The sequence below is a fragment of the Campylobacter coli genome (assembly GCF_009730395.1).
Lineage (GTDB): Bacteria > Campylobacterota > Campylobacteria > Campylobacterales > Campylobacteraceae > Campylobacter_D > Campylobacter_D coli.
In genome coordinates this window covers 1,554,306-1,669,648 of record NZ_CP046317.1, presented here as the reverse complement: position 1 = coordinate 1,669,648, position 115,343 = coordinate 1,554,306, and the positions used below count along the sequence as shown (strand labels likewise).

Sequence of the window (115,343 nt, the reverse complement as noted above, 5' to 3'; positions counted from 1 at the left end):
CTCTTCTATCATTCTCCACCAACGCCCTGAATTTGGATAAGTAGGCGTTCCTTCATGCATAATAGTAGTTGCTCCACATGCTAAAGGGCCATAAACAACATAAGTATGTCCTGTGATCCAACCCACATCTGCACTACACCAATAATTATCATAATCTTTTATATCAAATACCCATTCCATAGTCATTTGCGCCCAAAGTATATAACCTGCACTTGCATGCATTACTCCTTTTGGCTTGCCCGTAGAACCTGAAGTATAAAGTAAAAATAACAAATCTTCACTATCCATAATTTCAGGTTCGCATTTATAAGATTCATTTTTTACTAACTCATTATAGATATAATCCCTTCCTTTGACATATTCTATAGGTTCGTTATTGCGTATAACTATAAGCACTTTTTCTACACTTTCACAACCTTCACTCAAAGCCTTATCAACAGCAGGTTTTAACATATAAGGCTTGCCACGACGAAAAGCTCCATCGGCTGTTACTACAAGTTTGGCTCCTGCATCTATGATTCTATCTCTTAAAGCTTCAGGCGAAAAGCCTCCAAATACCACACTATGAATAGCTCCAATTCTTGCACAAGCTAACATAACAATAGCCGTTTCTGGAATCATAGGCATATAAATTATAACCCTATCGCCTTTTTTTACACCAAAGCGTTTAAGTAAGTTTGCCGCCTTGCAAACTTCATGCAATAATCTACGATAAGTATAAACCTCATAATCACCCATTTCCCCTTCAAAAACAATAGCAGCTTTATTGCGTCTTGTTTTCATATGGCGATCTAAGCACTGATAACTTACATTTAAAGTCCCACCCTCAAACCATTTATAAAATGGGGCTTTATCATCATTTAAAACACGAGAAAAAGGCGAAAACCAATCAATTTTTTCAAGAGCTTGTCTTTTCCAAAAACCTTCAAAATCTTCCCTTACCTCATCGCATAAGTCATAATATTCGCATAAATTTTTTATTCTTGCGTTGCGAGAAAGTTGTTTGTTAGGTTTAAAAAGTCCTTGAGTATTTTGATAACGCATAAATCCTCCTTCTTTAAGTTATTTATAAACATTATATAAGACTTTTTTTGTGTTTTATACAAATTTAAAAATAATTAATGAAGAAAATTACAAAAATGTGAATATTTGTAATAAATTAAAGAAAACATTTCTAAATTATGTTAATTTAAGAAACAAATAGCCTCTTCATTAAAAACTAAGCAAAGTTCTTGATACAAGCTTAGTTTTTCTTGTTTAAATCGCTCTGATTCTAAGGCAAATTCTAAAATTTTACCTCCACACTCCACTCTGATAAAAACAAATTCTTTTCTTGTTCTAAGTGCTATGATGATACATTTTTGAAGTATAAAATCAAATGTTTGTTTGGAAAAATCATCAGGATATAAAAAAGAAATTTTATAAGGATCGATAGCTATTTTGTTTGAAATTTCATCTTTGCAAATATAGTTTTTACACATACTAAAATCTATAAAATTACTAAAATTCACACCTTTGTTTTCGAGTTCAAAAATATTTGTATTTTCAAATTCTAAAATCTCTCCTGCATGCAAATAATATTTTTTTTGCGCCAAAGAGTCTAAGAAATTTTTATCATGACTAGCGATTAAAAAACCACTTTTGTATGTTTTTTGCATATATAAAATAGCTTTTTTAAACAATATCATCGTATCTTTATCCAAAAAAGCACTTGGCTCATCAAGTAAATAATACTTCGCTCTAACACTTAAAGCTAAAGCAAATGCTATTTTTTGCCCTTGTCCAGATGAAAGCTCGCTAGGATATTTTTTTAACAAACTTCTATCAATTTCAAGTAAATTTAAAACCTCATTAAGGCGTTTTTTAATCTCTTTGCTGTCTAATTTATAAGTTTTTAACAAAAAATAAAAATTTTTTTCTACACTGCGATTTAAAAAGACAGGCTCGGGAAATAGTAAGTAAATTTGGCGTTTTTCATCTGAATTTAAATGCTTATTGCCAAAATAAGTGATATTATCAAATTCTCCTTCAAGAAATTTGAGTATTCTTAAAAGTGTAGATTTTCCACTTCCATTTGAACCCATTAAAATACTGATTTTATCAGTATCTAAACATAAGTGTTTGATATTTAAAATATTTTTTTGTCCATAATTAAATTTAAAATTACAAAGTTCTATCATTTAATATCTTTTGAGTTTGTGTATAATAAAATTTAAAATAAAAGCGATGAAAATCAAAACTAAAGCAAGAGCAATACCGCTAGCAAATTCACCTTTGTTGGTTTCAAGGGAAATGGCTGTGGTAATAGTTCTAGTATCGTATTTGATATTTCCACCCACTATCATCGCTACTCCTACTTCAGCAACTATCCTGCCATAAGCTAAAGCCACAACGCTTACTAGAGCAAAACGCAACTCATAAATGATAGTCATCACAAGCTTTAAAGGGCTTAAATGTAAAGATTTGATGAGTAAAAAATGCTTTTTATTCATATTTTCTATCAAATTAGAAAAAAGTGCGATAACAATAGGAAGAGCTAAAACAAACTGCCCTAAAATCAATGCTTTTACAGTAAAAAGCAAGCCTAAATCCCCCAAAGGCCCTCTGCTTGAAATCAAAGCATAAAGTATAAGCCCAACCGCAACCGTAGGAAAAGAAAGACTGGTATCAACTATAAGTTTTATAAAACGCTTCAATTTAAATTCAAAAAAACCTAAAGCAAAGCCCAAAGGAAAACCTACAATCAAAGATAAAACGATAGAAATGCTGGAGCTAAAAAGTGTTGTTTTGATTGCAGAAATAACGCTTTCATCAGCGTTAAAAAGCAAAAATAGAGCTTGAGTAAAGCCTTCTAAGATATAATCCAAAAAGTTTCCTTATTTTAAATAAGTAATTTTAGCATAATTATGTTACAATATTTTTTAAGTAAAATTTTAATTAGGAGACAAAATGAAAAAAATCATTTCTTTAGCTCTTGCCTTAGCCTTAAGTGCAAGCGCAGCAGAACTTAGAATGGCAACTACAACAAGCACCGATAACACAGGACTTTTAGATGCTTTAAAACCGCTCTATGAAAAAGAAAGTGGCAATACCTTAAAATGGGTCGCTGTAGGAACGGGTGCGGCTTTAAAAATGGGTGAAGATTGCAATGCTGATGTGCTTTTTGTGCATTCTCCAAAAGCAGAAAAAGACTTTGTGAGCAAAGGTTTTGGCGTAGATAGAACGCCTGTAATGTATAATGATTTTATCATTATCGCAGATAAATCTTTAGCTCCTAAATTTAAAGATAAAACTTTAAAAGAAAGCCTAGAACTTATCAAAAATGAAAAACTTACTTTCATTTCAAGAGGCGATAAATCAGGCACTGATAACAAAGAAAAAGCTCTTTGGAAAGATCTTGGTGGTGTACCCGAAAAAGAAAGCTGGTATCAACAAAGCGGACAAGGAATGTTAGCAAGTATCAAAATCGCAGAAGAAAAAAAAGGCGTGATTTTAACCGATCGTGGCACTTATATCAAATACGAAGCCAATGAAAAAGGCAATCCTAATTTAGTGATCGTAAATGAAGGCGATGACAATCTTAAAAATTTCTACTCTATAATCGCTACAAATCCAAAGCATTGTAAAAATGTAAATTACACAGAGGCTAGCAAATTTATCAAATGGGTAACAAGCGATAAGACTTTGAATGTTATCAGTGAGTTTAAACTTCTTAACAAACCTTTATTTATAGTGGATGCAAAAACAAGAAAAGATTAAATTCAAGCAAGGAATTTCCTTGCTTAAAAACTCATTTTATCTTTTTCATTTTAAATACAACAATGATAAAAAAAGAGGATAAAAAATATATCAGCATAAAAATTATTCCCACACCGCTTAGAGCTGATATTTTTATATTTTGTATATGTCTTTGAGTATTTTCTTGCATTGTTTTGATTTCTTAAAATATTTTTATAGTTAAATTATAACATATTTATTAATTTCATATTTATTACAATTTGTAATAAATTTTATATTTTTTTATAAAATTTACATTTTTTTAAAAAAATATCATTCTTAGTCTGGTTAAAAAAAGATACAATAAAAGTTAAGATTATATTAAACAAATAAGGTAAAAAATGTTTAAAGTAGATTTAAATAGTGATCTAGGAGAAAGCTTTGGCGTCTATAAAATGGGAATGGATGAAGAAATTTTAAAATTTGTAAGTTCAGTAAATGTCGCTTGTGGTTTTCATGCGGGTGATCCTTGCGTGATGGATAAAACCTTAAACTTAGCCAAGCAAAATAATGTTTGCATAGGAGCACATCCCTCTTATCCTGATCTTTTGGGTTTTGGAAGACGCGATATGCAAATAAGCTTTGAAGAGGCTAAAAACTATGCCTTGTATCAACTAGGAGCTTTATTTGGCTTTGCCAAAGCAAAAGATATGAAAATACAGCATTTTAAAGCTCATGGAGCACTTTATAATATGGCAGTCCTTGATGAAAATTTAGCTTTAGCACTTTGTGAGGCAGTGGCGAGTTTTGATGAAAATATTATTTTTCTAGGGCTTAGTAATTCTGCTATGAATGAAGCAGCTAAGAAAAAAGGTTTAAGATATGCTAATGAAGTTTTTGCAGATCGTGCCTATAATGATGATGGCACTTTAGTTTCAAGAAAATTAGAAGGAGCGTTAATACACGATGAAAATTTAGCCATCAAACGCGTGATAAAAATGATAAAAGAAAGCAAAGTTACAAGCATAAATGGCAAAGAAATTGATTTAAAAGCTGATAGTATTTGCGTGCATGGAGATGGTATAAAAGCATTAGAATTTGTTAAAAAAATCAAAGAAAATTTAACAAAAGAACAAATTCAAATAAAAGCCTTAAATGATTTTATAAATTAAAAACTATAAGAAAGGATAAAAATGATAAACAAAACCGCTCTTTTGGGCGCTGCTTTTTTGATGGCAACCTCTGCTATTGGCCCTGGATTTTTAACCCAAACAGCAACATTTACAGGAAGCTTATTGGCTAGTTTTGGTTTTGTAATACTTGTTTCTATTATTTTGGATATAGGAGCACAGCTTAATATTTGGCGCATTATAGGGATAAGTGGAAAAAGAGGAACTGAAGTAGCCAATATGGTTTTACCCAATTTGGGCTATTTTGTAGCTTTTTTAATTGCACTAGGTGGCTTTTTCTTCAATATAGGAAACATAGCAGGAGCTGGGCTTGGATTAAATATAGTATTAGGTATTAGCGTAGAAAATGCAGCAGTTATTAGCGCTATTATCGCTATTGGTATTTTTATCTTTAAAAAAGCTGGGGAATTGATGGATAAATTCATCGTTTTAGCAGGTTTTGTGATGATTGTACTTACTGCTTATGTAGCCTTTGCTTCAAAACCTCCCATTGGCGAAGCTCTTTTTAGAACCTTTATACCTACACAAATTGATGTTATTTCTATAGTAACCTTAGTAGGCGGAACAGTGGGTGGATATATAGTATTTTCAGGCGCGCACAGACTTATAGATGCAAAGCTTTATGGAAAAGAAAATTTAAACTATATTAATAAAGCTGCAGTAAGCGGAATCATCATCACAGGAATCATGCGTGTGATTTTGTTTTTAGCAGTTTTAGGAGTAGTTAGTTCTGGTTTTATACTGGATAAAGAAAATCCTGCTGGTTCAGTATTTCATCATGCTTTAGGGGATTTGGGCTTAAAAATCTTTGGCGTAGTACTATTTTTAGCTGCTATTTCATCAGTTATCGGGGCTGCTTACACTTCTGTATCTTTTATAAGATCCTTTCACCCTTGGATTGAAAAATATAACCGCTTTGTGGTAATTTTTTTCATTATTGTTTCAACTTTAGTTTTTTATATACTTGGAAAATCTCCTGCAAGTATATTAATCATCGTTGGGACGATCAATGGTTGGATTTTGCCTGTTACCCTATTTATAATGATAATTGCAGCGCATAAAAAAAGCGTAGTTGGAGACTATAAACATCCTAAATGGATGAGTGCTTTTGGGCTTTTGATCGTGGCTTTGATGTCTTATTTATCTGTACTTTCTATGATAAAGTTAATGTAAAATGTTTAGCGTACATTTTAGTGGAAGTAAAGCGGTGCTTTTGCGCTTTAAACAAGAAATTTCACCTCAAATTAATGCTTTGGTTTTAAGTACAGAAGCTAGAATTCAAAAAGGCATAAATGAAAATGAAATTTATGGCATAGATGAGCTTGTAAGTGCTTATTCTAGCTTGCTTATTTATTTTAATCCTTGCGTATTATCCTTAAATTCTTTACTTGATTTTTTGGAAAAAATCAAAAAGGATATTAAAATAACGGAGAAAAAATCCAATCTCTGTATTAAAGTTCCACTTTGTTATGATGAAGAATTTGGGCTTGATTTAGAATTTGTATGCAAATATCACAATCTTTCCAAGGAAGAATTGATAAATCTTCACACAAAACCCTATTATCTTGTTTTTATGCTAGGATTTATGGCAGGTTTTCCCTATCTTGGAGGACTTGATGAAAGACTTTTTACCCCAAGACTTGCAAGCCCTAGAACTAAAATTGAGGCAGGAAGTGTAGGTATTGCCGATAAGCAAACAGGAGTTTATCCGATTTCAAGCCCAGGCGGTTGGCAAATCATTGCTAGAACTCCTTTGGAATTTTTTAACAAAGAGGATGAGAAAAATCCTACACTTTTAAAAGCGGGAATGCTTTTAAAATTTAAGGCCATTTCAAAAGATGAATTTTACGATATTAAAGAACAAGTTTTAAAAAAGGCTTATCAAAAGGAAATTTATGAGTATAAAAGTCATTGAAGCTTCTATAAATTCCACCATACAAGATCTTGGGCGTAAAAATTATGCTAAATTAGGCATAGCAAGAAGCGGTGTGATGGATGAACTTTCTTTAAGGATTGCAAATATCTTACTTGGAAATAAACAAGATGAAGCAGGACTTGAGCTTTGTTTAAAGGGTGGAAAATACGAATTTTTAGATGAAAGCTATTTTGTATTAAGCGGGGCAGAATTTGAAGCTAAATTAAATAATAAAAAAATTCAAACTTGCAAAGTTTATCAAGCAAAAAAGGGTGATATTTTAGAACTTGGTTTAGCAAAAATAGGTTTTCGAGGCTATCTATGCGTAGCGGGTGGATTTAAGATAAAAAGCTTTTTAAATTCAAAATCAAGCGATGTAAAAATGGGTGTTGGGGTATTTAATGGAAGAGCTTTGCAAAAGGATGATGTATTAGAACTAAATAACAGCTTTATCCCCTTTAATCTATCAAAAAGAGAATGCGAAAATCCTGTTTTTCAATTTGCTAAAGAACCCACTATCCGTGTTATTTTAGGCACAAATGATGATGCTTTTACGCAAAATGGCTTAAATACCTTTTTAAATACTAGTTATAAAATAGGCTTAAAAAGCGATAGAATGGCAATTTATGCAGAAGCTAAAACTACGATAGAACATAAAAATTCAGCCGATATTATTTCAGATCCTGCGGTTTTTGGAAGTATTCAAGTGCCAAAAAATGGCCTACCTATCATTTTAATGGCAGGAAGACAAAGCACTGGAGGTTATACAAAAATAGCCTCTGTTATAGAAAATGACTTGCCTTTGCTTGCACAAGCGAAATTAGGAACAAATTTTAAATTTGAAAACATTAGCATGCAAAATGCTTTAGAACTTTATAAACAAAGGGAAGAAAAATTTAAGACTTTGGATAAAAAAATCAATCTTGATTTTGAAAATTTGATTTAAGGATAAAGATGAATCCAAAAGAACTAAGAGAAAAAATCGCAAAAGGTGAGATAAAAGAACAAACTTCAGGCATGGCCTTAGGCTACGCACAAGCAAATTTGGTGATTTTACCCAAAGAATACGCTAAAGACTTTCAAACCTTTTGTATGCTTAATCCGAAACCCTGCCCACTTTTAGAAATAGTACATGGTAAATTTACTCAAAAAATTGCCAAAAATGCAAATATTTACACCGATATTCCAAAATATTTTATCTATGAAAATGGGATAAAAACTAAAGAAGCTTACGATATAAGCGAGTATTATAACGATGATTTGATAGGTTTTTTACTGGGTTGTAGCTTTTCTTTTGAAGAAGCTTTACTTGAAAAAGGCTTAGAAATAAGACATATTAGCAATAAATGCAATGTGCCAATGTATAAAACCAATATTGCTTGCAAAAGTGTAGGAGTTTTTAGCGGTGAAATGGTTGTTTCCATGCGTCCCTTTACTCCTGATAATGCCAAAAAAGCTAAAGAAATCACTGCTAATTTTCCTTTGGTTCACGGAGCTCCTGTGCAAATTGGCAATGCTAAGGAAATTGGTATAAATAATATTTTAAAAGCTGATTTTGGTGATGATCCTATTATAAAAGAAGGCGAAATTCCTGTATTTTGGGCTTGCGGAGTAACTCCACAAAATGTGATAATGAAAGCAAAATTGCCTTTTGTGATTACCCATGCGCCAGGGCATATGTTTATAAGCGATATTTTAAATTCATCTTTAAAATCTTAGGATTTTTTCTTGCCATAAATATTGATAAAATATATAGCAAAAATCGCTAAAACACAGCCTATTAAAGTAAGTATAGTAGGCACTTCATCTAAGATAAAAAAGCTACAAATCAAAGCACTTGCAGGAGTGATTAAAACAAAAGAATTTGCTTTTACACTTCCTAAAATATGAATTCCATAATAATATATACTCGTACCTACCACCGTAGATAAAAAAGCCACCACAAAAAGATTGATCCAAAATTTAAAATCAAATTGAAAGATCTCATAACTTTTAAGATCAAACAACACCCATGAAAACATCAATAATGACATAAGATTGATATAAAAATTGATCGCCAAAGGATGAGTTCCTTTTGCTTTATGAGTAAAAACAGCCATTAAAGCCCATATAAAAGCACAGCTTAAAAACAAAGCATTAAACTTACCCAAAAGCTCTTCCATAGAGCCTAAATTTAGCAAACAAAGCCCTGAAATCAAACCCAAAAATAAGCCTAGAATTTCACTCTTTGTGATCTTGTGAGTTGATTTTTTATCTTTTTGAAAGAATATCGCTATCACAAATATCAAATAAGAAAATATAGGGATCATAGTGGTTACTAAAACCCCTCCTTTACCTGCTAAACCATGCTTTATAGCGATAAAAAATACAAAGGCATAAAGTCCATTTAAAACTCCTGCTATCAAGACCCATTTTAAAGCATTTTTTTCAAGTCTAAGAGGAATTTTTAAAAAGCTTAAAACAAAAAATGAACCCAATACAACAAAGAAAAAACGCCAGAAGGTAATAATAGAAGTATCTGTATAGTTCGCCAAAATCTTAGATGTCGGCCATGAAGAACCCCATAAAAACATAGCAATAACAAGCAAGATAAATAAATATTTTGAACGATCCATTTATACTACCTTTGAAATAAATAAGAATGTTTTTATGATATCAAAATGCTAGGTTAAATAATAACCCAGCATGAATTAATGTTTATTTAAAATCATCTATGAAATGGTGCAAAATTTACATTTGCTATTTAGCTTAGCTAAACACTTTTTGCAAATGCGCTTTATAATCCTCGATGTATTTTTCTACTTGTGGATTTTTCATCACATCATTGCAAATAAAAGTCGGCAAAGGCTTCATACCTAAAAACTGATTTGCTTTATGCAAATGCAAATACACTCCATCCACGCCCACACCTTCAAAAAACTGCTCTTTATCATTAAAAGCTTCAAGCGGTGCATTCCAAGTAAGGCTAAACATATATTTTTTATTATTTACAAGTCCGCCACTGCCATATTTTTTACTTGCATCTTCTCTACTTCTACCATCATTTGCATAAAATTTTCCATGTCCTGCGGTAAAAACCTCATCAATGTATTTTTTCACTATCCAAGGCTCACCCATCCACCATCCTGGCATTTGATAGATGATCGCATCGGCATTAAGTATCTTTGCAACTTCATTTTCTATATCATAACCCTTATCGATATGCGTTTCATCGACCTTTAATCCTAAATTTAAAAGGCTTTCTTTTGCTACTTCATGCAAAGTATCATTGAGCTTGCCGCCTGAATGTCCGAAACTTTTTGCTCCATTTAATAAAAGTATATTTTTCATCTTTTCTCCTTTATAATTAAATTTTTAATTTTTTATCTTCTAATCTCATTCTAACCAATACCAAAATAAGCCCTAAGCCCACCATGATGATAGAACTTATCGCAATGTATTTAGTTTCTTTTATAGAAATGACTAAGCCACAAAGAGTAGCACCTACGCTGATAGAAATATTTGAAACACTTATAAAAAGCCCATTGGTAAAATCTTTTGCCCTAGGGAAAGGAAAAGTGATGATATAATGCATTGCATTATTCATAGCTCCATTTACAATTCCCAAAATCAAACTTAATGTAAGCATGATTGCAAATTGCGCTGCATTTACAAAAATCAAAGCATATATCAAAATCATTGCTATAGAAGCAAATATAAGCGTTTGATTTGAGTGATTGACTAAAGTTTTTCCTGCGATATTATTACCAATAATACTTGCAAAACCATAAATAAAAAGTGCTAAACTGATATTTGTAAAGCTCATTTTACTCACGCTAAATAAAAATTCAGAATAATAAGAATAAAATCCTAAATATCCAGTCGAAATACAAAAAACAGCAAGCATAGAAATCCACAAAAGCGCATATCTTAGACTTAAAAGCTGTTTTCCTACCTTTATCCTACTTGTCTTTTTAAATTCAGGCATAAAAAACAAAGTGATAAAAAACGCTAAAGAATTGATCACCACATAAAAAGCCATCGCCATTTCAAAGCTAAAATTCCCACCAAAATAACTACTAAGGGGCACACCAAGAACCAAACCTGCGCTAATAGCCATAAAAATCTTTGCGACTATATGGGGTACTTTACTTTTATCATCTGCTAAATTTGCGGCTGTGCTAAAAGCAAGTGCAAGATAAATAGGATGAAAAAAAGCAGGGATAGCTCTTAAGATCAAATGAAGCCAAAAATCATTTACAAACATGCTTGCCAAAGAGCTAAGAGAAAAAATAGCCAAGCAAAATAACATAAGCTTTTTAGGATTAAAATTCGCACAAAGCATAGGTGCTATAGGCGCACAGCACATTACAATAAGTGCAAATATACTCACACTCCACCCCGCATCACTAACACTCACGCCAAATTTCTCCGATATAAGCGGTATGATCCCCATCACCCCAAGCTCCATACTGATAAGCCCAAACACACCTAGACAAAGCGTGATTAAGATCTTGATTTGATAAGTATTGTTTATAGTTATACTTGATTGTTGCATTAAAAAAACCTTTTTCGAAAAATTAAACTCGCAATTTTAATTTATGCAAGTTATAATGTCAATACATAAAGTGATGATTTAATCAGATATAAAGAATATTTCAAAAAACAAAAGGAGGATATCATGATAGAACTTATAGGAGATGTTAATTTAGAAAAATATATGGGAACTTGGCTTGAAATGGCTAGAAAACCTGCATTTTTTCAAAAATCTTGCGTTCAGTCTAAAGCTGAATATCAACTAGAATACGAAGGCTCTACCCCTGTTGTAAATATAAAAAATATCTGTGTTAAAAAAGATGGAGAGGTTTCGCAAGTACAAGGCAAAGCCAAAGTAAAATCCCCAAGAGCTTTATCGGTGAAATTTAGCATTTTTATGAATTTCTTTAATAAAACAAATTATGAAATTCTCTTTATAGACACAAACTATGAAGTCGCTGTCGTTGGAAGTCCTGATAAAGAGTATCTTTGGATTTTATCTAGAAAAATCATCGATAAAAAAGAGATAGATAAACTTTTAGATATCGCTAAGCAAAAAGGTTTTGACATTAGCGATATAGTTTTTGATAAGTATTAATTACTCATCTCTCATATCGATCACATAGCGGAATTTTGCTTTTCCTGAAGTGAGATTTTCATAAGCTTTGTCGATATCTTTTGAAGTGATGAGTTCGGTTTCAGGGTAAATTTTATGCTTTAAAGAAAAATCAAGCATTTCTTGAGTTTCTGCGATTCCGCCGATTAGTGAACCATAGACTTTTTTACCCGCTTTATGCACAAAGGTTATCACGCTGATACTTGGAGCAACTTCGTGAGGTGGCAAACCCACTATCGCCATTTCACCGCCAAATTTAAGCAAATCCATATAAGCACTAGGATCATAAGGAGTTGGGATGGTAGAAATGATAAGATCAAAGCGTTCTTTTACAGCATTTTTATCTGTGCTTGTATAAAAAGAACTCACGCCCATAGCCAAAGCATCGGCTTTTTTGTTTTCATTTCTAGCAAAAACACTTACTTTTGCACCCATTTTCACAGCATATTTAACCGCCATCATACCAAGTCCGCCAAATCCTGCTACTGCTACGCTTGAGCCAGCTTTAATGTTTGAAAATTTAAGCGGAGAATAAGTGGTAATTCCTGCACAAAGCAAAGGCGCGACTTTTTCCATCGGTGCATCTTTTGGCACACAAACAGCAAATTTTTCACTTACGACTATGTTGTTTGAGTAGCCTCCATAGGTGTTTTCATTATCATGAAAAATATCGCAGCTATTGTAAGTATAGATGGTTTGTCCTTTTTCGCAAAATTGCTCTTGGGACTTTTTACATGCTTCGCATTCTCCGCATGAATTTACCATACAGCCAACCCCTGCATAATCCCCTACTTTAAATTTGCTCACATTTTTACCCACTGCGATCACTTCTCCTGCTATCTCATGCCCTGGCACACAAGGATACACAGCTTCTCCCCACTCGCTTCTTGCAGTGTGGATGTCGCTATGACAAATTCCTGCGTATAAAATTTTAATCAAAATATCATTATCACCCACAGCGTGGCGTGTGAATTCAAAGGGTGTGAATTTCGCATCTTTGCTAAGCATAGCATAGCCCTTGCTTTGAATGCGACCATTTTCTAAAAAGATTTTAGAGTCCATTTTCTCTCCTTATTTTTTGATTTTTGAAATTATAAAACATTAGAGTAGCTATAAGTCAAGAGGGAAATTAAATTTTTTAAAAATTTATTATAAATGTTATAATTACAAAATTTAATTTCACTTTGGGGTAAAAATGCAAAATTTATATTCAGAAGATGATACAAGGGTTAAGCTTATAGACGCAAAGCTTTATGCTAGTTCTTGGAGTGAAGAAAATATCATAAGGAATTATTATTTCACCGATGGACGCAAACTCATAGGCAACAAAAGAGCTGAAAAAAAATTTGCAGATTATTTGCTCAAATTTCAAAACAACAATCTTGCCATCATAGAAGCTAAAAAACAAAACAAAGACGCCTTAGATGGCTTATCTCAAGGTATAGAATACGCTAAAACTTTAAATGTGCCTTTTGTTTATAGCACTAATGGCGATAAAATTTATGAGTATGATTTAAGGGTTTCAAGGGGTGAGTATATAGAAAATTTTCCAAGCCCTAACGAACTTTTTCAAAGAGTTTATGGAAATTTAAAAGAATGGCAATACAAACTTTTAACTCAAAGAGAATTATACATACCTCAAAAAACATTAAGATACTACCAAAAAATAGCCGTAGATAAAGTCATAGAAGCTTTAATCAATGGTAAAGATAGAATTTTACTTACCCTTGCTACCGGCACAGGTAAGACGACTATAGCTTTTGCTTTGTGTTATCGTTTGCTTGAAGCAAGATGGAATAAAGAAAACAAAGACCAAAAACCTAAAATATTGTTTTTATGCGATAGAGTGAGCTTAAGAGATCAAGCTTTGGGAGAATTTAACGCAGTAGAAAGCGATTGTAAAGTAATCAGCGCAGAAGAGATTAGAAAAAATGATGGAAAAATCATCACCAACGCAAATGTTTTCTTTGGAATTTATCAAAGTCTAGCTGCAAATTCTAAAGATCAAGAAAATACCCAAGAAGAACAAGAGAGCAAATTTTATCTACAATACCCAAAAGATTTTTTTGACCTTATCATCATCGATGAGTGTCACAGAGGCGGAGCAAACGAAGAAGGAAACTGGGCGTGCGTACTAGAGCACTTTTCATCAGCTACTCATTTAGGACTTACTGCCACACCTAAAAAGAGTGATAATGTAGACACTTACAGGTATTTTGGTGAAAGTGCGTATGAGTATAGCCTAAAAGAGGGTATAGAAGATGGATTTTTAACCCCTTATAAGGTAAAACGCATCACCACCACACTTAGCGAAGGCTATGTATATAATCCTGATGATCTCATAGAAGGAGAGCTAGAAAAAGGATTTTATAAAATGAGTGAATTTGAAAGAAATATCCATCTACCTCAATATAATGATTTTCTAGCTAAAGAAATTTTAAAACTTATAGATCCTATGGATAAAACCATCATCTTTTGTGCCAATCAAGCTCACGCAAGCGATATAAAAAGAGCTATTGATAAATTTAAAAGTGTTAAAAGAGATGATTATTGTGTAAGAGTTACGAGCGATGAGGGTAAGATAGGACTTGAATATTTAAAACAATTTCAAGACAATGACAAAAGCTATCCTGTAATCCTTACAAGCTCTAAAATGCTAACCACAGGCGTAGATGCTAGAAATGTCCGCAATATAGTACTTTTGGCAAATATAGGCTCTATCATAGAATTTAAACAAATCATAGGGCGAGGCACTAGAGTGTATGAAGGAAAAGACTTTTTTACCATCATAGATTTTGTAGGTGCGACAAAGTTATTTTATGATCCAAAATGGGATGGCGAACAAGTCAAAGATGAAGATAAAGAAGATAAAAGCGAAATTTGGGGCAAGCAAAATAAAAAAGAATCAGACAAAACAAAAGAAACAGAAAGCAAAAAAGCAATCACCGTGCATTTAAAAGGCACAAAACTCAAAGTGCTTGACATAAACACAAGCTATCTAGGAAGTAATGGCAAACCACTTAGCACTAAAGAATTTTTAGAATTTTTGATAGGCAAGCTAGCAGAATACTACGACGATGAAGTAAAACTTCGTGAAATTTGGAGCAAGCAAGAAACTAGGCTGAATTTCTTAAAAACCCTTGAAAAAGATGGAGTGGATGAAAATGCCTTGAAAGATTTGGGTGAAATTTTTGATAAAAAGGATTGTGATATATATGATGTTTTGGCACATTTGAGTTTTAATGCTGAGATCAAAACAAGACAAGAACGCGTTTTACAAGTAGAAAAGAGTGAATTTTTAAAACGCTTCCAAAAAGAAAAAGCTCTGAAATTCATAGAATTTTTACTCGGTAGATATCAGCAATACGGCATAAAAGATTTTGATAGAAGCTTGGCTCCTTTGATAGAGCTTAGCTCTTTAGGCAATGTAAAAGAAATAGTCAGTGAATTTGGCGGGGTGGAGAATTTAAAGCAAAGCGTAGATGATTTGCAAAGGGAAATTTATGCGAGGTAAAAAATGAAAATCTTAAAATTTGATAAAATAAATTTTGGCTCTTATGAAAATTTTACATGGGATAATGGTCTTGAAGAATTTAAAACAATCAATATTTTTTATGGCAGAAATTATTCAGGTAAAACGACACTTTCAAGGATAGCTAGAAGCTTTGAGCTTAAAAAACATAATGAAGATTTTTTAGATGGAAATTTTAAAATAAAACTAGAAGATGGTAGTTTTTTAACCCAAAATGATGTTATAAATTCTAATCTAGATATTAGAGTTTATAATAGTGATTTTGTAAAGGAAAATTTAAATTATCTATATGATAAAAAAGGGAATATAAAAGGTTTTAAAAGTATAGGTGTGGAGCAAAAAGATATAAAAGAAAGTATTGAAAAAAGAAAGGAAATTTTAAAAACAAGAAATGAAAAATTAAAAGATATACAAGCCAATCGGGAAAATATTTCTAAAACACAACAAGCCAAAATAAAAACTTTAAACGAAAAGCTTATAGATAAAGCTAAGTTAGTAAAAAGTGAACCAAATTTAATAAAACAGGGCAGTAATTATGATAAAAGAAATTTAGAAAATGATTTAATAGAAATTAAAGATAATATAAATGCTTATATTCTTAACAATGAAGAACAAAATCGACTTATAAAAATCTTAGAAGATAAAGAAAAACAAAATATAATTTTCAAAAATACTTTTAATAAAGATAATTTTCAAGGTATTTTCACATATTCATTAAAGATTCTTGAAAAAGAAGTTATCATTAAAGAAAATTTAACAAGCGAATTGAGAAAATGGCTAGAAGAGGGTTTGGAATTTCACAAAGAGCATTCATTTACACAGCAATGTAAATTTTGCAATAACCCTTTAACACTAGAAAGAATAGCTTGGATTGAAAATAACATAAAAGATGATAGCGGAGAAAAAGAACAAATTGAAAAAGAATTAAAAGATTTACTAGATAATTTTGAAAGCTATAAGCTAGAATCAAAAAAATTATTGCTAGGTATTGAATATGAAAATTTTTATTCTAACTATAAAGATATTTTTATTGGCTTGAAAGAACAGCTAGGAGTAAGTATTGCAAATTACAACGAAGAGTTGTTAAAAATAGAAAAAAAATTAACAAAAAAGAAAAAAGATGTTTTTACCCCTATGAAATTAGAAAACATAAATGATTTTTCAGATGAGATATTGCAGATATTAAATAAAATTGAAAATTTATGTAAAGAAAATAACGAATACGCAAAAAATTTATTATCAAAGCAAGATGAAGCAAGAAAAAAACTAAGACTAAATGAAGTAGCAAAATTTGCTAAAGATAGTGATTGTTTTGCTAAACAAGATGAAATTAAAAACTTAGGCCAAAAACTAAGCAATATGCAAAGTACTATTGAGACAGAAAAAAATGAAATAAATAACTACAACCTTGAAATAGAAAAATATAAAGAAAAACTTAGTAATCTAGAAACCTCTACAAGCAATATAAACAAATATTTAAAATCATATTTTGGGCATAATATGCTAGAGTTAAAAGCAAAAAAAGATGACAAAGGACAATTAAATGGAGAATTTGAAATTTTAAGAAATGGCAAGCAAGCTAAGAATTTAAGCGAGGGTGAGTGTAGCTTGGTAGCCTTTTGCTATTTTGTAGCAAGTTTAGAAGATGCAAACACCAAAGATAAAAATCCTATAATATGGATAGACGATCCTATCTCTAGTCTTGATAACAATCATATATTTTTTATTTTCTCTCTAATAGAAAATGAAATAGTAGAAAAAGATTCTTTTAAGCAATTTTTTATATCTACTCACAATTTAGATTTTTTAAAATATACGAAGAGGTTAAAAAAAATCAAACCTAAGCAAAATGAAAATAGTAAAAAAAAGTACGAATTCCCACAATACTATTTTATTGAAAGGGGTGTTAAAAAAAGTATAGAAACAAGTGAAATTAAAAAATTACCTAAATGTTTAGAAAGATATACAACAGAATTTAATTATCTTTTTGAACAAATTTATAAGTTTAAAAATATTGATGATACATATAATGAAGATTTAAAAATTTCTCTTGTTTATAATTTTGGAAATAATTTAAGAAAATTTCTTGAGATTTATTTATTTTTTAAATATCCAAATGAAATTAAGAGTTTAGATAAAGAATTAATCAAAAGATTTTTTAATGATACATATCAAAGTGATGATATTGATGAAAATCAAAAAATAATAGCAGGTGTTATAAATAGATATCAAAATGAGTATTCACATTTAAGAGAAGTACTTAGCAGAGGAATGCAACCTATTGATATAGAAGAAGCTAAAAAAATAGCTGAATTTATTTTAAAAACAATAGAACAAAACGATAAACAACAATATAAAGCATTAGTTGAAAGTATAGGTAAATAAATAGAAAAAAGGCAACAAATGACAAATTTACCACAAGGTTGGGAAGTTAAAAAGCTTGGTGATATTGCTGAAATTCAAATAGGCAAAACTCCATCTAGAAATAATATTGATTTTTTTCAAGGCGAAAATATTTGGCTAAGCATTAGAGATTTAAAAAGCAAATTTGTTTCTTCTTCAAGTGAAAAAATTTCAAATGAAGCAATTTCAAAGACAAACATGAAAGTGGTTCCCAAAGGAACTTTGCTAATGAGTTTTAAATTAACATTAGGAAAAACAGCATTTGCCGAGTGCGATTTATATACAAATGAAGCCATTGCGGCAATTTTCATCAAAAATAAAAATATTAATAAGTACTTTTTGGATTATGTTTTAAAATTTACAGATTTAGAAAAATATGTTGACAATGCGGTAAAAGGCAAAACATTAAATAAACAAAAACTCAAACAAATCGAAATACTCCTACCAAAAAACATAAAAGAACAAGAAAGGATAGTGGGAATTTTAGATGAGAGTTTTGCAAAGATAGATGAGAGTATAAAAATCTTAGAGCAGGATTTGCTAAATTTAGATGAGTTAATGCAAAGCGCCTTACAAAAAGCTTTCAATCCTTTAAAAGACAATGTCAAAGAAAACTACAAACTCCCACAAAGTTGGGAATGGAAAAGCTTAGGGGAAATTGGAGAAATAATTACCGGAACAACACCTAGTAAAAATAATCCTAATTTTTATGGAAATGAGTATCCATTGTTTAAGCCTAGTGATTTAAATGGAGATATAATAATAAAATATGCTAGTGATAACTTATCAAAATTAGGCTTTGACAATGCAAGAAATTTACCAAAAGATACAATTTTGGTAGTTTGTATAGGTGCTTCTATTGGGAAAGTAGGATTAAGTGGAGTTAATGGAAGTTGCAATCAACAAATTAACGCAATTATTCCAAATTCTGCTTTTACTTCAAAGTATTTATTTTTTGTATGTTTGAGTAATTATTTTCAAACAATTCTAAAAAAGAATGCTTCTCAAACAACTTTGCCAATTATAAATAAAACTGAATTTTCTAAATTACAAATCCCATTACCCCCAATCAAAGAGCAAGAGCAAATCACTTCGCATTTAGATGAGCTTTCTTCTCATGTAAAAAATTTAAAGCAAAACTATCAAGCACAGATAAAAGACTTGCAAGAGCTTAAAAATTCATTACTAGATAAAGCTTTTAAAGGAAATTTATAAATGTTAAAAATTTTTAGAAATTTTAACACATTAGCTAGATATGTTAAAAATTTTTGTTTTTTTTAACATATTCTTTTATAATGTTAAAAATTTTTAGAAATTTTAACATATGGAAAAATCATGAAAGAATTCATACCGCCAAAACTACCTCTAAATATAGAATTAAATTCAAATATTTACAGCCTTATCATCAAGGCTTCTAGAAAATTAGCAGAGTTAAATGGACTTAGCAAAAGTATCCCTAATCCAAACATTTTAATCAATGCTTTAATTTTGCAAGAAGCAAAAGATTCAAGTGAGATAGAAAACATAATCACAACACATGATGAGCTTTTTTTATCTCAAATCGATGAAAGCAAACTTACAAGAGCAGCAAAAGAAGTAAAAGACTATGAAAATGCTTTGAAAAAAGGGTATGAGCTTTTAAAAAAAGAGCGTTTGTTGAGAAATGCACATATTTTAGAAATTCAAAAAAGATTAGAAAGAAACAATGCAGGCTTTAGAAAACAAAGTGGCACAATGCTTAAAAACCCTATCACAGGAGAAATCAAACACATACCCCCACAAAATCATAGCGACATACAAGAGCTTATGAGAAATTTAGAGCAATACATTAACGATGATACTTTAGATGAACTAGATTTTTTAGTAAAAATGGCAATCATTCATTATCAATTTGAAAGCATTCATCCATTTTATGATGGCAATGGCAGAACAGGCAGGATTATAAATATACTTTATTTGGTTTATAAAGGCTTGCTTGATTTGCCTATCTTATATTTGAGTGCTTATATTGTAAAAAATAAAGGGGAGTATTATAGTCTTTTGCAAAAAGTGCGAGATGAAGGAGCGATTTTAGAATGGATAGAATACATACTAAAAGGCGTAGAGCAAACTGCTATAAAAACTATTGAAACTATTGCCACGATAGAAAAAATGATGCTAAATGTAAGCGAAATTTTGCAAAATAAAACCAATTTTTATAGTAAAGACTTTGTAGAGCTTTTGTTTTCTCATCCTTATACAAAGATAGATTTTTTGATAGAAAAATTAAATATTTCTAGGCAAAGTGCCTCAAAATATCTTAAAATTTGTGAAAATTTAGGGGTATTAGAATGCATTAAAATAGGTAGAAACCATTATTATATAAATATAGAACTTTTAAGACTTTTTAAAAAGGGAATTTTTTAAATGCAAAATAAAATCGACAAAATCACAGACATACTAAGACGCGATGATGGTATAAGCGGTGCGATGCACTATAGTGAGCAAATCAGCTGGATATTGTTTTTAAAATTTTTAGATGATTATGAAGAAGAATTAAAACTAGAAGCTATCTTAAATGATAAAGCATATAAAAGCATTTTAGAAGAAAAATTCAGCTGGAGAATATGGGCAGCTCCAAAAACAAGTGAAGGCAAACTTGATGTAAAAAATGCTTTAAGCGGAGATGATTTGCTTAGCTTTGTAAATAACGAGCTTTTTGCATATCTAAAAAGCTTTAAAGATAATGAAAATTTCAAAAGCATAGAGTATAAAATAGGCGGAATTTTCGAGTTTATAGACAATCGCATAGCCAATGGACACACCTTAAGAGAGGTTATAAATTTAGTCGATGAGCTAAGCTTTAGTAAAGAAAGTGATGTATTTGCCTTAGGTGAAGTTTATGAAAAGCTTTTAAAAGATATGGGAAGCGATGGGGGAAATAGTGGAGAATTTTACACGCCACGCCCTTTGATAAGAGCTATGGTAGAAGTGATAGATCCTAAAGCAAAAGAAAGGATTTATGATCCTGCTTGTGGGAGTTGTGGGTTTTTAGTAGAAAGCTTTTTGCATATCTTGTATGAAGACAGGAATAAAAACAAAAAAGCAAATTTAAGCGTAGAAGAGCTTGAATTTTTACAAAATGATGCATTATTTGGCAAAGAAAAAACCCCACTAAGCTACGCAATGGGCGTGATGAATATGATCTTGCACGAGGTAAAATCTCCAAATATCATCAAAACAAACACTCTAAATAAAAAAATCACAGACATAACCCAAAGCGAAAAATATGAAGTGATTTTGGCAAATCCACCCTTTGGAGGCAAGGAAAAAGAACAAATTCAAAACAACTTTCCCGTAAAATCAAACGCTACTGAGCTTTTATTTTTACAACATATCTTAAAATCTTTAAATAACAACGGAAGATGTGCTATAATAGTGCCTGAGGGCGTGCTTTTTCAAAATTCAAATGCCTTTGTAAGCGTGAAAAAAGACTTGCTAGAAAATTTCAATCTCGAATGCGTTTTAAGCTTGCCAAGCGGGGTATTTTTACCTTATAGTGCGGTAAAAACCAATGTGCTTTTTTTCTCAAAAGGAAAAAGAAGTATTTGTGGTGAAGATGATAAGGTGTATTATTATGAGCTTATACCACCTTTTAAACTCACCAAAAACAAGCCTTTAGAATACGCACATTTTGAGGAATTTTTAAAAATCTATAAGGAAAGAAAAATCACTCCTCATTCTTATCTAGTTAGCATAAAAGAACTTGAAGAAAGAAACTATGATATAAGTGCTAAAAATCCAAATTCCAAAGAAGAAAAAACCTTGCGTGAAGTAGAAGAAATCCTAAGCACTTTAAAGGCAAATCAAGAAAAAGCCAATGAGCTTTTGCAAAAAATACAAAATATTATCTAAACTACTGAATTTTAGAAAGGACACTTATGAAAAAAATCATCTTTTTGCTTTGTCTTTGCATTAGCTTTGTTTTTGCTAAGCAAATTTATATCGTGCATGGCTATGGCAGCGATGAGAATTACGGATTTTTGCCAAGTGTAGCAAAGAATTTAAAAGCTAAAAATCATGAAGTTTTACTTTTAAGTTTCCCTAATGCTTTTTCGCCTAAGCTTGATGAGTGGATGCAAACCATGAGTCAAAATTTCACAAAACTTGATGAAAATACCTTTTTTATCACGCATTCTTTAGGTGGAGTTGCGGTGCTTGATTTTTTAAATTCGCTTGATGAAAGGACTAAAATCGGCGGTGTAATAATGGTTGCACCCTTTGATGAACCTTTGGCAAAATTGCCTATTTTAAATGATTTTATAAAGCCAAAATTAGACTATAAAAAGCTTGATAACATGATAATTCACAAAATCATCATCAGCGCAAAAGACGATAAAGTCGTGCCAACTTGGATGAGTGAAAATTTAGCCAAAAAGCTAAATGCTAAATTCATACGAACTCCAAATGGTGGACATTTTATGGAAAGCGAAGGCTTTAAAGATTTGCCTTTGGTTATAGAAGAATTAGAGCGTATTAAATAACCCTTAAATATAAGGGTTGTACAGCTTTATCCAAAACGCTTTAGGCTAAAATACTGCTTTATACTCGGATCTAGCTTTTGAGTCTGCAATGCTTTCACGCCTAAAAGTCCAAGTGCGGGAGCAAATTTAAACCCATGGCTAAGCCCACCCATAAAAAAGAGATTTTCATCTAAAAAATCGATGATAAAATCATCATCAGGGCTTAAAGGATAGGTGCAAACACTGCCTTTGCTAAAATCTTTTAAATCAGGAAAAAATTCTTTGATATGCTTACCTATATCAAGAGTATCTTGCTCATAAGATCCAAATTCCACGCGTTCTTCGCGGGTGCTAATGATCTCCCCTACTTTATCTCTACCCACTTTTAATCCATCTGCAAAATCAGGAAAACCATAAAAATAATCGTCTTCAAATTCGAGTATAAACGCTGGAAAACCTTGTGAGAGTTTATAAGAATCCGTATCAAACCAATTCACCACTTTGCGTCTAATGCCCACAGGCACTTTTGGCAAGTCAAATTCACACACGCCCAATACTTCATTGACATAACTTTCTGCACTGATTAGAATTTGTTTTGCTTGTATGCTGGAATTTTGTGTTTGTATTTTATACACTCCATTTTCTTTGCATATGCGCACGATTTCATCACACAAAGTATGCGCACCGAGCTTGCAAGCAGCATTGATAGCACTTTTTACACTCAAATCACTATACACAAAGCCTGTATCTGTTTCTAACACGCCGAAAAAATCATCTGATACGCAAATATTATAATTTTCTTGCAATTCTTTGGCATTTAGAATTTTTGCTTTAAGATCGTAATTTTTCACACTTGAGAGCACATTTTGCATAAAAGTAGAATTTTAGCCGATATTTAAAAGCCCACAACGCTCAAAAAGCTTGATATTTTGCTCTTTTTCAAATTCTCCCCAAAGCGTGTATGCCTCTTGTAAAAGCGGTATATACTTTTCACCCTCGCCATAAGCTATACGAAAAATCCTTGTATCACCATGATAAGAACCTTGAGTATGAGGTGCTTGAAATTTATCGATAAGACAGGTTTTTAAGCCCATTTTAGCCGCATAATACCCAGCAAAACTCCCCACACTACCACTTCCAATAACCGCTATGTCATAAGTCATTTTATCTTCCTTTATATCGCCAATTTGATACATAAAATTTGGAAAAAATTATACTATAAATATTAGTTCAGTGTTTATAAAAAATAAAAATTTATCCCTTGCTTAGAAATTTTGAGGATTAAAATTTAATTAAAAAATTTAAGGCGATCAATCACCTTAAATTCAAGCTTTTTATATTGCTAGAGTTTTAGAAATTTTTTGTAAGTTGTAAGCATTTTCTTAAATTTATAAAAAGTATTTAAGAACACCCTGAATTTTGACTTATAGCGTCTTGATAAGCTTTTAAATCAAGCTTATTTGCATCTGCACTAAAGATTGCAAAAGGCTTTAAACTCTTACATCCTAGATATTCAAATGTATAACAAATCGGCTTTAAAAGCTCTTCTAAAGTCGCACCATGATGCCCATCATAACTCTCTTTCGCGCCGCCTAAAGTCGTTACAATCTGAAATTTTTTATCTTTTAAAAGTTCTTTATTTTCTCCATAAAGAATTGCTGTTAAAACCCTATCTTGCCACTCTTTTAAAAGCGCTGGAGTGCTAAACCAAAAAAGTGGAAATTGAAAGATGATTTTATCGGCATTTTTTAACAAAGCCATTTCTTTACTGACATCGATTTTACCCTCTTTGTAAATTTCGCTAAGATTGTGGATTTGTACTTATTTTGAATTTTTAATGCTTTCAAACAAAGCCTTATTTGCCTTAGAATCTTCCCAAAATGTATGTGCGAAAATGATTAAAGTTTTCATTTTTTTCCTTTTTTAGTATTTACTAAATTATAAAGTATAAGTGTAAATATTATATAGAATACTAGGGTTAATTATTTTTATATTTTTACTCTAAAATCACATTTTTATATTTCAAAAATGCTAAATTATCACTTGTATTTTATATCTCATAAAACCTATATTTTTCATAAACATAAAAAAATGAATCCCCAAAGCTTAATCTTAAGACAAGCTTTGGCAAAACAGTATAAGTTCTTAAAAGACTTTAACCCTTGAAAGTAAAGATTTATTGACGCATGCCAAAAGTGATAGCATAAGCCTCGTTTCTTACATCGAACAAAGGATCTTGTGGCGGATTTACTCCTTGAGGTACATCTGAAGGGAAATATACATCAAAATTACAATCTTCATCACTCAAAGCATTAACTTTAAAAGTTCCAACTAAGCTTTCTTTATGCTTACCACTCCATAAAGCTGTCGTTTCATTAATAATATCATTTTTATTTGCATATACTAAATACATTTTATATTCTACTGGCTTATTAGTCTTTACGCGATCTTTGAAATCTTCTTTTAAAAAATCACTACTTGCGCTTTTCATTTGCGCCTCATTTAAATACGCCACACCTTCACTTGGAACTAATTTCCATCTCGCTGGCAAATAATTTTCTCCATCTGCTTGTTTAAAATAAAAAGTATGAATACTAAAAAATGGAGTATTTGCTACACTTTTACTAATACCAATTTTATCAGTATATGCAGCAAAATTTCTATAGGAATCAACCTCTTGCATCATTTTACTTATTTTTTCTTGATCAACTTTACCATTTACAGGAAGTCTCATTTCAAAAAACTGACCAAATTCTTTAGGATTTTTTGCAAAATTTATTTCTGTATTTAACATAACCATAGTCCAAGAAGCAGAATCTTGAGGATCAGTAATTCTAATAGCCATGCCTCTTGTTTTGCTTTTATCATCTTTAAAAGCTCCACCTAAAGAATACCTTACTTGAATTGGTAAACTTTTGTATGTCAATAAAGGCACATCAATTTCTTTATTAATAGATTGTGCCGGCTCAAAAGTTCCCATAGCACAAAAACCTTTTGCATGATTAACTTTTACTTTGGGATTTTTAGGATCCGCATTGAGTTGATAAAAAATATCCGCTATTTTTTGTGCATTATATTTTACATCATTTGCATAAATAGCACTACTTAAACAACAAATAGCCAAACAGCTACTAATATATTTTTTCATTACAAACTCCTAGTTTCAAAATTTTTAAGTAGGCATTGTAATATTTAACTATAAACGATAATTTGCATTATTAATGAAAATTGTTATAAATTCAAATATCCTTATTATGCTAATATTTTAAGTTTGCATTTTTAAAATATACAACATCTAAATAGTAACTATAGAAATTTTAAAATTAACTTTTATATCTTAACTTTATTATTTCAAGTAAAAACTTTATTTTAAAACACTCTGTATATATATTACATTATCAATATATAAATATATATTAATATATTAATAAATTTATATTACACTGCTCTAAAAATTTTTTAGGAAAAACAATGCAAGTATTTTTTAACACTTTTAAAGAGTTTTTATATCTATTTGTCGAGCTTTCTGTGCTTTTTATAGGAATCAATATTTTAGTTGCTTTTTTAAATGCAAAATATTCAAATTTTTTCGAAAAACATTTAAAGCAAGATAATTTTCAAACACGCCTAAAAGCTATATTTTTTGGTTCTCTAACGCCATTTTGTTCTTGCTCATCAATCCCACTTTTAAATGCTTTTTTAAAAGCCAAAGTACCACTTAGCGTTTGTATGGTCTATCTTATCACTTCGCCCTTAATAAATCCTATTATAATTGTAGTTTTTATAGTCAGTTTTGGGATTAAAATTTCATTCATTTATATAGGATTTTTATATGCAATTATTTTATTTATTTCATTTTTATTGTCAAAATTTGACACAAGCAAATTTTTAAATAATGATTTTTTAGAAAATGAGTTTAACGAAAAAAGTAGTTGTTGCAGCACAAAAAAATGTTGTTCTAGCAAAACTCATATAAATCTTAAACAAATTTGTATCGATAGCCTGAAAGAATATAAAAAAATTTTACCCTATGCTCTTGCGGGAACTTTTATTGGGGCATTAATACATGGGGTTTTTCCAAGTAATTTTTTTGAAATTTATTTAAAAGATTATGGAATTTTAGGAGTATTCATCGCTGCTTTTATAGGTGTTTTGCTTTATATGAATTGCACAGCAATGATACCTGTGGCCTTGGTTTTAACCCAAACAGGAATTCCTTTGGGAATCATGATGAGTTTTTTAATTGCAGGATCGGGTTGTTCTTTACCTGAATTAATTCTACTTAAAAGGAATTTTAAAACAAGTTTTTTAATACTTTTTGCCCTTTTGATTATTTTAATTGCTATTTTATTTGGAATCTTAATGTTTTTTATATAAAGGATTTTAATGCAAAAGTTTTTAACCATCATTTCAGCGATCAACGATGAAAGCAGAGTGCTTGTCTTATACCATCTTTTAAAATATCAAGAACTTTGCGTGTGTGATTTGCAAAAACTTTTAAACATGGGGCAATCAAGACTTTCAAGACATTTAAAAATTTTAAAAGATGCAGGATTTTTATATGTCAAGCGTAAGGGAACTTGGGCGTATTATGGTATCAACAATGAGCTTTTAAAACTGCATTCTGACCTTTTTGAAAATATTAAAAATCTAGATATTGACAACATAGTTTTAGAACAAAACACTTGCGAGAACGATAAATGAAACTTGCATTTATTTGTATTCACAATAGCTGCCGTTCTCAAATGGCAGAAGCACTAGCTAGGCATAAAGCTGAAAAAATGGGCGTAGATATCGAAGTATTTTCCGCAGGAAGCGACACTTCTAAGGGTGTAAATTCACAGGCTATAAGACTTATGCGTGAAATTTATCAAATCGATATGAAAAAGCATTATTCTAAACTCATTGATTCTTTGCCTCAAAATTTAGACATAGTCGTAAGTATGGGTTGTGGCGTGGCTTGTCCTAGCTTAAAATCAAGGTATTATTTTGATTTTGGATTAAAAGATCCTAGCGGAAGTTATGATGATGAATTTAAGAAAATAATTCAAATTTTAGATTATAAAATAACAGCTCTTTTACAAGCCATAAAGACAAATTCTCTTAAGGACTTTACATGTTAGGTTTTATCGATAGATTTCTCACGCTTTGGATATTTTTAGCTATTTTTTTGGGTTTAATTTTAGATATCATTTTCCCCAATATCGCTTTATTTTGGAATTTATTTGAGTACAAGTCTGTAAATGTAGTATTGACTTTATGTCTTATTTTGATGATGTATCCGCCTTTGGCTAAGGTTGATTATGCAAAGCTTTCAAAGGTATTTGATTCTAAAAAAGTTATCTTGCTTTCTATGATTTTAAATTGGTTCATAGGCCCTTTGCTTATGTTTATCTTAGCTTTTATTTTCTTAAAAGACGAGCCTTTATATATGCAAGGAGTTATCATCATCGGCTTGGCAAGATGTATCGCAATGGTGGTAGTATGAAGCGATTTAGCAAAAGGTGATAGAGAATACACCAGTGCTTTAGTAGCGATGAATAGCATTTTTCAAATTTTATTTTTTTCCACTTTGGCTTATATTTATCTGGATTTTTTACCAAAATTACTAGGTCAAAGCACTTTAGCTACAAGTTTAGATATAGATTTTTCAGCTCTAAGTAAAAATGTTTTGATTTATTTAGGAATTCCTTTTTTAATGGGCTTTATAACAAGAACCCTACTTTTAAAATACAAAAGCAAACGATGGTACGAAAATACCTTTTTACCTAAAATCAGCCCTATAACTCTTATCACCCTGCTAGCAACTATTATCATTATGTGTTCTTACAAAGCAAATGAAGTATTTCACCTGCCTTTAGAAGCTTTAAAAATAGCCTTTGTTTTGACTTTGTATTTTATCTTCATGTTTTTTCTAACTTGGTTTATTTCTAAGAAAAATCATCTTTCTTATCCTAAAACTTGTTCTTTATGCTTTAGTGCTAGTGGAAATAACTTTGAATTAGCTATAATCATTTGTATTGCTACTTTTGGGCTTCACTCAGAACAAGCTTTTGCAAGCATTATAGGCCCCTTAGTAGAAGTTCCTGTACTTATCTTACTTGTAAAATGGGCATTAGGCAAAAGTTTAAATTCTAAAAAATGAATCAAGCCTCATGATTCTTTACAAAACTTATCGCAAGGTTGATAGTCCTTGCTTTCTGGATTAAACCCATCGACTTCATTTGCAAGCATTTCTTCATAAATTTTTATCTTTTTGCTTAAAACTTTTTCACTTTCTTTTAATGTTTTAATCTGGTTTTGTAATTTTTTCTTTGTTTGCTTTAACATCTCTTGTCTCTCTTTGGCAGTTTTTATACCCAAAGAGCAAAGTTTTATATAATGTTTGATTTGTTCTATTGGCATACCTGAAATTCTAAGCCATTCTATCCATTTTGCCCATTCTATATCGCTTTTTGAAAAATATTTCACACTATTTTCATCTTTTTGAACAAAAGGAAACAAACCTTTTTTAGCCTAAAATCTTAAAGTATGAGCACTAATTTTTGTTTCTTTTTCTACCTCTTTTATAGTATAAGCCATATTTTCTCCTTTTTAAAATAAAAATAAAAATTTATTTTATTTTTTTGTGATAAAATAATAGCCAAATTATTAGTTTTATACTAAAAATAACAAAAATTAAAAGGAAAAACATGAATAATATCAAAATAAAACTTTCTGTTATTGCAAATTCAATTGCAATTTTTGCTTTAAGTATTTTGAGCATCATTAGCTTTTACTTTACAAAAGATTCTTTGTATCAAAGTACGCTTCATGCTGAAACAGAACTTCTTAAAGCAACACAAATTTCTATAGAGGATTTTAGATCCAGAAATATATCTTTGCTTAATACTCTTGAAAAAGATATATTAAATTTACCCTATGAAGCACTAAATTCTCAAGATAACATAATTAATAATGCAGGAGCCATATTAAAATACTACCGCAATAGTGGAAATGTGCTTGCTGTTTATATTGGTTTAGATAATGGTGAAAATATCGTGAGTGATGATCTAAGCGAGAAAAAAAATACTAATATAACTATAAATGGAAAAGCCAACAACTATAATGCAACTACTAGGGAATGGTATAAAGAAGCTAGAAATAGTAATCAAATGTATATAACCCCAGCTTATATTGATGCTGTTAGTAATGAATACGCCACTACTTACTCTAAAGCTCTTTATAAGGATGGTAAATTTATTGGTGTTTTAGGAATTGATGTTTTATTAACTAGTTTACAAGATAGAATCGCTAGAACTCCAGGCAATACCTTTGTTTTTGATCATAAAGATAGAATTTCTGCAGCCACCAACAAAGCTTTATTAGATCCTTCGGTAGACCATTCTCCTGTTTTAAATGCATATAAAGCTCATGGTGATAACAACTTCTTCTCTTATAAGTTAAATAATGAAGAAAGACTTGGAGTTTGTACTAAAGTCTTTGCTTATACAGCTTGTATTACCGAGAGTACAGATGTAATAAATAAACCTATATTTAAAGCAGCATATATACAAGTTATAGCCTTAATTATTATGATATCTATTAGCATCATCCTCCTTTATTTCATCGTATCAAAATACCTCTCCCCACTTGCAGCTATCCAAACAGGTTTAACTTCATTCTTTGATTTTATCAACCATAAAACAAAAAATGTTTCTACTATAGAAGTAAAAAGTAATGATGAATTTGGACAAATCTCAAATGCTATCAATGAAAACATTCTTGCTACTAAAAGAGGTTTAGAACAAGACAATCAAGCCGTTAAAGAATCAGTTGAAACTGTTCATGTAGTAGAAAGTGGTAATTTAACAGCAAGAATTACTGCTAATCCAAGAAACCCACAATTAATAGAATTAAAAAATGTTCTAAATAGACTTCTTGATGCTTTACAAGCTAGAGTAGGTTCTGATATGAATGAAATTCAAAGAGTATTTAATAGTTATAAATCTCTTGACTTTACTACTGAAGTAAAAGATGCCAATGGAGCTGTAGAGGTAACTACTAATGCACTAGGACAAGAAATCATTAAAATGCTAAAACAAAGTTCAGACTTTGCTAATGCTTTAGCTAATGAAAGTGGAAAATTACAAACTGCTGTTCAAAGCTTAACCACTTCTTCAAATTCTCAAGCTCAATCTTTAGAAGAAACTGCAGCAGCTTTAGAAGAGATCACTTCTTCTATGCAAAATGTTTCAGTTAAAACTAGTGATGTTATCACTCAATCTGAAGAGATTAAAAATGTTACAGGTATTATTGGAGATATTGCAGATCAAATCAATCTTCTAGCATTAAATGCTGCTATTGAAGCTGCAAGAGCAGGAGAACATGGTAGAGGCTTTGCCGTTGTTGCTGATGAAGTTAGAAAGTTAGCTGAGAGAACTCAAAAGTCTTTATCTGAAATAGAAGCTAATACTAATTTATTGGTTCAATCTATCAATGATATGGCAGAATCTATTAAAGAGCAAACTGCAGGTATTACTCAAATCAATGAGAGTGTAGCTCAAATTGATCAAACCACTAAGGATAATGTAGAGATTGCTAATGAGTCTGCTATTATTTCTAGTACAGTAAGTGATATAGCTAATAACATACTTGAAGATGTGAAAAAGAAAAGGTTTTGATTAAACTAATATGAAATATTGATTTTACATATTAGTTTATATGTTGGCTAATATATACAATTTAGATTGATATGCAAGTATCAATCTAAAGATTTTAATTTGTTGATACTTTTAACTTATTATTTACTAACACTTTTAATTGATTATTCATTAATATCTTTAATTCGTTATTTGTTAAGTTCTAGGTTAGGTATTGGTTTGTTTTTATAGTTCCTTATTTACTAGTTTATTCTGTATTTTATTGTTATATTGTTGCTCTTGTGAATTAATTTGCTTATCCATTGAATTTATTTCTCACTTCACTTAAAATAAATCACCTTCTTGATTAAATTCCTTACTTAACTTCATGTTTTGCCTACTCGAAAAAATGACTCACTTTATAGATTGTAAAAATTAATATACGCTATATAACTTTGTTCGCTTATAAATTTATACATATTTATACCCAAAATTGAAAGCTAGCATGGAAAGAACTATTAAAGATAAAAAGATTTTTATAAAGAAAAATATAGTAAATTTCTTAAAAATAAAAATATGATTTTAGTTTTTATTATGATGATTTAAAAAATCCAAGCTAAGCAATCACAAAACAAAAATCATCTCAATGCATAGAAAATCAAATTAAGCTTATTGGGCTAAAATTTGATTTTTATCTCGACATAAATTTTGCCAATTAGAAGTAGTTTTAAGTTCCAAACACTGCTTTAGACTTTCTTTTTGCGCCTGAGTATTTTGCATTCTTTCATAAGTCATACTTTGCATATATAAAGCTCTAGCCCTATCTTCATCTGAAAGCTTTAATTTTAACAAATCTATTAATACTGCTAAAGCTTCTTGATTTTGATTGGTTTTCGCTAAAGTATCAAGATAAATAAATTCTAAATTGGGGCTAAAAAGATTAATTCCTTTTAAATTTTGATAGTCGATAGCCTTGGGCGCATAAGTTAAAATCGTTGTTTGCATATTGTGATCGTTTGCGTAAATTAATAAATTATCATAAGCTTCAACCATTGTAAAATTCATAGGAAAGCTTTCTAAAATTTGTAAAATTTTAATAGCCATATTATAATCATCCATTTTCAAATAAGACAAAAATTGCAAATAATAAGCTTTAAAATTCTCCTCATCACTCTTTAAAATTCTAGAATTTGCTATTTCTCGAGCTATATTTAAAGCTAATGGATATTGTTTATTATCATAAAGTATAGATGCTTTTTGCAAACCATAAAAAATAGAATCTTCATTATGATTTTTATCGATATAATCCATTGCTTGTTGCATATTTGAAGTTCTCATAAGACAAGCTAGCATTTGTTTTTTATTTTCTATCTTTTGTCCAATTTCGTAAGCATTAAATTGTGTAAATATATTAACAGCATTGATACAATTATCGGCTTTTAAATCATTGTTTAGAAGCTGAATAGCTGCTTGCTCTAATAATTTTGCAGAATTTGTTAATTTCTTATTTTCTATCTGATCTTTATAGGTCAAAACTGCACTTAAGTTACCCTCTTTATAATAAAGCGCAACATCTTCGCTTAAAGCTTTATTGACTATATTTTCATCTTTTTGAGCGTATTCTTTCATCAGGTTTGCATAACGCTGATGTAAAAATGTAGCATTATTATCCGCTAAGGCAAAGAAAACCTCATCATTTGCTTTTCTAATTTCATCTAAATATTTTCCATCTAAATAATTATCCATATATAAATCAAGATATTTGTTAGCATCACTTGATCTTGAAGTCATAGCTAGGGTTAAAGCTAGATCCTTTAAAACCTGCTCATATCTATCATCAATTTTAGGCATTTTTACAAAAACATCTTCATAAATACTTGCACTTATGTCATATTGTTTATGCTGATTAAAAAGCTTAGCAAGCTCTAAAGATCTAAACATATCCTTTGGAAAATATTCGGGATTGGCTTTTAAAATTGTATTGACATATTGCACAGCTTTATCGATTTGATTATTGGCAAGATAATCTTTGATTAAGCTCATTGCCGCCCTTGCTGCCAAATCTAAATTTTTGGTGTTAAAATAAATATCCTCATAAATATCTATAGCTCTTTCTTTCTCGTTTAAAGGATAGATGTAATCAGCATAATCAAGTCTTGCTAGCTGAGTAAAATAACTATTGGGTTGCTCATTATTTAAAATCGACATAGTATATTCTATATCAGCGCGTTGCGATAAAGCAATATAGGTTCTTAGCATAATATGCAAGACTTCTGGAAAATTCTTATCGCTTGTAAAAGTACGATTCCAATTTTTAGCCTCATCAATCATTTTTTCCAAAACTTGCTGATCGCGCATACTTGGATCTTGAGTGTAAATTTGGCTTTGTGCTCTAAGCTTATAAAGTATAAACTCATTCATAAAAATACTACCACGATAGCGATTGATAGCATTTTGAGCATCTATAACCACTTGAGTATAATTAGCCTTATCGTACTCATTTTTTATACGCAAATAGGTATTAATATCAGCACTTTGAGGGATGATGACAGGATCTGAATTTAAATCCAAAGCTCCGACATAAGGTAAACTTTCATATGGAAAATTGATATTAAAATCAAGTCCATCATAATCTTTTACATGCTCTAATTCTGGAGTAAAAATGAAAGTAAAACTCTTGCTTTTATGCATACTAGAAGAATTTAACTCCTTATCTGCATAAATATTTTGCGATAAATCAAACATTCTTGCACTCATTTTAGGCAGGATAATCATCTTAATCTTTTGAGGTTCTTTAATAAATTTTAGATCAAAAGCAGTGAAACTTTGATCGCTTAATTTATTATCTACTACACCCATAATCTCGCATTCAAAATGTATTTTATCTTCAATAACAATCTTTTGACAAGTAAAATCTAAGTCATTACTAGCATGTAAGACCGCAAAAGCTTGATTGTTCTCACGGCCTGTATTTAGGGCTAATTCAAAAGAAAAAAGAGTACAAATACTCAGCAATACCAAAAATATAATTTTCATACAATAATTATATTATATTTTGAGTAACAAAAATAAAGCAAATACACTAATCAAAGTACAAAGAGCTAAAATAAAACTCTGAATAAAATTTAAATGCTCCGAAACTTTAGCTTGAGTTTTTACAAATAAAGCATGGATAACTAGCTTTAAATACGCATAAAGCATAATAAGCGATGCTAAAGCCATAAAAAGAGCTAAATACCAATAATCAGCGACAATTAAAGTTTTTAACACCATCACCTTACCCCAAAAAGCTCCAAATGGCGGAATTCCAGCTAATGAAAGTATACAAAAGCTAAGCGATAGTGCAATCAAAGGCTTTTTAAACAACAAAGCATTAAATTCTTCAAACAAACTTCCCTTAAAGGTACTAAGAATCAAAAACACACCATAATTAGCAAAACCAAAAAGCACCCAATAAACAAATATAGAATTTAAAACATCATCGGCCGCATTTAACAAAGGTATACATGCTGCTAAAACAAAACTAGAATGCACTATAGAACTATAAGCAAACATCTTTTTGACATCTTTTTGACTCAATGCGGCTAAAGCTGCAACAAGCATTGAAAATACAGTCAATACATTTAAAATATTTTCAAATCCTAAATGATTTAAAAAGCTAAAAAGTCTGATAACTACAACAAACATTGCTATTTTAGGAACAACAGAGATAAAAGCGACCAAATTTACATGTGCTGAAGAATACACATCTTTTAACCAAAAATGGAAAGGAGCTAAAGAAAGTTTGATAGCACATAAAACAAAAATCATAACTCCTGCGCCTAAAAGCATAGGATCTTTATCAAGAGCCAATTTTAAACCCAAATCCAAAGTGCCTGTTCTAATATAAATCAAAGCCGACGCCATAACAAAAAAGCCCGAACCTACTGCCGCAACGCTAAAATATTTAATAGCACTTGAAATAGCATTATTACTTCCGCGCATAGCAATAAGTGTATAAAGAGCCAAGGAAGAGCTTTCAAGTCCTATGAAAATCAAGATCAAATTTGAGCTTGAAACCATAAGTAAAAGCCCCGCTACCATAAATAAAAACAAACTATAAAATTCGCCTTGATTTTCTTCTTTTTGCATCAAAAGATATAAAAACGAAAAACATAAAATAACCAAAGAAGCATACAAAGAAACAATATCATTATTTAAAGTTCCTAAAAATCCTTTTGCTTCTAAGCCTTGCGCAGCGATATTATTTAAAATTAAAAAAACACTCACAATCAAAGATAAAGAGCTAGTAGCCATATAAAAAGTTCGATGAAATTTCCAAAAACCCGAACAAAGCAAAAGCACGATAGCCACAGCAATCAAAAATGCAAAAGGATAGGATAAAGGGATATTTAAGCTGCTTAAATCGATATTACCTAACATTATTTTCCCCTTCTAAATGATTTAAAAATCGAATGGTTTGATCATCAATAGCTCTTTCTTTCATTTTTTCAACGATAAAATCCGCATCTTTATTTAAAGGATCTAAAAAAATCTTTGGTGCTATACCCAAATAAAAAATTAAAACTACTATAGGTATCAAAGAAAGAATTTCTCTTGCGTGCAAGGAGCAAGTTTCAAGCTGACTTTCTTTTTGCATAAAAAACATTTTTCTAAATACATGAAGCATATAAATAGCGCCTAAAATAATCACAAGTCCTGCCAAAAGAGCATAAAGTAAATTAAGTTTTGCAACACCTAAAAGAATTAAAAATTCTCCAACAAAAGATATTGTCAGTGGTAAAGATATACTTGCAAGTAAAATCAAAGTAAAGAAAATAGTAAATAAAGGCGCTTTATTGGCTAAAGAATGATAATAAGAAATTTCAAGTGTACCGTATTTTTTATATAAAAGTTCAGCCATTAAAAACAAGGCTCCTGTAACAATACCATGTGCAAACATATAAAATACTGCTCCACTAAGTCCCAAAGCATTAAAAGAAAAAATACCTAAAATCATAACCCCAAGGTGAGAAATCGAACTATAAGCGATCAATTCTTTTAAATTTGAAGCACGGTAAGCAATTAGAGCATTATAAACTATACTTACTATACACAAAGCTACCACTAAAGGCATAAAATACACACTTGCATCAGGAAAAAGTGGCAAGCAAAAGCGTAAAAATCCAAAAGGAGCCATTTTAAATGCTACAAGCATCATAGAAACTAAAATAGGCGAATTTGCATAAACCTTTGGTGCCCAAGTATGAAAAGGGAAAAGCGGTGCTTTAATAGCAAAGGCGATAAAAAATGCTCCAAAAAGTAAAATTTGTTCATTAAAACTCATAGCCGAAGCATTATTTTTCCAAATTTCTATATCAAAAGTGAAAATATTTAAAAGTTTGTAGGTCGCATAGGCTTGATAAATTAAAGCTAAAAGCATTAAAATCGAACCCGCAAAGGCATAAATAAAAAATTTAATCCCTGCTCTATAATCTTTACCATATACTCCCATAATATAAAGCAAAGGCAAAAGTGAAAATTCCCAAAATACATAAAAGAGTAAGCCATCAAGCGAAGAAAATAATCCCATAATCGCAAATTCTAAAAAGAATATGCAAGATACCATTGCTTTTTGCTCAATCTTTAAAAATAAAAAACTTAAAAATATCATCAAGGAGCTTAAAAGCATTAAAATCAAAGCTATGCTATCAGCGCCTATATGATAACTCATGAAATTGACTACCTTGAAAGGAAGTTGATATTCAAGGTTTATTCCATTTAAATAATCTTGCCAAATCTTGATATTTAAACCAAGCACCATTAAACTCGCTATGACGCTAAAAACTTTTATACCCCCACGATTCAAAACAAGAGTTACAAAAGCGGCAATTAAAGGAAAAAAGATTAGATAATTTAACATTTTACACCACCCATACCAAAATAAGCAAAATCACAAATCCTGCCACCAAAAATCTAAGCATTAAATTAAGACTATTACTCATAATTATTTTTTGCGAAATCAAATTACAATAATAAGCAATTTTGTCCACTATAGCATCAAAAATATAAGTGTCACAATGTTTTAAAACTGCACACAAGCTTTCGTATTTTGAAACTATAAATTCATGATAAAACTTAGGGATAAAATAATCATTGCTCAAAAGTTTATGGATTTTATTTTGCTCTATGCTATCTTTAAACCAAGAAGCCTTATAGGCTATAATGGCTAAAACTACACCCAAAACAGCCGCTACGCTCGCACAAATCATTACAAGTTTATTTTGAGCATCGATAAAAATGAGTTGAGTGCTAAGATATTCGAAAAAACTATGCTCAAACAAGCCTGCGATAATAGCTAAAACCACCAAAGGACTCATAGCCAAAAGGGCTATTTTACTTGCTTCATGTGGATGTTTATCGTGTCTAGAAGGAGTAAAAAATACCAACATTAAAAGTCTAAAACTATAAAAAGCGGTTAAAAAGGCTGAAATTAAAAGAATTAAGAAAATTCCATGATAATGAGCGATAAAAGAATAACCCAAAATCAAATCTTTTGAGAAAAAGCCTGCTAAAGGATAAATTCCTGCCAAAGCCAAAGAACCTATAGTCATAAAAATAGCAGTGATTTTTAAAGATTTAAAAAGCCCACCCATTTTTTTAATATCTAATTGATCATCCATTGCATGCATAACATTTCCAGCGCCTAAGAAAAGTAAAGATTTAAAAAAAGCATGGGTTACTAAGTGAAATAAAGCTATACCATAAGCTCCAAGTCCTGCAGCCACAAACATATATCCAAGCTGCGATAAAGTAGAATAAGCGATAATGCGTTTTAAATCCCTAGCCACCAAAGCCATGGAAGCTGCAAAAATAGCCACAAATGCTCCTAATAAAGCGATAAAATAAGAAACCTCAGGCACTAAAGAGTAAATTTCTCCTGCACGAATAACCAAATAAACCCCCGCAGTTACCATGGTAGCAGCATGGATTAAGGCTGAAACAGGCGTAGGTCCTGCCATTGCATCTGCAAGCCATGTATGAAGAGGAAATTGCGCGGATTTTCCCATAGCTCCGATAAATAAACAACTTGCAATCAAAACCAAAGCATTATGATCTAAATTTTGTGCTATGGCAAATACTTCATTGTATTTTAAAGTGCCTGCTTGGATATAAAGCCAAAAAATTCCCAAAAGCATACCCAAATCCGCAATACGATTCATAATAAAAGCTTCATTAGCTGCAAAAGAATAGGTATTGTTTTTATACCAAAAACCGATCAAAAGCCAAGAGCAAAGCCCTACCCCTTCCCAGCCTACAAAAAGTCCTAAAAAATTATCACTCATCACTAAAAAAAGCATTGAAAATACAAAAAGCCCTAAATAAGCAAAAAATTTATTAAAATCTTTATCATGAGCCATATAAAAAATACTATAAAAATGCACACAAGTTGCTACAACACCCACAACACTCATCATAGTAAGAGAAATAGCATCTATGTTAAATCCAAAGCTTAAACCTATAAACCACTCAAATAAACTTACATTAAAAGCTTGATTGTTAAAAAGTAGATACAAAGAACAAAATGCACTTATACCAATCAATAAAGAACATACATAAGCGACAAAAATTTTTCTTTCACTTAAAGCAAAACAACTTGCAAATAAAAAAGCTACAAAAGGGCTAAAAAGAGAAATCAAAGCTAAATTTTGCATTATCAAACCTCCTCTTTTAGGCTCTTTAATTCTAAAGTGCCTTTTCTTCTATACCAAAGTACGCAAAATGCTACACCCACAGCCACTTCGCAAGCAGCCACACCCATCACAAAAAGAGCAAAAACTTGTCCATTTAAATCCTGATGCATCTTAGAAGCTGCAACAAGAGCTAAATTTGCTGCATTGAGTAAAATTTCACTTGAAATAAAAAGCATAATGAGATTTTGTCTTTTTAAAATACCGATTAATCCTACAATAAACATTGCAATAGCTATAAAAAAATACTTTTCTACCATTATCTTTCCTTTGTAAGCTCTTTATGTGTAAGCACGATCGCACAAATTAAAGCGATTAAAAGCAAAATAGCTATAAATTCAAAAGCTAAAAGATATTTTGAAAAAATAGCAAAAGCAAGTTGCTTATTATAATCGAATAAATTTGGATCGCTTAAAGCTAAATCACCCGCGATATTTTGGTGCTTAAAGCCTAAAAGCATAAACAAAAGCAAAACAGCACTTAAAATCACTAAAAGAAAAAAACTCTTCTTAGCTCTTAATTTTTCTTTAAATTCTTTGGAGCTATCAAAAAACATCATAGCAAAGCTATAAAGCCCAAGCACAGCCCCGCTATAAACTATGATTTGTATCACTCCTAAAAACTCTGCATCAAGTAAAAAATAAAAACCCGATAAAAAAACCATTCCACCGGCTAAAGCAGAAAGAGAATAAAGCATATTTGTACTCAAAACCGCTACTAAGAAAAAACCTAAAACCACTACACTAAAAAATGTAAAAGCTAAAATTTCTATCATTTAACTTCTCCTTGTGGAGCTAAATTTAGCAATGTGCATTCTTCATCAGTGCATAAATTTTTTTCTCTTTCTTGTAAAACTTCATAATAATTTGGAGTTTTTTTCACAAGTAAATCCGCATCCTTTCTAAGGCTACCCGCACCCTCAAATTCAACTTGATTTTTAAGCTTATCAATAGGAGTTAAAAAATCTTGTTTATAGCCAAAATAAGATCTTTGTTCGGCTGCATTTTCATACTCTGTGCCATGAACTATAGCAAGTTCAGGACAAACTTCAGCACAAAAACCACAATAAATACAACGCCCCAAATTAATACTATAATTTCCCACCTTTTTACGAGCATTTTCATCTAAAGAAGTTTCCATCCTGATACAATTACTGATGCAAATCTTCTCACAAAGCCCACATCCTATGCATCTTTCATTTTCACTTTCTATAAAACGCATAAGACGGTGTACAGCGCGGTAGCGATTGTCAAGCTTTACCTTTTCAAAGGGATATTTTATGGTTGCGCTATTGTTTCTTTTTAGCATTTCACGCATAACCACCCACAATCCCACAAAAAGCTCTAATTTCACACTTCTTTTTAAAGCTTGTGAAATCTTCTGCCAAGTGCTAGTAGGAGTCTTTCTTTTTTCATCAATTAAATAATAATTTTTCATCACAAACTCCTATATAAGTACTGCAAAGGCAGTGATTAAAAGATTTAAAACCGCCAAAGGAATTAAAATTAAATAACACATTCTCATCACTTGATCAGGACGAAGTTGTGGAAAAGCTGCTCTAGCCCAAAAATACCAAAAGAAGATAAAACTTGATTTTACTATCATCATAATCCAGCCAGGTATAAAATAAAAGTCATTAAAACCGCCTAAAAATAAAAGCGTAATCAAAATCGCTCCTGCTATCATAGAAGCATATTCTCCTATGAAAAACATACCCCATCTCAAACCCGAATACTCCGTACCATAACCCGCAACGATGTCGGCTTCATTTTCAGTTAAACAAAGTGGAGTTCTATTGGTTTCGATAAATAAAGCAATCACAAAAAGTGCAAAAGCTAAAGGCTGTTTAAAAATAAGCCATGAAAAAAATCCATCGCTTTGATAATTGTTAATATCTATCAAAGAAAAAGATCCTACAAGCATCACAATAGCTATTAAAGCAAGGGCTCCTACACTCTCATAAGAAATGATAGCTACAAGCCCTCTTGCAGCACCTATGATTGACCATTTATTGTTACTTGCAAGGCCACCTAAAAATATAGCATAAAAACAAAGCCCCGAAGTTCCTATAACAAAAAGCAAAGCCACATTAATATCAGCAATCAAAGGCTGTATAGTGCGTCCAAATAATGTAAATTCAGGAAGCATAGGAATAGCCGCTAAAGAAACAAAAGCACAAATAGCTGCAATCAAAGGCGCTATAGCAAAAATCAATTTTTGTGAATTTGAAGGTATGATATCTTCTTTAGTAAAAAGTTTTATCATATCTGCTACAAGCTGAATAAGTCCAAAAGGTCCTACCATATCAGGCCCAATGCGTCTTTGAAAATAAGCCAAAACCTTTCTTTCTGCATAAGTTGCAAGTCCTGCTAAGGTAGCAAAAATTGCAATCACTATAATACACTTAATTAAAGCCTCTAAAGCAAAAAAAGCAAAATCACTCATGACTCGCTCCTAATTTTTCTAAATTTGCCACAATAAATCTTTCATCAAAAAAACTTAGCGTGTCGATTTTTTCGTCAAAATAAGGTAAAAAAGCCCCATTTTTTATGTCTTTATCTATACGCACGCTAAGACTTAATTCCTTATCTTTAATCTTAAGTTTTACAAGATCTTTATCTTGCAAGTTTTTTTCTTTTGCCAAATTCTGACTCACTCCTAAAAAAATCGCTTCATTGGTTGCACTTGCACGATTTGAAAATCTACCAAATTGATAACTAGGATTTGCACTGTAAAGCAAAATTTCATCTTCTTGTAATGTTAAATTTTGCAAATGGGGAGCTATAAATTCATTTTTAGCACTTTTTTTATGGCATTCTAAATTTAAATCATATCCTCTTTTGCATTCTCCACCATTGGTATAAAAATTATCAAGACTATCAAATTCCAAAGGAGAAAAACCTTTATTTATAGGGAGTCTCTTAGTATAATTTATAGTATATTCCTCATCAAAACCTAAAGCATTAGCCAAATCATTTAAAAAATATCCATCAAATTCTAAAGCTGCATTGGTTGGAACTACTTTTTTATCGTAATTTAAAAAAGTACCCTCTTGCTGATTTAAACTCGCACTAGCTAAATTTGCATGCTCTTCATAAGAAAAACTAAAATCACCTTTTTCATTGTAGCCTAAAGTCTTGCCTTCTTGCGTGTTTTTATCCAAATCACAAATCATAGCCACACCTAAGGTATTTGTATGTGTAGGATTTAAAAAGACTTTAAAAGGAGTTGTATTTTGGATCAAAGCTAATAATTTAGCCAATTTTTTAGCATTTTTATGAAAATAAAAATCACTTCCTATAATCAAAGTAAAATTAGCCTTTTTAAGCAATAAATCTTCTAATTTATCCTCATCTATACCCAAATTTTTAGCAAAAACCGAGCGTTTTACTTCTATAGTTTTTTTCACTTTTTTAGGCACGACTTTTTTCACTTCTTTAGAAATTTCATTACCCTCTTCATCTTTTTCTACAACTTGCTCTATAACTTCTTCATTAATACTTTCTTCTATTTCTTTATTCCCATTTACAAAAAATTCAGCTAAATTTGCTTTTATATTTTCATCTTGAGTGAATTTTTGAAGTAAGAAATATAAAATTTGCTCCTCATCTCCGCTTTTGTGAGTATGTGAAATGAAATTTTTAGAATACTTTGCAATGCCTGCATCTTCTATAGGATGAAAATAAAGTCCCGAGCCTTTATTCATCACTAAGGCATTGTTGATTTTATAGCTAAGCGTAGGCGCATCGTATCTTAAAAGCATTCCTGCAACGACTAAAAAATCACTTTTTGTGATATCTTGGGTTGTAGCATTATAAAACTCACCGCCATTACTTATAAATTCTTCCAAAAAGTCTTTAAATTTTAAAGCTTCGTTATTGATAAGATTTAAGCCGAATTTCTTTTTGAAATTTTGCAAAATCAAAGCTTCTTCGTTTGTGATAAAGCTATTGAATTTAATATTTCTAATCTCATTTTTTTCAAAAAGTTCTACAAGCTCTTTAAAAGCTTTTTCATCCTTACTTGCCTCATTTTGCGTATCAAAAGCAAATCTTGCAGCCTTATTTAAACTCGCAAAAGCAAAATCATTACTTACGCGATAAATTTTAGCTTTTTGATTGCTAATACCGCTTTGTTTGACATCATAATACATAAGCTCACAATCACTTGAATGCGGATTTGAAGCAGGAATTCTTTTTAACTCCCAAATATTAGAAGTATATTGGAATTTAGAACCTATCAAAGCCCCTGTTGGACATACACTAGTGCACTCTCCACAAAAAGAACAATCAAGCATATCTCCATTTGCAGGGCCTATCAAACTCTTTTGAAATTTCGTCCAAATCGCATAAGCGTCTTTACCCATACTTTCTTTAAAGCTATTATCTACACTATCACCTCCGCGAGGCACTGTTTTTAAAGCACTTTCGCCGATTTTATCCTTACAAACTGTGATACAACGCTCACACACTATACAAAGTGCAGGATCGTAATTAATCATTCCCCAATGTTTATGCGGTTTATGTGTGTCTTTAATCCAATGTCTTTGGATATTTACACGGCTTTTATGAGTGAAATTTTGCAATTCACACTCGCCTGATTTATCGCAAACTCCGCATTCTAAAGGATGGTTGATACAATAAGCTTGCATGATCTCATTTCTTTCATCCCAAAGATTTTGTAAATCACTTTCTACAACCATACCCTCTTTTGCTTTAGTATTGCAAGAATACACTTTTTTACCATCAGCCTCTACCATACACATACGACAAGCCAAAGTCGGGCTACAGCCTGAAAGATAGCAAATTGCTGGGATAAAAATATCATTTCTTCTTGCTATATTTAAAATATATTCGCCTTCTTCAAAGGCGCAATCTATGCCATTTATTTTAATTGTCATTTTGCTTCCTTTATGCGAATTGGAGTAAAATCAAAACCTTGTTGATCATAATTTAAAAAGGCTATAGTGCCTTGCAAATTTTCATCCAAACAAAGTGTGGTTTTAAGACTAAAATCCTTAGCCAAAACTTCGACTTCACTTTTATCTTTGCATTTTGCAATTTGTAAAAACTGCTTAGAACAATGCAAATTATCATCCTTTAAATTTGCTCTAAAAAGCACCAAACCATCATAGCTATCGAGCTCTTTTAAAGTACTCAATTTTGCATTTTTAAAATCACATTCTTTTTCATTACTGTCTAAAATTTTAAGTTTGTATTTTTGGCTTAGAAAATTTAGAAAATATTTAATATTTTCACTATCTTTGTAAGAATTAATATTTTCATCTACAATTAAGTATTTTGCATTTTCTAAAAAATCTAAAATTTCACTCGCCTCTTCTTCACCAAGACAAGATTCTGCACTCAAATATCCCTCATCTAAGTCTTGAAAATTATCCATTTCGCTCATCTTACAAAGCAAAGCTAAAACATAACTCAAACTTGCAATTTCACATTTATAAAATTTCGCATTTAAATTCTTATCTTCAAGGCAAGAAATATAAATATTTTCACCTTGAATTTTTTCACATAAAATTTTATTTTTAAGACTTAGCATATCCACAAAACAAAGCGCTCTTTCATAACTCATACGCTTTCCTTTTTAATCACTATAGTCCAATCCACTTGATTAAATTTCAAGGAATTTAAAAGCTCACAGCCTTGTTCTTTTACAAAAGAAAAACTTTTTTCAACAGGAGAAAAATCGCCGATTTCAAAAAGCACCACTAAAACCTCACCTTGTTTTGCTTCTTTTATGATTTGTGCTAAATCTTCAAAAAGCTCTTTGCTTTTTCTTAAATCTACTCTTCTCATCGATCTATCTCACCTAAAACTATATTTACATTTCCCATAATGGCCACAACATCAGCCAAATAAGTCCCCACAAGCATTTCTTCAAAAAATGCACAATGCCAATAACTAGGCGTTCTAGCCTTTAAACGATAAGGTCTTCCTGTACCATCACTATGGATAAAAAAGCCAAGCTCACCTTTTGGACTTTCAGTAGGCACATAAACTTCGCCTTTAGGAGGTTTTAAACCTTGGGTGATTAAAACAAAATGCTGCATTAAAGAATAATTCTGTGTTAAAATTTGTTCCTTTGAAGCACTTACATACTCAGGATGGTTGGCTAAAATTTCAGGTGGAGTATCTTTGTAAAGCGCGGCACATTGTCTAAGTATTTTAAGACTTTCGCGAAATTCTTGCATATAAACTTTATATCTAGCATAAGAATCTCCTTGCGTTGCATAAGGCACGCCAAAGTCTATTTCATTATAAAGCAAATAAGGCTCTTCCTTGCGTATATCATATCTTACGCCACTTCCTCTTAACATCACCCCTGTACAGCCCCAATTCATTGCTTGTTCTTTGCTTACAACACCTACATTTTCAGTTCTTAGGCGCCAAATTCTATTATCATCTAATAAAGCTTCATAATCAGCGATATCTTTAGGAAATTTATCGCAAAATGCCAAAAGCTCATTTAAAAAACCTTCAGGCAAATCAAGCATAACTCCACCTATTCTCATAGAAGAATGTGTAAGTCTTGCTCCACAATATTTTTCTATCAAATCCAAAACATACTCGCGTTCTCTAAAGCAATACAAAAATACACTCATCGCCCCAATATCAAGTGCGTGAGTTGCAAGCCAAAGCAAATGCGATGCGATGCGATTAAGCTCTAAAAGTATCATTCTTATCACTGCTGCACGGCGTGGAATTTCTAAGCCGCAAAGCTTTTCAACAGCTGCACAATAAGCATAATTATTAGCCGACGCAGCGATATAATCCATCCTATCAGTTGTCGGGATAAACTCTTGATATATCATATTTTCAGCCATTTTTTCCATACCACGATGCATATAGCCTATGGTAGGGCGCGCTTTTACAACCTGCTCTCCATCAAGTTCTAAAATAAGGCGTAAATTTCCATGTGCTGAAGGGTGCTGTGGCCCTAAATTAATAATCATTTTTGAGTCTTCTTGCTCAAAAGCTATATTTTCATAATAAGGTTTTAACTTGCTAGGAATTTGCATTTTAACGCCTTTTCTCTAAAATTTTTGCTTCGTCGCGTTTGACTTTTTTTACAAAAGCAACGCCTCCATCTTCTTGATACTCTTGTTTAAAAGATACCTCTTTTCTAGATCCACCTTTTGGTACTTCATGATACAATCTTGCAAAATTGAGTGTATCTTTATCATCTGCAAAACCTGGATCTCTTTGCTCAACTCCTACGACTTCGCGATATTCTTTACCAAAAATTTTATCGATCTCATACCACTGCGCAAATTCATCTCCTTGCAAAGGATAGGTTTTTAAAAGAGGATGTCCATACCAATCATCAGGCATTAAAATACGCTTTAAATTAGGATGATTTATGATAAAAATTCCAAACATATCATAAATTTCTCTTTCGCTCCAATTTGCGCCCTTAAAAACATGTGCTACGCTTTGCAAGCGTTCTTTTACACCCACAAAAGTTCTAACACGCACTCTTAATCTTTTTTCTAAATTTAAAAGCTGGTAAAATACTTCAAAACCATTTTTATCAGCTACAAAATCAATAGCACTTGCTTCTGTAAAATTTAAATATCCTAAGGTATGAAGCATTTGCAGGGTTTTAACATTGTCTTCTTTTTTGATTTCTATCACCCAAAAATCAAGTTCTATAAAAGAATTTATAATATCAACTTCTGTTTTTAAAACCTCATAATCTTGCTTAAATGCACTCTCATTGACATCCAATTTTTGAGTATGGGGTGCATGATAAAACCTATCTTTATAATAATTTTGAAGCTGGGCATTTTTTTTATCGCTATATTTTCTCATCACACCAACCTTTTTGGAGCTATTTTGCGACTAGCTTTTTCTTTTCGAATTTTTTTCTGTAAAATCATCAAGGCAAACTGAAAGCTTTCAGGGCGTGGGGCACAGCCTGGTACATAAATATCAACTGGAATGATCCTATCTACACCTTGAACGGTAGAATAAGTATTAAACATACCCCCTGTATTTGCACAACTTCCCATAGAAATCACCCATTTAGGATCGGGCATTTGATCATATAGCCTTCTTGTAAATTCAGCGTGCTTCTTACATAAAGTCCCTGCGATAATCATCACTTCACTATGGCGTGGAGAAGCTCTAAAAATCGTTCCAAATCTATCAAAATCATATCTTGATCCCCCTGCTGCCATCATCTCGATCGCGCAACAGGCGAGTCCGTAGGATAAAGCCCACAAAGAATTACTTCTCCCCCATTGAACAAGCTTATCTACGCTTGTTAAAACCACTGGCAAACCACTGGCATAATTTACTTGATGCTCTGCCATGCAAACGCTCCTTTTTTATAAGCATATAAAAATCCAACTCCTAAAAGTAAAATAAAAACAAATACTTCTAAAAGCCCAAACCATCCTAAATCTTTAAAAATCAAAGCCCAAGGAAATAAAAACACCACTTCTATATCTAAAAGAATAAAAATCAAAGCTACGATGAAGAATTGGGAATTAATCTTATTAGCTTGTTTTACCGGAATTGGACCACATTCATAAATTCCAAGTCCTAGTTTTTTACGATTTTTTGCAGCAAAATTATTGCCAATTTTAGAAGCTAAAAAAACCAATCCAAAAAAAATAACACTAGCTAGCACTAACATTAAAAATATACCGAAATAAGGATGCGAAGCATCAATGTGGGACATTTTTTCTCCTTTTTTTAAACACTTTGAATCACTTCACAACAAAAAATAAAATTTACACACTTTGTTCTATTTTACTCTAAACTTTCTATATTGAAACTTAATAAGAATAAATATTGTTTAAAGTTTCATTTTTTTACACTTAAAGTTAACAAAAAACCCATCTTGATGAGTGATAAAAATATAAGAAATCAAATTTTCTTGCTGATAATGGTATAAAAATTTTAAGATTTCTTTTGAATTTTTCATATCAAGACTAGAAGTAATTTCATCTAAAATAAGCACTTTTGGCTCTAAGATCAAAGCGCGGATAAGTCCCACGCGAGTGGCTTCTCCTCCACTTAACTCATAGGGTTTTTGCTCTAAAATTTGTTTTTTTAAGTTAAAGCGATCAAAAAATTCTAAAATCTTTTCTTGCTCTTTTTTTATATTGAAATTTTCTAGACCATCTTGGATAAGATTTTTGATTTTTTTATAGGGGTTTAAGGCTGCTTTTTGATCCTGAAAACAATACTGAATTTCTTTTCTTAAAAGTCTTTGTTTTGTTTTATCAAGACTATGAGGATTTAAATTTTTATATATAATTTCTCCAAAACTTGGATTTTCTAAAAAACAAAGTATTCTAGCTAAAGTGCTTTTTCCTGCGCCACTTTGCCCTAAAATCATCAAATTTTCATTCTCTTTTAAAGAAAAATTGATATTTTCAAAAATCAAATGTTTTTCTTTTTTCAAATACCAATGCTTTTTAAACTCATAAAATTTACCTAAATTTTTAACTTCAAGCATGATAAATCCTTAAAAATTCATCCACTCTAAAAAGTTGCGCTTGATTTTTTTCTAAAAAAAGCACCTCATCTGCTAAAGAATTGACTAAATTTAAATCATGTGTGATACAAACTAAGCCTAAAGTATTTTTTAATTTTTTTAATATTTGAATGATTTTTTGCACATTTTCTTTATCTAAAGAAGCTGTAATCTCATCGCAAATTAAAATTTGAGGCTTGCTTAATAAAGCTAGAGCTAAACTCACTCTTCTTGCCATACCCAAACTTAATTCATTTGCATAAGAATGCCACAATAAATCTACATCATCAAAGCCTAATTTTTCAAGCAAATCAAAAGCATATCTTTTACGGTCCTTTTGATTTAATTTTGTATGAGTTTTTAAAATAAGATGAAATAAATTTCCTATATTCAAATACGGATAAAGACTAAGCTCTGCATCTTGTAAAACAAGTCCGACTTTAGAACGAAATGCACGAAGTTCGTTTTGATTTAAATTGAAAACAGAAACTTCATTAAAGCTCCATTCATCTGCGTTGATTTCAAATTTAGGATCAAGCAGTCTGATTAAGGATTTTCCCAAAAGACTTTTTCCAACCCCACTCTCACCCACAATCATCAAACTCTTAGCTATTTTAATATCAAAACTTATATTTTCAAAGATCTTTTTTTGATTTAATTTTAAGCTTAAATTTCTTACCTTCAAGATCTTACTCCACCGATTTTTTGCAAATAATTTCCAAGCCATAAAAGGGGTAAGAATAAAAACATAAGAGCTAAAAGTGGAAACAGTATCATCCACCAAGCGCCTATAAAAATAGCTTTTGAAGATTCGTTTAACAAGGTTCCTAAAGTCGGTATATTAAAACCAAGACCTAAGCCAAAAAAACTCAAAGTCGCTTCAGTAGCTATGGCATGAATGATATTAAATATAAAAAGAACAAATATTAAAGATTTTAAAGCTGGCAATAAATCCTTAAAAAAAGCTCTAAATTTAGTCCTTCCTAACACTATACTTGCTTTATAAAAGTCTAAATTTTCTAGTCTTTTTAACTCGCTTTCTACAATCCTTGCTATAAAAGGCCAATGCACTAAAGCGATTAAAAAAATCATTAAAAATATATTTACACCCACAAAACTTTGAAAAAACATCATCAACAAAAAAGCAGGCAAAGCTAAAAAAAGATCTAAAATTCGCATCCAAAAAGTATAAAAAAAACATCTTGCTAAAAATAAATAAAAAAGAGCAAAAAATATAGACAAAAAAGAACTACAAATTCCTATAAATAAAGAAATTCTCAAAGCAAAAAACAAACGCGAAAATACATCTCTACCTAAAAAATCAGTCCCTAGATAATAAGTCAAATTAGGAGCTTGGTGCAAATGATTTAAATGACTTTCTAAAACATCAAAAGGAGCCAGTAAAGGCGCAAACAAAGCACTTAAAATCAAAAACATTAAAGGCGTAAGAAAAAGTATTATCTTAAACAAATTTCAACCTTTTTAATCTTGGATTTAAAATCCAAGCAAAAACATCGCTTAAAAATGTAAAAAAAGCAGCAAGTAAAACACTAAAAAATATCAAAGCCAAAGCCATAGGAAAATCCTTAAAAAGAATGCTTTCAAAAAGCAAACTCCCAAGCCCCTCATAAGCAAAAACACTCTCAACCACATAAGTTCCCATCATAAAACTTAAAGCACTGCCTCCAAAATAAGCTATAATAGGGCTTAAAGAATATCTTAAAACCAAAAAATAAATATCTTTTTCCCTTAAGGCTCTAGCGTATAAATTTTGAACAAAAATTTGTGAAAAAGTTTCATTGATAAAATTTCTAGCTATGCGTAAAAACAAAGCTAAATGAGATAAAACAAGCACTAAAACAGGCAAAATCAAATGCTCTAAACGATTTAAAAAATCATCTTCAAAGCCTATATCACTAGTCCCTGTTATAGGCAAAACCTGCCAAAAAATTCCAAAAATCAAAACAAAAAATAAAGCCAAAACAAAAGGCGGTAAAGCAAAAAAGTTAAAGGCTAGAAAAGTGATCAATTTATCTATAAAACTTTCTTTATAATAATATCCCAAAAGTGCCAAAAAAACACTGAGTAAAAACAAAAGCACTAAGGCGCTTAGACTTAAAATCAAGGTATTTGCCATCCTTTCTTTAATGAGCTTTAAAACACTTTCCCCACTTAAAAAAGAAACACTTAAATCCCCTTTTAAAGCCTTAAAAAGCCAAATTTGATACTGCTCTAGCAAGGGCTTATCCAGCCCTAAATTGGCTTCTATTCTTTGAACCAATTCCTTGCTTTGAGAATTGACTTTATTTGCATACGCTACACTACCTTTACTAAAATAAAGCAAAACAAAGCATAAAAAAGTGCTAAAAAATGCGATAAAAATACTAAAAACTAAGCGTTTTAGCACTTATTTTTTACTCCACTCATAAATATTCCAAGTAAAACCTACTCCATGATGGCCTAAATTTCTTGCTTTAACACCCTCAAGTTTAGCATTATAAACTAAGGCAAAATCAAGATAAGTTAGAAAAATAAAAGGAGGATTTTCATACAAAGCATCAATAAATTCTTTATAATACTTTTTGCGTTCTTCCAAATTTAAAGTATTTCTAGCTTTTTGTAAGGCTATATCTACCTTTTTATCATGATAATGCCCAAAATTCCAACCCTCATTATTTAAAGCACTATCTTGCGAACTTTCAAACACTCTAAAGGTATGAAAATCAGGATCTAAAGGACTTCCCCAACCCACTAAAAAACTATCTACTTTAGAATAATCAAAACTGCCCGCAGGCTTTGCTACAACCTTAGCTATAACCCCTATTTTTTTAAACTCGCTTTGCAAAATTCCTGCCAAACTCACCCTTAGAGGATCATTACTCATAGTCCAAATTTCAAATTCTAAAATCTTGCCATCTTTTTCAAAAATACCCTCATCGTTTTTCTTAAAACCTAAAGCCAAAATCAAATCTTGGGCTTTTTTAGGATTGTATTCATAAGTTTTAAAAGCTTTAGAATCCGCCCAAGAACGCTCTAAAGGATGATTGGCTACAAAACCATAATCATGCAAAAGATTTTTGACTATACTTTGCTTATCAACAGCATAATTTAAAGCCTTTCTTATTTGAATATCTTTTAAAAATTCATTCTCTAAATTAAACATTAAAGCTCTATAATCAGCAGATCTTTCACGCAAAATTTTAAAATTTTCATCCTTTTTAAAAATATTCAATAAAGAAACATCAATCAAAGCCGCATCAATTTTGCCATTTTTAAGCTCTACGCTTGCAACCGAAGGATCAAAAATATGTTTGATGATAAGTCTTGGGGTTTTTACTTTTGTAAGATAAAAATTCTCATTAGCTTTAAACTCTACATATTCGCCCTTTTTCCATTTTACAAATTTATAAGGACCTGTGCCTATGGGATTTTGATTAAAAGAAGCAGTATTTAAGTCTTTATCACTAAGTAAATGTTTAGGAAGCATTCCTATACTTAAAGCATCTAAAAATGCAGGAAAAGGTTTAGAAAGCGTGATTTTAAGATGATAAGGATTTAAAATTTCTATACTTTTAATATCTTCAAAATTCACATAAACTGAAGAATTATTTTTAGGATTTTTAAAAGCTTCAAGACTGAATTTAACATCATCGGCACTAAATTTCACTCCATCGTGCCACAAAACATCTTCACGCAAAAAGATATCATAGCTAAGTCCATCCTTGCTAACATTCCACGACGCAGCTAAATCAGGCTTTAAGCTCATATGCTCATCAAAACGCGTAAGTCCTGAAAATACAAGATTAATCACCGCATCATGATCTTCGCTATATGCAGGATTTATCCTTGAAATTTCATTTTCCACAGCTACGATTAAAGTATCTTTTGGAATTTTAGCCTCAAGATTGAAAAACAATAAAAATAGTAAAATAAACCATCTAAGCACTTGTAACTCCTCAAATTTAAAATTAAAAAAATTATAAAATAAAAAATAAGAAGCCACAAGCCCTATAGGGGGATAATTTGCTTTAAATTATGGATTTTATTTATCAATTAAATTGCTTCTCACTGCATTCATCCAATAAATACGCTATATGCTGCCAAGATATACCCGTAGCATCGCTTAATCCTATCTCGCAAGTGCTTGATGTACTAAACCCGCGCTTAATATTTGTTTTGGCATAAAATTTTTTAAAGCCCTTTGTAGCATTAATATTTAATTGAGGCTTGAAAAAGCCCTTGTATCCAGCAAACCCACAACAATAGGTATCATTATCTATTAATACTTTTCCATTCGTGCATAGCTTTGCAAGCTTGATTATATTTTCATTTAAACCAAGCTTTCTAGCAGCACACATGATATATAATCCTACATTCTCATTGATTTTATCAATGCGTAACTTAGGAGCAATAAATTTTAATAAATACTCGCTTAAATCATAAATTTCATACTTTGAATGATCACTAATTAACTTAGCACTACAAGCACTATGATCTAACACTATGGGTGAGTCTATATTGCTTAAAAAGTCATTGATTTTTTGTATATTTTTATCTTGAATATCTTGAAAATTCTCATAAGCCTTACCACAACATAAATCATTGGGTGCATAAATAATGCCTATATTTGCTTTTTTACACAAGCTTTCAAATACTTCTTGCAAACTTCTTTTATCATGCATTTTTTCATTTGGTTTAAAGCTTTTATTAAGACAGCTTGTAAAATAAACCACATTGCAAGCTCTTTTACGACTTTTTAACTCATAATCATTCACCTTAGGCAAATACGCCCTAGTTCTTGGTATAATGCTAAGAAAATTGCTTGCTTTTTCGAGCTTATTATCAAGACTTAAATTATCAAATTTATTTGCGATACTTAATGAAAATTTAGCAATTTTTAGAGTTTTTTCATGATTTTTATATGCTAGATTTCCTAAAATTTTAGATATAAATCCTATATTATTTTTTCTATATTTTAATGAAAAATCAGCAAAATTAATCCCCAAAGGACATGAAAAAGAGCACACCCCACAAGCAGCACAAGAGCTGTCTACTAAATGATTGTAATATTTTTTAATATCCTTTAATTTTGCTTTTGACTCATCATCATTTAAGCTTTCAAGGCGTTTGATCTCTCGTAAGATCGCAATTCTTTGTCTTGGAGTAATTGTATATTCATTTGATGGACAAAATCTTTCGCAAAATCCACATTCCATACAGGTATTTAATTTCTCATCAATCCAACTGGCTTGTTTGATATTTTTCTTATAAATATCTTTATCATCGCTAATGATTACATCGGGATTAAATAAATTATCCTTATCAAAGATACTTTTGATTTTTTTATTAATCAAATAAGCTTGCTTACCCCATTCTACCTCCACAAAAGGTGCCACCATACGCCCTGTGCCGTGTTCAGCTTTTATACTTCCACCATAAGAAGCTACTATATTAGACATTTCTTTAACTAAATTTGAAAAATTATCAAATTCAAGCTTATTGTTTAAATCCGGTGTGATAATAAAATGGATATTGCCTGCTAATGCATGGCCAAAAATGATTCCATTATCACTAAAACCATATTTATAAAACAATTCTTGAATGCTTTTAATTCCATCAGCTAAATCCTCGATATTAAAACACACATCTTCAGTAATTACCGTTGAGCCTGCCTTTCTAAGACTAGCTGCTATAGGCAAGAGTGCTTTTCTAATCTTCCACCATAAATCATATTCGGCCTTATTCTTACTAAAATATGACTTATAAGCTAGTTTGGAAATTTCTTTTATTTTATTTATATTTTCATCAAGCTTAAGCTCATTACTATGCTCACTTTGGATCAATACACAAGTATTACCCTCTTTAATATCAGCTAAAATATCTCTTAACTCATCATAATTTGATGCAGCTTTTAAACTTGCATAGTCCATTATTTCAGCAGAACTTATAAAATCAACTTTAGCAAATTCTTTTATAGTGTTTGCAGCATTATTGATATTATCAAAAAACAATAAAGCACAGGCCTTAAATTCCAAATCATCCAAAACAGCAAGCTTAACTTCGCTTACAAATCCCAAAGTCCCTTCAGAGCCAACAAGTAAGTGTGCTAAAATGTCTATTTCATCATCATAATCAACAAAGGCATTAAGGCTATAACCTGTGGTGTTTTTGATTTTAAATTTTTTGATTATTAAATCTTTTAATTCTTTATTAGCATTAATCTCTTCTTTGATCTCTCTAAGTTCATTAATTAATTTTTTATTTTCATCTTTAAATCGAGCCACACTTAAAGCATCGCTGGTATCAAGCATACTACCATTTGCCAAAATCACCCTAATACTTCTTAAGGTTTTATAGCTATTATCCTTAGTTCCACAGCACATTCCGCTTGAGTTGTTATTTATAATCCCTCCAATTAAAGCTGAATTTATAGTAGCTGGATCAGGTCCTATTTTTTTCTTCAAAAAAGCAAGACTTTCATTAGCATGAATACCTACTACACCACATCCTAAAGTAATTTCGCTAGCGTCTTTGTTAATTTTTATTTTTTTAAAGGCAAATTTAATCACTACAAGCACTCCATCGCAAGAGCTTTGTCCACTTAAACTTGTACCTGCTGCTCTAAATGTTATAGGAGTTTTATAAGTATTTGCTAATTGAATAATTTGCTTAATTTCATCTTCATTTTTAGCAATAATCACTATTTTTGGAATATAAAAATAACATGACGCATCAATGCCATAAGCATAACATCTAGCATAATCATTAAAGATTCTATCCTTAAAAATATACTTAGCCTCATTATAAAAAGCTTTAAAATTTGTCATAGTCCCTCTTTTTAATTTATTATCAATTATATAATTTAATAATTTAAAGATAATTTTAAATTTATATTTTTGAGCATAAATTTAACCAAAGTCAATTTTTTTATTTAGATTAAAAGTTAGAATACGCTCTATTTTAAAAAAATTAAGAGCTAAAAGGAAAACTATGACACAAGAACAAATTCAAATTATCAAAGATTGCGTACCAATTTTACAAAAAAACGGGGAGGATTTAACAAAAGAGTTTTACAAAGTAATGTTTAATGACTATCCTGAAGTAAAACCTATGTTTAATATGGAAAAACAAGCATCTGGAGAACAACCAAAAGCCTTAGCTATGGCAATTTTAATGGCAGCTAAAAATATAGAAAATTTAGAAAATATGAGAAGCTTTGTTGATAAAGTAGCTATAACCCATACAAAATTAAATGTTAAAGAAGAGCACTATCCTATAGTGGGGGCTTGTCTTTTAAAAGCTATCAAAGTAGTATTAAATGCAGATGAAACCACACTAAAAGCTTGGGAAGAAGCTTACAAAGCTATCGCACAATTTTACATAGACATTGAAAAAGAAATTTATGCAAAAGCTAAGTAATCATAGGCTTTGATGTTCAAAGCCTATTTTAAAAATGCTATCCCTGCTTTAGCTATTTTTACATCCTCATCTAAGTGTGCTCCACCCACACCTATACCACCAACAACAACTCCATCTATAAAAATCGGCACCCCACCAGGCATAATGGAAAACTTATCATCTAAATAACGAATATCTTCAGGTATTTTACCATCTTTTACACCTTTAAAAATAACCGCTGTTTCTCTTTTTTGTGAAGTGGCCGTATAAGCTTTTTTATAACTAGCATTAAGTGTATGCACGCCCGCCTTATCATCTCTTAAAACTGCTAAAATTTGGCCAGATTTATCTACTATAGTAATACTTACATAAAAGCCATTTTTTCTTGCTTCTTTCTTTGCAAGCTCCAAAATCCCTTCAACCATTTGTGTAGTTAACACAGGCTCTTTTACAAGCTCAAAAGATTTTGCCATTAAACTTACTCCTAAAAATACACATAAAATGAGTAATTTTTTCATTTTTTTCCTTTAAAATTTTTCTACCGCATTTTTTGCTAGTTCTTTTATATCGCCTTTTAATTCACAAATTTGACCATTTTGTGCAAGTAAAATTCTATCAGCCATATCAAAATACACATCATCATGTGTGATAGCAAAGATTGTTTTACCTTGCTCTTTTAGCAAAGGTAAAAGTTTTTTATAAAAAAATCTTCTAAAAACAGGATCTTGATCAGCCGCCCATTCATCAAGCACTAAAATATCCCTTTCTTCAAGCAAGGCTATAAGCATAGCTAAACGCTTTTTTTGCCCTGTAGAAAGTTTGGTTAAGGTCAGTTCATTATCTTTGACACTTGTTTTATCTTTAAGTTCTAAAAACTCCAACCAAAAAGCAATTTTTTCTTCGCTTGCAAAATTTTCTTTATTTAAGGTTTTAGTAAAAAGATGAAAATCGCTAAAAACAGCAGAAATAAGAGATCTATACTCATCTAAATTTTTATCATCTATAAGCGTATCATCAACATAAATTCCGCCTTTGCTTGGCTTAAAAAGTCCTGTCAAAAGCATACAAAAAGTGGATTTACCACTTCCATTTTTACCTATTAAAAATACCAATTCACCTTTTTTAAGCTCTATATTTACAGGATTTAAATGAAAATTTTCTTCATAAGCAAATTGAGTATTTCTAAAAGAAATTTTTTTCCATTCACTGATATAATGTGTTTTTTTAAAACCTTCTATATAATCATCTAATTCCAATTTTGCGATCTTATCCAAAGCGATTTTTGCCAAAAGCAAAGTAGGAAAAGATCCTATCATAGATACTAAAGGGGTTCGTAAAAACAAAATAGAAAGAGCTATAGTTGTAGCATCTGCAACACTTGCCCATTCAAATTTTAAAGCTAAGTAAAACTCTACACCCACTAAAGCCAAAAGAGTTACATTTGTCCAGTTGTTTGAGAGATTGTTAAAAAGATTACCTAAAGTACTATTTTTCTTTTTCAATCTTGCATTATTTTCAAATTCATCTTCATAATAAAGCTTGGCTCTATCACGATTGATCAAAAGTTCTTTATGTCCATCTAGTATATTTTGGTAATTATTTTGCAAAGCATCATCATTTTCCCTTGCCTTTCTAAAATACTGATATACTTTCATCATCAAAAAATTATTAGTAATAAAAATAACCATAATCCATACCACACACAAAGCAAAAATTTGTGGTGAAAGATAACATAAATAAACACTAGTGCATAAAATCAATATACTTGATTGTAAAAAATCAGGCAATCTTAAAAGCCCAAAAGATATATTTCTCACATCACTTCCCAAAGAAGCTAGAATTCTTGCCTTGCCCACTTTTGCAACTTTTAACAAAGGAGTATCTAAGATCTGTTTTACCACGCGTCTTTGCATCTTAAAAATGAAATTTTGACCAAAAACACTTAATCCTAACTCTACTATGGTAGAGCTAAGAAAAAATACTATAAGCAAAGCGATAAAGTATAAAATAGGAATATTTTGTGTATTTTTAAGTAAATAATCATTGATAAAGACTAGGGTTAAAACCCCTACAGCGCTTGTAATAAAAGAAAAAATCAAAAAAGAGATGAATTTAAATTTATTTTGTTTAAGCAATTCTAAAATAAAAGGCATTGATAAAAACTCCGAAAGTATAATTAAAAAAATTAATTATAGCATTTTAAGAGCGATTATCAAAATTTATTTTATCCTTTACAAGAAAAACAGCACAAATAGCCAATAAAGCTAGAAAAATCATATATATACTCATTCCATATAAAAATGGATTTTCGCCTCTAGTAGCAAGAGCATTGAGCCAAAAAATAAGCTGAGGAGTAACCCCTCCTGCGATAGCATAAGCGATATTATACGAAAAGGAAATTCCTGAAAATCTTATTTTAGCTCTAAAAACTTCACTCATTAAAATAGGAGCAAAGACATTAATCCCACCTAAAAAACAAACACTTGTATATAAAATACAGGTTAAGACAAGATTTTTAAGATCATATAAAGCATAAAAATACAAGCAAGAAAAAAATGCAAAAACTAAAGAAAAGAAAATGCAAATTTTAAACAAACCTAATTTATCCACAAGATAGCCCATAAACACTCCACCTAGTGTTATACCTAAAATTCCTAAAACTTGTAAATAACTTCCTTCAATCGCACTCAAACCCAAAATACTTGGCATAAATTTAGGCATCAGTAAGATAAGCACTACAACACAACCTGTTAAAACCCAAGTTATAAAGATAGATGCGAGCATATTTTTGAAAATATTTTTTTCTTTAAACAAATCCTTAAGTGGAAAAGCACTCAAACTCCGTTCTTTTTGCATTTGTTTAAAAATAGGAGTTTCTTGTAAAAATCTACGCAAATAAATAGAAATAATCCCAAAAATTCCACCCACAAAAAAAGCGATACGCCATGCATAAGCTGCGATTTCTTCGGTGCTAAAAAAAGCATTGATCAGTAAAAATACCATACTTCCTAGTAAAATTCCCAAAGCCATAGCCGAATTTAAACAACTCAAAGAAAAAGCCTTTTGATCTTCTTTGCAATGTTCTCTTACAAAAACCCAAGCACCAGGTAATTCTCCGCCTATAGCAATACCTTGAAAAATTCTTATAAGTATAAGTAAAAACGGTGCTAAGAAACCAAGAGTTTCATAACCAGGTATAAAAGCCAATGTAAAAGTAGGAAGCACCATAAGTAAAATACTTAACATAAACATATTTTTACGCCCAAATTTATCACCAAAATGCGCCATCACTATACCACCTAAAGGGCGCGCTAAATAACCTGCAGCAAAAGCTCCATAAGTATTTAACAAAGTCCAAAATTCACTCATATCTTTAGGAAAAAATACTTTTGCGATATATTCAGCAAAAAATACAAAGATGATAAAATCATAAAATTCTAAAGTTCCACCTAGCGACGAAAGTCCTAAAATTTTAAATTCTTTTGTACCTAGTTTTGATTTTTTCATTATTTTATACCTTAAAGAATTTTAAAAATAACCATTATACTACAAATATTTATAAAACAAACAATCCTTTTCAATTTAATTTAACTCATTTTGATGATAAAAATCATAAAAATCAGCTTAAGCAAAATTTTTAATAATTTTTCAAAAAAAACGACACAAGCTGTCATAAGAATACTTTATACTTTTTTTTGAAATTAAAATCAAGGAAAAAAAATGCAAACCCGAGCTTTAAAAACCCCAAATACTTTTTACAAGACAAAAAACTATATTTTTATCTATAGTAAAAAATAACAATATTTTAGCAAGGTAAAAATGATGATTATTGTAGGGATTTTAGGACTTATCATTAGTACAGCGGTTTTGTTAACTTGTGGAGTATTTTGGGTTTTATTTGGGATTGTGTTTTGGGGAGTGATTTTAGCTTTTATGCTTTTGGATTTAAGTGGAAGTTATGGTATGGTGGCACTTTATATACTTTTTATAGTGCTTAATTTAGTTTTAATTTACAAAATCATAAGGAGAAAGAAATGAAAAAATTAGCTTTAGCTTTAGGTGGAATCGCACTAGGTGCTTGTGGTGAAAAAATCTATAAAGGCATTAAAAATACTTGGGATAAATTGATTTTTAAAGATCTCATCACACTTAGAAAAGTCATCAAGCAATACGAAGAAATAGAGCAAATTTATCCTAGCTATTTAAACGATCCTAAATTTTTAGAATTTAGAAAAACCCACAAATACGATGCAGAAGCTATTCATAATATAAAAGATCATTTATTTAGCGATCTAAAAAAAGAAAAGCTTATTCAAATAGGCGCTACAATGGAAGCTTTTATAGAATATAGCGATAAATATCTTCAAGATGATATAACGGCATTAAAAATCAGCTGGAGATTTTGCGCTATAAGATTAAAATTTGATAGTGCTTTGTTGCAGTTGCAAGATATAAACAAGATAGTATAAAGAGTTAAAATGCAAGAAAATTTAAAAGAAATTTACAAAGAATTTGAATTTTAAATACTCAATTTTCAAGCTATTTTAATGATGAAGAATTTGTAAATTTTAAAAAAGGTTTTGAAGCAAAAAATGCTTTAAATTACCGTGATTTTAAAGAATTTAGACTAGAAGAAACAGATAAAGAAAGGCTTAAAGATATACAAATTTGCTTATTGGCTTATATCAACTTTTGTAGCAGTAAAGATATAAAAGAAAAAAGAGTAGAGATGATTTCTAAAACCTTTATGCCTATGTTTCTTATTTCTAGGTTGTATTTTACTTTAAAAGAAGAAAAACTAGATATACAAATTCGCAAAATACTTAAGGAAAAAGACGAGTTGGCAGAGGAAAAATCTTTATGGATTTCCAAAGTCCTACCTTTTTAAAAATTCTTAATGGAATATTAAAATATATTGATTTTTGGTAAATAAAATATTTTAATTTATAAAATTTTTAAGGGAATAAAATGGAAAATGATATCATCAAAAAATTTATAAATACAGATTATAAGCTTTTAGAAAAAGAACTAGAAGAATTATCTAAAAAAGATGAGTTAAGGCTTGAAGTTGATCAAGGATTAGATCAAACCTTGAGAGATCTTGAAATAATAAGTGCTAAAATACCACAAGAAGAAACACAAAAGCTTTTTGATCAATGTGCTAACAATGCAATGGATGCGGTTATGGGACATTTTGGATTTGCGGCGGTGATTTTGGATGCTAAAGACGGAGGAAATGTTAATACTACTCATAATGTTAGAAATGGTTTTTATGCTAGTGAAAAAGAGAAACAAAGATATGCTAATCGTGGTAAGTATGATTCAGATAATTATCATCAAGATGATAATTATAAAAGAATTAACAAAGAACAAAATGTATTAAAAAAGCAGGGAAAACTAGAAGATTATATGACAGGTAAGAAAATCAATGCAAATGCAGATACTGATTTAGATCATATAGTTGCCGCAAAAACAATACATGATGATCCTGCTAGAGTTTTAGCTGAAATAGATGGTGCAAAATTAGCCAACACAGAAAGCAATTTAAAAATGACAGATAGTTCATTAAATCGCTCTAAAAAAGATAAAAGCGCTGAAAAATTTTTAGCAGATAGAGATAAAAGATTAAAATTTTTAGCAGAAAAAGAAAAGAATGGAGCTTTAACGCCAAGTCAGCAAAAAGAAAAAGAGAAATTACTAAAACAAAAAGAAATTCAAGATGAAAAATTTAAAGAACAATATGAACAAAACGAAAAAGAAATTAATAGGGAAGTAGATAAAACATACTATACAAGCTCTAAACCTTATAAGGAAGCATTAATTACAGGTACCCAAGATGCTGCTAAAATAGCTGTTTATTCAGCCTTGGGTGTTGTTTTGAAAGATTTTATTAAAGCTATTATCATCGAACTTAAAGTCACTTTTAAAGAATTTGGCAATGAAAGCTTAAAAGAAATTTTAGTGCGTTTTAAAGATAGATTTTGTAAGGTTTGGGAAGAATTGAAACTTAAATGGAAAGATATCTTAAAAAACTCTCTTGAAGGAGCTTTGCAAACATTTTTTTCAAATTTAGTGGTGTTTATTATTAATATTTTTGCTACTACACTAAAAAAAATCGTGCAAATTATAAGAGCGGGTTTTACATCTTTATGGCAAGCAGTGAAAATAATAACAAATCCCCCAAAAGATATACCCAAAGAAGATATTTATTATGAAGCTTCAAAAATTATGGTTACAGGGCTAATAAGTGCTACTGCTATGCTAGGGAGTGAAACATTAAACAAATTACTTACATCAGTTCCTATACTAGGGCCAGTGATGCAATTTCCTATTCCATTTACCGGAGAAAAAAATGATCAAGGAGAGCTTGTAAATTTTCAAACTATAGGAGATGCACTTTCTTTGTGCATTACTTCAGCTTGTGGAGCCGTATTAAGCACTATCGCGATTTTTTATATGGATAAATGGAGAAATGATTCTAAAATAGGTAGTCTTCAAATTCAGCTTGTAGCACAAAATGGTGTGGTAATGCATTATAAAATCGCACAAACTTGGTTTGTTTTGGGTGATGCGTATAATTTGTTTGGGCAAGTGATGGAGCGAGGAAGTCAAAATTTAGTAATACTTAAAAACAAAGTTAATCAAGTTCAAAATAAGTTAAAACAAGCAGAAGGAGAAAGATAAGAAGCAATATCTGACTGCATTAAACAACTTGAAAATTTAAGAGGAGAATAAATATGGATAATAAAAGATTAGTAATCAATCCAAAGAAAAATTTACAAAATTTAAAAGAAATTGGAGAAATCCAAGGGCAAATTAAAAATTGCACTCCTGAAGAGTTGCAAATTTTAGCTAAAGATCAAGTAAAGCAAATTGATATGAAAATCCAAGAAGCTTCAAGAAAAATTGTTAGGGCTAAAGAGTTGGCTTATAAAGCTAAAAATATAGAAAATTCATTTTTTGAAACTTTAAATCCATTTGCTAAAAGTGAAACAGATAAGAAATTAGAAGCATTATCTGAAGCCGATATAGCAAATGCTGAAGCTATAGGGGCACAAAATGAGCTTATACAAGAAACTATTAAGCTTATTTGCTGTGATATGGTTTTTGCGGATTTAATGATAAACGAACTGTCATTAATGATATATGAAAAATACGAAATTAATGAAGAAGCTATACTAAGTTTATCAAATGATACAAAAAAATTAGTAAAGAAATTACAACAACGATTCTTCATCAAGCAAAACAACGCATTACTGAAATGCAAAAGGCAAAACAAGAAATACAAGAAACCAAAGAAGATATTAGAGATATGGAAGATGATATAAAAGAGCTTGAAGAGAGATTAAACAAAAAACGACAGATTGATGATGAACAACACAAATTAATAGAGACTCATTATCAAGAATTTATTAATTTTAAAATGCAAATGGAAAATGACACAAAAGAAAAAGAAAATAAAATTAGCGATTTAAAATTTAAAATTAGCAAGAAAAATACTGCTTTTAGTATTATAATTTCGAGTTTGGCTTTAATTGTTAGTATTGTTGCAATAATTTTACAATTTATTAAATAGCTAGGGAGTTTTTATGGGATTTTTAGATAGTTTAAAAGAAAAAGCGCTTGAAGCTTCAGAAGCAGTAAAAGAAAAGACAACTTCTGCAACAGAAGCTATTGTGGATACAGCTTTGAAAATTAAATGCGCAACTAATTGGCATGCAGGAGAATTTAACAATGAAGAAGGCAAACCCGAATGCTTTTTTTCAAAAGTTTGTCCTGATTGTGGAAAATATATTACAAAAACCAAACATTTTTTCAATGAACCACCCGTAATAGAAGATCCTAACAGATGTTATGGATATAGAGTATGTGAATTATGTGGGTTTAAGCAAAGTGATTATTTTCATAATTATGAAAGAGCGGATAAAAACGAACAATGCGTTATTATTGAAAGATGTAGTTTGTGTGGACATGAAAGATTTGGTAAACCAGAGCATGAATGGATACACAATAGAGAAGGTGATGCTTTTTTTAAAATTTGTAGAGATTGTCATATTAAAATAAGAGTTTATGAATAATTATGACCCACGATAAACTTGCAGTGCGTTTAGCGCAAATTTTAATGCGTTTTAATAATGGAGGAAGGTTTAGCCTAGAAGAATTAGCAAGTGAATTTAATGTCGATATTAGAACCATACAAAGAGATTTAAACCAAAGGCTTTCTTTTATGCCTATTAAAAAAGAAAATGGAAAGTATTTTTTAGAATCTTTTGCACTCGGCAAACTTAGTGTTAAAGATATACAAAATTTTGCCATGTTAAGCGGGATTCAAGAACTTTATCCAAAGCTAGATGAGGATTTTATAACAGATCTGCTAAACTCTAAAGTAAATAGCATTTTTATGATCAAAAACAATGGCTTTGAAAAAGTTGATTATGAAAATTTTGAAATCATTAGTGTTGCGATTTTAAAACACAATATTTTAAATTTTAACTATAAAGAAAAAAGTCGCGAAGTCAAACCTTATAAGCTTTTAAACTATCAAGGAATTTGGTATTTAATAGCTGATGAAAAGGATAAATTAAAGCATTTTACTTTTAGCAAAATTAAAAATATCCGTAAAAATAATGAAATCTTTACCCCTAAAGAAGAATTTTTAGACCAAATTCTAAATGATAAAAATATTTGGCTAGATGATAGCAAAGAAGCTATCGTAAAGCTTGATAAAAAGGCTAAAGAGTATTTTTTTTAGAAAAAATATTTTAAACAACTTTGAACTCATCGATGAAGATGAGCAAAGCTATACTCTAAAAGTATATTTTTCCTATGATGATGAGCTTCTAAATGTAGTAAAACAATGGATACTCTATATGAAGATAGAAAAACCTTTTGAACTGAAAGAAAAACTAGATAGCATTTTAAAAGACTACTTGGAAAACTAATTTCTTAATAAATTCAAATATTTTTTGCTATAATCACAGTTTTATTTTAATGAGAGGAGAAAATTTTGGCAAAAGACGATGTGATTGAAATCGATGGCACAGTGCTTGAAGCATTACCTAATGCAAATTTTAAAGTTGAACTTGACAACAAGCATGTGATTTTATGTCATATAGCAGGAAAAATGCGTATGCACTATATAAGAATCATGCCAGGGGATAAAGTTAAAGTTGAACTTACACCTTATAGCCTTGATAAAGGGCGTATCACTTTTAGATATAAATAATATAAGTTATTTAAAAGCTAATTTTAGATAAAATTAGCGTTTTTGCGACAAAATGTATCGAACTATATGAAGAGGTATTTTTAAAATTCACCACTTATTTTAAAAATAGTTGGTTATTCATAAAACCTGATGCAGTCGTAAATGAAGTGGAATTCATTTAAGGAGAACTCATGAAAGTGAGACCATCAGTTAAAAAGATGTGCGACAAGTGCAAAGTAGTTCGCCGTAAAGGCGTAGTTCGCATTATTTGCGAAAATCCAAAACATAAACAAAGACAAGGATAAACATGGCTCGTATCGCAGGTGTGGATTTACCAAAGAAAAAAAGAATTGAGTATGGACTTACCTATATTTATGGTATAGGACTTTTTACTTCAAGAAAAATCTTAGATAAAACAGGCATTTCTTATGATAAAAGAGTGCATGAACTAAGTGAAGATGAAGCAGCAGCTATCAGAAAAGAAATCCAAGAAAACTATATGGTTGAAGGGGATTTAAGAAAACAAGTTGCTATGGATATAAAAGCACTTATGGATTTAGGAAGCTTTAGAGGCTTAAGACACAGAAAAGGCTTACCAGTTCGCGGACAAAAAACAAAAACAAACGCAAGAACTAGAAAAGGTAAGAGAAAAACTGTTGGTGCAAAATCATAAGGATAAAAGATGGCAAAAAGAAAAATCGTAAAGAAAAAAGTAGTTAAAAAAAATATAGCAAAAGGTATTGTTTATATCAGTGCAACTTTTAACAATACCATGGTAACTGTTACAGATGAAATGGGAAATGCTATCGCTTGGAGCAGTGCAGGCGGTTTAGGATTTAAAGGTTCTAAAAAATCAACTCCTTATGCAGCACAACAAGCAGTAGAAGACGCTTTAAATAAAGCAAAAGAACACGGAATCAAAGAAGTAGGCATTAAAGTACAAGGACCAGGAAGCGGTAGAGAAACTGCTGTTAAAAGTGTAGGTGCTATGGAAGGAATCAAAGTAACTTTCTTAAAAGATATTACTCCATTAGCTCATAATGGTTGCAGACCGCCTAAGCGTCGTCGTGTCTAAGATATAAGAAAAAATTAGGAGAATTAATTATGGCAAGATATAGAGGACCAGTAGAAAAATTAGAAAGACGCTTTGGTGTTAGCTTAGCATTAAAAGGAGAAAGAAGACTAGCCGGAAAAAGCGCATTAGATAAACGCCCTTATGCACCAGGACAACACGGAGCAAGAAAAGGTAAAATCAGCGAATACGGACTCCAATTAAGAGAAAAACAAAAAGCTAAATTTATGTATGGAGTAAGTGAAAAACAATTCAGAAGACTTTTTGCAGAAGCTGCTAGAAGAGATGGCAATACAGGGGTTTTACTTATCCAACTTTTAGAGCAAAGACTTGACAATGTAGTTTATAGAATGGGCTTTGCTACAACTCGTCGTTTTGCAAGACAACTTGTAACTCATGGACACATTTTAGTAAATGGAAAAAGAGTAGATATCCCTAGCTTTAGAGTAGAAGCAGGAGCAAAAATCGAAGTAATAGAAAAAAGCAAAAATAATCCTCAAATCACAAGGGCGATCGAGCTTACTGCTCAAACAGGTATCGTTGCTTGGGTAGATGTGGAAAAAGATAAAAGATTTGGAATTTTCACTAGAAAACCTGAAAGAGAAGAAGTTATCATTCCAGTAGAGGAAAGATTCATCGTTGAGCTTTACTCTAAGTAATAGGGGCTAAATCATGAGAAACATTACAACATCTGCTTATACGCCGACAGAATTCACTATAGAAAATATTAGTGATACTGTGGCTAAAATCAGTGCTTGGCCTTTTGAGATCGGCTATGGTATTACCCTAGCCCATCCTTTACGCCGTTTACTTTATACTAGCACTATAGGTTATGCTCCAACCGCTATCCATATCGATGGTGTAGCGCATGAATTTGATAGTATGCGTGGTATGCTTGAAGATGTAGCACTTTTTATCATCAATCTTAAAAAATTACAATTCAAACTTAAAAGCGATTCCAACAAAGAAATCGTTGAGTTTAGTTTCAAAGGCCCTAAAGAAATTTATGGTAAAGATCTAAACAACGATCAAGTTGAAGTCGTAAATACAGATGCATATTTAGCAACGATCAATGAAGATGCTGAACTTAAATTTACTCTTATCATAGAAAAAGGCATTGGTTATGTACCAAGCGAAGAGATTAAAGAGCTTTTAAATGATCCAAAATTCATAGCTCTTGATGCTTTTTTCACTCCTGTAAGAGAGGCGACTTATGATATTGAGAAAGTTTTATTTGAAGACAATCCTGACTATGAAAAAGTAGTTTTAACAGTAACTACTGATGGACAAATCACTCCAAACGAAGCTTTTCAAAATGCTTTAGAAGCTATGTATAAGCAATTATCAGTATTTGATAAGATTACAAATGTTAGAAGCATCATAAAAAGTCAAGCTACAAGCAATGAATTAGAAAATACTAAATTATTGCAAAATATTACTGATCTAAATTTAAGTGCAAGAAGTTACAATTGCCTTGAAAAAGCAGGAATTGTTTATATCGGAGAGCTTGCTTTAATGAGCGTTAATGAACTTGCTGGACTTAAAAATTTAGGCAAAAAATCTTTAGATGAAATTAAAAGCATTATGGAAAGCATAGGCTTCCCTGTGGGTACTTCTAAGCTTAGTGATAATAAAGATTTGCTTAAGAAAAAAATCGATGAATTAAAAGCACAAAACGAAGGATAAAGAATGAGACATAAACACGGATATAGAAAACTTGGCAGAACTTCATCTCATCGTGCTGCCTTGTTAAAAAATTTAACTATAGCTTTAGTTAATAGCGGTAAAATCGAAACAACTCTACCAAAAGCTAAAGAATTAAGAGGCTATGTAGAAAGATTGATTACTAGAGCAAGACTTGGAGATTTTAACGCTCACAGAGCAGTTTTTGCTGCTTTACAAGATAAAAATGCTACAAATAAACTTGTTACAGAAATAGCTCCAAATTTCAAAGAAAGAAATGGTGGCTATACAAGAATTATCAAAACAAGAATTCGCCGTGGTGACGCAGCTGAAATGGCTTTTATTGAATTTGTAGCCTAAAAATTCCAGCTTAAGCTGGAATTTTAAAATTCATTTTTCTTATATTTTTCTAATTTACTCCAACTTTTTATAAATCTAAAAATTCAAAATCATCTTTTAAATCCAATTCTAAAAATAAAAATTCTTAAATGATTATTTAAAAAATAATTTTTAGCCAAATTTTTAACTACTTATGCTAATATAATTTTTTATTTTTATAAATGCAAGGATATAAAATATGCAAGAAAATTCTCGTTTGCGTATAGCTATACAAAAATCAGGCAGACTCTCTAAAGAATCCGTAGAACTTTTAAACAAATGCGGAATTAAAATGCATATACATGAGCAAAGTCTCATAGCTTTTTCAACCAACCTACCTATAGATATTTTAAGAGTTAGAGATGATGACATACCTGGTCTTATCTTTGATGGAGTCGTAGATCTTGGCATTATAGGCGAAAATGTTTTGGAAGAAAATGAACTCGAAAGAAAAAGCTTAGGCGAGGAAGCAAATTACAAGCTTTTAACAAAGCTTGATTTTGGTTATTGTAGACTTTCACTTGCCTTGCCTCAAGAGAAAAAATTTGATAATTTGAAAGATTTTGAAAATTTAAGAATCGCCACTTCTTATCCACAGCTTTTAAAACGCTTTATGAAAGAAAACAACATTCATTATAAAAATTGTATGCTTACAGGTTCAGTTGAAGTAGCTCCAAGAGCAAATTTAGCCGATGCGATTTGTGATCTTGTTTCAAGCGGTGCAACACTACAAGCAAACAATCTTAAAGAAGTTAAAGTTATTTACCAATCTCGTGCTTGTTTGATACAAAAGCAAAATACTCTAAGCGATGAAAAACAAGCTTTGGTTGATAAAATCATGCTTCGCGTTGCAGGAGTAATGCAAGCAAGGGAAAGCAAATACATCATGCTTCATGCTCCAAAAGAAAAACTTGATAAAATCCAATCCCTACTTCCAGGCGTAGAAAAGCCTACTATCTTGCCTTTAGCACACGATGAAAAAAATGTAGCCTTGCATATGGTAAGTAAAGAAAATCTTTTTTGGGAAACTATGGAGGCCTTAAAAGAAGAAGGTGCGAGTTCGATTTTGGTTTTACCTATTGAAAAAATGTTAAAGTGAGTAAAAAATGCAAATAATAAATTTTAACGAATTAGACGAAAAACAAAAACAAGAAGTATTAAAACGCCCTGCAATAGCAGCAAAAGATGAAATTTCACAGATAGTGAGCTCTATCATCAAAGAAGTTAGAGAAAAAGGCGATGAAGCTTTGATAGAACAAGCTTTAAAATTTGACAAAGCCCAAATTTCAAGCATTAAAGTAAGTGAAGAAGAGCTTGAAAACGCAAGCTTACGCTTGGATAAAGACTTAAAAGAAGCGATTTTAATCGCTTATGAAAATATCAAAAAATTCCACGAAGCACAAATTCCAAAAGAAATAGCCATTGAAACCACCAAGGGTGTAAAATGCGAAGTTTTAACACGCCCTATTGAAAAAGTAGGACTTTATATACCAGGGGGTTTGGCGCCTTTATTTTCAACGGTTTTAATGCTAGCAATTCCTGCAAAAATAGCTCAATGTGAAAAAATCGTTTTGGCAAGCCCTGCTAAAATAAACGATGCCACACTTTTTTGCGCCAAGCTTTGCGGAGTAGATGAAATTTATCAAATGGGTGGTGCAGGAGCCATAGCAGCACTAGCTTATGGAACCAAAAGCGTTTTAAAAGTAGATAAAATCTTTGGGCCAGGCAATGCCTTTGTTACCGAAGCTAAACGCCAAGTAAGTAGTGATATAAACGGAGCTGCTATAGATATGCAAGCTGGACCTAGTGAAGTTTTAGTCATAGCAGATGAGAAAGCAAATGTTAAATTTGTAGCAAGCGACTTGCTTTCACAAGCTGAACACGGCGCAGATTCTCAAGTGATTTTAGTATGCTTAAGCAAAGAATTTGCACAAGGTGCGAGTGATGAAGTAAGCCGCCAACTTGAAAATTTACCAAGAAAAGAATTAGCGTCTAAAAGCATTGCAAATTCTAAAATCATCATTGCAAAAAACTTAGATGAAGCTCTTTTAATCTCAAATCTTTACGCACCTGAGCACTTAATCATACAAACACAAAATCCTCGCGAACTTTTAGATAAAGTCAAACACGCTGGATCTGTATTTTTAGGTGAGTTAAGTCCAGAATCCATGGGTGATTACGCAAGCGGAACAAATCATGTCTTGCCAACTTATGGACTTACTAAAACGCATTCTAGCTTGGGTTTAGCTGATTTTAGTAAAAGAATGAGCGTACAAGAACTTAGCAAAGAAGGCTTTTTAAATTTAGGAAAAAGTGTTGAAATTTTAGCTGCAAATGAACATTTAGACGCACATAAAAATGCAGTAACTTTTCGCTTAGAAAGTCTAAAATGAGTGAAAAAATCCTTTTTATCGATAGAGATGGCACCATCATAGAAGAACCAAAGAGCGATTTTCAAATCGATAGCCTTGAAAAACTTCGTTTTGAAAAAGGTGCTATCCCTACTCTTTTAAAACTTAAAAATTTTGGCTTTAAATTTGTGCTTGTTTCTAATCAAGATGGCCTTGGAACTCAAAGCTTTCCTAAAGAAGATTTTGAAATAGCACATCAAAAAATGTTGGATATTTTACAAAGCTGTGGTATAGAATTTAAAGACATTTTCATTTGTCCACATTTTGAAAATGAAAATTGCGAGTGTAGAAAGCCAAAAACCGCCCTTTTAGATGAGTATATCAAGCACAATCTTTACAATAAAGAACAAAGCTTTGTGATCGGTGATCGAGATACTGATATGATCCTAGCTTCAAATTTGGGTGTTCGTGGGTTAAAATACAGCGAGAATTTGACTTGGAAAGAGATAGAAGAAGAGATCTTAAATTCCTTTCGCACCGCAAGCATTTCGCGTATCACTAAAGAAACCAATATCCATGTAAAAGTATGTTTAAATGGCGGAAAGATTGCTATTAATACAGGAGTTCCTTTTTTCGATCATATGCTTGAGCAAATCGCAGTACATGGGGGCATAGGACTTGAAATTTCTTGCAAGGGCGATTTAGAAATTGATGAGCATCATAGCGTTGAAGATGTTGCTTTAGCTTTAGGAAGTGCCATAAAACAAGCTTTAGGAGATAAGATAGGCATCACAAGATATGGCTTTGTCTTGCCTATGGATGAGTGTTTGGCAAGTTGTGCGATCGATTTTTGCAACCGTCCGCATTTGGTTTATAAAGCCAAATTTAAAAAGGAAAAATTAGGCGAATTAAGTACTGAAATGATAGAACACTTTTTTTACTCGCTAAGCTACTCAATGGGAGTGAGTTTACACTTAAAGGTTAAAGGTAAAAACGATCATCACAAAGCCGAAGGGCTTTTTAAAGCTTTTGCAAAAGCCTTAAAAATGGCTGTAAAAATTGAAAGTGAAAATTTAGCCAGCTCTAAAGGGGTAATATGAAACTGATCATCATCGATACAGCATGTGCAAATTTGGCATCTTTGAAATTTTGTCTTGATAGACTAGGCTTTAATGCTAAAATCAGTAGAGATTTAAAAGATTTAGAAAATGCGGATAAGCTTTTTTTACCAGGAGTTGGAACAGCAGCAAAAGCAATGAGCAATTTAGAAAGCTTTAATCTAACAAATTTTATCAAAAATACCAAAAAACCCTTACTTGGAATTTGCCTAGGAATGCAAATTTTAGGGGATTTTTCAGAAGAACTAGATCAAGAAACTCTAGGCATTATACCTTTTAAAACTCAAAAATTTGAACTTCCAAAAGAGTATTCTTTACCGCACATGGGGTGGAATGAAGTTGCAAGCTCACACCCACTTTTTAAGGGTTTAAATGGGGCTTATTTTTATTTTGTACACAGTTATCATGTAGCATTAAATGACTATACCATAGCTACAAGTGATTATGGGGTAAAATTTAGCGCAAGTTTAGCAAAAGATAATTTTTATGGCGTACAATTTCACCCTGAAAGAAGCGGAGAAGCGGGGGAAATTTTAATATCAAATTTCATTAAGGATATAGCATGATAATCCCTGCACTTGATTTGATCGATGGACAAGTAGTGCGCCTTGTTAAAGGTGATTATGAACAAAAAAAAGTATACAAATACGATCCTTTAGAAAAATTTAGAGAATATGAAAACGCGGGAGCAACTTGGCTTCATTTAGTGGATTTAAGCGGAGCTAAAGATCCAAATAAAAGACAACTTGCTTTAATAGAAAAATTAACAAATGAAGTCAGTGTTAATTTGCAAGTAGGCGGTGGAATTCGCACCAAAGAAGAGATACAAGCTTTGCTTGATTGTGGAGTAAAGCGTGTAGTGATCGGCTCTTTGGCAATTACAAATCCTACGCTTTGTGTTGAAATTTTGCAACATTTTGGAAGCGAAGCTATCGTTTTAGCGCTTGATACGATTTTAAAAGAAGATTATATGATAGCTATTAACGCTTGGCAAGATACGAGCGATAAAAGACTTTTAGAGGTTTTGGAATTTTATAATATCAAAGGCCTAAAACACATACTTTGCACCGATATTTCAAGAGATGGCACCATGCAAGGAAGCAATGCTGAACTTTACGCACTCATCCATAAAAACTTTCCTAAAATTCACACTCAAGCAAGTGGAGGTGTAGCGAGTTTAAAAGATCTTAAAAAACTAAAGGGTATTTGTAGTGGGGTTATCGTAGGAAAAGCTTTATTAGATGGAGTTTTTAGCGTAGAAGAAGGGATAAAATGCTTACAAAACGCATAATTGCATGTTTAGATGTAAAAGATGGTAGAGTAGTAAAAGGAACACAGTTTAAAAATCATAAAGATATGGGAGATATCGTAGAGCTTGCAAAGCGTTATTCTCAAAGTGGGATCGATGAGCTTGTGTTTTATGATATTGCTGCAAGTGCTAGAAAAGAACGCATTTCAAGAGAATGGGTAAGCGAAGTGGCTAAAAATATCAATATCCCTTTTTGTGTAGCAGGCGGCATTAAAAGTGAAGAAGATGCAGCCGAACTCTTAGCTAATGGAGCGGATAAAATTTCTATCAACTCCCCTGCTTTAAACGATCCAAATCTTATCACTCGTTTGGCCAAAAGTTTTGGGGTACAATGTGTTGTAGTGGGCATTGATAGCTTTAAAGATGAAAATGGAAATTTAAAGGTTTTCAAATACACAGGTGATGAAAACACGAGTAAACATAGCGGGAAAAATACGATCGAGTGGATTAAGGAAGTACAGGATTTGGGCGCTGGAGAGATAGTGCTAAATATGATGAATCAAGATGGTGTTAAAAATGGATATGATTTAGAACAATTAAGCCTTGTAAAAAAAGAATGCAAAGTACCTTTGATCGCAAGCGGTGGAGCTGGTAAGATGGAACACTTTTTAGAAGCCTTTGAAATAGGAGTGGATGGGGCTTTAGCAGCTTCTGTTTTTCATCAACAAATCATTGATATTAAAGAATTAAAAAACTACTTAAAAACCCGAGGTGTAAGTATAAGGATATAAAAATGCAAAATTTCCAAAATTTAAATGAAAAAATCAATTGGCAAAAAGTAAATGGGCTTATCCCTGTCATAATACAAGATGCAAAAAGCTGTGAAGTTTTAATGCTAGGTTTTATGGATGAAAAAGCTTTAGAAAAAAGCTTAGAAAGTAAAAAAGTCGTATTTTTTTCGCGTACTAAAAATCGCCTTTGGATGAAGGGTGAAGAAAGTGGAAATTTTTTAAATATCGTTGATTTAAGCCTTGATTGTGATAATGATACACTTTTGATTTTGGTTGATCCTATAGGAGCTACTTGCCATATAGGTAATATCTCTTGCTTTGAAAATGTATCAAAAAATGCAGATTTTGTCTTTTTAGCAAGATTAGAAAAACTTATAAATTCACGTAAAAATGCGGATGAAAACACTTCCTATACTGCAAAGCTTTTTAAAAAAGGAACAAAACGCATCGCACAAAAAGTCGGCGAAGAAGGTGTGGAAACTGCCTTAGCAGCGACTGTTAAAGATAAAGATGAGCTTATTTGCGAGGCGGCTGATTTGATGTATCATTTAAGTGTTTTACTCGCAGATGCAAATTTAAGTTTTTCAGATGTCATCGCTAAGCTTAAAGAAAGACATAAAGAATAAATTGAAAAATATCATTTTAGGCTTTTTGATCTTTTTTATCTACCCTGCATTAATGATGTTTTTCATCTTAATGCATAGAAAATATATATCTGAAGTGCCAATGTTAGGTTTTCATACAAACATGGAAATTTTTAAACGAGCAGGTATTTATTATTTTTATCTTTTAGTAATTCATATCCCTTTATTTTTAGTGTGGAAAAAAGTTATTTCAAGGATAGAAAGTTTAGATTTTATAAATACTTTTTATTTTGGGATTGCTTTTAGCCTTTGTGTGTTTTTCTTGCTTACCTTGCCTTTAGATGGGCATTTAGCTTTAGTGCCTTTGCTATGCGTGTTGTTTAGTTTTGTCTTTGTTTTTAAATTTATTTATTTTTGTTTTAAGAAAATTTCTTATTTTACTTGGAAAAAACTTATTTTTATAATAACTACATTACTAGGTATTTGTGCAGGTTTAGCTTATATCTTTTTTTGCCTTTATTATCAACTTTGTATTTTTGACAATTACGATTTTTTAGGTAAATTTTATAATATCCCTTCTTATAAAAGGCCTTTGAATTTTATATTTTAATGAAAAATATGGACAAAAAAGCCTAAAATTAGGCTTTTGTCGATAATCTAGGGTAAATTAATGCAAAGCTTCGTTAAGCTTGATCGCTTTTTTATTTAAACTTACTATCATCGCTCCGCTGATAGAATCTTGACGGAAATGAAGCCCATTTAAGCCTTTAAGCTCGATGCCCTTATAAATCTCTTTGCTAAAATCAAAATAAGGATTAAGTTTAGCAAGCTCCTCACGATCTTTAAGTAAAAATTTCGTTCCTTCAAGCACTGCAATTCCCGCATCTACGATACAATTATCACCCAAAGGAATTCCTGTTACTGAATTTGCTCCTAAAAGACAAGCTTTACCTACACTTATAGCATTTCCACTTGTTCCGCTTAAAACACCTAAAATAGAAGCACCACCGCCCACATCAGAGCCTTCACCTACGATAGCACTTGAACTTATACGCCCTTCAACCATACAAGCCCCTGTTGTTCCTGCGTTAAAATTCACATAGCTTGCACCTGGCATGATTGTAGTACCTGCAGCCAAAGATGCACCCATTCTTACTTTAGAGCTTTCTAGAATTCTTGTATTATCTTCAGGAATGATATGTGCTAAAAATCTTGGGAATTTATCTACAAAATCAATTTTTGGATATTGATTGCTCATTTTTAAACGCATTTCATTTTCTCTTAAATACTCAAGCTCGATAGGCTTATCATCACTCCAAGCTACATTGCTTAAAAGTCCAAAAGCTCCATTTAAATTTAAACTTCTTAAAGGAACTTTTTTAGTAGAAAGCAAATAAAGTTTCAAATAAACACTTTCCACACTCAAAGGCTCTTTATCTTCAAAAAGACATACAAAAGCAAATTCGTCATCTTTAAATTTATCTTTGATAATCTTTAAAATATCGATATTTTTATGTCCCTCTTCTTCTAAAAAAGGTTTAAAGCAAGCAAGCGCATAATCGATATCCTCAAGCTTAAGAATTTGTACAAATTCGCTTGCTTCAAAATCAATCTCAACACCCCTTTGCATAAAAGCTTCAAGCATAATCGCCGCAGAACCAAAATTTTGCTCATAATTTACCAAAGCAAAACTGGCTTGTAAAATTTTATTTTTATTAAGCTGACCACGATCAAGTCTTGCTATACCAAAAGCTTTAGGTTTTCTATATCCATTTTTTTGTTCAATTTGCTTGATTAAAAGTAAAAAATCTTCTTTAGTATTAATAATCATTTTTTCTCCTTCAAAATTTTAATGCGAACAAGCACTTTTTCCATTCATCACAGGTTGGATTGCAGAATTATCCGCACCGCCTTCATTATTGATTTTTTCTATAAATTGCCAAATTTTTTCAGCTGCCATTAAATAACGCTTTGCACTTACACTTTCAGGATGATAAAAACTCACAGGTTTTCCTTCATCTCCACCCTCTCTTACTATCATCTCTATAGGAATTTGTGCTAAAACTTCACTCTTATAAGCTTTTGCCATATCTTCAGCTGTTCCTTTACCAAAAATATCATACTCTTTGCCATTATCAGGACATAAAAAGCCACTCATATTTTCTATCACGCCAGCGATTGGAATGTGAAGTTTGTTAAACATATCTAAAGCTCTTTTGCTATCATCTAAAGAAACGGTTTGTGGGGTACTTACACAAACACCCGCAGTAATTGGAATGCTTTGTGCTGAAGTAATTTGCGCATCTCCTGTTCCTGGAGGCATATCTAAAAACAATACATCAAGTTCAGGCCAAATCACATCTGCAAGTAATTGCTCGATAGCTTTCATGATCATAGCTCCACGCCACATAAGCCCTTGACCCTCTTCGATTAAAACCCCCATACTCATCATATAAACACCATGACTTAAAATCGGCTTTAATCTTTGTCCTACTACTTCAGGTTGAGTTTTAGTTTCACCTAACATCCTTGGGATATTTGGCCCATAAATATCTGCATCTAAAATCCCTACTCTTTTTCCCATTTTAGCCATAGAAATAGCTAAATTTACAGTGGTTGTAGACTTACCTACTCCGCCCTTTCCGCTTGAAACCATGATGAAATTTTTTACTTGAGGTGCGATATTTTTACCACTTCTTGAATTGCTTTTTTCTTCAGGAATTTTTGGAGTAATGATATGAATTTGTAAATTCTTTAAATTTAAAGAAGCTAAAGCCTCATCAATATTTTTGCGTAATTCTTCGCTTACTTGCGGATTTGATGAAACAATTTCAAGCTCAACGATAACATTCTCATTTTCGGTTTTTATATCTTTTACAAAATTAAAACTCACTATATCCTTATCAAAACCTGGATATTTTACACTTTTTAATTTCTCTAAAATTTGCTCTTTCATCTCTTTTCCTTAATTTTTAAAAAATCAATTTTACTAATAAAATGATAAAATTTAGCTTTTTATAAGTGTATAATATGGTAACATTATATATAAAATTAATATTATAGCAAAGGGAAAAAATGGCTAATCTTAGCTTGATTATGCTAGCAGCTGGAAATTCTACTCGCTTTGATATGGGGGTAAAAAAACAATTTCTACGCCTTGGCGACGATCCTTTATGGCTTTATGCTACGCGAAATTTAAGCACTTTTTATCCTTTTAAAAAAATAGTTGTTACTTCTAGTAATACTTCTTATATGAAAAAATTTGCTAGAAATTATGAATTTGTTGAAGGTGGTGCCACTAGGGCAGAATCCTTAAAAAAAGCCCTAGAAATCATAGACAGTGAATTTGTAATGGTAAGTGATGTAGCAAGAGTTTTAGTAAGTAAAAGCTTGTTTGATCGTTTGATTGAAAATTTAGATAAAGCTGATTGTATCACTCCGGCTTTAAAAGTCGCAGATACCACGCTTTTTGAAAATGAAGCCTTGCAAAGAGAAAAAATCAAACTCATTCAAACTCCTCAAATTTCACGCACTCGCTTACTCAAACAAGCCTTAAATCAAAATTTAGATTTCACAGATGATAGCACAGCTATATCTGCAGTGGGTGGAAAAATTTGGTTTGTTGAGGGTGAGGAAAATACTAGAAAAATAACCTTTAAAGAAGATCTTAAAAAGCTTGATTTACCTCGACCAAGTAATGAAATCTTTTGCGGAAATGGTTTTGATGTTCATGAATTTGGAGAAGAACGCCCCTTGCTTTTAGGTGGAGTTGAAATTCATCCTACTATGGGCTTAAAAGCACACAGTGATGGAGATGTTTTAGCTCACTCTTTAACCGATGCGATTTTGGGTGCTGCCTGTCTAGGAGATATAGGCGAACTTTTTCCTGATACGGATGAAAAATTTAAAAATGCAAATTCTATGAATCTTTTAAAAGAAGCATATAAAAGAGTTAAGGAGTTTGGCTTTGAACTTGTCAATATAGATATTTGCGTGATGGCACAAACTCCAAAACTTAAAGATTTTAAAGAAGCCATAGCTCAAAATATAGCAAATACTCTTAATGTCGATGAATTTAGAGTAAATATCAAAGCTACCACTACTGAAAAGCTAGGTTTTATAGGGCGTAAAGAAGGTATGGCTGTTTTAGCAAGCGCAAATTTAAAATATTTTGATTGGACGAAAATATGAAAGTTTTAATTATAGAAAATGAAATTTATCTAGCTCAAAGCATAAGTATTAAGCTTAGTGATGTGGGTTATAGTTGCGAAATTATCAATTCTTTTGATGAGCGTAACCCTGAAAAATATTATGATATTGTTTTACTTTCTACTAATACTAGTAATTTTTTAAAAGCGGTTACAGAATTTAAACATAGCATTATTATTTTACTTATTTCTTATATCAGCACAGACACAGTTTCAAATCCTTTAAAACTTGGTGCGTGCGATTATATACAAAAACCTTTTATGATAGAAGAATTGATACGAAAAATCAAACATTATCAAGATTTTAAAAAGCTCTCCATTCTTAATAAAGCTTATAAAAGCTATATTAAATCAAGACTTCAAACAGTTAAAATTCCAGAATACAACTATAAAAAACTAAAACTTCCTGTTGTTTTAAAATCCAACAAACAAAGCTCAGCTGATGCCTTTGTATTTAATTATATCAACGAATACGATATCACCCTTTCTTATGTTGATCTATCTGTGAGTAATTCAGTAGAAAAAGCGATGAAACTTCCAACGGAAAACAATCTTTTATTCTTGAGTAATTTTCAAGTTTTAAAACCACTAGAGCGTGAAAAATTGCTTGAATTTATCAAAAACAAATCAGTTATTTTACATACTAATTCAAATATAGAAGATTTAGAGCTTCCGTGCATCAATCTTAGTGATAATGAAAAAAATATCGATAGTAATCAAATTTTAACCATAGATGAATATGTTAAATATATTATTTTAAATTATCAAAATGTCTTTCCTGATACAGATCTTTCAAAGAAATTAGGAATTTCTCGTAAGTCTTTATGGGAGAAAAGGAAAAAATATGAAATCAGCAAAAAAAAATAAAAGCATTATCATAGACAAAAACGAACTAGGCATTCTTTCTCTTATCAAAGAGGGTTTGCTTGGCAGTTGTACTCATTTAATGGATGAACATGAGACAAAACAAATTTTTAAAACGGGCAAATCCAACAACGAAAGCTTTCCTTATCCTCTATCCTTTGCTCCAAAAGTTTCAGAAGAATTTATTAAAGATATTCGCATAGGAAGTAAAATCGACCTCATTCTTGATGATGAAATAGTAGGAAATATCACGCTTAAAAGTAAATTTAAAAATGATAAAAATTTTTCCAATATCTTTAGCCCACACACCTGCTCTTTAGATGATATGGGTGAAATTTGTATCGGTGGAGAGATAGAAATTTATAATTCCACAATCCAAAAAATCAAAGAAGAATTTCATAAAACCAAAGAAAATCTTAATGCTCATAAAATTACCGCTATAGTTTCAAGCTTTGATCCTTTGCATAGAGCGCATGAAAGAATGTTTCGCTGGACTATAGATAAGGCGGATTTGGTTGTTGTTTTTCTTGTAGAATCTTTTGATGCCAATGGCTTTGATTTTGATTTGAAGCAAAATTATTTGAAAAAATTTATTCAAAATTATTTGCCACCGGATAGAATTTTTATCTTCCCACTTAAAGATATCAATCTTTTCCATGCTCATTTAAATCCTAGCTTAGAAAGCATTTTGGCTAAGAGTCTTGGATGTACCAAACTTGTCGTAGGGCAAAATCACACAGGACTTGGAATGTTTTATGATGATAATCAGCCTAAAACCATACTGGATGATTTTTCTAAAGATTATGATATAGAAGTGATTGTTTTGCCTGAATTTGTATTTTGCGATGCATGTCGTATGATAGTAAGTACTCGATCTTGCCCTCATGGATGCCATCATCATTTACATTATAATTCTCAATCCTTAAAAGAATTGTTAAGAGCAGGTATTGTGCCTCCTGCTGTTTTTATGCGAAAAGAAGTTTCAAGTATTATCTTATCTTCTATTTTTCCTAATCGATTTAAGAATTTGCAAAAAATCTATAATGATCTTTTTGCAACAGATGGAATTTTAGAATACAAAAGCGATGAAGAATTTTATCAAAAGCTTTTAGAAACTCATCAAATGTCTTATATGGTTTGAAAGGAAACAATGCAAAAACTTTTTTTAACTTTTTTTTATTCAGGGTGTGCAAAAAAAGCACCGGGGACTTTTGGAACTTTAGCAGCTTTAATTCCTGCTTTTTTTATATTAAAATATCTAGGAATCACTACCTTATTTTTACTCAGCATTTTAATTTTTATTGCTAGTATAAGAGTGATTGATGATTATGAAAGAAAAACAGGGATTCACGATGATAAACATATAGTAATTGATGAAGTTGCAGGAGTTTTTCTAGCGTGTGCCATCGCTGCAAGCGGCGCTAATTCTTTACTGAATTTTTTTATGGCCTTCGTGTTTTTTCGCATCTTTGATATCACAAAGCCTTCTATCATAGGAAAAATCGATAAAAAAACCAAAGGTGGATTGGGTGTTATGCTAGATGATATGCTAGCAGGATTGTTTGCAGGGCTTTTAAGTGCAGTGATTTATGGTTTTTTGCTTAAATTTGATTTAGTCTTTTGGGATAAAGACTTGATAAATTTATTTTGAAATTTTGCTTAAATTAATATATTTTTAAATTTTATTCTTATATAATTTAGTCTTTAATTTCAAAAAAGGAAAATAAATGGCAAACCACAAATCTGCTGAAAAAAGAGCAAGACAAACTATCAAAAAAACAGAAAGAAATAGATTTTATAGAACAAGACTTAAAAACATCACTAAAGCCGTAAGAGAAGCTGCTGCTAAAAACGATAAAAACGCTGCTAATGAAGCTTTAAAAATTGCAAACAAAAGCATTCACGCTATGGTAAGTCGTGGCTTTCTTAAAAAACAAACAGCGTCTCGTCGTGTAAGTCGCCTAGCTCTTCTAGTAAATAAAATTGCATAATCTTTCATAATTTTTAATGTTAGCTAGTAAACTAGATCCTTTTTTAAAACGCTTTGAAGAGTTAAATTCTCTTCTTAGTAGTTCTGATATCATCAGTGATATCAGTAAAATGACTGCGCTTTCTAAAGAGCAAAAGAATTTAGAACCCATCGTCTTAAAAGCTAAAGAATACCTAAAAACTCTAGATAGCATAGAAGAAAACAAAACTTTGCTTAATGATGCTGAGCTTGGAGAACTTGCAAAAGAAGAGTTAAAAAATTTAGAAGAATTAAAACCCAAACTCGAAGAAGAGCTTAAAATTTTGCTATTACCCAAAGATCCGAATGATGAAAGAAATATTTTTCTTGAAATTCGTGCAGGAACAGGCGGAGATGAAGCTTCTTTATTTGTAGGCGATCTTGTTAAAGCCTATGCAAGATATGCTGAAAATCGTGGCTATAAACTTGAAATCGTTAGTTCTAGCGAAGGAAGTGTGGGCGGTTTTAAAGAAATTATCATGCTAGTTAAAGGTGCAGGAGCTTTCTCAAGACTTAAATATGAGGGTGGAACACATCGCGTTCAACGCGTTCCACAAACCGAATCTCAAGGACGCATACACACTTCTGCTATAACTATAGCGGTTATGCCTGAAGTAGACGATATAGAGATAGAAATCAATCCCAATGATCTTAAAATAGATGTTATGCGCTCTTCAGGACACGGGGGGCAAAGTGTAAATACTACAGATTCTGCTGTGAGGATCACTCACCTTCCTACAGGTATAGTTGTAGTCAATCAAGATGGAAAAAGCCAGCATAAAAATAAAGAAAGTGCTATGAAAGTCTTAAAAGCAAGACTTTACGAAATGCAAGAAAGCGAGCGTTTGGCTCAAGAAAGCGAAGCAAGAAAATCCCAAGTAGGAAGCGGCGATAGAAGTGAGCGCATACGCACTTATAATTTTCCACAAAATCGTATCAGCGACCATCGCATCAATCTTACCCTATATCGTTTAGATGCTATTTTACAAGATGGGCTTTTTGATGAAGTTATCGAACCTTTGATAGCACATTATCAAGCAGAATCATTACAAGAGCAAAATTTATAGTTTCATTAGTCTTGAAAACAAGACTAATGATTAGTGTTTATGCGGGAATTTGTGCGGGCTGCTATTTGCACCAACATGGGTTACATTTTCATTTTCTATATCATAAGCTTGTCCAAAACCTTTTACAAAACGGCCCTTTTGAAATTCAAGTTTTACAAGATGGAAATCAAGCATATTGCGTATGGTTTTTATTCCGCCTTCGCCGCCTGTTTGTTTTTCAAATTCATCATAAATTTTATCAAACACTTCCCCACGCTCGATAAAACTAGCCTTAACCTTATAACGCAATCTTTTACGAAGTATAACAGAAGCTGCCTTGCTTTCATCCTCTAAAAACATTATTTCTATATTGTTTGGATTTTCTTTGATATTATTAAAATGCTCGCTTACTTCACTGATATAAATATAATTTCCCCATGGAGTATTTACAAACGGTGCATAAGAACAAACCACCTCTTTATCTGCACTTAAAGTCGCTAAAGAAACCGAATTAAAACTCAACATAAACTCTTTTGCTTCTCTTGCCACTCCGCTAAGATCTTTTTTAGTCTTTGCACTCATACAAAGTTCGATAATAGCATCTTTAAGGGTTTCTTCGTTTGCTTTTTTAGGAAATTCTATGCGTAAATTTTCTTTATCATTATAAGCTATATCCAAGCCCTCAAAATCAACTCCGACCAATCTTACTCCCTTAGGATCCTTCACTGCCCCAAATTTTTTACAAAGATCGATCAAATTGGATTGATGATGATCGTTCATATGAGAAATAATACTTTCAAAACTCATTATCTTTATCCTTTCTTTAAATTTATAGAACAAAATATAAGTTAAAAATGGTATCAATTATCAAATTAAAAATTACTTAAAAAGATTAAAATCGTTTAATTTTCAAAAATTTATTCTAATTTAAGCTTATAAAAGATAAATTTTCTCTTCAAATATTATGATATATATTATCATTATTTATTTTATTTAAAAGGAGTAAAAATTTGAATCCAAGCAAAAGAGTTTTAAAGCTATCTTTACTAGTATTTTTACTAAGCACTGGTATCAATGCACAAGAATTGAATGATAAAGCCATTCAAATGCAAAAAGTTGTTGTAAGTGCAACAGGATTTGAACAAGATGCAGACAATAACTTGCGTAATGTAATTGTTATCGATGGTAAAGACTTAGAAAAAAGAGGATTTAATACCTTAGAACAAGCCTTAGAAAGAATTTCAGGCATTAGTTTTGTAAATTTTGGACTAGGACGCAATATCGATATGCGTGGACAAGGAAGCAAGTCCAATATAGCTGTGAAAGTTATGGTAAATGGAAATGCTATTAATGTGCTTGATAATTCTCATGGCGTAACTCCTTTAGAAAGTGTCAATTTAAACAATATAGAACGCATAGAAATCATACCAGGGGGAGGCTCTGTGCTTTATGGAAGTGGCACTAGAGGGGGTGTGATTAATATCATTACAAAAAAAGAAAAATCCGATGCTTTTGCTCTAAGTCTTAAAGGCAGTAGTTACGATCATGGAAATTTAGGTGGAAATTTAGGCGTTTATGGGGCTAAAAAAATCAATGATTATCTAACATTTGGTTTTGATATACAAGGCTTTAACCGCGATGGCTATCAAGAGGGTTATAATGAAAAAGGCTATTTTGTCAATACAAAAGCCTATCTAAATACTAGCGATAATAGTGATTTATCCCTAAATTATAATTATTTTGAAAGCAAAAATACAAGCAGTGGCTATCTTACAAAAGCACAAATTCAAAGTGATCCGACCCAAAAAGGAAGTGGTGATAATATCACTCAAATCAATAGACCTGAAATTGCTTTAGATTATCATCATTATTTTAGTGATTTATACGAAATTCAACTCGGAGCATTTTGGCAAAATCAAAAAATAAGATATCTAAAAGATGAAATTCCAATGATGGGCACCATAGCTTATCAAACCGGTAGCGGTTTTGAAGATACGCTTACGGGTATAAATTTAAAAAATAAAATCAATTACAAAGATGATTCTTATTTTATCTTTGGCTATGAGTTTGCAAATCATGATGCCAAAAGAACAAGCATAGTTCATTATAATGTAAACACTCCAGCATTTCAAATGAGTCATACCATGACAACTCTAATGGATATGAATAAACAAAGCCATTCTGTTTTTGCTCTAGACTCTCATCAATTTAATGATATTTTTAGTATTTCAGGTGGTGCAAGATACGAATACAGTCTTTATGATACCCACAGAAGTTACACAAGTAAAATGATAATGGGCGGTACACAACGACCAAGTAATCCAGAGCTTTTTGACGCTGATGATACAAGCAATAACTTTGCCTTTGAAATCACTCCAAATTTCAAATATTCTGATACTGGAAATATATATGCTAAATACGAAAGAGGTTTCATCTCTCCAACTCCTGCACAACTTGTTAACAAAGATCAAGCAACTCAAAAATATTACACTGCCAATTTAGATCCTGAAATTTTTGATACTTTCGAACTTGGGATTAATGATTTTTGGTGGGATTTTTATGGCTTTAATTTGACTTTATTTTACACTCTAAGCAAGGATGAAATTTCTTATCTTGGAAATCCACACTCCACAGGAGGAGCATTTTGGAAATATTATAATATCGACCAAACGCGTCGTTTAGGAGCGGAATTAAACCTTCATCAATTTTTATTCAATGATAGCTTAATCCTCAAAGAAAGCCTAAGCTATCTTGATGCTCAAATTTCTAAAGGTGTTAATGACGGACTTAGAATTCCTTATGTTTCAAAAATCAAAGCCACAGCCGGAGTAGAATACGCTTGGAATAAAAATTTATCAAGCTATATAGATCTAAGCTATTTTTCAAGAGCAAAAGATGGCGGGGTTGTTGACGAAAATACAGGAAAGATGTCTAGAAATTCTTGGATTAAGGATTATTTTTTAACTGATATTGGTGTAAATTATAATTATAGAAATTTACAAATTCTAGCAGGCATTCGCAATCTTTTTGATAAGCAATATTACACTTATCAAGACAGCACAAATGATCAATATCTAGCCGGAAATGGTAGAAATTACTATGTTGAATTTAAATATGCGTTCTAAAAATCTAGTGATTATAGGGCTTTTTTTAGCCTATATAATCACCTGTATCATCGCACTTTGCTTAGGAGATGAAAATTTAAGCCCTAAAGAACTTCTCTCCTATGCTTTTGGTGAAAATGAAATTTTGCGTCAAATCATCATCGATGGGCGTTTGCCTCGTATTATAATGGCTATTTTAATCGGTATGCTTTTAGCTAGCAGTGGAGCAGTAACGCAAAATGTATTTTCAAACCCCATAGCAGATCCTTATATCATAGGTATAGCTTCAGCAGCAACCTTTGGATCTGTTTTAGCGTATTTGTTAAAACTGCCTGATTATTATTATGGAATTTTAGGCTTTATTTGTTCTGCTATTTTTTCATTAGCGATCTTTAAAGTATCTTCAAAAGCTTCCATAGCTACTTTACTCATCATAGGCATTGCTGCCTCATCTTTTCTAGGAGCTTTTACCTCGTTTTTTACCTATCTTATAGGGGAAGATTCTTTTAAAATAGTTGCTTGGCTTATGGGAAATATAGGTTCAGCTTCTTGGTTTCGTATAGGAATTTTGATTTTGCCTTTGATTTTTTGTCTTATGTATTTTTACGCGCATAAAAATGAATTAAATATCATTTTAAGCGGGGATGATGAGGCAAGAAATTTAGGAGTTGATGCCCAAAAATTAAAAATCAATCTTTTGATAGTTTCTTCTTTGGCAGTTTCTTTTGCGGTAGCTTTTACAGGACTCATAGCCTTTGTAGGACTTATAATCCCTCATACCGTAAGACTCTTGCTTAGAAATTATGACAATGCTTTGGTTATTCCTTTTTGTACCGCTTTTGGAGGGCTTTTTTTACTCATTTGTGATACTCTAGCAAGGACTCTAATAGCCCCTGTGCAAATTCCTATAGGGGTTTTAACCGCATTCTTTGGAGCTCCTGTGTTTTTATATTTGGCTTTAAGTGCTAGGAGATTTTTATGATATTAAAGATACAAAATTTAAGTTTTAGCTATCATAAAAAAGAATTGTTAAAAAATATCAATTTAGAGCTTCAAAATAAAGCTTTTATAGGTATTTTAGGGCCTAATGGCTCGGGTAAAAGCACACTTTTAAAGCTTATACTAAAAAATTTAAATATAAGCAAGGGCGAAATATCGCTTTTTAATACCAATATAAAAAACTTTGCCCTTAAAGAATTTGCACAACTTTGCGGTTTTGTGCCTCAAAATTCGGGTTTAAACACACCCTTAAAAGTTATTGATGTGCTTTTAATGAGCAAATTTACAAATTTAAAACATGCTTTTTGTGATTATTCTAAAGAAGATATTTTAGAAGTTGAAAAATTTGCAAAAACTTTAAAATTGGAAAACTTTTTAGAAAGAAATATACTTTCTTTAAGTGGTGGAGAATTTCAAAGAGTGCTTTTAGCAAGAGCCTTGCTTAAAAAACCCAAAATTCTTTTTTTAGATGAACCCACTTCAGCACTTGATTTAAACCATGCTATCGAGCTTTTAAGCCTTTGCGAAAGATTGATAAAGCAGAACAATATCGCAGTTGTAGCGATTTTGCATGATTTAAATTTAGCCTCTATGTTTTGTGATAAGGTATTGTTTTTAAAAGAAGGAGAAATAAAGTATTTTGGAAGTACAAAAGAGCTTTTTACCAAAGAAATTCTAAAAGAAATTTATAATTTAAATTGCGAGATTGTCTATAAAGACTTAAAACCTTATATCTTAGCCTTAAAGGAAAAAATATGAAAAAAATTTTAATCATTATGAGTTTATTTTTAACCCTACTTAATGCCAAAGAACGCATTGTAGTGCTTGATCCTGCAAGTATAGAAACACTTTTTATGCTAAATGCACAAGATCAAATCGTAGGTATTGCAAATTTGCAACACTCAAATATCTACCCTGAAGAAAAAACTTCAAAAATAACTAGCGTAGGAACTTTTTCACACCCTTCTCTTGAAAAAATAGTTGCCCTAAAGCCAAGCTTAGTGATATTAAGCTCGTATTCTTTAAATTTAGAAGAAGGGCTTAAAAACTTTGGAATCAAAAGTATCAATTTAAAAGCCCAACGCCTTGATGAAATCAAAAGCAATATCCAAATTCTTGCAAAACTCACAGACAAAGAAGAGCAAGGCAAAAAACTTTTAGAAGAATTTGAACAAGGATTACAAGAATTGCAAAAAAATCCCTTAAATAAAAGCGGAATTTACCTTTATTCTAGTAATCCACTCATGGCCTTTAATGATAATTCTTTAATAGCGGATATATTAAGACTCATAGGCATTAAAAACCTAAGTCCTCAAAGTGAAATAGCACGCCCTATAATCTCAGCAGAATACATCCTAAAACAAAATCCTGATTTGTTGATCTTAGGCATTAATGCAGATGGCAACATTTTAAATGCTAATGCTTTGTTAAAAAATACAAAGGCAGCTCAAATGGGACAAATTTATCACAATGAAAACACTCATATATTGTTACGCTTAAGCCCAAAAATCATAGATAGAATTAAAGAATTTAAAACAAGATTAGAAAATCAAAATTTTTAATCGCTCAATCTTGTTTTAAAAAATTCACAGCTTTGACAAAGCTTTTCTATACGCTTATTTTCTTCAAAGGCCTTTTTGATTTCTTGAATGCGTTTGGACTCAAGAAGGCTCTTAAATTCAGCATTAAAAACATTACCCAAAGATATATCGCCTTTAGTATCCAAACAACAAGGCACGAGCGTGCCATCACTTAAAATGCCTATTTGCTCTTTTAAAGCATGGCATTTTCCTTGAGTATAAAGGGGCTTATCTTTTAAACTTGGCCATTTAAAAAGCTTGTTTTGATGAAGCAAAATATGCCTTTGAAGACGATTTTTAGCCAAGTGTGTAAGAATTCGAACCCCAAATTCTTTACTTAAAAATTCATAAATGGGCAAATTTTCGCTAGGGGCTTTAAAGTTAGTATCTAAATTCCAAAGTCTAAGATTGATAAAGCTTGATTTTTTATACTCTAAATGCTCTTTGCAAAACTCTAAAATAGGCTTAAAATATTGCTCTAAAGAAAGTTTGCTTTGACTTAAAAAGGCCATTAAAGAGATATTGATTTGATGGATATTGTCGTATTTTAATAACAATTTAGAATTTTTAGGACTAAAATAAAAACCACTTGTGGTAATTTCTAATTTCATTTGATGATTTTTAGCAATTTGTAGATATTCTTCTAAATTATTTAAAAGCAAAGGATCTCCCAAAAGATGAAAGGTAAAAATTTCGCTTTTATCCCAAATTTGCCTTGCAAGTTTGGAAAAATTTTCTACACTCATCACTCCACGCAAGGCTTTTTTTGAGGGGCAAAAATCACATTTTAAACCGCAAATATCGCTTAATTCTATGTATAATTTTTTAAATTTCATTATGTATCCAAGAGTATTTTTTAGCAATATTTTAAAAAATAGATTAAAATAAGTAACATTTTATACATATTTTTATATATTTTTTAATTATTTTATATATTTTCAAAACTTTTAAATAAAATCCACATTATACTTGAAAAAATTAAAACTTTAAAATGAAGGAAATTTTATGCAAGAACTTACTCGAGCGAAAAAAATCCGTTCTATTGTAGCTGCAAGTAGCGGAAATTTGGTAGAATGGTTTGATTTTTATATTTATGCTTTTACAGCAACTTATTTTGCTCATACTTTTTCAACCTCTGATAATCCTATCGTGCAGCAAATCAATGCTTTTGGAGTCTTTGCTGCGGGCTTTTTTATGCGTCCTATAGGCTCTTGGCTTTTTGGTTCTTTAGCTGATAAAGTGGGTCGTAAAAAATCCATGGTTGTATCTGTGGTTTTAATGGCTTTAGGCTCTTTTATGATAGCAGCTTTACCTAGTAAAGATGTGGTGGGGGATTTTGCTATTATCTTGCTTTTACTTGCAAGACTCATACAGGGACTAAGTGTAGGTGGGGAATACGGCATAGCAGCGACCTATCTTTCCGAACTTGCCACAGAAGGCAAGCGGGGTTTTTACTCTTCTTTCCAATACGTAACCCTCATAGGCGGACAGCTTTTAGCAGTAGCTAGTATTAGTATAATGCTTTTCTTTTTTAGCATTGATGAAATGAAAGATTATGCTTGGAGAATACTTTTTGTTGTGGGTGGAATTTTAGCCCTTGGCTCTCTTCTTGTGCGCAAAGTGATGAATGAAAGCGCGACACAAATTCACAAACATGAGGATAGAGGGACACTCAAAGCTTTATTTACAAGCTCTTGGAAACAATTTTTAATGGTACTTGGTATCACTGCAGGTGGATCTTTGGCATTTTATACTATCACTACCTATACCAAAACTTTTATGGAAAATTCAGGTATGGATAAAACACTGGTTAATAATCTCTTTTTAGGTGCTTTATTTATACTTATGATTATACAACCGCTTTTTGGATATATCGGCGATAAGATAGGACATAAGCGATCCTTAATCATCTTTTGTATCTTAGCTTTTGTAGGAATTTATCCTATTTTCAATCTTATATCAAGCAATGCTCAAAGCAATACTTCTTTAGTGTTTATCTTAGTGGTGCTTTTATTTATTATTCTAAGTTTTTATACTTCAGTGGCTGGAATTTTTAAAGCCAAACTTTTCCCTGAACATGTAAGAGCCTTAGGCACAGGCTTGGGTTATGCGATATCTAATGCCATCTTTGGAGGATCTGCACCTTGGGTGGCTTTACAATTTAAAAATGCAGGAATGGAAAATGGCTTTTTTGTTTATATCGCCGTGCTTACTCTGCTTATGTTTATAGCAACTTTGTGCCTGCCTAAAAAATCAGAGCTTAATTAATCTTAAAGCCTTTAAAGAAAGTATCGAAAGTGCGGTACTTTCTAATTCTTTTAAGCTTTTAAATTGATAATTTTTATTTTCCTCTTTTAAAATTTGATGATAAACTTTAATATTTAATTTATACTTTGTATAATGATGTTTAAACTCTCCTAACAATTTCATATTTTTAAAAATTTCGCCTTCCTCTTTCTTAAAAAAAGGAAAATTATACATACCCTTATAAAGCTTATCTTGACTTTTTTGTATAGCAAATTTTTTATCCCATTCAAATACAAAAAGACTTAAGTTTGCATTCTCATAAGATGTTTTTTTAATTCCAGGATAAAGCTCTGTATTGAATTTTCCTTGGCAAAAATCATACAAGGGGCAAATTCCACATTTTGCATTTTTACTCACACATATTAAAGCACCTATATCAAGTAAGGCTTGGTTGTGATTAAAAGCATCTGCTAAATTTAAAAGCTCCTTAGCCTTTCTTTCAAGCTCACTCATTTTCGGATTTTCCAAGGCAAAAAGGCGTGAAAGCACACGGCGTATATTGCCATCTACAAAAGAAACTTTTTGATCATAAGCAAAACAAGCAATGGCTCCTGCGGTATAAGTTCCTATACCACTTAAATTTTTTAATTCATCAAGTTTTTTGGGTAATTTGCCTTCAAATTTATCCACACACTCTAAAGCTGCTTTTTTTAAATTTCTAGCACGAGTGTAATACCCAAGCCCCTGCCAAGCCTTTAAAAGCTCATCTTCGTTTGCCTTAGCTAAACTTTGTAAGGTAGGAAATTTTTGCAAAAAAGGAAAATAAAACTTCTCTAAAACTGATTTTACCTGAGTTTGCTGGAGCATAATTTCACTGATATAAACTCCATAAGCTCTATCAATATCTTTTAATCTTTCATCACAATCTTTACTTTCTAAATTGCGCCACGGCAAATTTTTGCGTCCATTTTTATCATACCAAAGAAGTAATTTATCTTGTAAATTTTGAATCATTTGTTTTTGCATGGGTTAGAGTATAACAAAAATTGCATAAAAATTTATAATGTATTATAGTGATATTTTAATAATTAAAATCAAAAATCATTTTATCAATTTATATAAAAATCCCATTTTACATACAATACAAAGCTACAAATAATAAAAATGCAAAAATAAACACAACTTAAATATAAATTCAAATAAAAAATAAAAAAGCAAGGAAATATAGTTATTTTCAAAGCTTTAATTTAGAATAAAATATTTAAAATACATTTTTAATTTTCAAAATTATATTCTTTATTATAATTATTTAAATCAGTATTTTTAAACGCATTTAAAGGGTTAAATCAATGGATCATCATAAGCTAATTCCCCTTTGGGATGAACGCTATAATATCAACCATCAAAAAATCGATACCCAACACCAAAGACTCTTCGAACCTGCAGCACAAGTTGAAAATGCGGTTTTTAAATTTGTTAAGCGCGATGAATTAAAAGAAATTTTAACCGAACTCTTTGCTTATATGAAAGAACATTTTCATGATGAGGAAGAATTTATGCAAGAAATTCAATATCCACGCCTTTACGAGCACAAACAAATACATAAAAATATCATACATGAAATGTTTCAATTGATACAAAATATAAAATCTACAAATGATTTAAAAGAAAAACTATACTCTATCATGTCAAAATGGCTTTCTAGGCATATTTTAAGCCATGATGTTATGATTATTGCTTGGGTAAATGAGAATTTAAAAAAAGATGAAAATAAAGCACTTGAGTTAAACGATTTGCCACCAAAACAAACCCTAACACAGGAGGAAAATTTCGAATTTATCTATTCTTGTCCTTGCAAGATAGATCATAGGTTAAGCTTTAAAGAGCATGAAAGTATTACCAATGAAGGCAAGGTTATGAGATGTAAAAAATGTCAAGAGCTTTTATTTTTTATTAGAAGCCAAGAAAAAACTTATAAGGGATAAAGCTTGCTTCCAAAATGGGATAAAATCTATAGCGTTCATAATGGCAGAATAGACAACCAACACAAAAAGCTGTTTGAACTTGCAGCCAAAGTTGAACATATATTTGATAAACCCGTTCATAGAGATGAAATTAAAGCTTTGCTTACAGATTTTTTCAACTATATGAAATACCATTTTGATGATGAAGAAAAATATATGCAATTCATTCGTTATCCAGACTTTGAAAGGCATCGCCAAATTCATAAAGAAATCATCCAATCCATGATAAAAATCATTCAAAACATAAAAACCACCAACGACCTAAGAGAAAAACTTTATATCATGGTAAAAAATGGCTTTTAGAACACATACTTTATGAAGATATGAGAGTAGAACAATGGAGATTAGGTTCTTTAAGCTCTGAAAATGGAGCTGATATCACTTTTGAAGAAATTAAAGATGATGAAGATGAGGCTGTAATTTATTTTTACGCTTGCGAGTGCATAGGGCAAATTCATGATGTACCTTCTGGAATTCATAAAAAAATACAAAATGAAGGTGCAAAATTTAAATGTAAAAAATGTAAATTTCCTTTAGAATTTTTCAAAAAAGGGTATTAATTTTTATATTTATTTTGTTAAAATTATTTAATTTTTATTAAAGGATGAAGAAATGTTAGCATTTTTTAAAGGTTTAGGGATAGGATTTTTATGTTTGGTACTTTTTGTAGCTGGAGTGATTTTTAATGTAGAGTTTTTAAATAAAAACAAAACTACTCAAACTTTAAATTTCTCAAGAAGTATAGAAACAAGTATGGAAGCTAAACCCGATATTTTTCATGCAAATATCAACTTTTGGGCAAATGAAAATTTAAGCACTCAAACCTTTTTAAGCAATGAAGATAAAATTCAAATTTCTAACACTTTTAATCAAATTTTAGAACGCTCTAAAAAAGAAAATTTTTGCAGTGGCGGAAGTTTTTCACTTGAACCTAATTTTTCTTATAAAGATGGAGTTCAAACCCCTAAAGGACAAAGACTTCATGCAAATTTAGAATGTGAGTTTACAGCAGATAAACTAGAAAATTTTAACAAACTTTTAAATGATTTAAACTCCATCATTGCAAAAAGTGAATTTATAGGTATTTCTACACCTGCCTTAGAGCCTAAATTCTCCAAACAAACCCTAAAAGACAATAAAGAAAAACTTTATAGCGAACTTCTAAAAAAAGCTTATTCTTATGAAAAAATTTATTCTTTAGATCTTAACAAAACTTGTATGCTGAAAAATCTAAATATTGAATCAATTCCAAATTTTTATCCAAGGGCTTTAAATAGCATGAAAAGCGCTGATAATATGGAGCTTTCCTTACCTATAATAAAAGATGAAGAGCAAAGCATTAGTGGCACTGCTTTATTTATTTGCAAATAATCAAAGCAAAATAAACTCATTTTAAGTTTATTTTGCTAGAATTTCATCTTTAGCTTTACGCGGGAATAGCTCAGGGGTAGAGCACAACCTTGCCAAGGTTGGGGTCGCGAGTTCGAATCTCGTTTCCCGCTCCATTATCACCCGCCCGGGTGGTGGAATTGGTAGACACAAGGGACTTAAAATCCCTCGGAATTTTTCTTCCGTGCCGGTTCAAGTCCGGCCTCGGGCACCACTTTTTCTAAAAATCATCAGGGCGACATAGCCAAGCGGTAAGGCATGGGCCTGCAAAGCCTTGATCTCCGGTTCGAATCCGGATGTCGCCTCCAAAAAAGGCAATTAATTTTTACAACTTCAATTCGGGAGATGGCTGAGTGGTCGAAAGCGGCGGTCTTGAAAACCGTTGAGGGTCACACCTCCAGGGGTTCGAATCCCTTTCTCCCGGCCACTTTGAAATTTTCATTAGTTTAACAAACTCTGTTATGATAAATTGATTTGATCTAAAAAATAAGGAAATCAATTTATGAAAAAATTCATCTTAATCTCATCTATACTTTCATCTTTTTTTATATTTGCCGAGGCAAATGAACTGCCAAGTGATAAAATCCAACCCGAAGTAAAAGTTATCAAAGAACATTTTAAAAACAAAGTAGAAAAGATAGAATTTGAAGCATGGGCAAAAGGCATGGGTTTAAATTTCTCAACTCAAAAATATCTTAACAATCAAAACTATAAAAAATATGCCAAAACTATGGCAAAACTCATCAGAAAAACAAGAGGAGTTAAAGGCAAGGTTGAAATTTGTTATGAAGGAACACCTCAAAAAAGAGTTCACAAATGCAATAAATTTTAATTCCTGACTTAAATTAATATCATATAAAATTTTTAAGTTTTTTTCACTATAAAAAAGCTACAATTTCTTAATTATATATCATTAAGGAAAAGGCATGTTTAAAATTATTTTGCTCATATCAATAATCTTTGGCTTAAATGCTTGCAAAGGAGAGGATATGAATAACAATGAAGATACCAATAAAGATATTAAAATGGTCTATACTCCTAATGGAGGAGGTATAAAACTCAATACAAAAACCAATGAATTTTTATTTAATCAACGAGAAAAACCCACTGGCAAATACACCAAAGAATACACCAAAGCCCTTTTAGAAGCTGTCAATATAGTCGATAATTCCCCTTATAAAAAATTTTATGAGCCTAAATATTTAGATCCAGAGTTTCACACAGGAGAGAAATCCACTTTGCTTGAATTTAAAGATTGGCAAAAGATCTATTTAAAAGATCCTGTTAAAGGAAGCTTAGCTCCTTGGACCAAAGCAGAAAAAGCTTATTATAATTCTTTAGATGGAGAAGGAAGGTATAATTATTTAGTAAAAAGAAGTGGCTTAGTATGTACTCCCATAGATTTAAAAGATAGTGCTTTAATAAGACCTAAAAGACCTAAAGAAAAAAGATTTATAAATGCTTATAAAGAAGGTATGAAAGATTATAAAGAAGCTAAGAGACTAGATTATAAAGGATATGATCTTTTTCAAAAAGCCATTAAGAATTTAAGCTATGCTTATGAAGAGGGCAAAGATTATAAAGCAGGACTTGCTTTAGCAGAACTTGGATATTCAAAAGATTATTTTAGAGCCATTATAGGTAAATTAGACCAAGATGAAAACAATGAAGCTTTGTTGGATAAACTAATCAATGAATTTTTAAATGCTAATTATAGAAGCATAAGGATTTATGAAGAACTTATAGAAAAGTATGACTTAGGGGATGCTTATTGGGGTTTATATGTTTATTCTCGTAAAATAGAAGATACAGTATTTGATGATAGATTTTATTTTGCTCAGCTTAAAGATAGCAGTGAAGAGCTTTATAAAAATGCTTTTGAACATGGAGCTTATGGAGCTTTTGGTGCTAAGGCAAATACTATATATTCTGATTTAATTGCAGGAGAATATCAACTTTGCTTAGGTATATTGGGCAATAAAAAGGCTTTTTATGAAGCAGCTGTATATCTTAGTGATTCTGGTTTAAAATCAAGAGCCTTTCAAGCTCTTTGGCTTGGAGTGCAATTAGGAGATGAAAAATGTTTAGAAGGATTGTATCGTCCTTTATATGGAATACATGAAAACCCTTTAAAAAGACAACTCATGAAAGACTTTGCTAAAAATCCTCCTTATGACAAATACGGAATGCTTCCTTTTTTAGATGAGTTAATCTCTACAGAATGGATTATAGATCCAAATGAATATGATTTCATTTACGATATTAATAATAGAGTAGTGACGGCAATGCTAAATGGAATCGATAAGGGTAAATATAAAGATCCAAGAGATGTGGATTCTACTCCTGAAAGTAGATGGGAATTTGACCAAGAAATAGATGCTTATAAAGAAGGTTCTGTAAGAAGTTATAGTTATGATTTACCCAATCACTGGAGTGAAGCAGATGTAGAAATTTATTTAGAAGAGCTTTATTTACATGCCAAACTCGCAGCTTTAACTCCTCCTCAAGGCTATCCTAATGCACCAAGATACTATAGTCCTGAAAGATTAGAATTTATTTACAACAAACACAAACTTGATTCTAAACTTGATCCTAGAATCCCTGCTATTTATAGAGCTAACTTTCCTGAAGAGCTTAGAGCTAAGATAAGAGCTTTTGCTAAAGAGCATAATATAAAGGAATGAAATGAAAAATTTTTATATGAATTTAGCATTAAATGAAGCTTGGAAATATCAGTTTTTAACCTACCCTAATCCTGCTGTAGGTTGCGTTATACTAGACAAAAATGAAAAAATTTTAGCCATAAAAGCCCATGAAAAAGCAGGATGTGCTCATGCAGAATTAAATGCTATAGCCCATGCTTTTACAAATTTAAACCCTGAAATTTCATTACCTCAAGAAGCCAATGCGATGCATGAATTTATTTGCAAAAACCATAGAGGTATTTTTAAAGATAGCATAGCTTTTGTCACACTTGAGCCTTGCTCTCATCAAGGAAAAACGCCTCCTTGTGCAAAACTCTTTAGCGAGCTAGGTTTTAAAAAAATTTTCATCAGCGTTAAAGATGAGAATGAGATTGCAAGTAAAGGTGCGGAGTTTTTAAAAAAACAAGGAGTAGAGATTGAATTTGGTGTGCTTAAAGATGAGGGAAAAAAACTTTTAAAACCTTTTTTAAAATGGCAAAAAGGACAATTTAAACTTTTCAAACTCGCTCTTTCTATGAATGGCTCGCCTTTTGGCAAAATCGTAAGCAATGAGCTAAGTCGTACTTATGCGCATAAAATTCGTTCTGTGATTGATTTGCTTGTGTTAGGAGGAGAAACGATAAGAAAAGATCGTCCCATACTTGATGCAAGACTTTGTAAAGGCAAGGCGCCTAATCTTTGTATTTTAAGTCATCAAAATTTAGAAAATTTTGACAAAAGCATTCCTTTATTTAGCGTGCCTCATCGTCAAATTTATACTCAAATTCCTAATAAAGCTAAATTTTTAATGTATGAGGGTGGAGAAAATTTCCTAAAAAAATTCAAAGATGAGATGGATATGTTTTTGATTTTTCAAAGTTCAAGTTTAAATGATGAAAAAAATGTTACAATGCCTTTGAATTTCAAGCCACTTTATAGAAATTTTTTAGGGAGTGACACTTATGGCATTTATGAGCTTTAGCGGATTTTTTTATGCAAGAAATGATTTAAGATTATTTAAAATAGAAAAGAAAAGCGAAATCAAATCTTTTTTTTATAAAGATTATACGCTAGCAAGCTTCAAAGATGAGCTAAATTTAAACAATGAAATCTTTTTTTATCAAAGTTTGAAAGAAAATTTGTTTAAAGAAAATGATGAAATTTTAATTTCAAATTTAGGCAAAAAAATCATACTTTTTAGAAATTTTACTCAAAATAGTGATAATTTTGCTGAAGCAAAATTAAAACAAGTCTTGCTTTTAATTTTTTTATTTTTAGCGAGTGTATTTTTTGCAAGCTTGGCTGCCATCAATGAATTTGGTGCTGTTGATCTTGTTTTTTTGATGATTTGTTTGTTGCTTTTGGTTATGGGTATCATCAACCTTGGCTTACTTTTTAAACAAATTCGCATTTTAAAAAGTTTTAGCAAAGAAGAAATGAAAGAATTTTTAACCCAAAGAATGAAAAAATACGCAAAAAAATAAACAAAAATACCTTAAATTTTATAAAAATTTATTTATTTAAAAGTGTGCAAAGTAAAATCTTAGCACACTGTTTTTAAATTTGTAGCAAGTCCGCCTAAAGAAGTTTCTTTGTATTTGTAATTCATATCCTTACCAGTTTCATACATGGTTTCTATCACCTCATCAAGGCTGACTATAGGAATAGATTTGCGTGTCATTGCCATTCTAGCTGCACTGATAGCTTTTATCGCCCCAAAAGCATTTCTTTCAATGCATGGAATTTGAACCAAGCCCCCTACAGGATCACAAGTAAGTCCTAGATGATGCTCCATTGCCATTTCAGCAGCGTTGCAAGCCTTAAAAGCATTGGCTCCTAAAACTGTGGCCATAGCCGCAGCTGCCATAGAACTAGCACTACCAATTTCTGCTTGACAACCTGCTTCTGCTCCACTAATACTTGCATTTTTCTTATAAAAAGAACCTATAAGCATAGCTACTAATAAAAATTCAATTGCCTTTTCATCACTAAAACCTATGGTATGGTTTTTAAGATAAAGCATGACAGCAGGGATAACAGCACATGCTCCATTTGTTGGTGCGGTTACGACTTTTGCTCCGCTAGCATTTTCTTCAGCAATCGCAATAGCATACAAAGAGATAAAATCAATAATCCCCATAGGATCAGTAGTCATCGCTACTCTTTCTTTAAGTCCTTTAGCTCTACGCTTTAAATGAAGTTTTCCAGGCAAATAATCTTCATTCGGGTGCGTACCATTATAATACACTTCTTGCATCACTTCCCAAATTTCAAGACAATAAGCACGAATTTCCTCTTTAGTGTGAAATTGCAATTCATAACGATAAGAAAGCTCTGCCAAATCCCAATCTCTTTTATCGCAAAGCTCTAAAGCTTCTTTAGCGTTATTAAGCTCTATATCTAGTTTTTTCTTTTTATTTTGGTTGGAATTTTTACCTTTTTTTTCTAATTGTGCAGTTGTTAAAACAAAGCCTCCACCTACAGAATAATAAGTTTCCTCATCAACTAACCCACCTTTACAATCATAAGCTTTAATTTTCATACCATTCTCATGTAAAGGTAAAAAATCTTTAGAAAATATCAAATCTTTTTCATAATTAAAACTAAGTTTTTTCTCGCCACAAAAATCAATTTGAGCATTTTCAATAGCATTTTTATTTACTTCATCTTGTATTGCCGCACTTAAATTTTTAGCTTCTAAGCCATTTAACCCCCAAATCACAGCCTTATCACTCAAGTGTCCTTTGCCTGTTAAAGACAAAGAGCCATAAAGAATGATTTGAATTCTTTCAATTTTTTCTAATTTTTTAGCAATTTTTTTACAAAATAAATTTCCTGCAAGCATAGGTCCTAAAGTATGTGATGATGAAGGACCTACACCTATTTTAAAAATATTTAAATTACTCATTCACCACACCTTAAAAAGTATAAATTACAGTGATGATTGTTAAAACACCTGTAATAAAAACAAAAGCATCTAAAGCTTTATTTTGGAATTTTTTCATTTTTGAAACCGTATAAATTGCAATAATTGGCATTAAAAATAAGATTGCTGCGATAATTGGACCGCCCAAACTTTCAATAAAACCTAAAATACTAGGATTGATATAAGCAGTAATTAACATAACAATATACATTACTAAAGTAGAATAAACTGCGATTTTTTTCAAATCAGGATTTTCATTACCTGCTAATTTGCAGCATTTTCTAACTATACCATAAGCACCTTCTCTAGCGCCAAAATAATGTCCAAAGAATGAACTAGAAATTGCCAAAAATGCGATTAATGGACCACCATAAGAAATAAATGGATTATCAAGCTTATTAGCAAAATAAGAAAGCACCGGTATGTTTTGTGCTCTTGCTTCAGCAAGTTCAGCTGGAGTTAAAGAAAGCACGCAAGATATCACAAAAAACATAACAAAAGCAAGCAACATGACAGAGGTTCTAAACAAAATTTGATTTGCTTTTTGTACTGAATTTTCAGGATATTCTCTTTTTACGCTTAGAGAAAAAGTTGAAATTGCTGGTGAGTGATTAAATGAAAACACTAAAACCGGTAAAGTTAGCCATACTATAGTAATAAATTCTTTTGTTCCAGGAATAGCACTAAAACTTTCAAATGACCATTGTGGGATAAGATATAAAGAAAATAAAAATAAAATAGCACATAAAGGATACACAAGCCATTCACATACTTTAGTGATTAACTCTTCGCTAAAAAGCATAATAAGCATAAAAATACTTACCAAAATAAAAGCTAAAAGCAAACGATAAAAAGGAAATAAACTCGCTACAACTTTTTCTTTATCATCTGTGCTTACCTCATACATGGCACGAATAATATCTGCAAATACACCCTCTGAATTTAAAAGGGGTAAAAATTGATGGTAGATAAAACTTTCAAAAGTATTGGTTATACCCACACAATACGCTAAACAAATTGGAAAAATTGCAAAGAAATAAAGCACAGAAATAAAAATACTTACTTTTCTACCAAAATACTCTTCAGCCGCATGGGTAATGTCTTTATCATTACCATTTGCTTGACATACAAAACGACTTAAGGCTCTATGGCTTAAATACACCATTGGAAAAATAATCAAAGTCATCACAACAACTGGCCAAAAACCACCAACACCCGCCTTAATAGGTAAAAATAAAATCCCCGCACCCACAGCGGTTCCAAAAAGAGATAAAACCCATCTCGTGTCATAACGAGTCCACTTAGGAGTATTCATACATTTTCCTTAAAATTTGATATCGCAAAATTAAGCTTATTTTAACACACTTACTGGGTAAAAAATCTAAATTTCTAGCATTTTTCTTTAATTTATGTAACATTTTGTAAAATATTAGTCTTATTAAAATTATATTTTAAGATTTAATTTAAGTAAGTTTTGAAGATGGTTTTTTATATAAAAAACCATCTTGGATTAACAAAGAGAAATTTTTAAACTCATTTAAAAATTTGGAAACATAAAGTCTCCAAATTTACATGCTTTTAGAATTAATAATCAAATTTTTGTCCTAAGATATTACCCTGTGCATCAGTATAAATTTTTAATTGATTGCTTAATTCAAATTTATATCCGTTGATTTCTCTGCTTACTTCTATGATTTGAGCGTTTGATGAAGCACTGATTTTTGGCATAATATTTGGCAAAATGCTATTTGGCAGAGCTTTGTATTTTCCATCTACATCTTTCCACTCTCCAGTGATAATAAAGTCAATTTCTGTTCCATCATTTAAAGTCACATCATAAGAATCTATATCTTTTTTTACTAAAGCAATTTGTGCAGTTTTAAAATTCTTAGATATAAAATCTTGTGCATTTCTTGGAAGTTCACTCGCAGGAACAATTATATCTCTAGCAAAAAGCACCGTAGCACCCAATAAAGCCGCTAAACCTAATTTTAATTTCATTTTTTCTCCTTTTTGTTTGTGTTTTGGTTGAGAGAAGTTTAACTTATCTTTGTGAAGTGAATGTGAAACTAAAAAATAATTTTTAAACTCTCATTTTCAACACCTATGCCTTGACTTTTCTTAAAAGAAAGTATTCTACCATCTTCAAATTTTAAAGTATCATCATCTTTTAAACTTAGATCATAAGTTAAAATATGCAAAATAATGTCATACAAAGTGAAGAAAAGCTCTTTTTCTTCTATATTTGCATCACAAACCTCAAGCTCTAATTTATCGAAATTTCTAAGACCATAGGTGTAGGCATTATTGCCATTATCACCTGGATAAACGCTTACATAAATCCAATTATAAATAGGCAAACGATTATCTTCTAGCATTTTTGCATTTTCTATATAAAACTTAGGCTCTAAAACAACTCCTCCTGTATAAAATCCCAAAGTATGCTCATCTTGCAAACACGCAGATGATATTTGAGTAAAAAGTTTAGCTTGATCTAGCTTTGATTCACTCTGACTTAAAACGGATACAAGAAGATGTGCTTTATGTTTTTGGGTTTGCTCTAAAGCATCTTTCCACATAAAATTAAAATTAGCATAATATTCTGCTTCGTTGTTGGGTATAGGATTTTTAATCAAATTTAAAGTAACGATCATATTTTTAAAAGAAAAAATTACTCCATCTTGAGTAAAATTTTCATCAGCAATCCATATATCAAAATCATCTTCAAGTATCTTTTTCAATTTCAAAAAATCAAACTTGGCTTCATCAAGAAGAACAAAAGAAATAAAATTATGATTTTCTTGCATGCTTTTCCTTAAGAGTTAAAGTATTTAAAAAATTATAACCTAAATTTTTAAGCCATATGATTATTTAAAAAATTATGATAATTAATATTAATTATAATTTTATTTTTATTGTAGTATAATCGCCAAAATTTAATCAAATCATGGAGTTAAATATGGAATTTTTAAAAGATTATATTGATTTAATTATCTTTATAATTTTAGGAGTTATGGCATTTATAGCTTTTTGGTGCGTAATTGAAAGAGTATTATTTTTTAGAAAAATAGATTTTAAAAATTATGAAAATCAAGAGCAATTTGATGATGCAATTAGCGAGAATTTAACTACCATTTATATTATTTATTCTAACGCTCCCTACATAGGACTCTTAGGAACTGTTGTAGGGATTATGATTACTTTTTATGAAATGGGAATAGCGGGAAATATCGATGTCAAATCCATAGTCGTAGGACTTTCTTTAGCTCTTAAAGCTACAGCTTTAGGACTTTTAGTCGCCATACCTGCCTTAATGGCTTATAATGCCTTACTTCGCAAGGTTTCACTTTTAAGTAATGCTTATAAGGTGAGTAAAAATGCTTAAATTGCCTAAAAATGAAGGGTTAAATATAGTTCCTTTCATAGATATAATGCTTGTTTTACTTGCTATCATTCTTAGTATTTCAACTTTCATTGCTCATGGCAAAATTGAAATCAATCTACCCGTTAGCGAAAATGCTCTAAGTCTTAACAATGATGAAAAAAAATTATCCATTAGCATTGATGAAAACAATATTTTCTATCTAGACGATAAGACTACAGATTTAAAAGGCTTAAGCGATGCTATTTCTTCGCTTCATAAAAAAACTATAGTAGAATTAAAAAGTGATAAGAATGCAAAATTTGAAAGCTTTGTTCAAATCATTGACTTATTAAAAGCTAAAGAGCATGAGAATTTCCAAATTATAACAGAGAAAAATAGATGAAAAATACTTTGTCAAATCACAAATCACAAGCTTTTTATATATCTTTTTTCTTAGCTCTAGTTTTTTAATTCTGCTAATTTTTGAAAAATAGAATTAAATAGCTTTGCTTTGACTCTAAAACAATCTATAACTTAAACTAATCACAAAAGCTAAAAAACCTGATACAAAACTAATAAGAGCGCTTAATCTACACCCAAAGTAAATACTATAAATATTTCATTTATTTTTAAATTTTTACACTCTTTTGTTCACAAATATGGCTTCATTATTACTTATTTGCACCATTAAATCTTTTTTTAAATTTTGCTCTAAATTCCCTAAAGACTTATTTTGAAGTTCTTCAAAAATTTGTGGATTACTTGCTTTAAGTTTGGCTTGCTCATCAGCACTTAAAGCACTTAAACCTTTTTCTTGAGCTTTTTGAAGCAAATCTTCGTCTTCTTTTTCTTTGATATTATTTTCCTTATCATCTTTTTTATTGATTTTTTGCGGATCTATGGTTTTCATAGCATTAGCTCCACCACCTGATGCTTCTTTAATGTCGCTTAAAATTTCTCTCATGCTAGGTTCTTTAACATCACTATCATCAACTTTACCATCTTTATTTACATCTTTATCAATAAAAAAATTTAATTTTTCTTCTATATTTGCATCATCAGATATTTTTTCATCGCTTGTTTTAAAACCTAAATTTTGCATACTTTGTTGAAGGGTACTTGTATTAAAATTTAATTTTACACTTTGTTGTTTATTATTTAAATTTGAATTTAAAGAACCAAAATTATCTTTTACACTTTCAAACCAATTTGAAACAAATTGATTTGCTTCGCCATTAAGCCTTATACTACCATCATTTCTAGCAACATAATTCGTATAAGAACCGAAATTTTTTTGTAAACTACTATAATTTTCATCGCTTAAATTTAAAGCTATAAGTTCACCTTGCTTATTTTCAAAAACAACCTTAACACCATCGCTATTTAAACTCGAAAGATCTTGCACGGGAATTTTATCTTTCTCTTCTTTTTTTAATTCTAAAATTTCTTTACGATTTGTAACATTTTGAGAACTTGGTAAAGAAACATTAAAATCATTGATTGTTAATTTGTCCATAATAACTCCTTAGAAATTTTAAAGCCCAAGCATTTAACTTGGACTTGTTTATTTTATTTACAAGCTGCAAATAAGCCCAAACGACACATTTGTCTTTGATATTGAGTAGGCAAAGAATTGCATCGTTTCAATCTTATTTCATAATCAACGCAAGAACTTCTAACTTGTGGGCTTTTATTATTCTCAGTTTTGCCATAAGCAAAAGAACCAATAAAGCAAGCAACTAGTGCAACAGAGAGTAATTTTCTCATAGTAAACCTCCAAAAATAATTGTAATCTTAAAATTATTTGATACAATTACAAATTTCATATCGGCAAAAAAATCAAATTTATTTATACTAACAAAATTATTTTTTAAAAAAGGAACATAAATGAAAGCATTAGCTCTTTTTAGCGGTGGGCTTGATAGTATGCTTGCAATGAAACTCATCACTGCACAAGGCATAGAAGTTAAAGCTCTAAATATCAACATAGGTTTTGGAAGCACAAGTGATAAAAGCGAAATCATGAAAAAGCGTGCGGCAATGGTAGGTGCAGATTTTGAAATGATAGATGTAAGAAATTCCTATCTTCAAGAAGTGCTTTTTAATCCACAATATGGCTATGGCAAACATTTTAATCCTTGTATAGATTGTCATGCTTTTATGTTTAAAACTGCTCTTGCTATGTTAAAAGAAGAAAATGCAAGTTTTATCATCACAGGAGAAGTTTTAGGACAACGCCCTATGAGTCAAAGAAGTGATGCGATGGCAAAGGTTAAAAAACTTGCTCTTGATGAAGAAGATTTAATCTTGCGTCCTATGTGTGCAAAAAACCTACCTCTAACCAAACCTGAAAGAGAAGGTTGGGTAGATAGAGAAAAACTCGAAGGTATTAGTGGAAGAAGTCGTAAAAGACAACTTGAACTTGCAGCTAAATTTGGCTTAGAAGACTTTGAAAGCCCAGGTGGAGGTTGTTTGCTAACTCTTGATAGTTTTGCTAAAAAAATTCGAGATTTTATAGAATTTGACAAAGATATGCAAGTAAATGATGCGCAACTTTTAAAATATGGTCGTCATTTAAGACTGCCTAATGGAGCTAAAATGATCATAGGTAGAAATGAACTTGAAAATACTCTTTTAAAAGGTTTAAAAACTCCTAAATATGAAGTAATAGAACTTGGAGATTTAATCGGAGCTTATTCTTTACTTAGTGCAAATGCAGATGAAAAAGATTTAGAACTCGCCTTAAAAATCGCTCTAACTTACACCAAGCATGAAGCAAACAAAAGCTATGAACTTCGATTTAAAGATAAAAGCTATAAAAGTATAGCTTTTGAGGATAAAAAAGAAATCAATCCATTTTTCATTTCTTAAACTTAAAAAAATACAGAAGCCCTGAGATAAATAGGAATCGTTTCGCTTGGCATATTCGAAGATTTATGCAGGGCTTTAGAAGCTGTTAAATTTAAAGAAAGATGATTTAAGTTGTATCTAAAACCAAAGGTGACACCGGCTAAAAAATCTTTATTGGGTAAAAGATAATCCCTACCATAACCCATATCCAATCCAACAAAAGGCTCTAATGCTCTTAAATATTTAGGCGCATTTAGAAATTGCAAATAAATCGTATTGTTACTATATGCTCCATAATCAAGAGCAGCAGAGCTTTCTTTAAATCCCCTAACTGTGTATTCATCGCCGATTAAAAATTTATCAGCATACAATAAGGGTTCATTAGAATAACTCGCACCCAAGCTGTTTTGATATAAAAATGCTAGGCCATCATTTGCATAAAAACTTTTTTGATAGCTTAAATTAAAATTGACTTTGTTAAATTCGATTTTATATAAAGAATCTTTAGAATCTTTTTTAGAACCCAAAAATGGAATTCCTTTTTCGTATTCTAAATTTAAAAACAAAAATCCACCAAATGCCAGCGTTGAATACTCAACCCCGCTAGCAATACTTGAATACCTACCACTTGAACTCTCTAAACGAAAATTATCAATCTCATTAACATCATCTTTAATGCCTAAATTAGCATAAATTGAAAATTTATCCTTGCTTGTGCGATGTAAAATCTTTTTTAACATGATTTTATGTCTTAAGCTTGTATCTGTATTTTTTATAAAAGAATTATCATATCCCTCAATCATATTTATATTATCACTATATTGCATAGAATAAGACAATTGATAACTCTGTATGGGCAAGGTATAATTTGCCACATAAACATTTTCTCGCTCTTGACTCATATCTTTTAACAATCCTTTGATAAAACCAAAGCGTATGGAGTCGTTAAGATTTAAAATACTACTTAAAGAAAGATAGGCACTAGCTTTATATTCTCCTTTAGCTTTATAGCCACTATTATCAAAGTCCAATATCAAATCAGGTGGCTTTGATTTAAGATTGATAAATATATCAGAATAACCATAATTTTCACTCGCTTTAACAGCGATTTTAACATCTCTTGCGCCATTGTTTAAATTTTCTATACCTGTATCTAAATCATAAATATTGAATTTATCACCCTTTTTCAAAGGCATACCAAAATCTAATCTTGTTGTATTATTATCCCCATTAAGATACACCTCTCCTACAAAACCATATTTTAAATCAAGAAAAAGTATATCGCGTTCTTGATCAAGCTCATCAATGGTTACACTAGAAGTTGAATAGCCCTTCGCAACGATAAAATTTGTAAGCTCTTTAATCATATTATAAATATCATTAACACTTAAAGGCTGATTAATGTATTTTTTAAAATATTATTTGCTTGCATGGTAAGCGTATCGTTTTTCTTAAATTGAATTTGTTTGAAAATATAAATTTTATCTTCAGAATCTTGATTTTCTAAATACACATCCTTTTCTTGCTGTTGCTTTTTTTCTAATTCATCAAATTCTTTTTGTATATGTAATTGTTGTTGTCTTTTATCTAGTAAATTCAGCGTTTTTGCAGAGTCATCTGCTTGCAATAAGCAGATAAAACTCATAAGCAAAAAAATAATTTTTAAAAATTTCACCTATAACCTTGTAGTTTGTGTGCTTTCATTGATATAAGGTCCATCTGATTTAGAAGGTTGGTTTGATGGTTGATTAGAAGTAGAATCAGATCCAGTAACCTTGCTTATCCCATTTTTTATTTTAGAGATTGAAGAATTAAGATTTATAGTACCTCCTGCCCAAGAATGATCTTGTGTATCTGTGGTATTTTGAGTATCTGTACTTATACCATGATTTTTGTTATTGTTTATATTGATATTGGCTGCAGAATTTACACTGCCTGTCTTGTCAATATGATCATCTATATCAACCACTCCTCCAAAGCTTTGATTTGTCCCGCCACTTAATCTTATCGTAGCCACATCGCTTTTTTCATAGACACTTACTTCAGAATTTGTAACTTTTCCATCAACAAGTAAATTTCCTTTTTGATTATCAGAATTTAAAATTCCCCCTTGCAAATTTAAATTTCCATTAACATGGCCATTGATTTCATTTCCTGCACTGATACCACTTTGAGTTGTAACAGTTGTTTTATCTGTTTTAGCATATCCTATACCTAAAGTGCCTGAAACACTTCCTGTAACAAGATGATTGCTTGATAAGCCTCCAGTTCCTGATGCATTCAATAAAGCGCTATATTTTTGAGAATTAAGACTATCAGCTAAAGAATTTACTTCCAAATTTCCGCCTACATTTAAAATAGCATCATTAGAAGCTTTAACATTGGCTCCATTGAGTGTAAAATCTTTACCTGTGTTGATATTGATATTATTAGCATTTAAATTCGCATTGGTAAATTGCGTTTCGTTTGATTTAGAATACGACGCACTTGCAAAACCTTCAATGCCTTCACCCACAGTTCCACCATCAACTGCATGATATCCTGCGGTTTGCTTGTTAGTTGCTGCAATTTCCAAAGAAGAGCTAGAAGAAGAATTTTTAGATTTTGCAGCATTTAAAATAACATTATCTTTTGCCTCGATATTAATGCTACTAGCCTTAGCTTCCACTCCATTTAAAACAATACTTCCTTTTGTGCTTTCTAAATTTAAATTATCGCCTGCATTGATTTTAGAAATATTCTCGCTAGAACTTTGGCTTTTATCTTGATTGAATTTAAAACCTAGAGTTTGATTAGAAGTGGTATTTATGAGATTGTTGCTAAATATATTAGCAGTATTGGCTAAAGCTTGAGAAGCTACTATTCCATAATTTACGCCTAAATTTTCATTCTTAGCAGCTGCATTTTGAGCCGATTGATTGATAGCAGAAGCGATAGGACTAGTAGCTTCAATTCTTTCTTTAATATACAAACCAAAGCCTGTACTGCTTTGTGTTTTAATATCTTCATATTTAGTACTAACAATCTCTCCTGCTCTTAAATTAATATCCTTATTAGCCTCAAAATTAGCTCCACCTATATCTAAAGCATTATTTGCATTGATATTAATATTTGAACCTTTGATAGTATTTGAAACATGGGAAAGCTCATCACTTATTTTTTCCGTTTTAGAAAATTCCAAACCAGCCTCTGCAGTTCCTAAAAGATCAGATCTTACCCCACCTTGTGTGATACTATTAGAACTATTTGTGGTATTAGCATTTGCTTTATCTTGCACAAAACTATAATTTACAGCAACCCCATTTCCGGTTAATTCCAAATTAGCATTAGCAAAAACCCCAATAGCAATCGAATCGCTTTCTGTATGGGTTTTATTTTACGCAGCTATAAAATCAACCTTATCAGCCTTAATATCAATCTCGCCTCCATTAAGCTCACTTCCTTTAATGCTTACATTTTTTTGAGCATTTAAATTTAAAATATCGGATTGAATTTGTGATGAAGACACCAAAGAAGCATCAGTATTTACAGAACTTTGCTTATATTCAGCAATAGAACTTGTTGAAGAATGAGAAGAACTTGAAATTTTATTTTCTCCATTTTCTATTGTAATATTTTCTCCATTTAAATTAGCAGATTTATCCGCTTGTAAAGTTGAGCCTGTGATTGCTATATTGCCGTTGGTATTAATATTAATATCATCTTTTGAATTTAAAGTACTGCTTATTGATTTTGAAGTTTCTAAATTAGCACTTTCATAACTGATCTCTACGGGTTTTAATACACACCATCGGTTTTAGTCTTGCTAAGTTCGTGTGCATCTTTAATATTAACATTGTTAGCATTGATATCTATTTTAGAATCAGCATTGATATTGCTAGCTATAATATTTACATCTTGATTGGAAACAATTCCTACATTTGCTCCTTTGATATTGGTGCTTAAAACCCCATCTATACTCGTTGTAGTATTGGATTTTTGACTATCTGTATTAATTTGCTCAAATGAAGATGATTTAGAATAATCGTTTTTGATATTTACATCACCCTTTTGAGATATAAGAACAATTTTAGAATCATTCGCACTAGTAGAAATATCACTATTTTTGATATTTAAATCATTTACCGAATCAATATTAACAACATTATTTGCTTTAATCTCTCCTTTTTTAATTGAATTATAAGAGCCTTTTTCATCTATACCTAAAACAGTGTCTATATTGACATTATTGGCACTTAAATTTATATTTTGCGCATTTAAATTAGAACTTTGCAAATTAATCTCGTTGCCAGCATTGATATTAATCTGACCCTCTGAAGCTATGTCGCCTAACAAAGAATTAAATGATTGCGTATTAATATCTACGCCTGTTTTTCCTGTAAGATTTGATTTTATTTCATTATTTCCAATTGTCTCTTTAGAAAGATACAACATAGGAGCCATGATATTTTTACCGTTTTGTTTGATTGTTACATATAAAATCATATCTTGATCAACAGCTTGATTTTTAGCCAAACCTTGACCCAAATTTAAGCCATTTTCATTGGCATATTTTGCTCCATTTTCAAGTAATTTTTTGATTTCTTCTTCGCTCAATTTAGTATTGGATTGTAGTGCGTTTGCATACATTGCGTTAATAAGCTGATTTTCAAAAAAGGATCTCCTATAACTATAAATTCGTTGAAGTTTTTATTTTTAAATTGATTTAAAATACTTAAAAATCCAAAATACTTGCTTTCATCTATGATAGAAGTATTTGTAGTGTATTCATAAGTAATATTATCATTTGTTTTATTTTCAAGAGTAAATAAGCCTGAATTGATAAGATCAGGTATAGAATTTAAAATTAAATCTTGACTATTTGTCGCTTTTTTTAAATCCGAATCAAGTAAGGCAAAATTTTTATCCAAAGAACTGACTAAATCTTGATTGTATTCCTTAGCATTAAGATCTAATTTACCCTTTGAAGCAATAACAGCCTCGGATTTTGCTTTAAAAACAATCTTTGCATCAAGATTCCACTCTTTTTGATCAGGAACAAATCTTTTTGAAGCATAATCACTACCAAATAATAAAGAAAAACATTGGTTTAAAGCTGAATTTTTAGCTGCTGCATCTTTAAGCGCATTCCACGCTGATTCTCTTTGATGATTTTTTGCTTGGGTGGTAGAAAAATATTTCAAAGCATCAAGCAAGCTTTCATGATCTACAAAATAATAAGTTGAATTTGTATTCCAAGAACCAAGATATTCTTTAGCAAAAAATCCATTAACTCTAATTTGCTCTAAAATTTCACCTACAGAAATTTCTTTACTTAAAGACTTATTGTCTATATTTCCAAAAGATACGATATTGCCTTGAGCAAGAATTTTTCCGCTGTTGTTGATTTGTCTAGCATTATCTTGTGATTGGGTATTGATATTTATATCTTTACCTGCTTGGATAGAAGCTTGCTTGCTGTCTAATAAATTATTATATTTTACAATACCCGTAACACCTACTTCCATATTCCATCGTTTAAAAGCAGTATCACCGTACCCTACTTGACCAAAACCTTGAGAATACTCGGTCGAAGTCTCAAGCATGCCTGTTAAATTTGCATTATTATTTAAAATATTTGCCTCGATATTGATACTTTATCTGCAAAAATTAAAGCATTATTATGAATCGTATGGGCGTTTAAATACAAATTATTTAAGCTATTAAAAGTGGAATTATTTGTAAGGGTTGTAGCTTGGGCTCTAAGATCACCATTTGAAAATAAATAAGCATCATTTACAAGATTTTCATCTGCATGAAGATTTAATTCTTTTCCACTAGCAACAAGGTTTTTAACATAAATATTTTTCGCATCAAGCTCTATTGAAGAAGTATTTTCGAGTTTTGAATTGATATTTAAATCATTCAAGCTTTTTATATGAAGCAAATTTTGTGCGTATAAATTTCCATGATTTAAAGTTAAATCTTTATTAGCTTGTATTTGAATATCATTTTGGCTTAAAATTTTGCCATTATTAATAAAAGCATCATCATTAAGCATTAAGCTTATATCTTTATTTGCTGAAATTTCTCCTTGATTGTCAAAAGAATTTGTACCCACTTTAATATCATTTAAAGCATTGATAAATCCAAAATTGCTAGTTTTATCTAGGGTATTTAAAGTTAAACTGTCTGCAAAAATACTTGAATTTTCTTGATTTATCTTAAAAATATCTTTTGTTTCTTGGCTCAAATTTGTTTGCTTTGCATTTTCAAAATTATTGGCATTGATTTGAATTTGCTTGCCTTTATAAAGTCCTTCATTTGTAACTTTTCCACTTGCTTTTAAATCAATTGTATCTGCATTGATTAAAGAGGTTTTAATATCTTTAGCGTCTATCTTAACACTTCCATTTGTATTTACACCTATAGCTTGAAATTCAGCCTTATCTTTTACTTTTACTATAACATCTTCAATTCCGCGTATTACTCCACTATGTCTTACACCAACACCCTCTTCTGTGCTAATAAGAGTAACTGTATTTGCATACATAGATCCTAAATATTTCCCATCAATACCATAATCAATTTTTTCATCTTTTTGTTTTGAAGCAATAATTTTTGGAGCATTTGGAGTACTTAAATCGACCTTATTAAGCCCAGCTATAAAATTAATATCGGATAAATTTTTACCACTTTGATAGTGGGCAATACTACCTGCAAGGTCAATCCCACGGCTGATTACATTAAAATAATCCCCATCAACCATTACCCCTTTTCTTCAATGGCTACCCTACCATTGCTTGTTACTTCTGTAAAATCTCCATTGAATTTGCCTGTGCTAAGTGTAACTCCTTTAGTATTTAAAAAAGCCGCTCCATTTACACTAAAACCATTTTCATTAGCAAAAATTAAATTAGCACTTTTTCCAAATACCTCAACAGCGCCATTGATATTAGAAGCTTGCTTACTTGAAATTTCATTTATAATAGTATTGGCATTTTGTTTTAAATTTGGATTTTTCCCTACCCATCCTCCAATTTGAGAATTTCCATCTTTTAAACTATTATTAAAAATTACTCCATCTTGGACACTGAATTCATCAAATTGATTGTGTGATACTCCATTTTGATTTGGGTTTTTGATATTAATTACATCAGTTTTATTGCTTGATTGCGTAAGATCTGTTGTACTTGAAACAATAACATTACCATTTCTTTGACGCAAGTCTGCTGAGAACAATACGCAAGGAAATAAAGCACCAAGAAGTGTTAAATTCAACGATAAACGAACAATTTTCTTTTTACTAAATTCCATCAATCCCTCCTTGTAATATCTTTAACCATTTTAATATTAAAATAGTAATTTTTATCAATATTTTTAATTAATACTAAAAAAATCCTAAATAAAAATTCCTTTTTTATACACTTAAAATAAAAATAATATTAATTTATTTTTTTAAACTTATCAAAATGTATAAAAAATATAAAGATTAAGTGTTAAAAAATTTATAAAAGAGACGATATGGAGTTAAATCTTTTCAAAATATTGCAAATTAAAGCCCAAAAATGGGCTTTATCATTTTTTTATCCCATAAGCATTTTTTAAATTGTTTAAATTAGCACTTGCATGAAGCAATAAACAATCAGCCAAAACCAAACGCACCATAGCACTCACTACTACACTACCTCTAACACCTACACAAGGATCATGTCTGCCTTTGAGTTCAAATTCTAAATCATTTCCAAATTTATCCATACTGCTTTGCTTTAAAAAAATAGAAGGAGTAGGTTTAAAATAAGTCTTTAAAATAAGATCTTGTCCATTTGAAATACCTCCTAAAATCCCTCCGCTGTGATTACTTAAAAACTCACCCCCTTTTAAAGCATCATTATTTTGCGAGCCTCGCATTTTACTCGCATTAATCCCCTCGCCTATCTCAACAGCTTTTACAGCATTAATCCCCATTAAGGCATGAGCTAATTTAGAATCTAATTTATCATAAAGCACTTCTCCAAGTCCTACAAGCATTCCCTTAGCTCTAGTATAAACAGAAGCACCCACACTATCTTTTGAGTTTCTAGCGCTTAAAATTTCTTTTTTAAATTCATCTTCTAAATTAGGATCTAAGCAAAAAATCTCACTTTGTTTTGCAAATTCAAAATCCAATTCTTCCTCTTTTAAATTTGAAATAAAATTTCCTACTCCAAAAACCCCACTTCGAACACAAATACCAAATTCACGCAAAAGCATAGCTGCAACAGCACCCGCAGCCACTCTAGCAACACTTTCTCTAGCACTAGCTCTTCCGCCTCCTCTATGATCTCTTATGCCGTATTTATGAAAATAAGTAAAATCAGCATGGGCAGGACGAAATAAATCTTTTAAATTATCATAATCCTTAGAATGTGTGTTTTCGTTAAACACAACCATAGCAATAGGATGACCCGTGGTATAACCTTCAAATACCCCGCTTAAAACCTGCGCCCTATCGCCTTCTTTTCTTGGAGTTGCAAATTTGCTCCCACCCTTGCGTTTATCAAGTTCGCTTTGTAAAAACTCTTCATCAAATTTAACCCCTGCAGGCATTCCATCAATCACGCAACCCACTGCCACTCCGTGGGATTCTCCAAAACTTGTAAATTTTAATCTTGTACCAAAAGTATTCACTATAAAGCTCCTAATTTTTCAAGTGTAATTTTTGCTGCCATTTGCTGTGCTTCTTTTTTATTTCCCGCAATGGCTCTTGCAAGCTCTTGTCCATTAAGGAATAAAGCGATTTCAAATTGTTTTAAATGATCAGGTCCAAAAGCACGCACGGTTTCGTATTGTGGGGTTTGTCCTAATTTTGCTTGTGTAATTTCTTGCAGTTTTGTTTTATAATCTTTAATGAGATTTTTTGCATCAATTTGTGGGAAGTTTTTTTCTATAAGCTTTAAAGCGATATTTCTTGCAAAATCAAATCCCGCTTCTAAATGTATAGCCCCCATAATCGCTTCTAAGGCATCAGAAAGTATAGAAGGCTTTTCTTTACCTCCATTGTTTTCTTCAGCCGCGCTCATAAAAATAAAATCGCCCAAATTTAAACTATTTGCGATCTTTGCAAAAGATTTTTCATTGACCAAAGCCGCTCTTAATTTTGACAAATCCCCCTCAGCGTCTTTAGCAAATTTATGAAAAAGATATTCACCCACAACTAAATCAAGCACCGCATCGCCTAAGAATTCCAAACGCTCATTATTGTAAGGTTTTTTAAAACTTTTATGAGTTAGAGCATGGATTAAAAGATCTTTATCTTTGAACTTATAGGCTAATTTTTGTTCTAATAATTCAATATTTTTCATCATTTTCCCTTGCAATTTTTAAAGCAGCTTCGCGTGCTAAAGTATCACACCTTTCATTTTCTAAATGCCCATTATGTGCTTTTATCCAATAAGCTTTTATCTTATGGGGTTTTGCCACATCGATATATTCTTTCCATAAATCTACATTTTTTTTACCCTTGAAATCTTTTTTTATCCAAGCTTCTAGCCATTCATTAATACTTTGAACCATCAAATTAGAGTCTGTAAAAAGTGAAATTTCACAAGGTTCTTTTAAGGCTTTTAAAGCTTCGATAATCGCTTTTAATTCCATTCTATTGTTTGTAGTATTAGCTTCTGCTCCAAAACCTTCTTTTTGATGTTGATTATAGCGTAAGATATAAGCCCATCCTCCAAAACCTGGATTTTTAAGGCAAGAACCATCAGTATAAATTTCAATATGTCTCATTATTTTTCACTTCATAAATAATTTGACAAGTATTAAATTCATAACAAACAGGGCAATGATAAAAAAACAAAGGCATTACGCTTTTGCATTCTGTGCAACGATATGAAAATTCAAGCCTTGCTTTAAAGGAATTTTCTTTTAAAATTTTTAGCATTTTAAAATTAGAATTTTTAAAATTTACATCTTTAGACTCTTCATCCTCTATCAAACCCAAGGCATAAAAAAA

Annotated in this window: 115 protein-coding genes, 4 tRNA genes and 6 pseudogenes (2 of these 125 cut by a window edge); 69 read left to right on the top strand and 56 right to left on the bottom strand. The window is 31.1% G+C overall.

All coding sequences use genetic code 11. The features are described from left to right. From acs to tupB, 3 genes are all read right to left on the bottom strand, one after another. A protein-coding gene (gene acs / locus FOC43_RS08530) for an acetate--CoA ligase (RefSeq protein ID WP_002803255.1) crosses the window boundary here: on the bottom strand, positions 1-1,044 show its 5' portion. Its footprint begins 930 nt before the window's first position; only the first 1,044 of its 1,974 coding nucleotides appear in the window; the start codon lies at positions 1,042-1,044; its stop codon lies beyond the left edge, outside the window. Positions 1,045-1,184: 140 nt separating this feature from the next. Continuing rightward, positions 1,185-2,180 (bottom strand): tungstate ABC transporter ATP-binding protein TupC, encoded by a 996-nt coding sequence (gene tupC, locus FOC43_RS08525; protein ID WP_002787662.1) that lies wholly within the window; start codon positions 2,178-2,180, stop codon positions 1,185-1,187. After that, positions 2,181-2,867, bottom strand: a complete 687-nt coding sequence (gene tupB / locus FOC43_RS08520; RefSeq protein ID WP_002779509.1) for a tungstate ABC transporter permease TupB — start codon at positions 2,865-2,867, stop codon at positions 2,181-2,183. An 82-nt stretch (positions 2,868-2,949) separates the two neighbouring features. On the opposite strand from tupB, the gene tupA reads away from it, so the two are divergent. The 6 genes from tupA to FOC43_RS08490 all read left to right on the top strand — a co-directional run bounded on the left by tupA (position 2,950) and on the right by FOC43_RS08490 (position 8,541). Further along, positions 2,950-3,759, top strand: a complete 810-nt coding sequence (tupA, locus tag FOC43_RS08515; protein ID WP_002787659.1) for a tungstate ABC transporter substrate-binding protein TupA — start codon at positions 2,950-2,952, stop codon at positions 3,757-3,759. A gap of 359 nt (positions 3,760-4,118) precedes the next feature. Next, positions 4,119-4,889: a LamB/YcsF family protein gene (locus FOC43_RS08510; RefSeq protein ID WP_002826885.1), complete on the top strand. Its 771-nt coding sequence runs from the start codon at positions 4,119-4,121 to the stop codon at positions 4,887-4,889. 21 nt (positions 4,890-4,910) lie between these two features. Beyond that, positions 4,911-6,080, top strand: coding sequence for an NRAMP family divalent metal transporter (locus FOC43_RS08505; RefSeq protein ID WP_002781022.1), 1,170 nt, complete (start codon positions 4,911-4,913; stop codon positions 6,078-6,080). Between the two features lies 1 nt (position 6,081). Continuing rightward, complete coding sequence (gene pxpB / locus FOC43_RS08500; protein ID WP_002787656.1) at positions 6,082-6,822, top strand: 5-oxoprolinase subunit PxpB; 741 nt, start codon at positions 6,082-6,084, stop codon at positions 6,820-6,822. After that, complete coding sequence (locus FOC43_RS08495) at positions 6,803-7,768, top strand: 5-oxoprolinase subunit C family protein (protein ID WP_002790390.1); 966 nt, start codon at positions 6,803-6,805, stop codon at positions 7,766-7,768. The genes pxpB and FOC43_RS08495 overlap by 20 nt, the downstream gene beginning before the upstream one ends. An 8-nt stretch (positions 7,769-7,776) precedes the next feature. Then, the gene (locus FOC43_RS08490; protein ID WP_002785821.1) at positions 7,777-8,541 is read left to right on the top strand and encodes a putative hydro-lyase; all 765 of its coding nucleotides are present in this window, start codon (positions 7,777-7,779) and stop codon (positions 8,539-8,541) included. On the opposite strand, the gene FOC43_RS08485 is transcribed toward FOC43_RS08490, so the two are convergent. From FOC43_RS08485 to FOC43_RS08475, 3 genes are all read right to left on the bottom strand, one after another. Beyond that, the gene (locus FOC43_RS08485) at positions 8,538-9,437 is read right to left on the bottom strand and encodes a DMT family transporter (RefSeq protein WP_002785820.1); all 900 of its coding nucleotides are present in this window, start codon (positions 9,435-9,437) and stop codon (positions 8,538-8,540) included. The genes FOC43_RS08490 and FOC43_RS08485 overlap by 4 nt on opposite strands. A gap of 133 nt (positions 9,438-9,570) precedes the next feature. Then, positions 9,571-10,152, bottom strand: a complete 582-nt coding sequence (locus FOC43_RS08480; RefSeq protein ID WP_002806425.1) for an NAD(P)H-dependent oxidoreductase — start codon at positions 10,150-10,152, stop codon at positions 9,571-9,573. 16 nt (positions 10,153-10,168) lie between these two features. After that, a complete protein-coding gene (locus FOC43_RS08475; protein WP_002778496.1) occupies positions 10,169-11,359 on the bottom strand; it encodes an MFS transporter in 1,191 nt (396 codons plus the stop codon). Positions 11,360-11,482: 123 nt separating this feature from the next. Between FOC43_RS08475 and FOC43_RS08470 the strand changes: the two genes are divergently transcribed. Then, entirely contained in the window at positions 11,483-11,935 is a 453-nt protein-coding gene (locus FOC43_RS08470) for a lipocalin family protein (RefSeq protein ID WP_004284376.1), read from the top strand. Here FOC43_RS08470 and FOC43_RS08465 read toward each other — a convergent pair whose 3' ends face one another. Beyond that, a complete protein-coding gene (locus FOC43_RS08465) occupies positions 11,936-13,015 on the bottom strand; it encodes an NAD(P)-dependent alcohol dehydrogenase (protein WP_002784160.1) in 1,080 nt (359 codons plus the stop codon). It lies immediately after the preceding gene. A 133-nt stretch (positions 13,016-13,148) separates the two neighbouring features. Between FOC43_RS08465 and hsdR the strand changes: the two genes are divergently transcribed. The 6 genes from hsdR (at position 13,149) to FOC43_RS08435 (ending at position 22,411) form a co-directional block, all read left to right on the top strand. Next, complete coding sequence (gene hsdR, locus FOC43_RS08460) at positions 13,149-15,467, top strand: EcoAI/FtnUII family type I restriction enzme subunit R (protein WP_004284379.1); 2,319 nt, start codon at positions 13,149-13,151, stop codon at positions 15,465-15,467. Positions 15,468-15,470: 3 nt separating this feature from the next. Then, on the top strand, positions 15,471-17,870 hold the full coding sequence (locus FOC43_RS08455; RefSeq protein WP_004284380.1) for an AAA family ATPase: 2,400 nt from the start codon (positions 15,471-15,473) through the stop codon (positions 17,868-17,870). Positions 17,871-17,888: 18 nt separating this feature from the next. Next, the gene (locus FOC43_RS08450) at positions 17,889-19,103 is read left to right on the top strand and encodes a restriction endonuclease subunit S (RefSeq protein WP_004284382.1); all 1,215 of its coding nucleotides are present in this window, start codon (positions 17,889-17,891) and stop codon (positions 19,101-19,103) included. Positions 19,104-19,223: 120 nt separating this feature from the next. Beyond that, on the top strand, positions 19,224-20,294 hold the full coding sequence (locus FOC43_RS08445; protein ID WP_002842070.1) for a Fic family protein: 1,071 nt from the start codon (positions 19,224-19,226) through the stop codon (positions 20,292-20,294). After that, positions 20,295-21,782 (top strand): type I restriction-modification system subunit M, encoded by a 1,488-nt coding sequence (locus FOC43_RS08440; RefSeq protein ID WP_002778505.1) that lies wholly within the window; start codon positions 20,295-20,297, stop codon positions 21,780-21,782. A 26-nt stretch (positions 21,783-21,808) separates the two neighbouring features. Then, positions 21,809-22,411 carry an RBBP9/YdeN family alpha/beta hydrolase gene (locus FOC43_RS08435; RefSeq protein WP_002793993.1) on the top strand — a complete coding sequence of 201 codons (603 nt, stop codon included), beginning with the start codon at positions 21,809-21,811 and terminating at the stop codon, positions 22,409-22,411. A 26-nt stretch (positions 22,412-22,437) separates the two neighbouring features. On the opposite strand, the pseudogene solA reads toward FOC43_RS08435, so the two are convergent. The 3 genes and pseudogenes from solA to FOC43_RS08420 form a co-directional block, all read right to left on the bottom strand. Beyond that, positions 22,438-23,553, bottom strand: a pseudogene (gene solA / locus FOC43_RS08430) (N-methyl-L-tryptophan oxidase). 238 nt (positions 23,554-23,791) lie between these two features. Further along, on the bottom strand, positions 23,792-24,205 hold the full coding sequence (locus FOC43_RS08425) for an NAD(P)H-dependent oxidoreductase (RefSeq protein ID WP_032685568.1): 414 nt from the start codon (positions 24,203-24,205) through the stop codon (positions 23,792-23,794). Between the two features lie 361 nt (positions 24,206-24,566). Then, complete coding sequence (locus FOC43_RS08420) at positions 24,567-25,538, bottom strand: catalase (RefSeq protein WP_002784178.1); 972 nt, start codon at positions 25,536-25,538, stop codon at positions 24,567-24,569. 323 nt (positions 25,539-25,861) lie between these two features. On the opposite strand from FOC43_RS08420, the gene FOC43_RS08415 reads away from it, so the two are divergent. From FOC43_RS08415 to acr3, 4 genes and pseudogenes are all read left to right on the top strand, one after another. Continuing rightward, positions 25,862-26,767 carry a permease gene (locus FOC43_RS08415; RefSeq protein ID WP_004284396.1) on the top strand — a complete coding sequence of 302 codons (906 nt, stop codon included), beginning with the start codon at positions 25,862-25,864 and terminating at the stop codon, positions 26,765-26,767. A gap of 9 nt (positions 26,768-26,776) precedes the next feature. Further along, complete coding sequence (locus FOC43_RS08410; protein WP_002778517.1) at positions 26,777-27,094, top strand: ArsR/SmtB family transcription factor; 318 nt, start codon at positions 26,777-26,779, stop codon at positions 27,092-27,094. Further along, positions 27,091-27,513, top strand: coding sequence for an arsenate reductase/protein-tyrosine-phosphatase family protein (locus FOC43_RS08405; RefSeq protein WP_002781069.1), 423 nt, complete (start codon positions 27,091-27,093; stop codon positions 27,511-27,513). Before FOC43_RS08410 ends, FOC43_RS08405 begins: the two co-directional genes overlap by 4 nt. Next, positions 27,507-28,549 (top strand): annotated as a pseudogene (gene acr3 / locus FOC43_RS08400) (arsenite efflux transporter Acr3). Before FOC43_RS08405 ends, acr3 begins: the two are co-directional and overlap by 7 nt. Here acr3 and FOC43_RS08395 read toward each other — a convergent pair. Further along, positions 28,544-28,972 (bottom strand): annotated as a pseudogene (locus FOC43_RS08395) (MerR family transcriptional regulator). The pseudogenes acr3 and FOC43_RS08395 overlap by 6 nt on opposite strands. Before the next feature lie 110 nt (positions 28,973-29,082). On the opposite strand from FOC43_RS08395, the pseudogene FOC43_RS09165 reads away from it, so the two are divergent. Together FOC43_RS09165 and FOC43_RS09160 are read left to right on the top strand one after the other, a co-directional pair. Continuing rightward, positions 29,083-29,682 (top strand): annotated as a pseudogene (locus FOC43_RS09165) (cache domain-containing protein); the annotation flags it as partial. Between the two features lie 282 nt (positions 29,683-29,964). Continuing rightward, positions 29,965-31,053 (top strand): methyl-accepting chemotaxis protein, encoded by a 1,089-nt coding sequence (locus FOC43_RS09160; protein WP_406807482.1) that lies wholly within the window; start codon positions 29,965-29,967, stop codon positions 31,051-31,053. A gap of 627 nt (positions 31,054-31,680) precedes the next feature. Here FOC43_RS09160 and FOC43_RS08385 read toward each other — a convergent pair. The 21 genes from FOC43_RS08385 to FOC43_RS08285 all read right to left on the bottom strand — a co-directional run bounded on the left by FOC43_RS08385 (position 31,681) and on the right by FOC43_RS08285 (position 55,072). Then, positions 31,681-34,047, bottom strand: coding sequence for a DUF7494 domain-containing protein (locus FOC43_RS08385; protein ID WP_004284409.1), 2,367 nt, complete (start codon positions 34,045-34,047; stop codon positions 31,681-31,683). A gap of 12 nt (positions 34,048-34,059) precedes the next feature. After that, on the bottom strand, positions 34,060-35,433 hold the full coding sequence (locus tag FOC43_RS08380; RefSeq protein WP_002806927.1) for an NADH-quinone oxidoreductase subunit N: 1,374 nt from the start codon (positions 35,431-35,433) through the stop codon (positions 34,060-34,062). Continuing rightward, positions 35,423-36,913: an NADH-quinone oxidoreductase subunit M gene (locus FOC43_RS08375; RefSeq protein ID WP_002777906.1), complete on the bottom strand. Its 1,491-nt coding sequence runs from the start codon at positions 36,911-36,913 to the stop codon at positions 35,423-35,425. Before FOC43_RS08375 ends, FOC43_RS08380 begins: the two co-directional genes overlap by 11 nt. 1 nt (position 36,914) lies before the next feature. Then, positions 36,915-38,705 carry an NADH-quinone oxidoreductase subunit L gene (gene nuoL, locus FOC43_RS08370; protein ID WP_002777903.1) on the bottom strand — a complete coding sequence of 597 codons (1,791 nt, stop codon included), beginning with the start codon at positions 38,703-38,705 and terminating at the stop codon, positions 36,915-36,917. A gap of 2 nt (positions 38,706-38,707) precedes the next feature. After that, complete coding sequence (gene nuoK / locus FOC43_RS08365; protein WP_002777902.1) at positions 38,708-39,001, bottom strand: NADH-quinone oxidoreductase subunit NuoK; 294 nt, start codon at positions 38,999-39,001, stop codon at positions 38,708-38,710. Next, positions 39,001-39,516: an NADH-quinone oxidoreductase subunit J gene (locus FOC43_RS08360; protein ID WP_002799155.1), complete on the bottom strand. Its 516-nt coding sequence runs from the start codon at positions 39,514-39,516 to the stop codon at positions 39,001-39,003. Before FOC43_RS08360 ends, nuoK begins: the two co-directional genes overlap by 1 nt. Beyond that, positions 39,513-40,178 carry an NADH-quinone oxidoreductase subunit NuoI gene (gene nuoI / locus FOC43_RS08355; protein WP_004284418.1) on the bottom strand — a complete coding sequence of 222 codons (666 nt, stop codon included), beginning with the start codon at positions 40,176-40,178 and terminating at the stop codon, positions 39,513-39,515. Before nuoI ends, FOC43_RS08360 begins: the two co-directional genes overlap by 4 nt. A gap of 9 nt (positions 40,179-40,187) precedes the next feature. Then, positions 40,188-41,186 carry an NADH-quinone oxidoreductase subunit NuoH gene (gene nuoH, locus FOC43_RS08350; RefSeq protein WP_002777899.1) on the bottom strand — a complete coding sequence of 333 codons (999 nt, stop codon included), beginning with the start codon at positions 41,184-41,186 and terminating at the stop codon, positions 40,188-40,190. Next, the gene (locus tag FOC43_RS08345; RefSeq protein ID WP_002788144.1) at positions 41,179-43,641 is read right to left on the bottom strand and encodes an NADH-quinone oxidoreductase subunit G; all 2,463 of its coding nucleotides are present in this window, start codon (positions 43,639-43,641) and stop codon (positions 41,179-41,181) included. Before FOC43_RS08345 ends, nuoH begins: the two co-directional genes overlap by 8 nt. Further along, a complete protein-coding gene (locus FOC43_RS08340; protein WP_002777897.1) occupies positions 43,638-44,330 on the bottom strand; it encodes a hypothetical protein in 693 nt (230 codons plus the stop codon). Before FOC43_RS08340 ends, FOC43_RS08345 begins: the two co-directional genes overlap by 4 nt. Further along, on the bottom strand, positions 44,327-44,554 hold the full coding sequence (locus tag FOC43_RS08335) for an NADH-ubiquinone oxidoreductase subunit E family protein (protein WP_002777895.1): 228 nt from the start codon (positions 44,552-44,554) through the stop codon (positions 44,327-44,329). Before FOC43_RS08335 ends, FOC43_RS08340 begins: the two co-directional genes overlap by 4 nt. Further along, entirely contained in the window at positions 44,551-45,777 is a 1,227-nt protein-coding gene (gene nuoD / locus FOC43_RS08330) for an NADH dehydrogenase (quinone) subunit D (RefSeq protein WP_002783417.1), read from the bottom strand. Before nuoD ends, FOC43_RS08335 begins: the two co-directional genes overlap by 4 nt. Before the next feature lies 1 nt (position 45,778). Next, on the bottom strand, positions 45,779-46,573 hold the full coding sequence (locus tag FOC43_RS08325; protein WP_072212047.1) for an NADH-quinone oxidoreductase subunit C: 795 nt from the start codon (positions 46,571-46,573) through the stop codon (positions 45,779-45,781). Next, a complete protein-coding gene (locus FOC43_RS08320) occupies positions 46,570-47,073 on the bottom strand; it encodes a NuoB/complex I 20 kDa subunit family protein (protein ID WP_002777888.1) in 504 nt (167 codons plus the stop codon). The genes FOC43_RS08325 and FOC43_RS08320 overlap by 4 nt, the downstream gene beginning before the upstream one ends. After that, on the bottom strand, positions 47,055-47,444 hold the full coding sequence (locus FOC43_RS08315; protein WP_002777882.1) for an NAD(P)H-quinone oxidoreductase subunit 3: 390 nt from the start codon (positions 47,442-47,444) through the stop codon (positions 47,055-47,057). Before FOC43_RS08315 ends, FOC43_RS08320 begins: the two co-directional genes overlap by 19 nt. A 117-nt stretch (positions 47,445-47,561) precedes the next feature. Next, on the bottom strand, positions 47,562-48,227 hold the full coding sequence (locus FOC43_RS08310; RefSeq protein WP_002781479.1) for an ATP-binding cassette domain-containing protein: 666 nt from the start codon (positions 48,225-48,227) through the stop codon (positions 47,562-47,564). Next, positions 48,220-48,930, bottom strand: a complete 711-nt coding sequence (locus FOC43_RS08305) for an ATP-binding cassette domain-containing protein (RefSeq protein ID WP_002781477.1) — start codon at positions 48,928-48,930, stop codon at positions 48,220-48,222. Before FOC43_RS08305 ends, FOC43_RS08310 begins: the two co-directional genes overlap by 8 nt. After that, positions 48,927-49,682 carry an ABC transporter permease gene (locus FOC43_RS08300; protein ID WP_141110475.1) on the bottom strand — a complete coding sequence of 252 codons (756 nt, stop codon included), beginning with the start codon at positions 49,680-49,682 and terminating at the stop codon, positions 48,927-48,929. The genes FOC43_RS08305 and FOC43_RS08300 overlap by 4 nt, the downstream gene beginning before the upstream one ends. A 25-nt stretch (positions 49,683-49,707) precedes the next feature. Continuing rightward, entirely contained in the window at positions 49,708-50,652 is a 945-nt protein-coding gene (locus FOC43_RS08295; RefSeq protein WP_002783424.1) for an ABC transporter permease, read from the bottom strand. Further along, complete coding sequence (locus FOC43_RS08290; RefSeq protein WP_002806917.1) at positions 50,653-52,191, bottom strand: ABC transporter substrate-binding protein; 1,539 nt, start codon at positions 52,189-52,191, stop codon at positions 50,653-50,655. Positions 52,192-52,294: 103 nt separating this feature from the next. Further along, the gene (locus tag FOC43_RS08285; protein WP_004284434.1) at positions 52,295-55,072 is read right to left on the bottom strand and encodes an FAD-binding and (Fe-S)-binding domain-containing protein; all 2,778 of its coding nucleotides are present in this window, start codon (positions 55,070-55,072) and stop codon (positions 52,295-52,297) included. 163 nt (positions 55,073-55,235) lie between these two features. Between FOC43_RS08285 and cgb the strand changes: the two genes are divergently transcribed. Then, positions 55,236-55,664, top strand: a complete 429-nt coding sequence (cgb, locus tag FOC43_RS08280) for a single-domain globin Cgb (RefSeq protein ID WP_002794417.1) — start codon at positions 55,236-55,238, stop codon at positions 55,662-55,664. Positions 55,665-55,687: 23 nt separating this feature from the next. Here the strand turns inward: cgb and FOC43_RS08275 are convergent, their stop codons facing one another. Genes FOC43_RS08275 through FOC43_RS08265 form a run of 3 tightly spaced genes read right to left on the bottom strand, consistent with a single transcriptional unit; the run spans position 55,688 to position 59,150 of the window. Beyond that, the gene (locus FOC43_RS08275) at positions 55,688-56,161 is read right to left on the bottom strand and encodes a GlcG/HbpS family heme-binding protein (protein ID WP_002783438.1); all 474 of its coding nucleotides are present in this window, start codon (positions 56,159-56,161) and stop codon (positions 55,688-55,690) included. Positions 56,162-56,170: 9 nt separating this feature from the next. Beyond that, positions 56,171-57,796 (bottom strand): multidrug ABC transporter permease/ATP-binding protein, encoded by a 1,626-nt coding sequence (locus tag FOC43_RS08270; RefSeq protein ID WP_002783440.1) that lies wholly within the window; start codon positions 57,794-57,796, stop codon positions 56,171-56,173. 46 nt (positions 57,797-57,842) lie between these two features. Beyond that, on the bottom strand, positions 57,843-59,150 hold the full coding sequence (locus FOC43_RS08265) for an MFS transporter (RefSeq protein ID WP_002786517.1): 1,308 nt from the start codon (positions 59,148-59,150) through the stop codon (positions 57,843-57,845). A gap of 315 nt (positions 59,151-59,465) precedes the next feature. Here FOC43_RS08265 and FOC43_RS08260 point away from each other — a divergent pair, with 315 nt between their 5' ends. From FOC43_RS08260 to FOC43_RS08150, 23 genes and pseudogenes are all read left to right on the top strand, one after another. Continuing rightward, on the top strand, positions 59,466-59,681 hold the full coding sequence (locus FOC43_RS08260) for a hypothetical protein (RefSeq protein ID WP_002779554.1): 216 nt from the start codon (positions 59,466-59,468) through the stop codon (positions 59,679-59,681). After that, positions 59,678-60,112 (top strand): hypothetical protein, encoded by a 435-nt coding sequence (locus FOC43_RS08255; RefSeq protein WP_002800124.1) that lies wholly within the window; start codon positions 59,678-59,680, stop codon positions 60,110-60,112. Before FOC43_RS08260 ends, FOC43_RS08255 begins: the two co-directional genes overlap by 4 nt. 260 nt (positions 60,113-60,372) lie before the next feature. Next, a complete protein-coding gene (locus FOC43_RS08250) occupies positions 60,373-60,531 on the top strand; it encodes a hypothetical protein (protein ID WP_002799142.1) in 159 nt (52 codons plus the stop codon). Positions 60,532-60,611: 80 nt separating this feature from the next. Next, positions 60,612-62,327 carry a hypothetical protein gene (locus FOC43_RS08245; protein ID WP_002797735.1) on the top strand — a complete coding sequence of 572 codons (1,716 nt, stop codon included), beginning with the start codon at positions 60,612-60,614 and terminating at the stop codon, positions 62,325-62,327. Between the two features lie 53 nt (positions 62,328-62,380). Next, positions 62,381-62,971, top strand: coding sequence for a hypothetical protein (locus tag FOC43_RS08910; RefSeq protein ID WP_002783449.1), 591 nt, complete (start codon positions 62,381-62,383; stop codon positions 62,969-62,971). After that, complete coding sequence (locus tag FOC43_RS08235) at positions 62,956-63,219, top strand: hypothetical protein (protein WP_002783451.1); 264 nt, start codon at positions 62,956-62,958, stop codon at positions 63,217-63,219. Before FOC43_RS08910 ends, FOC43_RS08235 begins: the two co-directional genes overlap by 16 nt. A 13-nt stretch (positions 63,220-63,232) precedes the next feature. Next, the gene (locus tag FOC43_RS08230; protein WP_002783453.1) at positions 63,233-63,721 is read left to right on the top strand and encodes a hypothetical protein; all 489 of its coding nucleotides are present in this window, start codon (positions 63,233-63,235) and stop codon (positions 63,719-63,721) included. 2 nt (positions 63,722-63,723) lie between these two features. Continuing rightward, positions 63,724-64,585: pseudogene (locus tag FOC43_RS08225) on the top strand (helix-turn-helix transcriptional regulator). Between the two features lie 65 nt (positions 64,586-64,650). Next, positions 64,651-64,869: a translation initiation factor IF-1 gene (infA, locus tag FOC43_RS08220; RefSeq protein ID WP_002781436.1), complete on the top strand. Its 219-nt coding sequence runs from the start codon at positions 64,651-64,653 to the stop codon at positions 64,867-64,869. Positions 64,870-65,039: 170 nt separating this feature from the next. Then, on the top strand, positions 65,040-65,153 hold the full coding sequence (rpmJ, locus tag FOC43_RS08215; RefSeq protein WP_002781429.1) for a 50S ribosomal protein L36: 114 nt from the start codon (positions 65,040-65,042) through the stop codon (positions 65,151-65,153). Positions 65,154-65,155: 2 nt separating this feature from the next. Then, a complete protein-coding gene (gene rpsM / locus FOC43_RS08210; protein ID WP_002779545.1) occupies positions 65,156-65,521 on the top strand; it encodes a 30S ribosomal protein S13 in 366 nt (121 codons plus the stop codon). Positions 65,522-65,530: 9 nt separating this feature from the next. After that, entirely contained in the window at positions 65,531-65,923 is a 393-nt protein-coding gene (gene rpsK / locus FOC43_RS08205) for a 30S ribosomal protein S11 (protein ID WP_002779544.1), read from the top strand. A 29-nt stretch (positions 65,924-65,952) separates the two neighbouring features. Then, positions 65,953-66,579 carry a 30S ribosomal protein S4 gene (gene rpsD, locus FOC43_RS08200; RefSeq protein ID WP_002779543.1) on the top strand — a complete coding sequence of 209 codons (627 nt, stop codon included), beginning with the start codon at positions 65,953-65,955 and terminating at the stop codon, positions 66,577-66,579. Positions 66,580-66,592: 13 nt separating this feature from the next. Continuing rightward, a complete protein-coding gene (locus tag FOC43_RS08195) occupies positions 66,593-67,606 on the top strand; it encodes a DNA-directed RNA polymerase subunit alpha (RefSeq protein ID WP_004284463.1) in 1,014 nt (337 codons plus the stop codon). A 3-nt stretch (positions 67,607-67,609) separates the two neighbouring features. Continuing rightward, positions 67,610-67,963, top strand: a complete 354-nt coding sequence (gene rplQ, locus FOC43_RS08190; RefSeq protein ID WP_002779541.1) for a 50S ribosomal protein L17 — start codon at positions 67,610-67,612, stop codon at positions 67,961-67,963. A gap of 217 nt (positions 67,964-68,180) precedes the next feature. Further along, positions 68,181-69,080 carry an ATP phosphoribosyltransferase gene (gene hisG, locus FOC43_RS08185; RefSeq protein ID WP_002779540.1) on the top strand — a complete coding sequence of 300 codons (900 nt, stop codon included), beginning with the start codon at positions 68,181-68,183 and terminating at the stop codon, positions 69,078-69,080. 7 nt (positions 69,081-69,087) lie between these two features. Continuing rightward, positions 69,088-70,374, top strand: a complete 1,287-nt coding sequence (gene hisD, locus FOC43_RS08180; protein WP_002779539.1) for a histidinol dehydrogenase — start codon at positions 69,088-69,090, stop codon at positions 70,372-70,374. Beyond that, positions 70,371-71,432, top strand: coding sequence for a bifunctional histidinol-phosphatase/imidazoleglycerol-phosphate dehydratase HisB (gene hisB, locus FOC43_RS08175; RefSeq protein ID WP_002781423.1), 1,062 nt, complete (start codon positions 70,371-70,373; stop codon positions 71,430-71,432). The genes hisD and hisB overlap by 4 nt, the downstream gene beginning before the upstream one ends. Continuing rightward, positions 71,429-72,016, top strand: a complete 588-nt coding sequence (hisH, locus tag FOC43_RS08170) for an imidazole glycerol phosphate synthase subunit HisH (protein ID WP_002779537.1) — start codon at positions 71,429-71,431, stop codon at positions 72,014-72,016. The genes hisB and hisH overlap by 4 nt, the downstream gene beginning before the upstream one ends. Then, positions 72,013-72,741 carry a 1-(5-phosphoribosyl)-5-[(5-phosphoribosylamino)methylideneamino]imidazole-4-carboxamide isomerase gene (gene hisA, locus FOC43_RS08165; RefSeq protein ID WP_002783459.1) on the top strand — a complete coding sequence of 243 codons (729 nt, stop codon included), beginning with the start codon at positions 72,013-72,015 and terminating at the stop codon, positions 72,739-72,741. Before hisH ends, hisA begins: the two co-directional genes overlap by 4 nt. Next, a complete protein-coding gene (gene hisF, locus FOC43_RS08160) occupies positions 72,723-73,490 on the top strand; it encodes an imidazole glycerol phosphate synthase subunit HisF (protein ID WP_002779535.1) in 768 nt (255 codons plus the stop codon). The genes hisA and hisF overlap by 19 nt, the downstream gene beginning before the upstream one ends. Positions 73,491-73,492: 2 nt before the next feature. Further along, entirely contained in the window at positions 73,493-74,116 is a 624-nt protein-coding gene (hisIE, locus tag FOC43_RS08155) for a bifunctional phosphoribosyl-AMP cyclohydrolase/phosphoribosyl-ATP diphosphatase HisIE (protein WP_002779534.1), read from the top strand. Position 74,117: 1 nt separating this feature from the next. Beyond that, complete coding sequence (locus FOC43_RS08150) at positions 74,118-74,684, top strand: hypothetical protein (protein ID WP_002788585.1); 567 nt, start codon at positions 74,118-74,120, stop codon at positions 74,682-74,684. Positions 74,685-74,741: 57 nt separating this feature from the next. Here FOC43_RS08150 and FOC43_RS08145 read toward each other — a convergent pair whose 3' ends face one another. Further along, on the bottom strand, positions 74,742-75,902 hold the full coding sequence (locus tag FOC43_RS08145; protein WP_025443272.1) for a tetrahydrodipicolinate N-succinyltransferase N-terminal domain-containing protein: 1,161 nt from the start codon (positions 75,900-75,902) through the stop codon (positions 74,742-74,744). A gap of 21 nt (positions 75,903-75,923) precedes the next feature. After that, positions 75,924-77,030: an Mrp/NBP35 family ATP-binding protein gene (locus FOC43_RS08140; protein WP_002779531.1), complete on the bottom strand. Its 1,107-nt coding sequence runs from the start codon at positions 77,028-77,030 to the stop codon at positions 75,924-75,926. Positions 77,031-77,149: 119 nt separating this feature from the next. On the opposite strand from FOC43_RS08140, the gene FOC43_RS08135 reads away from it, so the two are divergent. The 6 genes from FOC43_RS08135 to prfA all read left to right on the top strand — a co-directional run bounded on the left by FOC43_RS08135 (position 77,150) and on the right by prfA (position 82,221). Then, complete coding sequence (locus FOC43_RS08135) at positions 77,150-78,265, top strand: bifunctional 2-C-methyl-D-erythritol 4-phosphate cytidylyltransferase/2-C-methyl-D-erythritol 2,4-cyclodiphosphate synthase (protein ID WP_002779530.1); 1,116 nt, start codon at positions 77,150-77,152, stop codon at positions 78,263-78,265. Further along, a complete protein-coding gene (locus FOC43_RS08130) occupies positions 78,262-79,149 on the top strand; it encodes a DNA-binding transcriptional response regulator (protein ID WP_002779529.1) in 888 nt (295 codons plus the stop codon). The genes FOC43_RS08135 and FOC43_RS08130 overlap by 4 nt, the downstream gene beginning before the upstream one ends. Continuing rightward, positions 79,127-80,287: a sulfate adenylyltransferase gene (locus tag FOC43_RS08125; RefSeq protein ID WP_002781410.1), complete on the top strand. Its 1,161-nt coding sequence runs from the start codon at positions 79,127-79,129 to the stop codon at positions 80,285-80,287. The genes FOC43_RS08130 and FOC43_RS08125 overlap by 23 nt, the downstream gene beginning before the upstream one ends. A 9-nt stretch (positions 80,288-80,296) precedes the next feature. Continuing rightward, entirely contained in the window at positions 80,297-80,797 is a 501-nt protein-coding gene (locus tag FOC43_RS08120; RefSeq protein ID WP_002779527.1) for a phosphatidylglycerophosphatase A family protein, read from the top strand. Between the two features lie 76 nt (positions 80,798-80,873). Continuing rightward, positions 80,874-81,137 carry a 30S ribosomal protein S20 gene (gene rpsT, locus FOC43_RS08115; RefSeq protein ID WP_002779526.1) on the top strand — a complete coding sequence of 88 codons (264 nt, stop codon included), beginning with the start codon at positions 80,874-80,876 and terminating at the stop codon, positions 81,135-81,137. Between the two features lie 16 nt (positions 81,138-81,153). Next, positions 81,154-82,221 carry a peptide chain release factor 1 gene (prfA, locus tag FOC43_RS08110; protein ID WP_002779525.1) on the top strand — a complete coding sequence of 356 codons (1,068 nt, stop codon included), beginning with the start codon at positions 81,154-81,156 and terminating at the stop codon, positions 82,219-82,221. 30 nt (positions 82,222-82,251) lie between these two features. On the opposite strand, the gene FOC43_RS08105 is transcribed toward prfA, so the two are convergent. Further along, positions 82,252-83,007 carry a HugZ family heme oxygenase gene (locus tag FOC43_RS08105; protein ID WP_002779524.1) on the bottom strand — a complete coding sequence of 252 codons (756 nt, stop codon included), beginning with the start codon at positions 83,005-83,007 and terminating at the stop codon, positions 82,252-82,254. Between the two features lie 203 nt (positions 83,008-83,210). Between FOC43_RS08105 and FOC43_RS08100 the strand changes: the two genes are divergently transcribed. The 4 genes from FOC43_RS08100 to FOC43_RS08085 are packed head-to-tail and all read left to right on the top strand — an operon-like array spanning position 83,211 to position 87,865. Then, on the top strand, positions 83,211-85,325 hold the full coding sequence (locus tag FOC43_RS08100; protein WP_002789764.1) for a TonB-dependent receptor: 2,115 nt from the start codon (positions 83,211-83,213) through the stop codon (positions 85,323-85,325). Beyond that, entirely contained in the window at positions 85,300-86,286 is a 987-nt protein-coding gene (locus FOC43_RS08095; protein ID WP_002779522.1) for a FecCD family ABC transporter permease, read from the top strand. The genes FOC43_RS08100 and FOC43_RS08095 overlap by 26 nt, the downstream gene beginning before the upstream one ends. Then, positions 86,286-87,062 (top strand): ABC transporter ATP-binding protein, encoded by a 777-nt coding sequence (locus FOC43_RS08090; RefSeq protein WP_025431480.1) that lies wholly within the window; start codon positions 86,286-86,288, stop codon positions 87,060-87,062. The genes FOC43_RS08095 and FOC43_RS08090 overlap by 1 nt, the downstream gene beginning before the upstream one ends. Further along, positions 87,059-87,865, top strand: a complete 807-nt coding sequence (locus FOC43_RS08085; RefSeq protein ID WP_002781400.1) for an ABC transporter substrate-binding protein — start codon at positions 87,059-87,061, stop codon at positions 87,863-87,865. The genes FOC43_RS08090 and FOC43_RS08085 overlap by 4 nt, the downstream gene beginning before the upstream one ends. Here the strand turns inward: FOC43_RS08085 and FOC43_RS08080 are convergent. Beyond that, the gene (locus tag FOC43_RS08080) at positions 87,862-88,719 is read right to left on the bottom strand and encodes an SPASM domain-containing protein (protein ID WP_002781398.1); all 858 of its coding nucleotides are present in this window, start codon (positions 88,717-88,719) and stop codon (positions 87,862-87,864) included. The two genes, FOC43_RS08085 and FOC43_RS08080, sit on opposite strands and share 4 nt — an antisense overlap. Positions 88,720-88,888: 169 nt before the next feature. Between FOC43_RS08080 and FOC43_RS08075 the strand changes: the two genes are divergently transcribed. Then, positions 88,889-90,151: an MFS transporter gene (locus FOC43_RS08075; protein WP_002778940.1), complete on the top strand. Its 1,263-nt coding sequence runs from the start codon at positions 88,889-88,891 to the stop codon at positions 90,149-90,151. On the opposite strand, the gene mutY is transcribed toward FOC43_RS08075, so the two are convergent. After that, on the bottom strand, positions 90,137-91,144 hold the full coding sequence (gene mutY, locus FOC43_RS08070; RefSeq protein WP_002781386.1) for an A/G-specific adenine glycosylase: 1,008 nt from the start codon (positions 91,142-91,144) through the stop codon (positions 90,137-90,139). The two genes, FOC43_RS08075 and mutY, sit on opposite strands and share 15 nt — an antisense overlap. A 335-nt stretch (positions 91,145-91,479) precedes the next feature. Here mutY and FOC43_RS08065 point away from each other — a divergent pair, with 335 nt between their 5' ends. The 12 genes from FOC43_RS08065 to FOC43_RS08015 all read left to right on the top strand — a co-directional run bounded on the left by FOC43_RS08065 (position 91,480) and on the right by FOC43_RS08015 (position 97,711). Beyond that, positions 91,480-92,115, top strand: coding sequence for a bacteriohemerythrin (locus tag FOC43_RS08065; RefSeq protein WP_002786541.1), 636 nt, complete (start codon positions 91,480-91,482; stop codon positions 92,113-92,115). Between the two features lie 3 nt (positions 92,116-92,118). Continuing rightward, positions 92,119-92,457: a bacteriohemerythrin gene (locus tag FOC43_RS09045; protein ID WP_002778929.1), complete on the top strand. Its 339-nt coding sequence runs from the start codon at positions 92,119-92,121 to the stop codon at positions 92,455-92,457. Between the two features lie 20 nt (positions 92,458-92,477). Beyond that, on the top strand, positions 92,478-92,714 hold the full coding sequence (locus FOC43_RS09040; protein ID WP_002778927.1) for a hypothetical protein: 237 nt from the start codon (positions 92,478-92,480) through the stop codon (positions 92,712-92,714). A 52-nt stretch (positions 92,715-92,766) separates the two neighbouring features. After that, positions 92,767-93,525 carry a hypothetical protein gene (locus FOC43_RS08055; protein WP_002788920.1) on the top strand — a complete coding sequence of 253 codons (759 nt, stop codon included), beginning with the start codon at positions 92,767-92,769 and terminating at the stop codon, positions 93,523-93,525. Positions 93,526-93,584: 59 nt separating this feature from the next. Next, a tRNA-Gly gene (locus FOC43_RS08050) sits at positions 93,585-93,659 on the top strand. A gap of 9 nt (positions 93,660-93,668) precedes the next feature. Next, positions 93,669-93,757: transfer RNA gene (locus FOC43_RS08045), tRNA-Leu, on the top strand. A 20-nt stretch (positions 93,758-93,777) separates the two neighbouring features. Next, positions 93,778-93,851, top strand: a tRNA-Cys gene (locus FOC43_RS08040). A 31-nt stretch (positions 93,852-93,882) separates the two neighbouring features. Then, positions 93,883-93,970 (top strand) — tRNA-Ser (locus FOC43_RS08035). 75 nt (positions 93,971-94,045) lie between these two features. Next, positions 94,046-94,375 carry a hypothetical protein gene (locus FOC43_RS08030; protein ID WP_002778925.1) on the top strand — a complete coding sequence of 110 codons (330 nt, stop codon included), beginning with the start codon at positions 94,046-94,048 and terminating at the stop codon, positions 94,373-94,375. Positions 94,376-94,469: 94 nt separating this feature from the next. Further along, positions 94,470-96,227, top strand: coding sequence for a hypothetical protein (locus FOC43_RS09035; protein WP_004284490.1), 1,758 nt, complete (start codon positions 94,470-94,472; stop codon positions 96,225-96,227). A gap of 1 nt (position 96,228) precedes the next feature. Further along, positions 96,229-97,209 (top strand): bifunctional diaminohydroxyphosphoribosylaminopyrimidine deaminase/5-amino-6-(5-phosphoribosylamino)uracil reductase RibD, encoded by a 981-nt coding sequence (gene ribD / locus FOC43_RS08020; RefSeq protein ID WP_002778923.1) that lies wholly within the window; start codon positions 96,229-96,231, stop codon positions 97,207-97,209. After that, positions 97,190-97,711, top strand: coding sequence for a hypothetical protein (locus FOC43_RS08015; RefSeq protein WP_002778922.1), 522 nt, complete (start codon positions 97,190-97,192; stop codon positions 97,709-97,711). The genes ribD and FOC43_RS08015 overlap by 20 nt, the downstream gene beginning before the upstream one ends. Positions 97,712-97,770: 59 nt before the next feature. On the opposite strand, the gene FOC43_RS08010 is transcribed toward FOC43_RS08015, so the two are convergent. From FOC43_RS08010 to FOC43_RS07995, 4 genes are all read right to left on the bottom strand, one after another. Then, positions 97,771-99,135 carry an L-serine ammonia-lyase gene (locus tag FOC43_RS08010; protein ID WP_002778921.1) on the bottom strand — a complete coding sequence of 455 codons (1,365 nt, stop codon included), beginning with the start codon at positions 99,133-99,135 and terminating at the stop codon, positions 97,771-97,773. A 10-nt stretch (positions 99,136-99,145) separates the two neighbouring features. Continuing rightward, entirely contained in the window at positions 99,146-100,468 is a 1,323-nt protein-coding gene (locus tag FOC43_RS08005; protein WP_002784598.1) for an aromatic amino acid transport family protein, read from the bottom strand. A 269-nt stretch (positions 100,469-100,737) separates the two neighbouring features. Then, complete coding sequence (locus tag FOC43_RS08000) at positions 100,738-101,154, bottom strand: PepSY-like domain-containing protein (protein ID WP_002782432.1); 417 nt, start codon at positions 101,152-101,154, stop codon at positions 100,738-100,740. Between the two features lie 68 nt (positions 101,155-101,222). Beyond that, on the bottom strand, positions 101,223-101,960 hold the full coding sequence (locus tag FOC43_RS07995) for a DUF4261 domain-containing protein (RefSeq protein WP_002783024.1): 738 nt from the start codon (positions 101,958-101,960) through the stop codon (positions 101,223-101,225). 152 nt (positions 101,961-102,112) lie between these two features. Between FOC43_RS07995 and exbB the strand changes: the two genes are divergently transcribed. Both exbB and exbD read left to right on the top strand, forming a co-directional pair. Continuing rightward, positions 102,113-102,538: a TonB-system energizer ExbB gene (gene exbB / locus FOC43_RS07990; RefSeq protein ID WP_002782436.1), complete on the top strand. Its 426-nt coding sequence runs from the start codon at positions 102,113-102,115 to the stop codon at positions 102,536-102,538. Continuing rightward, a complete protein-coding gene (gene exbD / locus FOC43_RS07985; protein ID WP_002778912.1) occupies positions 102,531-102,920 on the top strand; it encodes a TonB system transport protein ExbD in 390 nt (129 codons plus the stop codon). The genes exbB and exbD overlap by 8 nt, the downstream gene beginning before the upstream one ends. A gap of 234 nt (positions 102,921-103,154) precedes the next feature. Here exbD and FOC43_RS07980 read toward each other — a convergent pair whose 3' ends face one another. Together FOC43_RS07980 and FOC43_RS07975 are read right to left on the bottom strand one after the other, a co-directional pair. Then, positions 103,155-104,033, bottom strand: coding sequence for a hypothetical protein (locus FOC43_RS07980; RefSeq protein ID WP_002792059.1), 879 nt, complete (start codon positions 104,031-104,033; stop codon positions 103,155-103,157). 53 nt (positions 104,034-104,086) lie between these two features. Then, positions 104,087-104,284, bottom strand: a complete 198-nt coding sequence (locus FOC43_RS07975) for a hypothetical protein (protein ID WP_002781938.1) — start codon at positions 104,282-104,284, stop codon at positions 104,087-104,089. Positions 104,285-104,404: 120 nt separating this feature from the next. Between FOC43_RS07975 and FOC43_RS07970 the strand changes: the two genes are divergently transcribed. Then, entirely contained in the window at positions 104,405-105,388 is a 984-nt protein-coding gene (locus FOC43_RS07970) for a 7-cyano-7-deazaguanine synthase (protein ID WP_002783028.1), read from the top strand. Positions 105,389-105,390: 2 nt separating this feature from the next. Here FOC43_RS07970 and FOC43_RS07965 read toward each other — a convergent pair whose 3' ends face one another. The 10 genes and pseudogenes from FOC43_RS07965 to FOC43_RS07915 form a co-directional block, all read right to left on the bottom strand. Next, positions 105,391-106,734, bottom strand: coding sequence for a ShlB/FhaC/HecB family hemolysin secretion/activation protein (locus FOC43_RS07965; RefSeq protein WP_004284503.1), 1,344 nt, complete (start codon positions 106,732-106,734; stop codon positions 105,391-105,393). 20 nt (positions 106,735-106,754) lie between these two features. Then, complete coding sequence (locus FOC43_RS07960; RefSeq protein ID WP_002781942.1) at positions 106,755-107,042, bottom strand: hypothetical protein; 288 nt, start codon at positions 107,040-107,042, stop codon at positions 106,755-106,757. Beyond that, a pseudogene (locus FOC43_RS09090) lies at positions 107,043-109,996 on the bottom strand (hemagglutinin repeat-containing protein). Then, complete coding sequence (locus FOC43_RS08905; RefSeq protein WP_004284509.1) at positions 109,960-110,952, bottom strand: hypothetical protein; 993 nt, start codon at positions 110,950-110,952, stop codon at positions 109,960-109,962. Before FOC43_RS08905 ends, FOC43_RS09090 begins: the two are co-directional and overlap by 37 nt. 23 nt (positions 110,953-110,975) lie before the next feature. Beyond that, positions 110,976-112,115 (bottom strand): hemagglutinin, encoded by a 1,140-nt coding sequence (locus FOC43_RS08900; RefSeq protein WP_002778877.1) that lies wholly within the window; start codon positions 112,113-112,115, stop codon positions 110,976-110,978. Further along, positions 112,115-112,663 (bottom strand): two-partner secretion domain-containing protein, encoded by a 549-nt coding sequence (locus tag FOC43_RS07935; RefSeq protein ID WP_004284511.1) that lies wholly within the window; start codon positions 112,661-112,663, stop codon positions 112,115-112,117. The genes FOC43_RS08900 and FOC43_RS07935 overlap by 1 nt, the downstream gene beginning before the upstream one ends. Before the next feature lie 261 nt (positions 112,664-112,924). Beyond that, a complete protein-coding gene (gene aroC / locus FOC43_RS07930) occupies positions 112,925-114,016 on the bottom strand; it encodes a chorismate synthase (RefSeq protein WP_002778875.1) in 1,092 nt (363 codons plus the stop codon). Further along, positions 114,016-114,690 carry a ribonuclease III gene (gene rnc / locus FOC43_RS07925; protein ID WP_002778874.1) on the bottom strand — a complete coding sequence of 225 codons (675 nt, stop codon included), beginning with the start codon at positions 114,688-114,690 and terminating at the stop codon, positions 114,016-114,018. The genes aroC and rnc overlap by 1 nt, the downstream gene beginning before the upstream one ends. After that, entirely contained in the window at positions 114,677-115,117 is a 441-nt protein-coding gene (gene rnhA / locus FOC43_RS07920; RefSeq protein ID WP_002778873.1) for a ribonuclease HI, read from the bottom strand. The genes rnc and rnhA overlap by 14 nt, the downstream gene beginning before the upstream one ends. After that, positions 115,104-115,343: the 3' end of a CDC27 family protein gene (locus FOC43_RS07915; RefSeq protein ID WP_002783043.1), read on the bottom strand. 744 nt of this gene lie beyond the right edge of the window; 240 of the gene's 984 nt are visible here — the last part of the coding sequence; its start codon lies off the right edge, out of view; its stop codon occupies positions 115,104-115,106. Before FOC43_RS07915 ends, rnhA begins: the two co-directional genes overlap by 14 nt.

Coding starts and splice junctions, on each gene's coding strand:
- FOC43_RS08445 (WP_002842070.1), top strand. CDS start 19,224: ATGAAAGAATTCATACCGCCAAAACTACCTCTAAATATAGAATTAAAT.
- FOC43_RS08005 (WP_002784598.1), bottom strand. CDS start 100,468: ATGAATACTCCTAAGTGGACTCGTTATGACACGAGATGGGTTTTATCT.
- FOC43_RS08480 (WP_002806425.1), bottom strand. CDS start 10,152: ATGAAAAATATACTTTTATTAAATGGAGCAAAAAGTTTCGGACATTCA.
- FOC43_RS08440 (WP_002778505.1), top strand. CDS start 20,295: ATGCAAAATAAAATCGACAAAATCACAGACATACTAAGACGCGATGAT.
- FOC43_RS07980 (WP_002792059.1), bottom strand. CDS start 104,033: ATGGACAAATTAACAATCAATGATTTTAATGTTTCTTTACCAAGTTCT.
- FOC43_RS08410 (WP_002778517.1), top strand. CDS start 26,777: ATGCAAAAGTTTTTAACCATCATTTCAGCGATCAACGATGAAAGCAGA.
- FOC43_RS08900 (WP_002778877.1), bottom strand. CDS start 112,115: ATGGTTGATGGGGATTATTTTAATGTAATCAGCCGTGGGATTGACCTT.
- nuoD (WP_002783417.1), bottom strand. CDS start 45,777: ATGCAAATTCCTAGCAAGTTAAAACCTTATTATGAAAATATAGCTTTT.
- FOC43_RS09040 (WP_002778927.1), top strand. CDS start 92,478: ATGAGAGTAGAACAATGGAGATTAGGTTCTTTAAGCTCTGAAAATGGA.
- hisA (WP_002783459.1), top strand. CDS start 72,013: ATGATAATCCCTGCACTTGATTTGATCGATGGACAAGTAGTGCGCCTT.
- rpmJ (WP_002781429.1), top strand. CDS start 65,040: ATGAAAGTGAGACCATCAGTTAAAAAGATGTGCGACAAGTGCAAAGTA.
- hisF (WP_002779535.1), top strand. CDS start 72,723: ATGCTTACAAAACGCATAATTGCATGTTTAGATGTAAAAGATGGTAGA.
- rpsM (WP_002779545.1), top strand. CDS start 65,156: ATGGCTCGTATCGCAGGTGTGGATTTACCAAAGAAAAAAAGAATTGAG.
- FOC43_RS08455 (WP_004284380.1), top strand. CDS start 15,471: ATGAAAATCTTAAAATTTGATAAAATAAATTTTGGCTCTTATGAAAAT.
- FOC43_RS08335 (WP_002777895.1), bottom strand. CDS start 44,554: ATGAGAAGAGTAGATTTAAGAAAAAGCAAAGAGCTTTTTGAAGATTTA.
- FOC43_RS08130 (WP_002779529.1), top strand. CDS start 78,262: ATGAAAGTTTTAATTATAGAAAATGAAATTTATCTAGCTCAAAGCATA.
- FOC43_RS08495 (WP_002790390.1), top strand. CDS start 6,803: ATGAGTATAAAAGTCATTGAAGCTTCTATAAATTCCACCATACAAGAT.
- rplQ (WP_002779541.1), top strand. CDS start 67,610: ATGAGACATAAACACGGATATAGAAAACTTGGCAGAACTTCATCTCAT.
- FOC43_RS08270 (WP_002783440.1), bottom strand. CDS start 57,796: ATGCCTTTTATTTTAGAATTGCTTAAACAAAATAAATTTAAATTCATC.
- prfA (WP_002779525.1), top strand. CDS start 81,154: ATGTTAGCTAGTAAACTAGATCCTTTTTTAAAACGCTTTGAAGAGTTA.
- FOC43_RS08910 (WP_002783449.1), top strand. CDS start 62,381: ATGGATAATAAAAGATTAGTAATCAATCCAAAGAAAAATTTACAAAAT.
- FOC43_RS08265 (WP_002786517.1), bottom strand. CDS start 59,150: ATGAAAAAATCAAAACTAGGTACAAAAGAATTTAAAATTTTAGGACTT.
- FOC43_RS08465 (WP_002784160.1), bottom strand. CDS start 13,015: ATGGACTCTAAAATCTTTTTAGAAAATGGTCGCATTCAAAGCAAGGGC.
- rpsD (WP_002779543.1), top strand. CDS start 65,953: ATGGCAAGATATAGAGGACCAGTAGAAAAATTAGAAAGACGCTTTGGT.
- mutY (WP_002781386.1), bottom strand. CDS start 91,144: ATGATTCAAAATTTACAAGATAAATTACTTCTTTGGTATGATAAAAAT.
- FOC43_RS08285 (WP_004284434.1), bottom strand. CDS start 55,072: ATGACAAATTTTAAAGCTTTTTATAATGAGGCTAAGTATATTTTTAAG.
- FOC43_RS08490 (WP_002785821.1), top strand. CDS start 7,777: ATGAATCCAAAAGAACTAAGAGAAAAAATCGCAAAAGGTGAGATAAAA.
- FOC43_RS08405 (WP_002781069.1), top strand. CDS start 27,091: ATGAAACTTGCATTTATTTGTATTCACAATAGCTGCCGTTCTCAAATG.
- hisD (WP_002779539.1), top strand. CDS start 69,088: ATGCAAATAATAAATTTTAACGAATTAGACGAAAAACAAAAACAAGAA.
- FOC43_RS08260 (WP_002779554.1), top strand. CDS start 59,466: ATGATTATTGTAGGGATTTTAGGACTTATCATTAGTACAGCGGTTTTG.
- FOC43_RS08125 (WP_002781410.1), top strand. CDS start 79,127: ATGAAATCAGCAAAAAAAAATAAAAGCATTATCATAGACAAAAACGAA.
- FOC43_RS08095 (WP_002779522.1), top strand. CDS start 85,300: ATGTTGAATTTAAATATGCGTTCTAAAAATCTAGTGATTATAGGGCTT.
- FOC43_RS08065 (WP_002786541.1), top strand. CDS start 91,480: ATGGATCATCATAAGCTAATTCCCCTTTGGGATGAACGCTATAATATC.
- hisB (WP_002781423.1), top strand. CDS start 70,371: ATGAGTGAAAAAATCCTTTTTATCGATAGAGATGGCACCATCATAGAA.
- hisG (WP_002779540.1), top strand. CDS start 68,181: ATGCAAGAAAATTCTCGTTTGCGTATAGCTATACAAAAATCAGGCAGA.
- nuoL (WP_002777903.1), bottom strand. CDS start 38,705: ATGCAAAATTTAGCTTTGATTTCTCTTTTTAGCCCTTTTGTAGCTTTT.
- FOC43_RS08120 (WP_002779527.1), top strand. CDS start 80,297: ATGCAAAAACTTTTTTTAACTTTTTTTTATTCAGGGTGTGCAAAAAAA.
- FOC43_RS07965 (WP_004284503.1), bottom strand. CDS start 106,734: ATGATTAAAGAGCTTACAAATTTTATCGTTGCGAAGGGCTATTCAACT.
- tupA (WP_002787659.1), top strand. CDS start 2,950: ATGAAAAAAATCATTTCTTTAGCTCTTGCCTTAGCCTTAAGTGCAAGC.
- FOC43_RS08315 (WP_002777882.1), bottom strand. CDS start 47,444: ATGTCCCACATTGATGCTTCGCATCCTTATTTCGGTATATTTTTAATG.
- FOC43_RS08250 (WP_002799142.1), top strand. CDS start 60,373: ATGATTTCTAAAACCTTTATGCCTATGTTTCTTATTTCTAGGTTGTAT.
- FOC43_RS08255 (WP_002800124.1), top strand. CDS start 59,678: ATGAAAAAATTAGCTTTAGCTTTAGGTGGAATCGCACTAGGTGCTTGT.
- FOC43_RS07970 (WP_002783028.1), top strand. CDS start 104,405: ATGAAAGCATTAGCTCTTTTTAGCGGTGGGCTTGATAGTATGCTTGCA.
- FOC43_RS08245 (WP_002797735.1), top strand. CDS start 60,612: ATGGAAAATGATATCATCAAAAAATTTATAAATACAGATTATAAGCTT.
- exbD (WP_002778912.1), top strand. CDS start 102,531: ATGCTTAAATTGCCTAAAAATGAAGGGTTAAATATAGTTCCTTTCATA.
- FOC43_RS07935 (WP_004284511.1), bottom strand. CDS start 112,663: ATGGAATTTAGTAAAAAGAAAATTGTTCGTTTATCGTTGAATTTAACA.
- FOC43_RS08905 (WP_004284509.1), bottom strand. CDS start 110,952: ATGCTTGAGACTTCGACCGAGTATTCTCAAGGTTTTGGTCAAGTAGGG.
- FOC43_RS08275 (WP_002783438.1), bottom strand. CDS start 56,161: ATGAAAAAATTACTCATTTTATGTGTATTTTTAGGAGTAAGTTTAATG.
- FOC43_RS08340 (WP_002777897.1), bottom strand. CDS start 44,330: ATGAGTTATGAAAGAGCGCTTTGTTTTGTGGATATGCTAAGTCTTAAA.
- FOC43_RS07995 (WP_002783024.1), bottom strand. CDS start 101,960: ATGCAAGAAAATCATAATTTTATTTCTTTTGTTCTTCTTGATGAAGCC.
- FOC43_RS08505 (WP_002781022.1), top strand. CDS start 4,911: ATGATAAACAAAACCGCTCTTTTGGGCGCTGCTTTTTTGATGGCAACC.
- FOC43_RS08230 (WP_002783453.1), top strand. CDS start 63,233: ATGGGATTTTTAGATAGTTTAAAAGAAAAAGCGCTTGAAGCTTCAGAA.
- rnc (WP_002778874.1), bottom strand. CDS start 114,690: ATGAAAAATATTGAATTATTAGAACAAAAATTAGCCTATAAGTTCAAA.
- hisH (WP_002779537.1), top strand. CDS start 71,429: ATGAAACTGATCATCATCGATACAGCATGTGCAAATTTGGCATCTTTG.
- FOC43_RS08485 (WP_002785820.1), bottom strand. CDS start 9,437: ATGGATCGTTCAAAATATTTATTTATCTTGCTTGTTATTGCTATGTTT.
- FOC43_RS08380 (WP_002806927.1), bottom strand. CDS start 35,433: ATGTTAGGTAATATCGATTTAAGCAGCTTAAATATCCCTTTATCCTAT.
- exbB (WP_002782436.1), top strand. CDS start 102,113: ATGGAATTTTTAAAAGATTATATTGATTTAATTATCTTTATAATTTTA.
- FOC43_RS09160 (WP_406807482.1), top strand. CDS start 29,965: ATGATATCTATTAGCATCATCCTCCTTTATTTCATCGTATCAAAATAC.
- FOC43_RS08015 (WP_002778922.1), top strand. CDS start 97,190: ATGGCATTTATGAGCTTTAGCGGATTTTTTTATGCAAGAAATGATTTA.
- FOC43_RS08475 (WP_002778496.1), bottom strand. CDS start 11,359: ATGCAACAATCAAGTATAACTATAAACAATACTTATCAAATCAAGATC.
- pxpB (WP_002787656.1), top strand. CDS start 6,082: ATGTTTAGCGTACATTTTAGTGGAAGTAAAGCGGTGCTTTTGCGCTTT.
- cgb (WP_002794417.1), top strand. CDS start 55,236: ATGACACAAGAACAAATTCAAATTATCAAAGATTGCGTACCAATTTTA.
- FOC43_RS08375 (WP_002777906.1), bottom strand. CDS start 36,913: ATGTTAAATTATCTAATCTTTTTTCCTTTAATTGCCGCTTTTGTAACT.
- ribD (WP_002778923.1), top strand. CDS start 96,229: ATGAAAAATTTTTATATGAATTTAGCATTAAATGAAGCTTGGAAATAT.
- FOC43_RS08140 (WP_002779531.1), bottom strand. CDS start 77,030: ATGAAAGAGCAAATTTTAGAGAAATTAAAAAGTGTAAAATATCCAGGT.
- FOC43_RS08470 (WP_004284376.1), top strand. CDS start 11,483: ATGATAGAACTTATAGGAGATGTTAATTTAGAAAAATATATGGGAACT.
- FOC43_RS08105 (WP_002779524.1), bottom strand. CDS start 83,007: ATGAGTTTTGAAAGTATTATTTCTCATATGAACGATCATCATCAATCC.
- FOC43_RS08320 (WP_002777888.1), bottom strand. CDS start 47,073: ATGGCAGAGCATCAAGTAAATTATGCCAGTGGTTTGCCAGTGGTTTTA.
- nuoH (WP_002777899.1), bottom strand. CDS start 41,186: ATGAGTGATTTTGCTTTTTTTGCTTTAGAGGCTTTAATTAAGTGTATT.
- FOC43_RS08055 (WP_002788920.1), top strand. CDS start 92,767: ATGTTAGCATTTTTTAAAGGTTTAGGGATAGGATTTTTATGTTTGGTA.
- hisIE (WP_002779534.1), top strand. CDS start 73,493: ATGCAAAATTTCCAAAATTTAAATGAAAAAATCAATTGGCAAAAAGTA.
- FOC43_RS08075 (WP_002778940.1), top strand. CDS start 88,889: ATGCAAGAACTTACTCGAGCGAAAAAAATCCGTTCTATTGTAGCTGCA.
- hsdR (WP_004284379.1), top strand. CDS start 13,149: ATGCAAAATTTATATTCAGAAGATGATACAAGGGTTAAGCTTATAGAC.
- FOC43_RS08510 (WP_002826885.1), top strand. CDS start 4,119: ATGTTTAAAGTAGATTTAAATAGTGATCTAGGAGAAAGCTTTGGCGTC.
- FOC43_RS08080 (WP_002781398.1), bottom strand. CDS start 88,719: ATGAAATTTAAAAAATTATACATAGAATTAAGCGATATTTGCGGTTTA.
- FOC43_RS08000 (WP_002782432.1), bottom strand. CDS start 101,154: ATGAAATTAAAATTAGGTTTAGCGGCTTTATTGGGTGCTACGGTGCTT.
- FOC43_RS08135 (WP_002779530.1), top strand. CDS start 77,150: ATGGCTAATCTTAGCTTGATTATGCTAGCAGCTGGAAATTCTACTCGC.
- FOC43_RS08435 (WP_002793993.1), top strand. CDS start 21,809: ATGAAAAAAATCATCTTTTTGCTTTGTCTTTGCATTAGCTTTGTTTTT.
- FOC43_RS08085 (WP_002781400.1), top strand. CDS start 87,059: ATGAAAAAAATTTTAATCATTATGAGTTTATTTTTAACCCTACTTAAT.
- rnhA (WP_002778873.1), bottom strand. CDS start 115,117: ATGAGACATATTGAAATTTATACTGATGGTTCTTGCCTTAAAAATCCA.
- FOC43_RS08420 (WP_002784178.1), bottom strand. CDS start 25,538: ATGAAAAAATATATTAGTAGCTGTTTGGCTATTTGTTGTTTAAGTAGT.
- FOC43_RS08360 (WP_002799155.1), bottom strand. CDS start 39,516: ATGATAGAAATTTTAGCTTTTACATTTTTTAGTGTAGTGGTTTTAGGT.
- FOC43_RS08030 (WP_002778925.1), top strand. CDS start 94,046: ATGAAAAAATTCATCTTAATCTCATCTATACTTTCATCTTTTTTTATA.
- FOC43_RS08450 (WP_004284382.1), top strand. CDS start 17,889: ATGACAAATTTACCACAAGGTTGGGAAGTTAAAAAGCTTGGTGATATT.
- FOC43_RS09035 (WP_004284490.1), top strand. CDS start 94,470: ATGTTTAAAATTATTTTGCTCATATCAATAATCTTTGGCTTAAATGCT.
- FOC43_RS08010 (WP_002778921.1), bottom strand. CDS start 99,135: ATGAGTAATTTAAATATTTTTAAAATAGGTGTAGGTCCTTCATCATCA.
- nuoI (WP_004284418.1), bottom strand. CDS start 40,178: ATGAAAAATTATTATTTAATTGATGAAAAAAGAAAGACTCCTACTAGC.
- FOC43_RS08385 (WP_004284409.1), bottom strand. CDS start 34,047: ATGAAAATTATATTTTTGGTATTGCTGAGTATTTGTACTCTTTTTTCT.
- FOC43_RS08195 (WP_004284463.1), top strand. CDS start 66,593: ATGAGAAACATTACAACATCTGCTTATACGCCGACAGAATTCACTATA.
- FOC43_RS08300 (WP_141110475.1), bottom strand. CDS start 49,682: ATGTTTTTGATTTTAAGTGCTTTGTTTGCGCCTTTACTGGCTCCTTTT.
- rpsK (WP_002779544.1), top strand. CDS start 65,531: ATGGCAAAAAGAAAAATCGTAAAGAAAAAAGTAGTTAAAAAAAATATA.
- FOC43_RS07975 (WP_002781938.1), bottom strand. CDS start 104,284: ATGAGAAAATTACTCTCTGTTGCACTAGTTGCTTGCTTTATTGGTTCT.
- FOC43_RS08235 (WP_002783451.1), top strand. CDS start 62,956: ATGGAAGATGATATAAAAGAGCTTGAAGAGAGATTAAACAAAAAACGA.
- FOC43_RS08310 (WP_002781479.1), bottom strand. CDS start 48,227: ATGCTTGAAGTTAAAAATTTAGGTAAATTTTATGAGTTTAAAAAGCAT.
- rpsT (WP_002779526.1), top strand. CDS start 80,874: ATGGCAAACCACAAATCTGCTGAAAAAAGAGCAAGACAAACTATCAAA.
- FOC43_RS08415 (WP_004284396.1), top strand. CDS start 25,862: ATGCAAGTATTTTTTAACACTTTTAAAGAGTTTTTATATCTATTTGTC.
- tupC (WP_002787662.1), bottom strand. CDS start 2,180: ATGATAGAACTTTGTAATTTTAAATTTAATTATGGACAAAAAAATATT.
- FOC43_RS08345 (WP_002788144.1), bottom strand. CDS start 43,641: ATGACAATTAAAATAAATGGCATAGATTGCGCCTTTGAAGAAGGCGAA.
- nuoK (WP_002777902.1), bottom strand. CDS start 39,001: ATGGTAGAAAAGTATTTTTTTATAGCTATTGCAATGTTTATTGTAGGA.